Annotated in this window: 74 protein-coding genes (1 of these 74 running past the window's edge); 36 read left to right on the forward strand and 38 right to left on the reverse strand. The window is 42.5% G+C overall.

From position 1 onward, the window contains the following. A partial coding sequence (locus tag M23134_RS41975) for a hypothetical protein (RefSeq protein ID WP_232296759.1) occupies nucleotides 1–312 on the reverse strand: 312 nt, incomplete at its 3' end. 49 nt (nucleotides 313–361) lie between these two features. On the opposite strand from M23134_RS41975, the gene M23134_RS01365 reads away from it, so the two are divergent. After that, nucleotides 362–1,036: a class I SAM-dependent methyltransferase gene (locus M23134_RS01365; protein WP_002693120.1), complete on the forward strand. Its 675-nt coding sequence runs from the start codon at nucleotides 362–364 to the stop codon at nucleotides 1,034–1,036. 205 nt (nucleotides 1,037–1,241) lie between these two features. On the opposite strand, the gene M23134_RS42425 is transcribed toward M23134_RS01365, so the two are convergent. From M23134_RS42425 to M23134_RS01380, 3 genes are all read right to left on the reverse strand, one after another. After that, nucleotides 1,242–1,376: a hypothetical protein gene (locus M23134_RS42425; protein ID WP_002693122.1), complete on the reverse strand. Its 135-nt coding sequence runs from the start codon at nucleotides 1,374–1,376 to the stop codon at nucleotides 1,242–1,244. 31 nt (nucleotides 1,377–1,407) lie between these two features. Continuing rightward, nucleotides 1,408–2,010 carry an RpnC/YadD family protein gene (locus tag M23134_RS01375; RefSeq protein WP_002693124.1) on the reverse strand — a complete coding sequence of 201 codons (603 nt, stop codon included), beginning with the start codon at nucleotides 2,008–2,010 and terminating at the stop codon, nucleotides 1,408–1,410. A gap of 120 nt (nucleotides 2,011–2,130) precedes the next feature. Continuing rightward, on the reverse strand, nucleotides 2,131–2,808 hold the full coding sequence (locus M23134_RS01380) for a hypothetical protein (protein WP_002693126.1): 678 nt from the start codon (nucleotides 2,806–2,808) through the stop codon (nucleotides 2,131–2,133). A gap of 1,066 nt (nucleotides 2,809–3,874) precedes the next feature. On the opposite strand from M23134_RS01380, the gene M23134_RS37345 reads away from it, so the two are divergent. Next, nucleotides 3,875–7,288 (forward strand): AAA family ATPase, encoded by a 3,414-nt coding sequence (locus M23134_RS37345; protein WP_002693127.1) that lies wholly within the window; start codon nucleotides 3,875–3,877, stop codon nucleotides 7,286–7,288. Between the two features lie 195 nt (nucleotides 7,289–7,483). Here M23134_RS37345 and M23134_RS01390 read toward each other — a convergent pair whose 3' ends face one another. The 7 genes from M23134_RS01390 to M23134_RS01420 form a co-directional block, all read right to left on the reverse strand. Beyond that, nucleotides 7,484–9,205: a mechanosensitive ion channel family protein gene (locus M23134_RS01390; protein ID WP_002693129.1), complete on the reverse strand. Its 1,722-nt coding sequence runs from the start codon at nucleotides 9,203–9,205 to the stop codon at nucleotides 7,484–7,486. A 590-nt stretch (nucleotides 9,206–9,795) separates the two neighbouring features. Continuing rightward, a complete protein-coding gene (locus M23134_RS01395; protein WP_002693131.1) occupies nucleotides 9,796–11,037 on the reverse strand; it encodes an efflux RND transporter periplasmic adaptor subunit in 1,242 nt (413 codons plus the stop codon). A gap of 265 nt (nucleotides 11,038–11,302) precedes the next feature. Beyond that, nucleotides 11,303–15,640, reverse strand: a complete 4,338-nt coding sequence (locus tag M23134_RS01400) for a CusA/CzcA family heavy metal efflux RND transporter (RefSeq protein ID WP_002693133.1) — start codon at nucleotides 15,638–15,640, stop codon at nucleotides 11,303–11,305. Nucleotides 15,641–16,142: 502 nt separating this feature from the next. Beyond that, on the reverse strand, nucleotides 16,143–16,481 hold the full coding sequence (locus tag M23134_RS01405; protein ID WP_157558288.1) for a hypothetical protein: 339 nt from the start codon (nucleotides 16,479–16,481) through the stop codon (nucleotides 16,143–16,145). 109 nt (nucleotides 16,482–16,590) lie between these two features. Continuing rightward, a complete protein-coding gene (locus tag M23134_RS01410) occupies nucleotides 16,591–18,948 on the reverse strand; it encodes a type I restriction endonuclease (protein ID WP_002693137.1) in 2,358 nt (785 codons plus the stop codon). A 775-nt stretch (nucleotides 18,949–19,723) separates the two neighbouring features. Continuing rightward, nucleotides 19,724–20,113 carry a MerC domain-containing protein gene (locus M23134_RS01415; protein WP_002693143.1) on the reverse strand — a complete coding sequence of 130 codons (390 nt, stop codon included), beginning with the start codon at nucleotides 20,111–20,113 and terminating at the stop codon, nucleotides 19,724–19,726. 87 nt (nucleotides 20,114–20,200) lie between these two features. Further along, a complete protein-coding gene (locus M23134_RS01420) occupies nucleotides 20,201–22,939 on the reverse strand; it encodes a triple tyrosine motif-containing protein (RefSeq protein ID WP_002693145.1) in 2,739 nt (912 codons plus the stop codon). Between the two features lie 524 nt (nucleotides 22,940–23,463). Here M23134_RS01420 and M23134_RS42430 point away from each other — a divergent pair. Together M23134_RS42430 and M23134_RS01425 are read left to right on the forward strand one after the other, a co-directional pair. After that, a complete protein-coding gene (locus M23134_RS42430; RefSeq protein ID WP_002693149.1) occupies nucleotides 23,464–23,592 on the forward strand; it encodes a hypothetical protein in 129 nt (42 codons plus the stop codon). A 234-nt stretch (nucleotides 23,593–23,826) separates the two neighbouring features. Beyond that, the gene (locus M23134_RS01425) at nucleotides 23,827–24,276 is read left to right on the forward strand and encodes a DinB family protein (protein WP_002693150.1); all 450 of its coding nucleotides are present in this window, start codon (nucleotides 23,827–23,829) and stop codon (nucleotides 24,274–24,276) included. A 790-nt stretch (nucleotides 24,277–25,066) separates the two neighbouring features. Here M23134_RS01425 and M23134_RS40850 read toward each other — a convergent pair. The 5 genes from M23134_RS40850 to M23134_RS01445 form a co-directional block, all read right to left on the reverse strand. Then, on the reverse strand, nucleotides 25,067–25,213 hold the full coding sequence (locus tag M23134_RS40850; RefSeq protein WP_002693154.1) for a hypothetical protein: 147 nt from the start codon (nucleotides 25,211–25,213) through the stop codon (nucleotides 25,067–25,069). A 446-nt stretch (nucleotides 25,214–25,659) separates the two neighbouring features. Beyond that, the gene (locus M23134_RS01430; protein ID WP_002693156.1) at nucleotides 25,660–26,211 is read right to left on the reverse strand and encodes a carboxymuconolactone decarboxylase family protein; all 552 of its coding nucleotides are present in this window, start codon (nucleotides 26,209–26,211) and stop codon (nucleotides 25,660–25,662) included. An 812-nt stretch (nucleotides 26,212–27,023) separates the two neighbouring features. Continuing rightward, nucleotides 27,024–27,470: an Rrf2 family transcriptional regulator gene (locus M23134_RS01435; protein WP_002693160.1), complete on the reverse strand. Its 447-nt coding sequence runs from the start codon at nucleotides 27,468–27,470 to the stop codon at nucleotides 27,024–27,026. 92 nt (nucleotides 27,471–27,562) lie between these two features. Continuing rightward, nucleotides 27,563–28,519 (reverse strand): NAD(+) diphosphatase, encoded by a 957-nt coding sequence (gene nudC / locus M23134_RS01440; RefSeq protein ID WP_045112811.1) that lies wholly within the window; start codon nucleotides 28,517–28,519, stop codon nucleotides 27,563–27,565. A 429-nt stretch (nucleotides 28,520–28,948) separates the two neighbouring features. Then, nucleotides 28,949–30,934 (reverse strand): CHAT domain-containing protein, encoded by a 1,986-nt coding sequence (locus M23134_RS01445; protein ID WP_002693164.1) that lies wholly within the window; start codon nucleotides 30,932–30,934, stop codon nucleotides 28,949–28,951. Between the two features lie 206 nt (nucleotides 30,935–31,140). On the opposite strand from M23134_RS01445, the gene M23134_RS01450 reads away from it, so the two are divergent. From M23134_RS01450 to M23134_RS01460, 3 genes are all read left to right on the forward strand, one after another. Beyond that, nucleotides 31,141–32,802: a carbamoyltransferase C-terminal domain-containing protein gene (locus tag M23134_RS01450; protein WP_002693166.1), complete on the forward strand. Its 1,662-nt coding sequence runs from the start codon at nucleotides 31,141–31,143 to the stop codon at nucleotides 32,800–32,802. Between the two features lie 271 nt (nucleotides 32,803–33,073). Next, complete coding sequence (locus M23134_RS01455) at nucleotides 33,074–34,006, forward strand: hypothetical protein (protein WP_002693168.1); 933 nt, start codon at nucleotides 33,074–33,076, stop codon at nucleotides 34,004–34,006. A gap of 165 nt (nucleotides 34,007–34,171) precedes the next feature. Then, the gene (locus M23134_RS01460) at nucleotides 34,172–35,410 is read left to right on the forward strand and encodes a metallophosphoesterase (protein ID WP_002693170.1); all 1,239 of its coding nucleotides are present in this window, start codon (nucleotides 34,172–34,174) and stop codon (nucleotides 35,408–35,410) included. Nucleotides 35,411–35,561: 151 nt separating this feature from the next. Here M23134_RS01460 and M23134_RS37350 read toward each other — a convergent pair whose 3' ends face one another. After that, complete coding sequence (locus tag M23134_RS37350; protein WP_002693171.1) at nucleotides 35,562–36,818, reverse strand: leucine-rich repeat domain-containing protein; 1,257 nt, start codon at nucleotides 36,816–36,818, stop codon at nucleotides 35,562–35,564. A gap of 484 nt (nucleotides 36,819–37,302) precedes the next feature. Here M23134_RS37350 and M23134_RS01470 point away from each other — a divergent pair, with 484 nt between their 5' ends. Further along, nucleotides 37,303–41,151, forward strand: coding sequence for a leucine-rich repeat protein (locus M23134_RS01470; protein ID WP_002693173.1), 3,849 nt, complete (start codon nucleotides 37,303–37,305; stop codon nucleotides 41,149–41,151). 262 nt (nucleotides 41,152–41,413) lie between these two features. Here the strand turns inward: M23134_RS01470 and M23134_RS01475 are convergent, their stop codons facing one another. Next, a complete protein-coding gene (locus tag M23134_RS01475; RefSeq protein WP_045112812.1) occupies nucleotides 41,414–43,279 on the reverse strand; it encodes a phospholipid carrier-dependent glycosyltransferase in 1,866 nt (621 codons plus the stop codon). 835 nt (nucleotides 43,280–44,114) lie between these two features. On the opposite strand from M23134_RS01475, the gene M23134_RS01480 reads away from it, so the two are divergent. Then, nucleotides 44,115–46,403 (forward strand): heavy metal translocating P-type ATPase, encoded by a 2,289-nt coding sequence (locus M23134_RS01480; protein WP_002693180.1) that lies wholly within the window; start codon nucleotides 44,115–44,117, stop codon nucleotides 46,401–46,403. A 274-nt stretch (nucleotides 46,404–46,677) separates the two neighbouring features. On the opposite strand, the gene M23134_RS01485 is transcribed toward M23134_RS01480, so the two are convergent. Beyond that, on the reverse strand, nucleotides 46,678–49,296 hold the full coding sequence (locus M23134_RS01485) for a S8 family serine peptidase (RefSeq protein ID WP_082226499.1): 2,619 nt from the start codon (nucleotides 49,294–49,296) through the stop codon (nucleotides 46,678–46,680). 286 nt (nucleotides 49,297–49,582) lie between these two features. On the opposite strand from M23134_RS01485, the gene M23134_RS01490 reads away from it, so the two are divergent. The 5 genes from M23134_RS01490 to M23134_RS01510 all read left to right on the forward strand — a co-directional run bounded on the left by M23134_RS01490 (nucleotide 49,583) and on the right by M23134_RS01510 (nucleotide 56,727). Further along, complete coding sequence (locus M23134_RS01490; RefSeq protein WP_002693184.1) at nucleotides 49,583–50,197, forward strand: fumarylacetoacetate hydrolase family protein; 615 nt, start codon at nucleotides 49,583–49,585, stop codon at nucleotides 50,195–50,197. A 263-nt stretch (nucleotides 50,198–50,460) separates the two neighbouring features. Then, nucleotides 50,461–54,261, forward strand: coding sequence for an ATP-binding protein (locus tag M23134_RS01495; protein ID WP_053337219.1), 3,801 nt, complete (start codon nucleotides 50,461–50,463; stop codon nucleotides 54,259–54,261). Between the two features lie 276 nt (nucleotides 54,262–54,537). After that, complete coding sequence (locus tag M23134_RS01500; RefSeq protein ID WP_002693187.1) at nucleotides 54,538–54,786, forward strand: hypothetical protein; 249 nt, start codon at nucleotides 54,538–54,540, stop codon at nucleotides 54,784–54,786. A 250-nt stretch (nucleotides 54,787–55,036) separates the two neighbouring features. Then, the gene (locus M23134_RS01505; RefSeq protein WP_002693189.1) at nucleotides 55,037–55,678 is read left to right on the forward strand and encodes a hypothetical protein; all 642 of its coding nucleotides are present in this window, start codon (nucleotides 55,037–55,039) and stop codon (nucleotides 55,676–55,678) included. Between the two features lie 41 nt (nucleotides 55,679–55,719). Beyond that, nucleotides 55,720–56,727: a DNA adenine methylase gene (locus M23134_RS01510; RefSeq protein ID WP_002693190.1), complete on the forward strand. Its 1,008-nt coding sequence runs from the start codon at nucleotides 55,720–55,722 to the stop codon at nucleotides 56,725–56,727. A gap of 191 nt (nucleotides 56,728–56,918) precedes the next feature. On the opposite strand, the gene M23134_RS01515 is transcribed toward M23134_RS01510, so the two are convergent. From M23134_RS01515 to M23134_RS01560, 8 genes are all read right to left on the reverse strand, one after another. After that, nucleotides 56,919–57,704, reverse strand: a complete 786-nt coding sequence (locus M23134_RS01515; protein WP_002693192.1) for a LytR/AlgR family response regulator transcription factor — start codon at nucleotides 57,702–57,704, stop codon at nucleotides 56,919–56,921. 302 nt (nucleotides 57,705–58,006) lie between these two features. Next, nucleotides 58,007–59,485 carry a cobyric acid synthase gene (locus M23134_RS01520; protein ID WP_002693194.1) on the reverse strand — a complete coding sequence of 493 codons (1,479 nt, stop codon included), beginning with the start codon at nucleotides 59,483–59,485 and terminating at the stop codon, nucleotides 58,007–58,009. Nucleotides 59,486–59,495: 10 nt separating this feature from the next. Beyond that, entirely contained in the window at nucleotides 59,496–60,530 is a 1,035-nt protein-coding gene (locus tag M23134_RS01525; RefSeq protein WP_002693195.1) for an ABC transporter ATP-binding protein, read from the reverse strand. A gap of 183 nt (nucleotides 60,531–60,713) precedes the next feature. Continuing rightward, on the reverse strand, nucleotides 60,714–62,075 hold the full coding sequence (locus M23134_RS01530; protein WP_002693197.1) for a serine hydrolase domain-containing protein: 1,362 nt from the start codon (nucleotides 62,073–62,075) through the stop codon (nucleotides 60,714–60,716). An 871-nt stretch (nucleotides 62,076–62,946) separates the two neighbouring features. Beyond that, the gene (locus M23134_RS01540) at nucleotides 62,947–64,599 is read right to left on the reverse strand and encodes a Na/Pi cotransporter family protein (RefSeq protein WP_002693201.1); all 1,653 of its coding nucleotides are present in this window, start codon (nucleotides 64,597–64,599) and stop codon (nucleotides 62,947–62,949) included. Between the two features lie 111 nt (nucleotides 64,600–64,710). Further along, nucleotides 64,711–65,364: a hypothetical protein gene (locus M23134_RS01545; protein WP_002693203.1), complete on the reverse strand. Its 654-nt coding sequence runs from the start codon at nucleotides 65,362–65,364 to the stop codon at nucleotides 64,711–64,713. 48 nt (nucleotides 65,365–65,412) lie between these two features. Beyond that, a complete protein-coding gene (locus M23134_RS01550; RefSeq protein WP_002693205.1) occupies nucleotides 65,413–66,171 on the reverse strand; it encodes a hypothetical protein in 759 nt (252 codons plus the stop codon). A 505-nt stretch (nucleotides 66,172–66,676) separates the two neighbouring features. Then, complete coding sequence (locus M23134_RS01560) at nucleotides 66,677–68,161, reverse strand: hypothetical protein (RefSeq protein ID WP_157558289.1); 1,485 nt, start codon at nucleotides 68,159–68,161, stop codon at nucleotides 66,677–66,679. 703 nt (nucleotides 68,162–68,864) lie between these two features. On the opposite strand from M23134_RS01560, the gene M23134_RS01565 reads away from it, so the two are divergent. The 5 genes from M23134_RS01565 to M23134_RS01585 all read left to right on the forward strand — a co-directional run bounded on the left by M23134_RS01565 (nucleotide 68,865) and on the right by M23134_RS01585 (nucleotide 72,763). Further along, nucleotides 68,865–69,758: a response regulator gene (locus M23134_RS01565; RefSeq protein WP_002693211.1), complete on the forward strand. Its 894-nt coding sequence runs from the start codon at nucleotides 68,865–68,867 to the stop codon at nucleotides 69,756–69,758. Between the two features lie 247 nt (nucleotides 69,759–70,005). Beyond that, complete coding sequence (locus M23134_RS01570) at nucleotides 70,006–70,428, forward strand: DUF1842 domain-containing protein (protein ID WP_002693216.1); 423 nt, start codon at nucleotides 70,006–70,008, stop codon at nucleotides 70,426–70,428. A 747-nt stretch (nucleotides 70,429–71,175) separates the two neighbouring features. Beyond that, on the forward strand, nucleotides 71,176–71,466 hold the full coding sequence (locus M23134_RS01575) for a hypothetical protein (RefSeq protein ID WP_157558290.1): 291 nt from the start codon (nucleotides 71,176–71,178) through the stop codon (nucleotides 71,464–71,466). Between the two features lie 72 nt (nucleotides 71,467–71,538). Next, entirely contained in the window at nucleotides 71,539–71,679 is a 141-nt protein-coding gene (locus M23134_RS40855; RefSeq protein WP_002693220.1) for a hypothetical protein, read from the forward strand. 295 nt (nucleotides 71,680–71,974) lie between these two features. Continuing rightward, nucleotides 71,975–72,763 carry a hypothetical protein gene (locus M23134_RS01585; RefSeq protein ID WP_002693224.1) on the forward strand — a complete coding sequence of 263 codons (789 nt, stop codon included), beginning with the start codon at nucleotides 71,975–71,977 and terminating at the stop codon, nucleotides 72,761–72,763. Nucleotides 72,764–72,866: 103 nt separating this feature from the next. Here the strand turns inward: M23134_RS01585 and M23134_RS01590 are convergent, their stop codons facing one another. Next, nucleotides 72,867–75,050 (reverse strand): GAF domain-containing protein, encoded by a 2,184-nt coding sequence (locus tag M23134_RS01590; protein WP_002693230.1) that lies wholly within the window; start codon nucleotides 75,048–75,050, stop codon nucleotides 72,867–72,869. Between the two features lie 654 nt (nucleotides 75,051–75,704). On the opposite strand from M23134_RS01590, the gene M23134_RS01595 reads away from it, so the two are divergent. Further along, nucleotides 75,705–76,067, forward strand: a complete 363-nt coding sequence (locus M23134_RS01595; protein WP_002693232.1) for a DoxX family protein — start codon at nucleotides 75,705–75,707, stop codon at nucleotides 76,065–76,067. A gap of 222 nt (nucleotides 76,068–76,289) precedes the next feature. On the opposite strand, the gene M23134_RS01600 is transcribed toward M23134_RS01595, so the two are convergent. Next, entirely contained in the window at nucleotides 76,290–76,892 is a 603-nt protein-coding gene (locus M23134_RS01600; RefSeq protein WP_002693234.1) for a nucleotidyltransferase family protein, read from the reverse strand. Between the two features lie 132 nt (nucleotides 76,893–77,024). On the opposite strand from M23134_RS01600, the gene M23134_RS01605 reads away from it, so the two are divergent. After that, nucleotides 77,025–77,255 (forward strand): T9SS type A sorting domain-containing protein, encoded by a 231-nt coding sequence (locus M23134_RS01605; protein ID WP_002693236.1) that lies wholly within the window; start codon nucleotides 77,025–77,027, stop codon nucleotides 77,253–77,255. A 6-nt stretch (nucleotides 77,256–77,261) separates the two neighbouring features. Here the strand turns inward: M23134_RS01605 and yjjX are convergent, their stop codons facing one another. Beyond that, entirely contained in the window at nucleotides 77,262–77,822 is a 561-nt protein-coding gene (yjjX, locus tag M23134_RS01610) for an inosine/xanthosine triphosphatase (RefSeq protein ID WP_002693238.1), read from the reverse strand. A gap of 849 nt (nucleotides 77,823–78,671) precedes the next feature. Between yjjX and M23134_RS41980 the strand changes: the two genes are divergently transcribed. Further along, nucleotides 78,672–80,171 carry a hydantoinase/oxoprolinase family protein gene (locus M23134_RS41980; protein ID WP_002693239.1) on the forward strand — a complete coding sequence of 500 codons (1,500 nt, stop codon included), beginning with the start codon at nucleotides 78,672–78,674 and terminating at the stop codon, nucleotides 80,169–80,171. Nucleotides 80,172–80,182: 11 nt separating this feature from the next. Next, on the forward strand, nucleotides 80,183–82,561 hold the full coding sequence (locus M23134_RS41985) for a hydantoinase B/oxoprolinase family protein (protein ID WP_053337221.1): 2,379 nt from the start codon (nucleotides 80,183–80,185) through the stop codon (nucleotides 82,559–82,561). A gap of 131 nt (nucleotides 82,562–82,692) precedes the next feature. On the opposite strand, the gene M23134_RS01620 is transcribed toward M23134_RS41985, so the two are convergent. Together M23134_RS01620 and M23134_RS01625 are read right to left on the reverse strand one after the other, a co-directional pair. Next, nucleotides 82,693–83,157 (reverse strand): YbjN domain-containing protein, encoded by a 465-nt coding sequence (locus M23134_RS01620; protein ID WP_002693243.1) that lies wholly within the window; start codon nucleotides 83,155–83,157, stop codon nucleotides 82,693–82,695. A gap of 293 nt (nucleotides 83,158–83,450) precedes the next feature. Further along, complete coding sequence (locus tag M23134_RS01625; RefSeq protein WP_198144960.1) at nucleotides 83,451–86,114, reverse strand: alpha-amylase family glycosyl hydrolase; 2,664 nt, start codon at nucleotides 86,112–86,114, stop codon at nucleotides 83,451–83,453. A 193-nt stretch (nucleotides 86,115–86,307) separates the two neighbouring features. Here M23134_RS01625 and M23134_RS01630 point away from each other — a divergent pair, with 193 nt between their 5' ends. From M23134_RS01630 to M23134_RS01640, 3 genes are all read left to right on the forward strand, one after another. Continuing rightward, a complete protein-coding gene (locus tag M23134_RS01630; RefSeq protein WP_002693247.1) occupies nucleotides 86,308–86,907 on the forward strand; it encodes a hypothetical protein in 600 nt (199 codons plus the stop codon). Between the two features lie 20 nt (nucleotides 86,908–86,927). Continuing rightward, nucleotides 86,928–87,368: an acyl-CoA thioesterase gene (locus tag M23134_RS01635; protein WP_002693249.1), complete on the forward strand. Its 441-nt coding sequence runs from the start codon at nucleotides 86,928–86,930 to the stop codon at nucleotides 87,366–87,368. Nucleotides 87,369–88,272: 904 nt separating this feature from the next. Then, the gene (locus M23134_RS01640; protein WP_002693251.1) at nucleotides 88,273–92,844 is read left to right on the forward strand and encodes a HEAT repeat domain-containing protein; all 4,572 of its coding nucleotides are present in this window, start codon (nucleotides 88,273–88,275) and stop codon (nucleotides 92,842–92,844) included. An 826-nt stretch (nucleotides 92,845–93,670) separates the two neighbouring features. On the opposite strand, the gene M23134_RS01655 is transcribed toward M23134_RS01640, so the two are convergent. After that, a complete protein-coding gene (locus tag M23134_RS01655; protein ID WP_002693255.1) occupies nucleotides 93,671–94,288 on the reverse strand; it encodes a hypothetical protein in 618 nt (205 codons plus the stop codon). Between the two features lie 632 nt (nucleotides 94,289–94,920). On the opposite strand from M23134_RS01655, the gene M23134_RS37365 reads away from it, so the two are divergent. Then, nucleotides 94,921–97,761, forward strand: coding sequence for a PAS domain-containing protein (locus tag M23134_RS37365; RefSeq protein WP_002693260.1), 2,841 nt, complete (start codon nucleotides 94,921–94,923; stop codon nucleotides 97,759–97,761). A gap of 21 nt (nucleotides 97,762–97,782) precedes the next feature. Here M23134_RS37365 and M23134_RS01665 read toward each other — a convergent pair whose 3' ends face one another. Beyond that, nucleotides 97,783–98,847, reverse strand: a complete 1,065-nt coding sequence (locus M23134_RS01665) for a hypothetical protein (RefSeq protein WP_157558291.1) — start codon at nucleotides 98,845–98,847, stop codon at nucleotides 97,783–97,785. Between the two features lie 370 nt (nucleotides 98,848–99,217). Here M23134_RS01665 and M23134_RS01670 point away from each other — a divergent pair, with 370 nt between their 5' ends. Then, complete coding sequence (locus M23134_RS01670; protein WP_002693266.1) at nucleotides 99,218–99,613, forward strand: hypothetical protein; 396 nt, start codon at nucleotides 99,218–99,220, stop codon at nucleotides 99,611–99,613. 328 nt (nucleotides 99,614–99,941) lie between these two features. Here M23134_RS01670 and M23134_RS01675 read toward each other — a convergent pair whose 3' ends face one another. Then, nucleotides 99,942–100,490 carry a hypothetical protein gene (locus tag M23134_RS01675; RefSeq protein WP_045112818.1) on the reverse strand — a complete coding sequence of 183 codons (549 nt, stop codon included), beginning with the start codon at nucleotides 100,488–100,490 and terminating at the stop codon, nucleotides 99,942–99,944. Nucleotides 100,491–100,844: 354 nt separating this feature from the next. Continuing rightward, entirely contained in the window at nucleotides 100,845–101,294 is a 450-nt protein-coding gene (locus M23134_RS01680) for a hypothetical protein (RefSeq protein WP_002693271.1), read from the reverse strand. Between the two features lie 222 nt (nucleotides 101,295–101,516). Here M23134_RS01680 and M23134_RS40860 point away from each other — a divergent pair, with 222 nt between their 5' ends. Beyond that, nucleotides 101,517–101,666, forward strand: a complete 150-nt coding sequence (locus M23134_RS40860; RefSeq protein WP_002693274.1) for a hypothetical protein — start codon at nucleotides 101,517–101,519, stop codon at nucleotides 101,664–101,666. On the opposite strand, the gene M23134_RS01685 is transcribed toward M23134_RS40860, so the two are convergent. Together M23134_RS01685 and M23134_RS01690 are read right to left on the reverse strand one after the other, a co-directional pair. Then, nucleotides 101,646–102,074: a hypothetical protein gene (locus M23134_RS01685; RefSeq protein ID WP_002693276.1), complete on the reverse strand. Its 429-nt coding sequence runs from the start codon at nucleotides 102,072–102,074 to the stop codon at nucleotides 101,646–101,648. The two genes, M23134_RS40860 and M23134_RS01685, sit on opposite strands and share 21 nt — an antisense overlap. A 381-nt stretch (nucleotides 102,075–102,455) precedes the next feature. Next, nucleotides 102,456–103,097 carry a sterol desaturase family protein gene (locus tag M23134_RS01690; RefSeq protein ID WP_002693278.1) on the reverse strand — a complete coding sequence of 214 codons (642 nt, stop codon included), beginning with the start codon at nucleotides 103,095–103,097 and terminating at the stop codon, nucleotides 102,456–102,458. A 479-nt stretch (nucleotides 103,098–103,576) separates the two neighbouring features. On the opposite strand from M23134_RS01690, the gene M23134_RS37370 reads away from it, so the two are divergent. The 7 genes from M23134_RS37370 to M23134_RS01730 all read left to right on the forward strand — a co-directional run. Continuing rightward, a complete protein-coding gene (locus tag M23134_RS37370; RefSeq protein ID WP_198144961.1) occupies nucleotides 103,577–106,000 on the forward strand; it encodes a GAF domain-containing sensor histidine kinase in 2,424 nt (807 codons plus the stop codon). 150 nt (nucleotides 106,001–106,150) lie between these two features. Then, nucleotides 106,151–107,539: a SpoIIE family protein phosphatase gene (locus M23134_RS40865; RefSeq protein WP_002693281.1), complete on the forward strand. Its 1,389-nt coding sequence runs from the start codon at nucleotides 106,151–106,153 to the stop codon at nucleotides 107,537–107,539. 202 nt (nucleotides 107,540–107,741) lie between these two features. Beyond that, on the forward strand, nucleotides 107,742–108,929 hold the full coding sequence (locus M23134_RS01705) for an acyl-CoA dehydrogenase family protein (protein ID WP_002693282.1): 1,188 nt from the start codon (nucleotides 107,742–107,744) through the stop codon (nucleotides 108,927–108,929). A gap of 81 nt (nucleotides 108,930–109,010) precedes the next feature. Beyond that, nucleotides 109,011–110,144: an acyl-CoA dehydrogenase family protein gene (locus M23134_RS01710; RefSeq protein WP_002693283.1), complete on the forward strand. Its 1,134-nt coding sequence runs from the start codon at nucleotides 109,011–109,013 to the stop codon at nucleotides 110,142–110,144. A gap of 677 nt (nucleotides 110,145–110,821) precedes the next feature. Further along, nucleotides 110,822–114,076 (forward strand): M14 family zinc carboxypeptidase, encoded by a 3,255-nt coding sequence (locus M23134_RS37375; protein WP_002693284.1) that lies wholly within the window; start codon nucleotides 110,822–110,824, stop codon nucleotides 114,074–114,076. 195 nt (nucleotides 114,077–114,271) lie between these two features. Next, nucleotides 114,272–115,003: a hypothetical protein gene (locus M23134_RS01725; protein WP_002693285.1), complete on the forward strand. Its 732-nt coding sequence runs from the start codon at nucleotides 114,272–114,274 to the stop codon at nucleotides 115,001–115,003. 33 nt (nucleotides 115,004–115,036) lie between these two features. Further along, on the forward strand, nucleotides 115,037–115,343 hold the 5' portion of the coding sequence (locus tag M23134_RS01730; RefSeq protein ID WP_002693286.1) for a hypothetical protein. It continues 185 nt past the right edge of the window; the window shows 307 of its 492 coding nt (coding positions 1–307); it begins with the start codon at nucleotides 115,037–115,039; its stop codon lies off the right edge, out of view.

Here is a 115,343-nt window from a genome sequence, read left to right on the forward strand (position 1 = left end):
TGTTTTTTTATCAATTTTGCATATATGACAAATATGTTGAATAGTTAGGAGTCGATAGACCGTAGTTGCATCGCGCCCATTAGCTAAAGCAGCGCTCCCTTTGGTCGGTTCGTAATTTAGTCGATAGTCCATAGTCAGCAATGTTTTTTTATCAATTTTGCATATATGATAAATATGTTGAATAGTTAGGAGTCGGTAGACCGTAGTTGCATCGCGCCCATTAGCTAAAGCAACGCTCCCTTTGGTCGGTTCGTAATTGAACCATTCGTAATTAGCTAAAGCAACGCTCTCTCCGGTCGGTTCGTAATTCACTCATTCGTAATTCGTAATTCTCAAATTCGTAATTAACCAATATATACCCATGAAAAATCTCAAAACTTTTACTTTCACCATTGTATTATGTCTACTAGGGGCTACCTATGCAATCGCCCAGTATAAATCGGACGATTGGAAAGACCGCGATAAGTGGCAAAAGGTGCCTCAATTGCTCAAGGCAATGAACATTCGCCCAGGCGCCAAAGTAGCCGACGTGGGCTGTCACCAAGGTTATATGACCATGCATTTGGCAAAAGCTGTAGGCAAAACGGGCAAGGTGTACGGGGTAGACCTGAACACCTACCGATTAGACGCGCTCAAAGAAGAAGCCATCGAGCAGGGCTACAACAACATTGTAACCATCAAAGGCGAAGAAAACGACCCTTTGTTGCCCACTGGCAAACTCGACGCCATCATTATGATTGATACGTATCATCACATATTGGAAAAACCGCTGAAGTACCTCAAAAAACTAAAGAAAGCACTGAAGCCAGGCGGGAGGTTGGTCATTGTAGAGTCTATCCGCACTTATCGCAAACAACTCAGCCGCGACGAGCAAAAAGAAAAGCATAACTTAGACATTGGTTTTGTGCGTTATGATTTTAAAAAAGTGGGGCTCATCCCTGCCGATTTTAAATACCCGCTCACGCGTTGGAAAAACAAAAAAGAAGTGTGGGTATGGTACCTTGCTGGGGTAAAACCTAAAGAGGGGAGTAGGTAGTTAATAAAAGCTTCAAGGTATGAGCATAAGCTACAAGTGTTCCCTGTTATGCAAGTAGTTGTAATAGCCTCAGGTCTTTAGATACTGATGTGGTGGTAAGCCTTAAGTTTGAGGCTTAGGCCTCTACTTTTTTGAATAAAAAAATGCCCAACTTAAGGTCCTATAACTTAAAGTTGGGCATTTATATTTTATAGCCATTGCCTTGCTATAGTTGCTCAATTTGTTCTTTGGTCAAATCAGTCACTTTTATAATATCTTTGATAGAAAAGCCTGCCTTTTTCATTTTTAAAGCAGTTTTGAGCATTCCTTTTTGTTCTCCCTCCTGTCTCCCTTTTTTCAATCCTTGTTGATAAAAGTCGTCTTTTTCGATGTCATACGTAATTAGTGATGCGTAATAAATTTTTTAACCTCGCAAAGGTGAGTAATTGGAAGATATATTTTTGTAACGTTGTTTTAGAGCCAATTAGTTCTTGCAAGCGCTCAATTATTTTTACTAAAATAACACGCGCTTCTTTATTTTCAAAATTACCCAAAATCGCCAAAATGATTTCTTCTGGGACGTCAGACTCCAGCAAGGGGCGGTAGTCAAGTGCTTGCATTTCAATGAGCTGATAACCACTAAAAACCTTGGCAGCAGGCAACTGACTACGCATTTTAGAGGGCTGTTGCCCCAAATAAATCACAAACTGACAAATGGGTAAATCATACTTTTCGCTAATCAGAGCATGGTAAAGCCGCATTCTTTCCAGCATTTTGAGGTGGTCGGTCGTTTGAAACTCCAAATGAACAATGAGTTCTTCGCCCTGAGTAGTGGTCACCTTTTGCAAAAAGTCAGTTTCCCGTTCTATAGTTCTTTGCAGCTTCCCCTTGATAGGTTCGCTTTTGGCAACCTCAATGCCCAAGTACCTTTTGCTTAATCTGGGAAAAATCGCCGCAATATTTTCCTTGATAATTTTGTCGTATTCTTGTGCCATGGCTGGCAAAGTAGATGAAACATTTGTATGAACAAAATGTTTAATTCAGGGCTTTTTATTTTGTTTTTTTGAATAAAAAAATGCCCAACTTTAAGTACTTTGCAAACCATCAAATCATCCTCAAAACTGCTCCCTTAAGCGCTCCAGAAAAGGAATAGGAGGCACATCGTTTACTATGATCCCTGCACCTAATTGATGAATTTTTTGGGCGCGGGTATCTATGCGCAATGCCAGACTGAGCCCTTTTGCCTGCATCCCAATCAATTGGCGGGAAAGCTTGCCAGTGGCCCCTTTGCTTAGTTGAGCATACTGTGGGGCATTGACCGAGGCGTACCCTATAGACTCTAGCAAGTGTTTGAGCATGGCAAAATGAGCCTGGGCGCGGTGTTCTATTTGGGCTAGTTGCTGCAAGGCATCCTCGGTAGCCGCACACGCTGCCTCAAAGTTGTATGTTTTGAGGGTTGCCTTGAGCTTTTGGGCAAGTGCCTGGGTGAGTTGGGTTGCCTCGTGTAGGTGGGCAGGGCTTGCCTGTTGCGGATACAAAGGCGGAGTTTCGGGAGGCAAAATGTCATCCATTGGCACAAAATCGTTGGCAACCACGCCAATGCCTGCCTGGTTAAACCTACGTGCTTTCCAGTCGAAATAACGGGCAACGGGCAACGATATTTTTTCTGACATAATCAACAAATTCGAAAGCCTCACCGATTGACGATGGGTTTGTTGGGCGTATATTTTTTTCCGCCCTTGGTTAGTGTCTATAGCTTCTTTGAGATGGATATAAAAAGCGTTTTTTTGCATGGATTTGTGTTTAATAATTGATAAGGGGTTAGGGGGTTTTTTGTGCCAAAGGTAATACGCTCTGGCTTAAGTTCTTTCAACTTTGAATAAAAGAAAATCATTAACTTTCGTTAAATACTTTTTCGCCTCGTTTTGTGTTTTTGCAAATCGCCCCGTCAGGGCTTCGATTAGCTCGTGTCTCCATAAGCTGAGGCGATGAGGTTGAACATTAAAAAAACAAACACTCAAGCCATTGGTTGCCTAAGGGAAGCGAAAAAAATAACTTCCTTGACTTCTATTTTTGGCATACGGAATTAGGGTTGTGCGAAGTTTTTAAAATTATTGATATACAAACATTTATGCATAAATCAAGAGGTTTATTGTAGGGGCTACCCTTGTGGTCGCCCTAGCGAAGGAGTGCATACGTCGGCGGAAAGAAAGGCGCTGTTGGTCAGACACGACGCAAATGAGTATACTGTTTCAAAGTACAAGTGTGTATGCCATTTTTTTAAGTTGGGTAATTAATTACTTTCTTATCCCTAAATGCTGGCGCTGGCGTAACTACATTGAGCTCACTGCTAAGGGGTGAGCATTAAAAAAAGCAAACACGCAAGCCACAAGCCATCTGCGACAAGCTAAAGGCTTAAGACTGTAGAAACTCCTGACTCCCGACTCCCAGCTACTAACTCTTGACTCCCAACTCCTAAAAATCCCTTGTGTTTTTTACGATTATGCTTAACTTAGAGATTCAGTTGTCTAGGGGAGGGGCTATGGATGGTTGCCCAAATGCTGGCGTAACTACATTGAGTTCACTACGTGCTGCTCTTTGAGGGTTGCATTAAAGGAAACAAACACACAAGCCCTCTACGATAAGCTAAAGGCTAACAGCTTGAGGCTGTAGAAACTTCTATCTGTCGATTTTATAAACTGCTAAAAATCAGTGCTCTATAAGATCGGTAATAAGCTTGAAGCACCGATATACATCGGTATCTAAGGACTTGTCGCTAACAGCACCGATATGCATCGGCATCTAAGGACTTGAGGCTGTAGAGGTTCCCAACTACTAACACTCACTTATCAAACTTTTATGGCTTCGATTCACTTTGAGTTCCCGGTATGGGTTCAGTACAAAAACAAGCAATACATTATTCGTCCGTTGTTTGTTGCCAACCAAAGCGTAGCAAACGATCGTTACGAAAGGGCAATGAAAGGCCTGATAAAATCGGTGCGCAACGAATTTAAAAACTATAAAACCAATCGCGCCAACCTCGACTATTTCTTATGGTATTTGTTCAATCCCGATTTTAAATATGTAAACCTAAACCTGGAGTTTTCTTATGGGCAACGCTACTTTCATGGGCAAGTAGCCACCGCCTGGTTTGAGCACAACGGCTATACTGTAGTAACCATGCCTGCCTTTGACAACCTCTGGTTTATTATGGAAACCCGCGATCCTAAAAAAGCCGATGTAGTGCGCGAGGTCGAAGAGCAGATTCAGCGCTTTGGGCGGAGGTATAAAAAAGAATACGACGAAGAGTTTCTGATGGAGCCTTACCAGGCAAACGGCAAAGAGTTTTGCACGGCGGTAGACATGTATATGCACACTGCCGGAGAAAAAATAACCCTGGGCTATGTAGATGACGACATGTTTCAGCAGTTTTTTCGTCCCAACGCCACCTTCGAGGGGCGCGACGAAATAGAAAAAGTAGGCTTTGAACTCAACGATTTGTATCCGTCGGAACTGAACCGGGCTTTTTATCAGGACGAACTGGTAACGCAACTCGATCGGTTGATCTACAACCGCGAAAATGTGCCCATGGTTATTCTGGGGCCCCGTAGGGTGGGCAAAAGTACGTTGTTGCACGAGGTAGTGCACCGTTACCTGGAGCGCAACAGTGAAAAAGAATTGTACCACCTGGACAACCTCTGGAATGTAGACCCCTCGCGTTTGATTGCGGGTATGAGCATTGTGGGCATGTGGCAACGCAGGTTTGAGTCTATCATTAGGTTTGCCATGAACCCAATTACCGAGTACCCCCGCCGCGACAAATTATACTTTAACAATATTATTGCCCTTTTCAGGATAGGCAAATCGGCTCAAAACGACATGACATTGAGCGATGTTTTGAAACCTTATTTGCAAAAGCGAGAGATACAAGTAGTGCTAGAGGCCACCCCCGAAGAGTGGGACATCGCAAGCGAACTCGACCGGGGTTTTACCGATTTGTTTAAGGTAGTGCGCCTGTATGAACCTACCGAAACCAAGTCTTTGCGCATCATCAACAAAGTAAGGGTAAGGCTGGAAAGCGAACACGATTTTAAGATTAGCAACACCGGTTTGTTGCGTTTGATTGAGCTGCAAAAACGTTTTAATCAAAATATGGTGCTCATTGGTGCCATCGCCGAAAACCTACACCAGTTGTCGTCTAAATACTCTGAAGAAGAAGTAACCCCCCAAACGATCGTAGAAGAGTTTAGCTCTAAGACCCACCTCAACGAGCGCCTGGCCGACCCGGAGGTAAAAATTACCAAAGATGAGTTTCAGCAGTATATCTCACGCCGTCTGGTGGGGCAACAAGATGCGGTAGATTGCCTGGCCGACGTGTTGCACGTAATCAAGGCGCAACTCAACAACCCTGAGCGTCCGTTTGGTTCTTACCTGTTTATTGGCCCCACTGGAGTGGGAAAAACCCAAGCAGCCAAAGTAGTAGCGAAGTACCTGTTTAACCACGAAGACAGCCTGGTACGGTTTGATATGAATGAGTTTATCGATGGGGGAGCAGTGAGTCGTTTGGTAGGTGACCTGGACTATCCCGAAGGGCAACTCACCACCAAAATACGCTATAACCCCTATTGTGTGCTCTTGTTTGACGAGATAGAAAAAGCCCATCCCGATGTACACAACTTGTTGCTGCAGGTATTGGGCGAGGGGCGCCTGACCGATGCCTTGGGGCGCACCATTAGTTTTTGCAATACTGTAATTATCATGACCTCAAACCTGGGGGCAGAGCGGGTAGGCAAAGAAATTAACATTCAGCGACGCGCCGATTTGGCCTCCAGCACCTACGAAAAGTCAGTGCGTGATTTTTTCCGGCCTGAGTTTATCAACCGCATTGACAATGTGATCATTTTCAATAAGTTAAACCTGGAGCATATTGGACAAATCGCCTGGTTACAGATCAAAGAATTGCTCAAGCGCCACGGCTTTATGCGTCGTCATACCATTCTAAACGTGTCGGAAGAGGTACTGCAAAAACTTGCCGAGAACGGCTTTGACCCCGAAATGGGAGGGAGGGCACTGAAGCGCCAAATAGAGAAAGAATTGACCGTACTCATTGCCGACCAATTGGTAGAAACGTTGCCCGACACGCCCGTTATATTTAACTTGTTTATTCAAGACCACCAGCTCAAACCCTTGCTCACCAGGCTAGAGCATATAGAGGCTTTTGGTGAGTCGGCAATTCCTAAAATTGGAGATTTTGAAGTAGGCATTCAACACTTTGAGTATTTGCTCACTGAAGTTGAGCAGCTCAAGGCTGAAATGTTTCAATTGGCAGACGATGAAGACAATGCCATTATTGACCCCTCTACCATTACCGACTATAGCCTCATTCACATGAAAGAGGACGTGTTGAACATTGAGCAAAAGGTACGCAATATTATTTATGAGTACCAAACCCAAAACAACTTTGACCTGTCGCAATCGAACGTGCAAATACGCTACGTAGCGCAGGAAAAACTGATCAAAAATGATAATTCGGGCTCTAAAGTAGAGAAAAAATATTTTAAAGAGCTATACAGCGAACTAGAGATTTATGAATACCTGGAAGAGGTAGCCCAGGCAACCGACAGAATTGTACGAGAGTCGGACGCTATGTTTTTTGAGGTATCGCAAGCCTGGGCCTGGATTAGGTTTTATTATCATCATTACGAAAAAAGCGGGCTCGACCGGGTAATGATTTGCGTTATATCGCGGGTAGAAAAGGCAGGGCAAGACGAAGTAAAGTACTTGAAAAAACTGTATGAACGAATATACCCGGTAGAGCAAGTGATAGAGGCCAAAAACAACGAGTGGCATTTATATCTCAATGGCCCTGGTTTGTTCGACCTGTTTAGTTGCGAGGTAGGCTTCCACATGTTTTTTACCCCCCACGAAACACCCTTGCCAGTAGAAGTAAGCATTCACCGTCTGGGCAACGACGAAACGCCTGAGACTTTTGTCAATAACCTGGACAACCGCCGTTGGCAAGATATGGTGAAGACCGAAGAGGGAGTCAAAAGTTTAAAAAAGGTAGCGCATATCATTCGTTTGTATGCTTTCTCAGATTTGCTACAGCGCAAGGGGTCCATCACCGATTTGCGCACGGGCATTATCAATTATGAAGATTTGACGGATGCTGAGCTTAAGTTTTTGTTTTACGCCAATTTTGATGCTGAATTTAAGCTAAATGTAGAAGCTATAGAACCCCCTAAAAATGAGGAAGAAGAGGACGAGTCTTAAGTGGATTACAATAGTGTAAAACGTGGCCTGTTAAACAGCCTTTAGAAAATAAAAAAATCCTTGCCCGTTTCGTACGAGCAAGGATTTTTATTTAGGTTTTATACCTGCCGGGTTCTAAAAACCTGGCAGGTAGGGTGTTTGAAATTATTACAAGACAGCCTCATATAGCTCAAAGCACCTGTCACTGGAATTCTGTTAATCATCTCCGCTAGAGTCTCCACCTACCGCAGATTTGCTTTGGTTGCGTTTGGCGTGGAATGTTTTCCCGTCGGGCTGAGCGGCAATAAACTGCTTTATTTTCTTGTTTAGGTTTTCTTCGTTGAGGTCTGAATCGCTGTAGGTAGGAGTTAGCCCTTTTTGTCCGGGTAAATCTTCTACATGAATAGTTTGTGTAGGGAAAGCAAAACGAACTCCTAGTTCATAAGCCAGTCTCAATATATTCATCATAAGTTCGTGGCGTGCCCTAAGCTCCACTCCCCAGTCGTTTACCGTAAAAAATGAGTAAAACAAAATGTTGAGCGATGAACCGGCAAAATCATTCAGGTATACCTGGAAATAATCTTTGCGGGTATCGGGGTGTTCCAAAATTATTTGGCGCAAGCCTTTTACAAAAGCATCAATTAGTTCGGGAGGGGTGTCATACGTAAGCCCCAGCGTAGTAGAATAACGACGGAAGGCGCGTACCCCCATGTTGTCTATCACCATGTTGGCAAGCTTACCGTTAGATACATACATCACCGAGTTGCTAAAAGTTCGGATGCGGGTAGACCTAAAGCCCACTTCTTCTACGGTACCGTTGATATTTTCTGCCACTATCCAGTCGCCCACCTGAAAGGGACGGTCCATAAAAATAGTAAAAGAGCCAAAGAGGTTCTTGATAGTGTCTTGAGCGGCAAAAGCAAAGGCAAGACCACCAATAGACAAACCAGCCAGAATAGTGGTAACGTCGAAGTTGAGCGCATTGAGGATAAATATAAATCCAATGATATATACAAGGGTAATGAGCGCTTTTTTGATCAAAGGAATGAGTTGATCGTCTAAAGTTCCTTCCGTTTTTTCGGCAAGCTTGCCCATATACAAGGCAACAAAATCTACCAGGTGGTTTCCTATCATCATACCAAACACAGGCAGTACTACTTTTAAAAACAAGACTACATACTCGGTAAATGACAGCGGAAACTGGAATATGGGCAAAATCCAGATCCAGATTCTGACAATCAAGAACAAACTTGCCGGGCGTGCTATAGACTGGATCAGTTTCTTGGCGTTGGTACCGCGTTGTCCTTTGCCCAGTTTTACAATAAGCCGGGTAATGAGATTACGAAAAATATAAGAAAAAATTTTGTGCAAAAAGAAGGAGAAAATGAGCAACACTAACAGCGATAAGTAATGAAACAAGGTCATTCCCAATACTTTGTTGGTCACCCAGTCGGGAAATTTATGGATAATTTTCTCCATCATTCCTATACTGCGGTACAAGTCAGGAATACGGTCAAGCGTGTATTCAGAATACAACCATTGTGAGCCCACCTTTTCTACATATACCTCAGGTAGTTCTTTGGGAAAGAGAATGTATATTTTTTTGTTTGCCTCTGACGCCGTCGTGTCTACATATTTAGGGTCTTTGGGTAGCTTGCTATAGTCAACGCGTAAGCCACGGGCATCCAGAATTTTGAGCAATCGTTTTGCCAACTCTTCTCGCTTTTCTATAGATGCATACTTTCCTCCCCGAAAAAGGGCTTGTGCGGCTATTTCAGGGTGGTAGTTGTTTGTTTGGAGGTTGTCTATATGAGTAGATACAGCATGATAAGGCGTGTTAAGGTTGGCAGTCTTCCTTTTTGAGCCTTGCCCAAAAGCAAGGTGACTAAATAATAAAAAAATAAATGCAAAGTATAAACTAGTTTTTTTAGTATGCATTGTATGTCTTATCGTGTTTAAAATGTGATTGGATTAATTTCGCTTGATACTCTAATACAGGCGCAAAGTTAAAAAAAATGTCCAGAGGTTACGAAATTATCCAGTGTTCATTTTCAGGGTAGTTATTCTTTGAGCTTCTTGTTCTTTTAAGTCTTCCTTTAGAAAGACTTAAAAGTGTTGATGAATATAAGTCTCCAGGCTTGTGTCCAGCGTAGTAAATTCAAGATTGCTTAGTGATCTGGAAAAAATAAGATGTGCCAATTCAAGAAAATATATTGTTCTCAGACGATTCAAAAAAAACGGTGCATAGCCAAAGCTATGAAGCTTTTTTTTTGAGAAGAATGAGGGCAATAGATACACTTTAATGGCTCAAATTATTTATGAAAGATCACTTATTTGTTTTTTGCAAAAACATGAAAGCAGGGTGCTTTCTCAATAAAAAGGCACAAGTTTATAAATCCCGATTTTTCTTCGGGGCGAGAGACGCTTGCGCCAGCGGGGGACTTCTTTTTATCTATAAGTTTCAAGTGCCCTAAAGGAATACTTAAAACAGCGTGGGAGCTACCGACTCCGGACTAATTAACTCCAGACTAATGCTCATGCCCCACTTCGCCCGCCTTCGACTGGGCGTATACATAATAAGCTCCTTTTGTAACTAACCGCATGCCAGCAGGTATTTTATCCATCAACTTTACCGAAGTGTAGCCATTATCGGTAGTCCCTGTTATTACCTTAATAGGGATAAACTCCAGCTCACCTTTTCCGTGTGCCTTGCCAGCAAATACAAAAGTAGCCGTACCATCTCTTATAATTGCTTCATCGGACAAAGCATCTACCGATTGATTGTTGAGCCATATTTTTGCTGTTACAAACAAGTCTTTGATAAACCGGGGACGCACCTTTTGCAAATGCCCATGAATTCGTACCGTTTTGTTGGCTTTGTTAAACTCCTTGCCTATTACGTGTACCGTGCCCCTGTATTGCTTTTTGCCCAAAGCAGGCACACTATAAGTAATCTTTTGTTCCTCCGCCACCAGAGCAACGTCTTTTTCGAACACATCAAGCTCTATATGTAGGTGCCCCTCATCTACAATCTCCATGAGCTCGCGCGAAGGTGCTACATACACCCCGTTGTGCATATTGATAGAGGTAATGTAACCCGACATAGGCGCAGTAATGGCTACTTGCCGCCTTATATTTTGGGTGGTGAGTTGGGCAGTGTTGATACCCAGGTAATGAAGAAACTTAGCCATTCCTTCGAGCTGAGCTTGCTTGATGGCTACCTCTGAGCGTAGTTTTTGTACATTTTTTTGTACTCCTGCCTTGGCCTTTAGCAAAGTCTGTTGCCGAGCCATTTCCTGTTTTAGGTAAACTAGTTCCGCCTTGATCTCCAGGTACTTTTGCTGTTTGAGAATAAACTCAGGGTTTTCGAGGTAAGCAATCACCGTCCCTTGTTTGATGTATGCCCCTTCTACATATTTTTGGCTACCCTTGATAAACCCATCCGCCTTGGCGCTCACCGATGAGTAAGCGTTGGGTGGAAGCCCCAATGTACCCGTAGCTGTGATAAAATCATTGATTTTTACCTTACTAAGCCCCCCAAATTCCAGTCCTACGGTGCTTGCCTGGGCTTTGCTTAGGTGAATTCCCTCCGCTTTTTTTGCCTCGTGGGCATGTGGGTGTGTATGGTCGTGTTCTTTGTTTTCTTTGCCACCTACTTTTGCTTCCTGTACCGCTTTTTTATTAGCTGTCCCTTTGCCTTCAGGACTTTTACAGGCATTGGCAAAAGCCAACACTACACTGATGATGATATATAAATTGGTATGTTTCATTTTTCTTTTAGTTATTTAGTATTATAGCTTCAAGGTACGAGCGATAAGTAGCTACTATAGTCTCAAGTCCTTAGATGCCGATGCATATCGGTGGTACGAGCGACAAGCTACAAGTTTGCCCTTGTATTTACACTTGTCACTTAAAGCTTACTGCTGTATTTACACTTGCCGTCTGTCGCTTAAAGCTTGTTGCTTAAGGCTTACTGCTGTATTTACACTTGCATTACCGATATGCATCGGTATCTAAGGACTTGTCGCTTGTTGCTTATCCCTTGCCGCTTAAAGCTACCCCCGCCTTCACCAAATACTCATAATACACCACTGCCTGATTGTAGGCAAGTACTTGTGCCCAGTAGTTTTGTTGGTTTTGTGCCGAAAGATGGAGCGTATTGAGCAATTCCAGGTACGATGCCCCTCCCGTTTGGTAACTCAGTCGGGCAATGCGCTCCAGTTCAGGGTTTACCCCAATGAGTTGTTGCTGATAAAACTGCACCCCTTCGCGGTAAAGCCGCACCGCATTTTGGGCAGCATTGATGCTTTGCTTCAATTGGAGTTTGGTACTCTGGTATTGGGTCTCGGCAAGTGCGGCTTGTATTTTTTGTGCTTCTGCTTTGCGGCGGTTTTGGCTCTTAAACAAGGGAATTTGTACCCCCGCCTGAATCCCGTTTAACCAACCCCCTTCGTCAAATTTTTGGGCAGCATAGCCCAGGCTAACCTTGGGTTGCACCCTCGACTTAATCACCCTTACTTTGGCGTTTTCTATAGCAATGCGTTGTTTGGCTTGCTGCAAACTAAAGTTATTGGCAGCGCTGGAGGGTGTGTAAGGCAATACCAACAAACTGTCTTGCGTGGTCAGGGGTTGGTTCAAACCAAGCAAGAGGGCAAGTTGTTGCTCCAGGCTGCTTTGTTCCATCTGTGTTTGCCGCTTAAGCAACTGATACTTATTGAGTTGCGACTGTATGCTTAATCTTTCTATAGCATTGGTTTCGCCAGAGGCTTGCCGGGCTTTAGCTTTTTTCAAAAACTGATCGTAGGTAGCGGTCAGGCGGGTATACAACCCCACCATCTTTTGCTTGTATTGAATGTTCAAATACAATTGCTGTACCTGCCATTTAAGTTTAGCGGCTGCCACGTTTTTGGCCAGGTGGTTTTGCACCAACCATTGTTTTTGCAAAGCATTCCGGGCTTTGGCGGCACCCATTCCTACAAAGTTTTGGGTAATATTGAGTTGGCTCACCCGCTGATTATTAGGCCTGTACAAACCATCGCCCTGATAAGTGATGTTGGTAGTGCCAGGGTTGTAGCGTTGGCGCTGTAGCACAGTAGTTTGTTTAATGGCTAGGTTTGCCGCCTGCATATCGGGGTGGTTCTGTAAAGCAACCGTAATGGCACTGTCCAACGATATAGCTGAAGTTTGCGCCTGTGCCGTACCCCAACCCATTGCCAGCAATGGCAACACCAATGCCCCCTTGGGCACCTTCAGGTTTTTGCCCCCTTGTTTTTCTTGCCAGCTTGCCAGCCAACTATACAAAATGGGCAATACCACCAAAGTAAGAAAAGTGGCGGTGAGCAGGCCCCCTATCACTACTGTAGCAAGTGGGCGCTGCACCTCGGCACCGCCCGAAGTAGAAATAGCCATAGGAAAAAATCCCAAAGAGGCCACGGCGGCAGTCATGAGCACCGGGCGCAGGCGTACCTTGGTGCCCTGTATGATGCGTTGTCTGATGTCAGTCATTCCTTCATTTTTTAGTTGGTTAAAATACCCAATCAACACAATGCCATTGAGCACTGCTACCCCAAACAAGGCAATAAACCCAATGCCCGCCGATATGCTAAAGGGCAAGCCCCGCCACTGTAGCGCCCATACGCCCCCAATTGCCGAAAGGGGAATGGCTGTAAAAATAAGTACCGCCTGAGCCACCGAGCCAAAGGTAAAATACAACAAGATAAAAATAAGCGCCAAAGCTATAGGCAAGGCTATCGACAACCGTGCTTTGGCAGCCTTGAGGTTTTCGAACTGCCCCCCGTATTCAAAGTAATAGCCCGCTGGTAGCTTTACTTCGGTCTCCAGCTTTCGCTGAATGTTTTTTACCAATGTTTCTACATCCGAGTTGCCCACATTTACCCCAATCACAATGCGTCGTTGGGTATTTTCTCTCGAAATTTGCATAGGCGCTTTTACCAACTCAATGCGTGCCACCGAGCTCAGCGGAATTTGCGCTTGATTGGGCAAGCTGATGTACAAATCTTTGACATCTTGTATACCTTTACGGTGCGCCTGGTCAAGCCTGATTACCAGGTCAAACCGTCGTTCACCCTCATAAATAATCCCCGCTTTTTCTCCGGCAAAAGCCGCCCTGATTACACGATTTACCTCTTTGATGTGCAACCCATATTGCGCCATTTTTGCGTAGTCATAGCGTACAATCACCTGAGGCATGCCGGTCACTTGTTCTACATTGACCGTACCCACTCCGGGCACCTTACCAATGACCCGTTCGGCAGTTTTGGCACTGGCAAAAAGTTGGTCAATATTGTCTCCATAAAGCTTAATAGCAATATCGGCTTTGGTGCCCGTCATCAGTTCGTTGAAACGGAGCTGAATGGGTTGCGAAAACTCATAGCCAATGCCTGGAATATGCTGTAGTTCAGCCGCTATTTTTTCAAACATTTCCGGGCGGTTTTGCGCCGATGTCCACGCTCGTTTGGGGCGCATGACCAATACATAATCACCAATTTCTACGGGCATAGGATCGGTAGGAATCTCGGCAGCGCCTATGTTTACTACCACATCGGTAATTTCGGGAAACTTGACCAGCAAACGACGCTGAATCATTTGAGCAGTGACCACACTTTGGCTAAGCGAACTACCCGGAGGTAAAATATGCTGCATGGCAAGGTCGCCTTCTTCCAGGGTAGGAATAAACTCGCCCCCCATTTGGCTAAAGCCCCACACACTGAGCCCAAACAAGCCTATAGTGGCCGCCACAAACCACACTTTTAGCCTTAAGGCAAGCTCCAGCAAAGGCAAATAGGCCCGTTGGCAAAGCAAAATAATACGATCGGCAACAGTTGCTTTGCTTACTATTTGTTTGCGCAAAAACAAGGCAGACATGGCAGGCACATAAGTAAGTGAAAGCACGAGTGCCCCAGCAATGGCCAACATCACGGTTTGCGCCATAGGCTTAAACATTTTGCCCTCTATGCCCACCAAGGCTATGATAGGAATGTATACAATCAGGATAATTATTTCGCCAAAAGCGGCAGAGTTTCTTATTTTTTGTGCCGAACTAATCACCGCTTCGTCTACTTGAGTTTGGCTGAGCTTTTGCCCGGCAAAGTTTGCCTGAAAACGATGCACTATAGCTTCTACTATAATGATGGCACCATCGATGATGAGCCCAAAATCTATAGCGCCCAGGCTCATAAGGTTTGCCGATATACCCCACAGGTTCATCATAGACACCGCAAACAGCATAGCCAATGGAATGATCGACGCCACAATGAGCCCGGCACGCCAGTTGCCCAGCATCAACACCAAAATAAACACCACAATGAGCCCACCTTCTATCAGGTTTTTTTCTACCGTACCTATGGCGGTGCTAATGAGCTTGTCGCGTACTAAATAAGCATCTATGATTACGCCTTTGGGCAACGATTTCTGAATTTGTGCCACCCTGTCTTTCACCCTTTGCGTCACTTGTGCTGAGTTGGCGCCTTTAAACATCATTACTTTGCCGCCTACGGCTTCTTCGCCATTGCGCACCAGCGCCCCATAGCGGGGTGCCTTGCCAAACTGTACCTTGGCAATGTCTCTAACCAACACAGGTACATCATTTTTGTTGCTCACGACTATTTGCTCCAGGTCGCGGCGCGACTTTGCCACCCCCTCTGAGCGAATGTAGTAGGTATAGGGTGTTTTTTCGATATAAGCCCCTCCAGTATTTTCGTTGCTGTTGGCAAGGGCACGGTATACATCGTTGATGCTCAGGCCCATAGATTTAAGCAAAGCGGGGTTTATCGCCACTTCGTATTGCTTGAGGTAGCCCCCCATAGTATTTACTTCGGCCACCCCCTCTATGCCCGCCAATTGTCGTTTTACTATCCAATCTTGTATGGTGCGCAAATCGGTGAGCGAGTATTGTTTTTCGTAGCCTTTTTTGGGGCGCACTACATATTGGTATATCTCGCCCAACCCTGTAGAAATAGGTGCCATTTTGGGCGTACCCAAGCCCGTTGGAATAGCCTCGCGGGCTTCTTTCAAACGTTCGTCTACCAATTGGCGCGCCAGGTAAACATCGTAGTTTTCGGCAAATACTACCGTGATCACCGAGAGCCCAAAGCGCGAAACTGAACGTATTTCTTTGACTTGCTGCAGGTTTTGTAGCGAGAGCTCTATAGGGGTGGTAATAAACTGCTCTACCTCTTGCGTGGCAAGAGTAGGCGATAGGGTCATAATTTGTACCTGGTTGTTGGTAATGTCGGGTACTGCATCTATGGGCAGTTGGTGCAGAGAAAATACTCCCCACACCACCAGGGCTGCCACCAACAGCCCTACAACGAACTTATTCCGGACAGAATAAGCAATGATTTTATCAAACATATATTTTTAGTTAGAATAGTTGATGGCTTATATAGCTTCAAGGGACAAGCTTCTATAGCTTCAAGTAACAAGCGTCAAGTCGCAAGTGTAACCAGCGCTTCAAGGTACAAGCTTCAAGTTTAACTAGCGCTTCAAGTAACAAGCGTCAAGTCGCAAGCAGGGTTTTCTTATAAAAGAATCTTTAGGAGAATATACCCCCGAAAAACCATATTTCCGCCTCGGGCAGTGTCTCCACGCCCGATCGAAACCTTGTGCTTGCAAGCTTCAGAGATGTTTCTCACTTTTTATAAGAAAGCCCTAAAGTCGCAAGTGATAGCTACTAGCATATTTGCAAATAAGAGAAGTTAATAAATAACTCAAGTTACACAGTTTTCTGAAGGCCGCATGTTTCTATTGTTGAATGGCTATATTGTTGCGCAATGCGTAGCCCAACCATTGAGCAATAAAGCCATATAACCATCAAAATAAGTAGGTCTGCGTAACTTCAGTAAATAATGTTTGATTAAACGGTGGGGGGGTGCCAAATACTGCCCAAATACTCTTGAGAATAACTGGGGGCGTAGTGGTCTTGGTAAACCAAGGCAGGCATACGATGCTTTTGTAACACAGCTACAAAAACGGTCAATGAAATAGACAGGCCGCAGCATTGGCAAGCACAAAACGGTGAACAAGTATCCTGGCTGTCTTCTGAGTGATCGTGACTAGCCTCCACCTCGTCATGCGTGTCATTGTGGGCTGATTGTTCTACCACCAAACCATTTTCACACGTAACCCCGTCGGTGCAGGTGAGCACTGACATGGTAAGTATCAACAGGGACAATATAAAAGCGGTGTATTTCATCTGCCAGCAAAGGTAAATAAAATATCGGTGCACAAGTGTTGCAAGTAAGAAATATGAAACCACAAGGTGTTTCAAACCTCCTTCTTATCATACTTTAAACAAAGTATATTTAACTCAAAAACAAGCGCCCACCATTGGGCAAATAACGCATAAAATGGTAGACCGTAGCCGTTTTTTGGTCAATCGCTGCGGAGGAGTATACTTTGTCAAGTAATGCAAACAGTTGGGTTTTGATAAAATGCTTTACTTCTATAGACTGGGTCAAGTCTCCAGACCAATGATCGGTCAATAGTTGGCGTTGGGTTTGTTTCAGGTTGACCAACAGCGTTTGAGCGGCTTGTTTTACCCTTGACTTTTGGTCGGGTAGCAGGCTCTCGTCCCACAACAAGTCAAACACCTGAAGCTCAGCTTCGGTCAGCCCCTCGTGCCGGGCCCGCTTCCCTTCCAGGCGTAGCTCCTCTCCGTATGCTTTGAGGGTGGCAAAAAAATGAGTTGGCACTTGGTTGCCATCATATTCACCCACAATGGCTTGCCACCTCTGAGCAAAGCCAATTCGGGTGGAGTTAAGCGCCAACAGACGCCTGAGCTCTTGCTGCAAAAATGCTTGCATATCTCTCAATGCCAGGTATTGATACGGCGTTTGATGAAAATTTGTCGCCACTTTTTCAAAGTCAACCGTTAGTATATCTAACCTTTGAGCCTGTGGAGGGCTGTGTTCGGCCACTTTAGCCCACTCGGCGACAGCACCTTGTTTGGGCAAAGCCCCTTTAAACAATTCGCTGTGGGCAAGCGAGGCTACTTCATAAATTCCCCCCTTATTTTGTCTAAACAGCTGCGCCTGCAAATACTGATACACTTCCCTTATTTTTTCAAAAAACGCTGGCGTATTTTCCAAAGTTTGGGCAGCACGGTAAAGGCGGTAAATATGGTCGGCTTTGAGTCTCAGCGCAGTACTTAGTTGCTCGCTTTTGGCGAGTTGGTTGGCTACGCCCATCAAATGTGGTATTTTAGTCAGAAGAGGATCATTGCTTAGTATAAGTTCCATATTACCTCCGTGTTGGCTCAAAAACTGACGACTTTCTTCTATAGCCTGCTGGAGCATTTGGGGCAAAGGCTGGGCAGACTCAGGGGCGACTGTCAGTGAAGCTTGGGTGGTTGCCAATGCCAAATAACTTGCCTGAGGCAGTGCTTGCTGTATATGCTCCTGATACACTTTGTGCTGCTTGGTGAGTGTTTCGTCTATGAGTACCACCAGGTTTTTCCGGTTACTCAACCAGCCAAAAGGCGCTTCTTTGGGTGTACTCAAATGCTGAATAAGCGTAAAAACCACCTGATTATTTTCTTTGGTCAATATGGTTCTCAAGTCATCGGGGTTGTTTGCTTTGTGAATACCCACCCGGTGAGCCTCCAGTAATCTTTCAAAAATATCCCAAGCTTGTTCCCCCAGTGTTGGACGATCGTGCACCACCACAAAACTATAATTTGTGGTAGCACGGTGCAGTACTTTTAGTATAAAAAAGAGTTCAGACAAGTGCGGGTGATCCCCTTGGGTATACGAAAGCACGCCTAGGTTACCTGCCAGTTTATAACGTTGTTGCAATGCGTCAAAACTTTTGTTTACACTCAGGTATTGGTGATTTTGGGCGATTACTTTGGTTTTTTCTTCGGCAAAAAAGACAAAGTGATGGACAATGTCGAGTAACCGGGTTTTTTCACACATACTGTAGAGGGTTTGTGCCAGACCATTTTCAGCCGTTAAAGACTGGCGGTCGTTGCTCGCTTGTTGCCAGGGGTGGTAGCGATTCCACTCGGTATCAAAACTCCCTACTTTGGTTTCTTGTGCACCCGCCAATATCACCCAGGCATTGAAGCCAAACAAGGTGGGAATGTCGCGTTTGTAGCGTTGCAAACGGTCATAGGCAAATAGAGCCTCTTGTTTGGTGTAAAGCAGCACTACCAGTACTAAAGGAATGCCATTGACATACAGCAGTAAATCGGGGCAGCACAGGTCATTGATTACCACTGGGAGCCCCGCCACTGCCATAAAATGATTGAGACCAGGACGGTCAAAATGAATGTAGCGTACTTGATAAGTTTGCTCGTTGCCCCGCTCGTTTTTGGCTGTCACCCCATAGCCTTGTACAATCAACTGATGGACTTGCTTGTTTGCCAACAGCATAGGCAGATGGGTACGATTGGTGGTGAGTGCATGGATGGCAGCATCTATCAACTTAGCTTTGCTTGCCTTGGGCAGGTGATCGTTTAACCGATGCATTGCTTGCTGTAGGTGTTCGAGGCTGATCACTTCTTGCGGAGAACCACGTCTAAGTGGATCTTGAGCCACTTGCCAGGGTGTATTGTGGAGCTCAATTGACTGGCAGTCAAGGTATTCGTCATACCCCAGTTCATGAAGCAATAGGTTGATTGCCCGCGATTGCATATCATTTTCAGATACAGGTAAAGCCATTGGCAGATATTAATGGATTTTTTTATAAGGTGTTTGCGCGGGTAAGATACGTTTTTTTAGTTAGGTTAACCAAACCCTCAGGCTGGCTTGTGGCACAGTTCGCAAAGTGAATTTAGTTGAATGGAAAGGGGAACCCTTGGGAGGTAAGCTACCGTTGGCAGTGGTTTGCTATCTGTAAACATGCAAATGCAGGAGGGAAAATTAGCGCAGTATAAAAATTGGGTGGTGGGTAACCGTTCGCTCAAAGTAATAGGTAGTAAAACCAGCTAAAAGCCCCAAAAGAGACAGTGTGATTGTCATCTCTTTTGGGGCTTGTTTTAAGTATAATACCCAATTGTTGCCATTACCCGTACACTAACTTCTTTGTATGTCTACATCTAAAAGCCATCACTAAGCTTGCCCTCCTCCTCTTGGTCTTAAGCGCAGCTGACCAAGAGAGCGAGTAACAATAGCGAAGAATGTGCATTGTGTTGGTCTTGCCAAAAGCCCACTACAAGTAGAGCTTTCTTATAAAAAATGAGAAACCTCTCTGAAGCTTGCAAAGTATGAAGTTTCGATCGGGCGTGAAGACACTGCCCTCCGAGGACAAGCTCGGAGCAGGCGAGGCGATAATGTGGTTTTTCGGGGGCATATTCTCCTAAATAGCCTTTTATAAGAAAACCCTGCCACTACAAGAGAGAGTTATTTGAGGCGCTTGAATTACTCAATACCTTCCTTCACAGTGAGTTTGTATGGGTTTTCAATCAGACTTGGCATAATATTTTTTAATGAATTTTCAATGGGCATGCTCAGGCACTGAACAACGCATGCTGTGTCGAATATTGATGATGTGCATCACAATTAACCCAACAGAACCGGCATACGCTAGGTAAGTAAGCCAAACAAAGGCATCTTCGAGAAAGATACCCAAGGTAAATAAAACAAATATTATATAAAATGCCCACTTCATGCGAAGTGTTACATGCGAAGAGCGTGTAGCGAAATATACTGCAATTAAGCTAAGCCCCACAAATACATATTCCAAAAAATGGAGTTCTTCATCAATAAACTTGCCTACCACTGGTTGTATGCTGACCAAAATGGGCAAAGAAATACAGTGAATCAGACAAAGAAATGAGCTGATAATGCCTAATGTATCAGCTTTTTTGAATAAGTTATTTCTCATAAATGCGTATATATGCAATGTTGTTGCAAATGTAACATAATAACTTTACTTCGCAAAATCGTTGGCATTGTTCGGCTTTTTTACTTTTCATTGTTTTTGCTGAAACCGATGCTTGTTTTCACTAAGCCAGGCAGAGAACCTGCGCTCAAGTGGGTTGAGCGACATTGCCAGCAAAATATTCATAAATAATTTAAACACAGGCACCCCTCCCGAAATATTGTCTACTGAAGGCTCAAGGGTAATCATAAAAAACTCAAAAACGGTAATAATGGTGACAAAAGTAATGATGCTTGAGTAACGTTCAAACCGCTCGAACCGACTGGACACTGCCGAGGCAATGACTAAACCTGCCAACACCAATACTTCTAACAAATAAAACCACCACCTTTTCCAGAAAGGAGGGACCACCCTAAAGCGTATTTTTTTGACAGGGCTTATTTCGCCAATCGCATTTTTTGCCCTTAGTTCCAAAGTGTGTTTGCCACGGGGCAAAAACGTAAACTTAATTTCGGCGTTGTTTTTCCACTCGCTCCAGCCTTTGGTGAGCCCTTTGATACGATACTGGTATTGGGTAGAGGCTTCATTTAAATAATGTGTAGCGCCTAGTTCAAACGTAAGACTGTAGGCTTTAGCTCCTTGGTATAAGCGAATATTGTCGAGCTTGAGGTTTTGCTGTTGGTGATCAAACACCCTGGCAACCAACACATCGAACCCGGTACTGTCTTTGGCCGACACTGGAGCAATGCGAAGTACCTGGTTTTTGTCAACCACCCATAAATTTTTTGACTGATCGTGGTAAATGTCATTTACCTGGCTACACAATGCCAAATGTGCTACCTGACTGCTGTCGGCCAGGTTGAGCCATTTTTGCTGTAAGTTGGTCCATACATTGGCTCCCTGGCGTTGCACCATCTGGTAGGGCAAGCGCACGTCTTTGAGCAATGAGTCGCGGTAAAACTGCTGTTTTTTAGCATCTAAACGATACAAACCATTAGACAAAAACAATACGGGGGCTTGTCCAATGCCCACCACTTGTACATTTTCTACATAATAACGGGGCAATTGATACACTTGATGACTTTGGTACTGTCCCTCTGGGGTGGTGTGTACTTTAATTGCTTGATTGTCGCTCCCCAGCCACAGACTGTTGCCTATAAAAGCCATAGAGTACACCGCTGACTTGATGGCTGCAAAGTCATCTTTTAGCTTCCACTTTCCCCCTTGCTTTGTTACACTTTTTACTCCTTCACTGGTGGCTACATAGGCCAATTGATCATTGTCAGGCGATTTTTTGACCTGGTGTATATACACCTCTTTCAGTACTGGTACTACCTTTCCGTTTTGGTATACATACAAGCCTTGGTTGCTGCCCAACAATAGTTCATTGGCAGTAGCGACTATTTGCTTTACCCTTGCCGAAAAACCAGGAATTTTATGATAAAAATAAGGAAAAGAACTCAAAGCGTACAGTTCTCTTTGCAATAGGTTGCGTTGCCTCAGCGGTACTTTTGGCTGGGGCTTGGGCGGAGCTTTGGGCTGTTGGCGGGGTTTTACTGTTACCACTACTTTTTTCTTGCCAAACACATTGTTGATAAGGTTACCCACTACCGTTCCTCCTACTTTCTGCGACTGCAAAGTAACCCCGCCTGTTCCTCCTACTTCTTTACTAACCACGATGCCTTTTTGTTGTTGGCGTTTAATGGGGGCTACCAAGTCTTGAAAACTACGCGTTTTTTTCAACTGAAACAGCCCCTCGCTGGTGGCTACGTACAATTGTTTTTGCCAATAAGTAACCGAAGTAGGGTTGCCCACCAAACCCGGATAATGAGTAAAGTTAGTCACAGGGGCACGCAATACCGCCCGCGAAATGCCCTGCGTATGTACAATCCATAAGCCCTGGCGATGATCAGCCGCCAAAGTTTGCACCTCGTCGTCGGGCAAGCCCGTTTGGTGGTTAATCATATACAAGGTTTTGCCCGATGTAGGCGCTACTATCAATACCCCACCGTTGAGCGTTCCCAGAGCCAATTGCCCTGAGCCAAGCAAGGTTCCTTGGGTAAGGGTGTGTTCTTCTAAATATTTTTGGGCAGCAAGCGGAAGTACCGTCCATTGGGCTCCATCAAACTTATACACTTTGTTTTGGGCAGTCACATAGAGAAACCGGGCTGAAGTAAAAGCTGATAAAACCTTTATTTTGCCAAAATCTACCTGAGTGTTTACTTTTACTAATGGGCTTGGTTTTTTGTCTTCATCGCCGCCATCTTTGGGGGGGGCAGGCACTTGGTGCAAGCCTTTGTTGCGAATGTTTACTAATACTTTTTCCTTGAACACCATCAAGCTCTGAAAAGCCTGGTTTTGCCATACCCTTCTTACTTTTCGTTGCGCACGGTCTACCTCTACTAATACCTTATTGCTCAAAAAATACACGAACCTGGCATTGCCTTTTACAAAATGAAAATCGCCTATCTCTTGGGGTATTTTTTTAGATGAGCGACTCAAACTCTGAAAACGGTATTGGCGTGAGGGCAATAGTTGTAAAAAACCAAAACTGGAGCGACCTCCAGTGTATACTACCGTAGAGTCGTCGAGAAGCGCATACAAGGTAGATTGCGCCTGAATAGGTTGCCACTGTTGTCCATTATATTGAGCTGCACCTCTGGCGTTTGCCAACAAAATAGTTTTATGTTTGGTTTGCACCAATGCATTGGTTTGTACCCCGGTATTTGATGGAGGGTAGTTTTGTAAATGCACGGCTCCTTCTTGTGCATAACCTGCTGACCAACAGCCCAGTAAAGCCATCAGGTAAATTATTTTTCTCAATAACATAGAGTAGCGGTTGTTAATTCGTTGTCAATGTGTTTTTTGCGGAAAACATACACAATATTTACACCAAAAACAAGCGTTCGAAAGGTACAGTTTTTGGCACAAGCCACCAAAGAATGGTAATAAATAAAAGAAGGGGTAGGTTTTGAATCGCTTTGTGATAAACCACTCGCTTTAGGTTTTGTTTTTACCTCCAGCTTGAATACAATTTGTAGTTTTTAAAGTTCTATCATCGATTCGGAAGTTTATTGGTGGCGGTTTGTCTTAAGGCATACCAGAAGCAATGACCCAATAAAACAACCCAAGACTTAAAAGCTCAAGAACAATTGAAGTACCCAGAAAAATTAAAAGACCAATCCACCCACTCCACTTTTGGCACATAATTAGCATAATACCTAGATGTAATGTTACTACACTATGAGCAAACAAAGGGTTGATCCCGATTATATCTTGCCCATGTGGTACAGTGCGTTTCTGTCAACAGATGAGGAAGATTTGATTCAACAATTTTTAAACCACGCAACGTTATGGAAAAAGTATTCAGAAGTTTTGGTTTTGTGTATGCCCTTGTCAGCAAAACCATTGAAAACATGGGGCTTATTCTTTTTTACATTGCCCTGTTTTATTGTGTCGCCGTCATGTTCTTTTGGCGATAATTCAATTTTTTTTGTGTTATTTTGTGTAAATAGTTTTTAGTGATCTTTCATAAATAATTTGAGCCATTAAAGTGTATCTATTGCCCTCATTCTTCTCAAAAAAAAAGCTTCATAGCTTTGGCTATGCACCGTTTTTTTTGAATCGTCTGAGAACAATATATTTTCTTGAATTGGCACATCTTATTTTTTCCAGATCACTTATCAAACTTCAAACACAAAATAACACATATAATAATGACGCTCGAAACCCTCATATCAATTTATCAACGCGACTTAGATAAGCTCAAAGAAGAAATTCTTGCCTACCCCCATGAACAAGACATTTGGAAAACCGCTGACGGCATTAGCAACTCTGGCGGCACCCTTGCCTTACACCTTATAGGAAACCTCAATCATTTTATTGGTGCCAGTCTGGGCAACACGGGCTATGTGCGCGACCGCGAAGCAGAGTTTGCTCTACGCGATGTGCCACGCCAAAAGGTAATAGCTGATATTGACGAAATAAAGCAAATAGTAGGCGAAACATTGACCAATTTGCCCCTGGCGCGCCTTACCAAAGCCTACCCACTGCCGTGGCGAGACAAGGAAGTATCAGTTGATTTTATGCTCATTCACCTTTTATCTCACCTTGGCTACCATTTGGGGCAGGTCAACTACCACCGCCGTATTTTATCTGTCAAATAAGATTTTTGTGTAAAAATCACCGTTCTTTTAAGTCTTCCTTACGGAACATTTAACACAGCTGCGCCTGAGGGCATTTTTCAGTATTCCGCAAAACGAGCTTAGAAGGTTGTTCTGCGATTATTAATGACGCACTGTCTTTTGGTTGCTTGTGAAGACACAAGCAACGGCGTAAGTGTTGGTTCTAAAGTGTTAAATTCCATTCAAATGCCTTTTGTAGGGGCAATCCTTTATGGTTGCCCTGGCCGTAGTAAATTTCATCACCTCCTGGCGCAAGTCTCCAGACTTGTGTCCATCGTAGTAAATTCAAGATTGAGTATTTGTTTTTTGCAAAAACATGGAAGTGAGCCATCCCGAACTTGCTTCGGGGCAAGATGCTCCGAGAGCAAGCTCAGAGTTTTGAAACTTCCTCTATACAAAGGCACAAGTTACGCTACGCTAAACTTGCGCCAGTGAGGGGTTAGTCGCATATCTGAGAAAGCATCAAAAAGCCCAAATCATCTTTACCTGATTTGGGCATTGGTTTTATAAATACTCCTCACTTGGCAACCTGCAACCAAAATATGGGCTGAATTTGCTTGTTTGGACACAAGCTGCAAGCTTGCGCCAGAAGGGGTAAATTTCATCACCTCCTGGCGCAAGTCTCCAGACTTGTGTCCATCGTAGTAAATTCAAGATTGAGTATTTGTTTTTTGCAAAAACCTGAAAGTGAGCCATCCCGAACTTGCTTCGGGGCAAGATGCTCCGAGAGCAAGCTCGGAGTTTTGAAACTTCCTCTATACAAAGGCACAAGTTACGCTACGCTAAACTTGCGCCAGAAGGGGGGGTGTTGCCCTTGGGCACTTTTATGAGCCACCTCGCTTTGGCGTTGTGCCGTGTTTTCTTGGGTTTGTATTGCCCCTTGGTCTTCGTTTTGTTGTGGTTGCTTATGTGTATGCATTCCCTGTTTGATTTATTGAATTATTAAATAGCAGGAAGGCAAATTATCAACGTGCCAGATAGCATCCAAAAACATGGTCTAAGTGGTCGTTTTTGTGGCATAAGGGGTAGGATTTACGGGTTTGACCGAAAGAAAACAAGTGGTAAAGGCAAAATTGGTCTGCCTGGCAAATGCGCGTTGGTGGGTAATCGTGCAAGTCTATTGAGCCATTCGGCTAGAAAGCCTGGAGACTTTTTTTATTTATAAGTTTCAAGTGCCCTTACGGAACACTTAAAACAGCGTGGGGCTACCGACTCCGGACTAATTAACTCCGGACTAAACTTTCAAGTGCCCTTACGGAACACTTAAAACAGCGTAGAACAACAAAAGCCTTCCCTTATAAGGGGCAAGGCTTTTTGCATTTAAATAAACGGGATAGTCTAAACTCTCTACAGCAACAGCTGTGGTTAGGCATTGGATGCGACCAGTGGAGTTACCTCTGGAAAATCTACTGTAGTTTCGGCAATGTGATTAATGTAGTTGGTAAATATATTTTTTGTCACGTGCCCTACCAATTCTACTAAAGCAGCCTTGTTATAACCTGCCGCAAAAAACTCCTCAATCAATGCCTGGTCGGGCAGGCCGTTTTTTTCGGTAATGGCTTTCGCCAATTTAGTCAAGGCACTCAATTTGGTGTCCTCTATTGCTCCGGTTCTTAGCTGCACGGTTTCTTCTTCTGTAAATCCCACCATTTTGCCTATAGCAGTATGGGCAGACAGACAATAAGTACAAGCATTTGACTCACCCACTGCCAAAGCAATGGCTTCGCCCTCTTTGGCGCTAAACTCTCCTCCATTCAGGTTATCACCCAAAGTAAGCAAGGCGTTCAACCCCTTGTGCGAATGGGCAATGGTAGCATACAAATGAGGTACTTTGCCTACTTTCTTTTTCAATGCATCAAAAATACCTTGAGTTTCAGGAGCTGCTTGTTCGCGAGTTAAAATTTCTAAATTTTTCATTTTGTGTGAAATGTTTTGGTTTAATAAAAGTTTGAAAAGTAACTTTATTTGTTACATTTGAGTGTCTTAAAAAACGGCTACAAGTGCCGTGTTGGTAATAAAACCTTATTGTAACTCTTTTTGTTACATTAAAAACTTGATCCCGTCAAAGTATTTTATAAATGACTCATTATCAATTACTTAAAAACTGTTAATGTAATGTTAAGCATAGGGTGGGGTAGTGTAGAATGAAAGTCTAAACAAATTTTTATACCAAATCGTTGCCATTACCCATACACTAAATTCTTTGTATGTCTACACCTAAAAGCCATCCCCAAGCTTGTCCTCTCCTCTTGGTCTTGCCATGAAGACCACTACAAGTGAGTTTGTATGGGTTTTCGATCAGACTTGGTATATCAATACTCCGCAGTGATTTTAGTCAAAGTTGTTTGCTGATTAACTTTGTTGAGCTCGCCAGAGGCTCGGTTATCAGTCATTGATGAATTTAAAAACTGTTTAATTGGGTGTTTAGGCATAAAACCGAAACACTTTTAAAAATAAAGTGAGTATACAATCTTAAAATACTGGTTTACAACATTTAACAAGGTGAACATTTACTCGAATCAGCTATGGACTATCGACTAAATACTATGGACTATTGTATATACCTCAATCGCTTTTCAAAACAACCACAAAAAAAACGACTGCTTACCTATGAGTAAACAATCGCTTGTGTAATATAACCGAAGTTATGGGTGTTGTAAATCACTTGTCAGGCACTTACAAAAATTGCTCATGCCGCTGAGAGGATTCACTTTTGTCTTAAGAAATTTTCAACAAAAATCTGATTTCTTCAAATCGGTAATTTTATTCAACCTGGCAGATAAATCGCTTACCTTTACTGGAGCCAATGCCGACTTCATGGCCAATTCTGCCTCAGAGTAGACCCCGTCGACCAACTCGCTCAGGTTCATGCTTACCACACATTCAGGATTTATTTTTTTTGGCTTATAAAACAAGTCGGTCTCACGTACTGCCTGATAAATGTCCCAAAGCGAAATCTGATTGGCAGGACGTTTCAGAAAAAAACCACCTTTGGCTCCTGCTACACTGCCTATAATGTCATTGTCGCGTAGCCGGGCTACAATGCGTCGAATCACTACTGGGTTGGTCTTTACGCTGTCGGCCAATACCTGCGACGATATCAGCTTTTCATCTCCTTTTATTTGCATAAAAATACAAATATGTATGGCGGTAGTAAACCTTCCGTTGGCTTGCATAATTTCCTGAATATTGTGAAAAATGTGGGTTGTATACTTTACTTGCTAAAAGCGAGCATCTTGCTCTACATACGAAACCGTAACTTATATAGTTACATCTTTGCCGTATCCATCACCATTTCAGTTTCTTCTTCGTTGAGCCAGGCGTTGATCAACACCCCCGAAATAGAGACCAATGACGACAATAATACTTCTTCTTTGGCGACAGCATCTTTGAGTTGGGCACGGGTAAACCAACGGGCAGCTTCCAGTTCCTGATCCAGCAATTCAAAGGCTTGGTGGGTGGCTTGCGCCTTAAAGCCCAACATAATAGATCCCGGAAACGGCCAAGGTTGTGACGATTGGTATTGCACCTGATCGACCTCTAGCCCCACCTCTTCCATTACTTCACGCTGAACAGCTTCTTCCAAACTCTCGCCTGGTTCTACAAAGCCTGCTACTAACGACAACCTTGTGCTGGGTTGCCAATGGGGTTGGCGCACCAACAATGCCTGGTTTTGGTAGGTAATCATGGTAATAATTGCCGGGTCAGTACGTGGATAATGTTTTTTACCACAATCGGTATTGCTGCACACCCGCACGTGCCCTGCCCATTGGTTTTCGGTAGCACTGCCACACCGCCCACAATACAGGTGGTTACGGTTCCAGTAAAGCATTGCCTGGGCATAACCCAATATGGCTGCTTCGGCGCGTTCGGATGCCTGACTTGCTTGCCTCAATTTCTCAAAATTGCCTTGTTGCTGCCAAAAAGGATGCTCATCGGGCGCCTCTTCTGCTACCTCTATAGCAAAATAGTGGTGGGCTTCTCTAGTGCCCAAAAACACCCACTTACTTTGGTCTTGCACCAGGTGCTGGGCTTGGGCTATGGGCACAAATACTGGTTCATTGCCTTGCATCAAGTGCTTGCCTTGCCATACTGGGACTACATAAGTAGGCGCATCGGCAGCCATTATTTCCTGTAGATTAATCGTAGGGCGGTGATTAGCAAGACGGTCTAACGGATTGCTGGTAAAATAGTTTTGCCTCGAGCAATGTAAATGATTCGTCATAAATTAATTATCAGTAGTTATTTAAGGCTGTACGAAGTTTTAAAAATCTTTGATATACAAGGATTTATATCTAAATCAAGTAAATGTAGGGGCAATCCCTTGCTGTAATGCAATGGAAGTTCGCGATTTATCGGAATGGTTGCCCACGCGAAGAGCAAACCTAAGTGCATAAAACGTCTTTTAAAGGAATAAACGACCTTATTTGAATTTGTTTTAATCCCGTAAAGTGTTTGTTATCAGTAATTTACAAAGCTTCGCGCACTTCTAGTAGTTATTTATCCCCTGAAAAGGTAACACAGCCTAAGGGCTTGTTTAAAACGTTGGCAACTATCATAATGGTTGCCAACGCTATACTAACGAATCAAACCAAATATTGTTTGGCAACTAACATTAGGTCAAATGATTTATAAAGTATTGCCCGCAGGGTACTTAGTCAACACTAATGATCATAAAGCCCGCCCAATCGAACGGGGTAGTTGCTTTGCCACTATTGAGCATAGCCAACTTGGTGGTTTGCAATGCCTTTGAGTACCTGCCTCCTTTTTTGATCTCTTTGTAAAAGCGAATCATAAAATCACGGGTATAAATCCCCAGGTTTTTCCACAAAGGATACACTACATTGTGTGCCCCGGCATATACAAAACCGTGCCCCAGACCAAAAATGCCGCCGTCTTTGTCGTAGTGCTCAAGACCAGGTTCACAATGACTCAATACTACCATATCTACCTCTAGCTTCATCTTAAATATTTCGGGATAGGTAATGCCTGTTTTAGACAAAAGTAACCGTGAACCTTCAGGGTGCGCCTTGCTAAACTGGGCGTGGGTAGCTATGTGCAATATTTCGCTGGAAACAGTCTTACCCAATAACTGCTTGCGTTGGGCGGCTCCTTTTACAAATACCTTGCGTCGGGGATACATGGCTCCAATGGTCTTTACTTCTTCGGCGCTTGCTGCCAGGGTTTCAAACTTTTTTTGGGCAAAGTCAACCGGGGCAATGGCTGTCCAGGGGCGTTGATAAGTACGTAATATTTTTTCGGCAAAAGCCAAACTGCCCGAGAAGTGATAGGTCACATTAAAACTTTTGAGCAAATAAGCCCACTGACTACTGGCAGCACTGGTGGCGGGTTGACGCAGCAGAGTTTCAAATGGTAACAATGTAAGCTCCTTGTCGGGTACAATAATGAGGTGTTTTTTTTCTTTAAAAACAGGCTCCAAGGGCTTAAGCAAGCGCTGATAAAGCTGGTAAGCCAACTTTTTGTACTGCCCCATGTTTTTTTGCTTGATGGCTTTGCGCATGCCCTTGATTTGCCCCACTACACCTTTTTTGGCAAGCTTGGTTACTTTAAATGTTTCGTTGGTAAGGGCAAACACATACACGCCTTTTTTGCCAATGAGGTACTCGAGCATCGCAGTTTCGGGCTCTAGCTGCTCTCTGATTGACTCGGCAGTTAAAATCTGGGCTTTAGGATACAGCGCCACTATTGCGTTCGACTCGTCTCGTTCGTAAAAATAAAAAGCTGTTTTGTAATCTTTCAGGGCAAGGCTTGCCTCTATAGCCCCTTGGTTTACCTTGTCGGCAAGTTTGCCCAACCGTACTCTTTGTGCTTGGGTATACACCTTCGTTCTAATGCTTTCTATATATTGGTCGCTTGCCTGGTAGGCTTGCAAGGCAGCCTGATGGTTGTCTATATTTAATATTTCTGCTTTGTTTGCCAACGACTGTAGTTTCTCCAGTTTGTCGGTATTGTTTACCTTGATGGCTTGCTCGTACAACTTAAGCGCACTGGGGTAATCTTTCTTAAGGAATTTTACATAGCCTTTTAGGTTGTACAATGCTGCCAAACGGTAGTCATTGTTGCCCCTCACTTGTTGGCGCAACACCAATGCCTTGTCGAAATAAGTCAAGGCCGAATCGAGCTGTTTTTGTTGAATAAACAGCTCTCCTACATGAATATAGTTACAGGTTGCCAAAGCCTTGCGGTTGATACTGATACTGGTAGCCAGGCTTTGTTTAAACATAGCTAGTGCCTCTTGATCGAGCCCTTGCTCTTGAAACATCAGCCCCAGCTCACGTTGCAAGCTTACTACCAGCGAACTACGTTTGCCATAAATTTTGGTATGCAAATCTATCGATTTCTCATAAAAATAGCGCGAAGAGTCATAAACCGCTTGTTGGCGGTAAGCCAGGCCTATATACTTATGTGCCTCGGCAATGCCTTCAGGGTCTTGAGCGCCTTCATAGGCAGTAAGCATTTGTTGGTAAGCTCCCAGAGCCTCATCAAACTTCTCTTGTTGGATGAAATGATCACCGTTTTTTTTGAAAGGCGCCCCTTTGTCTTCCTGGGCTTGCGCCAAAAATATAGAAAAAGCAATCAGTGTGATGGAGAGCAATGTCTTGCGAAATGATATAAGCATTGAAGTTTAATTTTGGTTATTTTTGAAAAAATGGTGGGTTGAAAAAACCTGATTCTATAAATAAAAGACAAAAATAGCATTTATGTAATAATGAATAGTAAAACGAGGAAAAATTTACGACTTTTTGGCTAAAGCTTGTAACTTGCGGAGTTGCAGAAGACAAGCCATCAAAATATACCTCAGACTCTTTTCAAGCCCTGATAAAAATGAACCCTACATTGGCCATTTATGGCATTCAAGACAGAAACAACCTGAAATACCCAGGCTATGTACACGATCACTCATTATGTATGATGCAAGCCGGACAAGTGGTGCAATGCTTACAACTGGAACGCCACACCCGCAAAAAATACGATCATCAAATGCCCCATCAGCTGGAAACCTTGCTCAATAAAAAACTGGTGCAGTTGCCTGCCAATTGCGACTGGGTATTTGTCAACTCGTTTGTGGGCAATAGCTTTATCAGTAAAAATGGCAAAATCAGGTTTGATGCCCTGCCCGAAACACAGCTGGGCACCGACGTAAGGCAAGGCTATGGCTGGCTGGAACTGGAAAAATGGCAGGGCAATGCCTTGAATGCCTATAGCATTTCGCATGAGTTGGCGCATGTATTTTCTTGTGTACCTTTTTTTGGCAATTTTAAAAATAACAGTCTGCTCATCAGCTTTGACGGGGGCGCAAGCCTGGGCAATTTTTCGGCTTTTTTGTACCATCACCAACAGCTACAAGTACTGCATTGCGACTGGGAACTCAAGGCGATTACCAATTTATTCAATGCCAACGGTTTAAGTTTTGCCCTTTTGGGGGTGCACCCCAAGCACCACAATAGCCTGGCGGGTAAACTTATGGGGTTTGCTGCGTATGGACGCTACCGTGCCGACGTGCTTGCCTGGCTGGAGAGCCACCAGTTTTTTGCGGACTATTGGACTCAACAACAAGTTTTTTACGAAAGTGCCCACAAACATTTTGGCTGGCAAGGCAAGGTGGGCAACCTGACCGACCCTTTTTTGCAAGACATTGCTTTTGCTTTTCAATATACTTTTCAGCAAAAACTTTTGGCGCGCCTGACCCAACTTCAGCAACAAGTAAAAGCCGACTATCTATATTACGCGGGTGGTTGTGCGCTCAATATTCCGGCAAATCGTCAAATAGCCCAATCGGGATTATTCAAACAAATATATATTCCACCTTGCTGCAACGATTCGGGCTTGGCGCTGGGTGGGGCGGCATTTCTGGAGTGGAAAAAAGGACATAAAATATCGTATCATTCGCCTTACCTCAACAATGTGGGGTTGCCCTCTTTCAATCCTCCTGACGACTTTCAGGTATTGGCGGCACGCATTGCCAATGCCTTGCTCGACGGCAAAATTATAGGGGTATGTCAGGGAGTAGCCGAAATAGGTCCCCGGGCGTTGGGCAACCGAAGTATTTTGGCATTGCCCAACTCAATTGATTTGGCAAAAAAGGTGAGTGAAGACTGCAAAAAACGAGCGTGGTATCGCCCAATAGCCCCCGTGATGCTCGAAAAAAATGCTCGGTTAGTCACGGGTTTGGCGCAAGTGCCTGCTGTGTCGCAGTATATGCTCAGTGATTTTGATATTTTGCCCGATTATCACAAAAAGCTGGAAGGAGTAGTGCACGTAAATGGTACGGCAAGGATCCAAACAATTTTTGAGCGGGTACAAAACCCTTTGTTGTTCGAAATACTCCATTGTTTGGATGCCCAGGGGGTATTGGGGTTGATCAATACATCGTTTAATGTTCAGGGTGAACCTATGGTACATACTCCAGCCCAGGCACTTGCCAGCGGCAAAGCTATGGGGCTCGATGGTATAGTAGCCGATGGAGCGTTGGTGTTATTTGAATAATGTTTGTTCTTCGCTTGGGTGACCACGCTGGTACGCCACTGCATTGCCCCACAAAACAACGCATCAACGCACTCAACCAACGGGAATCACCTACCAATTAACGGCCATTTCAACGGCACATCAATGCACTTTGGTAGAAAATTTTGAGCGTTTTGACTCAACTTTTCTTCTTGTGGCGTATTGTCAGCAAAGTTATTTGTGCACTTCTGGCAACATATACAAGAGTCGATAGTGTACGTGTACTCTAAAAGCTTCAAACATATATACTACGATGAAAAAGATAAGCATTGGACTGTTAACCATTGGGTTTTTGGTCATGAGTGTTAATACTCAGGCTCAAAAAATCGGGAAAATTAAAAGCAATGCTAAAAGTAGCAGCAATCATCGTAAAAGTGAACGGCGGTCATCGGGCAGTGGCGGTTCGGGTAGCTCAGGTTTGAGCAGTGGGTTTAACGGCGAAGTCTGCTTTGATATTTTTACAGGTTGCTTAGATATTTTGAGTACTGTCAGCTCAAACGACCACCAAAACACCTCTACACCAGCGTATGCGCCTACCTCTACCCCAATCCCTGCTAACAAAACAGAAGAAAAACCGGAGGTGGTTGCTCCGCCCCCAACAGTGGTACAAAAAAACCAAGCTACCCCAGTGTTACCCAAAAAGATAAAGGCAGTGCAACGCGCCTACTTTCAGGTAAAGGCAAGTTATGGTTTTTTGCCTAATAACTATGAGATATTTCGCCCCGGAGTAAGGGCACGCTTTGGTAAAAAACACGGGTTTGGGATGGCTTTTGACTATAGGTACAACTTCTTGCGAGAAAAGGTGCTGGGCGATTATACTTCTTACTTTACCCATGATATTCAAATTTTGCAGTTTGCTCCCGAAACCAATGGCGATGTAGAAATACGTGTAGGGGGAGGCTTTATGATAGATGAATTTAAAGAATTTTATCCCGAAATATTGGTAGGCTTCAGTGCGTTTGCCAATAATATGCAATGGAAATTTGGCTCTGAGCTACGTTTTGCTCCTAATACCACCAGTGGTGGACAAGCTCCGGCACGTATAGAATGGGGGACAAATGTACAGTATGCCCTGGTCAATCAACCTGAGTTTAAACTATATGGTGGCATACGCTCAAAGGTAGCCAGTTATTTTGGCGAAAACATCTGGAGCATTGGCGTTGGGATAAACATGCGAATATATTAGTGCCTTGAACATTCACGGTGGGGAGCATTAAACAGCCGTTTCAACAACGCAGTGCAAGTAATGTAGCACCTTCATAATATATGAGTGTCTGTTACTTGTGTGAATAATGAACAATTTTTACCTTGCAGCTGTTTACTACTCACAAATTCTCACCATACAACTTACATGTCTACTACACGCGTTGTTGTTTTTCTGGTATTTTACATACTGATAGAAATATACATTTTTTCGGGATTAAACCTTACTTTTAAAAACCCGCTGGGGCAAAAAATTCTTATAGGTATTTATTTCTGCTCGTTACTGGTCACATTAATTGGTATTATCACCATCTTTACTTCGTTCCCTAATGGCTACAGCAAAGTAAGCTGGACACAAAACCTGATACTGGGACTATTATTTAGTTTCTTTATTACCAAGGTGGTATACGCCGTATTTTTGTTGATGGTAGACTCCGAAAGTGTAGTGACCTATGTCATCCGACGGTTTTCTTCAAGCGACGTGGTTCCTTCTCTGCAAAGACGTAGAACCCTTAAACAAATAGGAGTATTGGTAGCCATGGTGCCACTCACTAGTTTTTTGTATGGGGTGTTCAAGGGGCGCTACAGTTATCGTTTGCACAAAGTATCTTTGAGTTTTCCTGACTTACCTGCGGCTTTTGATGGTTTTAAGATTGTACAAATATCTGATGTACACTCTGGCAGCTTTGACGATACAGCTGCTGTAAAACGGGGCATCGAAAAAATTCAACAGCAACAAGCCGACCTCATTTTGTTTACCGGCGATATGATCAATAACCTGGCAGAGGAGATAGAGCCTTATATAGGTTTGTTTCGATCATTGAGTGCTCCTTTTGGCAAATATGCAGTATTGGGTAATCATGACTATGGCGAATATATAAGCTGGGAATCGGAAGAAGCCAAAAAGCAAAACCTTGTCAAGTTAGCCCGACACCACCAGGCTATGGGATTTGAGCTCTTAAATAATGCGCAAGTACCGATCAAAAAATCCAATGAGCAAATTAAACTGGTAGGGGTAGAAAACTGGGGTGAAAAACCTTTCCCGCAAAAGGGCGATTTGAACAAAGCATTTGCCCAAAGTCAACCCAATGACTTTTCTATATTAATGTCGCACGACCCCAGCCACTGGGACCTAAAGGTGCTTGATTTTCCTCAAAAAGTACACCTGACTCTTAGTGGGCACACCCACGGAATGCAAATGGGTGTAGAGATTCCAGGGTTTAAGTGGAGCCCGGTAAAGTACCGCTATGACAAATGGGCGGGACTTTATAAAAAAGCAGAACAATATTTATATGTAAACCGGGGATTTGGCTTTATTGGGTTTCCGGGCAGGGTAGGCATTTGGCCAGAAATTACACTCATAGAACTCAAAAAAGAAAAAAGCTAAGTGATTTTTTTGGTATGGTAGTCATTCGCCCGTGGTCTGACTACCAAGGCTGTTTCCTTAAGGATTGAGCATTAAAAAAACAGACATGTGAGCCATCTGCGACATACTAAAGCTAAAAACTTTGTGAAGGAAGTAGCATTGGTCTGTCTACCTATCGAAACCTTATTGTTGCTCGAAAAGTAACCTGTCCCCGTTTACGCAAATACAACCACGAACGGGGTGCTTGCCAACGAGCGTTTTGCAATAGAGCCACACAAGCCTTGTCTACCTTGCGTGATACACCTTGTAATACACTTACTTGCTGTGCTTTTAGGTGATCATCTATGGTAAGGATGAGGGTCATTTCTTTATCTTGATGCCGTTTTCTCAACAGTTTTTTTGGTAATTGTGAGCTGATATAGTGGCTCAGGTCTACGGATTGGGAGTGGTACACCACCTGAGGCAAACGAGGCAAGTGATGATTGGTCAGACTGTCGGCCTTTATTTGGGGTTGCACCCAATAGTCCTTGCCAAACTTCTCAGCAATCTTTAGTGCCATCGTTTTACTATAGCTTTCTGTTGTAGCGTCTACCACACAACCTTCATGACTTACCTTTATGCCTAATTTACGCAATTCTTTCATATATATATTGGTATGAGTCATGTCTGAAGGGAAACCATAAAAACGCAAGTGATATTTGCCTTGGCGAGCGTCACGCAATGCTTGTACTTTGCCTGCCGTATGCCCCCACAACAACATAGGAGGTGGCACCATGCGCGCTGGAACCTCTAAGTGTATCCTTGCCGGATCGTCTAACCCTAGCTTTTTACGCGCCCACTTTGTCCAGGGGTTGCGAGCTAAAAAAACACGCTTATTTTGCTGCAACCAAGCAATATCTGCAGGAACTTGCTTAAGTTGGTTGCCGTTTAGGTCAAGCCTTTTGAGCTGGGTAAGTTTCTTAAGTACTGTTGGAAATTCATTTAGTTGATTTTTACCTACGTTTAAATCGCGTAAGTTTTTTAAAGCGCTTATGTATGAAGGTAAACGAGTGAGCTTGTTTTGGTACAAATCCAGTTTTTGTAACTGGGTAAGCTGCCCCAATTCTTTGGGCAAACTGGTGATTTCATTAAAAGCCAATATTAATGTTTGAAGCTTTTTGAGTTGGGCAATCCCTTTGGGCAGTGCTTTTAACCTACAATTAGTAAGCACCAGTTTTTCGAGGTTTTGGAACTGAAAAATTTCCACAGGTATCTTCTGGATACGCTGGCTTGTCAGGTCCAGTATCTTTACTTTTTCGGGTGTTTCAAGGGCAAGTTCTATGTGGTAAAAAACCTGGGGCTTTTTTTGAGCATTCCCTGCTGCAACGCTTGCCAGCATCAAACAAGTGAGTAAAGTTATTTTTTTGATAGAGGGTATCATCACAATCATTTTTCACAAAGTTAACGATTCAATGTCTAAACTTTATCCAATAATTCATCAATGGTTGTTTTGGGTTTATGAATCACACTTTTTTGGGTAAATTTGGTCATGCTTTTAAGCAACGCTCTCTGTGTTTGCCCTCGGTTTACGGAGTGGTCACTTTATGGCAGCACAATTTTTTTAAATGATGCACGGGTTCATTTTTTTGAATCTTGGCATTAAATCTAAATTTTATTGTTTAAGTGATCTTTCATAAATAATTTGAGCCATTAAAGTGTATCTATTGCCCTCATTCTTCTCAAAAAAAAAGCCTCATAGCTTTGGCTATGCACCGTTTTTTTGAATCGTCTGAGAACAATATATTTTCTTAAATTGGCACATCTTATTTTTTCCAGATCACTAAAGTTGTCTCGACAACCTCCCAAAAGTTGGGATAACTTTTTTGTTTATACATACTAATCCACCCCGAAGAGGTGACAAACGAAAACAAGATATGAATGACCTGGCAAAGCAGTTAATCGAGAAAAACTTACAAACGAAAGACCCTTACCTCGACTTGGGTAATTGTGGCTTGACCAACCACTCGCCCTGCCTTGACTTATTGGCAGAATGCACGCATTTAGAAACCTTGATTTTTTCGGAGATTTGGCACGAATGGAATCCTGGCGCCTTAGACTATTTTGAGGCCACCAGTACCAATAAAGGCAGACAAAATAAGTTCAGGGGTATTCCTGTGAATTTGCCTACATCGCTTAACAAATTGGTATTGCGTGAAAATAGTATTGATCGAATTGAAAATATAGCTCACCTGACCAACTTACAGTACCTTGATTTGGAAGAAAACGATATTGAGGTTATAGAGAATCTTGATCATTTGGCCAGGCTGGAGTACCTTAACCTGAGGGGAAATGCCATTGAAAAGATTGGGAATTTGAATGCACTCACCCAATTGGTGCACCTTGAGTTGAGCAGCAATAGCCTTGAGAGGGTTGAAAACCTGAACCATCTCAAACACTTACAAAACCTTGACTTGAGAGAAAATAATATCAAAAAGATTGAAAACCTGGCGGGTTTGACAGCATTGACTCGGCTTGACCTGGGGTATAATGGGTTTGGAAAGATTGAAGGCCTACACAACTTGCCCCGGTTGAAACAACTTGAGCTGGAAGAAAATGACATCAAAAAGATTGAAAACCTCCACCACTTGCCTCAGCTCAAGAGCCTCAATTTGCGCTTTAACAGCTTTGAAAAGTTGGAAAACTTGGACGCATTGACTGAACTCACTGAACTATCGTTGGGCTACAATGGCATAAGTAAGATTGAGGGCTTGGAAAAATTGACCAAGCTAAAAATGCTGGGTTTGATGTTTAATAGGGTAACAAAGCTTGAAAACTTAGATACTCTCACCGAACTGGAGAAGCTTTGGATGAACCATACGGGCATTAAAAAAATTGAAAATTTAGATAAACTTACAAAGCTTACTCATTTGTCGTTGATGTGTAGCAAGGTGACAAAGATTGAAAATTTGGAGGCATTGACTCAGTTGACTTCACTGAGTTTACATGCAACTAAAATCAGTAAAATTGAAAACCTGGAGGCATTGACCAATTTGACCAAGCTGCGGGTGGATGGCAATAAGGTGGCAAAGATTGAAAACCTGGACAATCTTACTCAGCTTGATGATTTGATGTTGGGGGGCAACCCCATTAGCAAAATTGAGAATTTAGGTCATTTGATTAAGCTGCGGAAGTTGGATTTGGGCGGGTTGGCTATTACTAAAATTGAAAATCTGGAGGGCTTAAGAACTTTAGAACAATTAGATTTAGGTGGTTCACAGATTGAGACGATAGAAAATCTAGAGGGGCTCACTGGCTTGCAAAAACTGGAATTAAGAGCGACTAAAGTCAGTAAAATTGAAAACTTAAATCATCTGCCAGCCTTGACTGAGTTGGATTTGAGTGAGACAGCCATTACAAAAATTGAGGGGTTGACTGGGTTGGAGGGGCTTAAGGAACTAAGCTTAAGTAAGAATAAAATTACTAAAATTGAAAACTTGGCAGGTTTGTCCAAGCTTGAGAAACTGAGCCTTTGCGCAAGCAACCTCAGTAAAATTGAAAACTTGACTGGTTTGCCCAAATTAAGGGAGCTTTGCCTGGAAAAGAATGCCATTGAGTGCCTCGAAAACCTGAGGGGCTTGCCTGCGCTCAAGGAGCTTGACCTGAATAACAATCAAATTACTCATATACAACCCAACGCGTTGCCTACCCAATTGGCTGAGTTGAACCTTAGTCAAAACCAATTGATAAAAGTGGAGCACCTGGCAGGAGTAACTGGGCTCACTGAGCTTGATTTGAGTGAAAATAATATTAGTAAAATTGAGAATTTCGAAGATTTGCCTGCTTTGGAAACGCTTGATTTGAGTTACAACAAAATCACACGGCTTGAAAATTTAACTGCTTTGCCCAACCTCAGGGAGGTAAATATATACCAAAATCAAATTACTGAGATAGCCACTGATGCAGTTACCAGGCAACTGCAAGAACTTGACTTGGAACAAAATCAAATAAGCACTATTGAAATCTTAGTTAATTTTACAGGTTTGAGCCAGGTTGATGTAGGGAACAATCAAATCAAATGGTTTCCGATTGAGCTACTTGATTTGCCGTGTTTGACATCGTTGCGGTTAAAGAATAACCCTTGGCAAAATATACCTGTAGCCATTACAGAGGGCTACCATGCATTGCAAAATATTAGGCGTTATTGGCAAGACCTTGAGCAGGGTAAAAGCCTGATTTATCAGGCAAAACTCTTGCTGGTGGGCAATGGACGCGTGGGCAAAACCAGTTTGGTGCGGCGCTGGCTCGACAATGCTTTTGACCCTGACCAAAGCTCTACCCATGCCATTCAACTACGACAACACATATTACCCCAGGTTGCCCAAGACGAGGCGTTAGAACATGTACAACTCAATGTATGGGATTTTGGTGGGCAAGATATTTACCATACTACCCACCGCTTGTTTATGCAAACTCAAGCCGTGTTTTTGCTCGCTTGGGATGCAGCGACTCAAGCTACACCCGAACAAACCGAAAAGTTGGGCGATGGCAGCGAGGTGATTTATAAAAATTATCCGTTGTTGTATTGGCTCGATTATGCCTATATTTTGGGCAAGCAAAGCCCGGTGTTGGTGGTGCAAACCAAGTGCGACCGTGACGGGGTGCAGGCGCCGCCTCAACTCACAGATGACTTAAAAACACATTATCAAGTACAACAATGCCTGGCGGTAGATGCAGCAGTAGATGATGCTGCCAAGAATGGATTTAAGGAGCTAAATATTGCGTTACAAAATGTGTTGGCGCAAGGCATCCAGCGTACTTGTACCGATTTGCCCGAAAGCTGGTGGCATACTCAACAAGCCCTGGAAAAGCTACAAAAAGAAGGAAAACAAATGCTGAGCATAGTAGGTTTTGAATCACTTTGTGCTGAGCATCAGGTGCCTAAGGCGTCTTACAAAGTTTTGCAAAGTTATTTTCATAATTCAGGCGTGTTTTTTTATCGCCCTGGTTTGTTCAACGACCAGATTATACTGAATCAACAATGGGCTATAGATGCAGTGTACACCTTGTTTGATCGAACGGGCATGTTTATGCAACACCGAGGCAATGGTTTTTTTACGGGGGCAGACCTGGGGTTGGTTTGGCAGGATAAGCCCAAGGCAGAACAAGAATTGTTGTTGTCGTTTATGGAGGCTTGCGAGCTATGCATAGACCTCAACCGCCCCCGAAATAAAAAGGCTCCTCGTTACATTGCCCCCTTGTTCAAAAGAGAATACCTAGCACCTCAGTTGTTGCCCAACACTACTCCAGCAGAGCAAGGCGCCTTGTTTCCAGCGGGAGCCACTGGTGTGTATCTTAAGTTTTGTCATCCGGTGTTGCATGCTGCTGTAATGCACCGTTTTATTTTACGTACCCACCACTTTGCTTCTCGTGACAATATCCAGCAACAAGCAATTTTGCTGGAGGTAGCAGGCACTCAGGCATTGGTGGAGGCTTTTCCAGATAAGAATGAATTAACCATACGACTGAACAAGGAAAACAGCACATTGCTTAGTCAAATTCGCAATGAGTTGAGCGAAATACAGGAAGGCATAAGTGGCATTGGGGAGTGGGCAAGTATAGATGGGCAAGGGTATGTGGCAATGGAGGAGTTATGGCAAAACCAACATTCGCCTCAAGTAATGGGCGACAATGGGCAAGCCTATGCCGTGACCGCGTTTGAGGTTTTTTTTGGCTTAGATAAAGTGGCTTTTTTGGGAGAAGATGCTCCTCCTCAAAAACTTTAGGGAACAACCCTCAAATAAAGTAGGTGTTTTCAGTGAAAGGTGTTGGTTTGAGGCGAGGCAAATTTTGCGAGCGTAGCCGCGTCCCGCAACCTCGCCCAATATTCCCCAAATGTTGTCGTGGTCAAGACGCATCAGGGCGAAACATCTTCTCTCAAATGCGTATACTACTTGTTGGTTACTCCCTTAAGCAATGTGCTCAAAATAAGTCTTTAAAAACCGCAGAGTTTGGGTTTCGTTCTGCGGTTAGGTAAATTTTTTAGTTTTACTTATCGAGCACTTGTACTTTTTTGTCGTCTTTATAAAGGCTTTTTTCAAGCAAAGTACCCTCTTTTGTTTTATGGATTACTGTTCCTTGCAGGGTATCGTTTACCCAACTCCCTTCCATTTGTTCTCCATTTTTTAAGTACAATATTCCCGGACCGTTCCTTAGATTATTTTTCCAGGTGCCTATGAACTTTTCCCCATCACCCCATACAAAAACTCCCTTGCCGTGACGTTTTTTTCCTTTCCAACTTCCTGAATAACCCAATTCGGGTAAAAACTTAAAAAGATAAGTGTCAGGTTTTTTTGCCTGAACAACCAGTTTGAATTTTCGTGGATACTTGTTGATCGTAGGTAGTAAATACCTGCGAGTATCAGAAAAACCCAATTGATCTAATACCACATAGTCTACCCCTTTGGCCTTGAGGAAGGCAAGTTGTTCTTCTTCATTGGTTGTACTCTTGAAGCGAGTGACGGTGCGGTCAGCAAACACATAAAATAATTGTTCTTTACGACAGGTTACCAAAACAGAATCGGGCGTATTCTTTTTTACCCATTTAGCCAAGGCTAAATAATTATTGTAATTAGGTGGGTAAGGGTTTTGAGAGGCTTGCTTGAGTTTATGTAGAGGATCACTTGCGTAGATTTTCATACTGAATAGCCCAACAACTACAAGCAATATAGCAATAGGAGTTGTAATGCGAGTATGCCAGTATTTTTGTGCCACTAAATTATAGAGTGTAATCATGCCATTGACCATCATAAAGAAAAGTAATGGAATCAAAGGCAGTAAAAAACGTACCCCAAACCATACTGATGGCCATAATAGTAAGATTCCGGCAGTGCCTAATATATAAAAAGGGATCACAGGATGTTTTTTGAACATTGCATAAGTTCCAACAATGATTAGAGCCAAAATAGCTAGTCCCAAGAGTAACTCTGTATGACTACTAGGCACTTTATAATCGATATTAGTAATATTTAATAACCCAGAAGGGATTTCTCGGCTAATGTAGCGAATCAGATTTACCCAAAACCTTGCGAACCAATCGGTGATAGTCATAGAGCCCAGTTCTGCATTGTAAGGGTTTTTAAAAAATAGTTGTTTTATATAAGAACCCCCACCCAAACTATGCTGACGCCACTGCCAGGGAGACACCAATAATAAGAAGCCTACTAAAAGTGCCACTGAGTATTTCCATTTTTTTTGCAAAAGTATCCAAAGTAAACTACCCGCAAACAGAGACAATCCTATGGATCTGATGTAGTAAGAAACTCCTAATAACATTATCAAGATAGCAAACCGCCAGTTTTTGTGAAAAGGTTGGTTAAAGTCAATCTTTAATAAGACTAAAAAACTTAAAAGTGAAAAAAACAAAAATGGGATTTCACTCATCATCATCATACCAAAGGTGAGTAGGTGATAGTTGGTAACCATAAATAAGGATAATATAAAACTTAGATGGTAGTTGTCTGATAATTGATAAAATATCAGGAAGGCAAGCACAATAGAGCCCAATAATAAAAAGCCACTAAGTTGTTTTATACTAAGCATGTCACCGAAAGAAAAGTAATGGGCTAGAGCAATGATGGCTGGGTAACCAGGAGGAAAGTGCCTATGTTTAGTTTTATCTTTTGTATGTATGTTGGTAAAGCCTTGACCAAGCGCAAGTGATTTACCCAAAATATAATAACCAGCATTATCACCTGCTTGAGCCACCTTACTATCAAAGGTCTGGTTGTAGGTAAGCAAGAATGTAACGAAAATTATAAATAGATAAGCTGAAAGTAAGTAGGAGTTTTTATCTTTGACCTGTTTTATTTTGGTAAATAATGAAATCTGTTTCTTTTCAGTTTTTTGACTCATAAAAGTATACGTTTACATAACGAAGTACTGTGGAGCAGAAGTGGGGCATGCCTTCCAGGTTTTTAAAGCCTGTAAAGTATACCTGCTTGTTCCAGAGTACCAAAAGCAGGACTTAATATTATTTGGTAAAACTACAAAAATAATCTAATTCACTGAACTTTGTATCTGATTCTTGTACTTCTTCAAAAAACAGGTACTACCTTCTTTTAGATTACTTTACTTTTTTTACAAAAACACCAACAGCCAAAATATCAATAAAGTTGCCTGTTAGAAAAAATATTTTTTGCGGTGTTGTTTTTAGATAGAAGCTCTCGGGTTATTTTTACCAGACCACAAGAATAAGGTTTAGCAACCACTTACTATTTTTAAAAACATGAGGGTAATGTTTGTGATTCCAAGGGATAATCTGGGTAGCAAGGTTGTCTTTGAAAATGCCCCTGATTAAGCTAATTTTACTTAGCTACTAGAGGACAATACTCCGCAGTGATTTTAGTCAAAGTTGGTTATCAGTTATTGATGAATTTAAAAACTATTTAATTGGGTGTTTAGGCGTAAAACCGAAACACTTTTAAAAATAAAGTGAGTACACAATCTTAATATAAAATACTGGTTTACAGCATTTAACAAGGTGAACATTTATTCAAATCAGCTATCGACTAAATACTTCCAGCTGCTGATTTTATAAACCCTTAAAAATCAATGTATTATAAAATAGGTAGCATGCCTGCAAACCAGCCTAAAGCTAAGGGCTAAAGGCTAATAGCTTTAGGCTGTAGAAGCTATGGACTATCGAAAGGACAAAAGGAGGGATAAAACCAGAAATTAATTAAAAACAATGCACACAACCGAACAAGACACCTATATAAAAGAAACCTATGGCGTAGAAGGTATGAGTTGCGCTGCTTGTGTGGCAAGTGTAGAAAATACCCTGCAACATATAGAAGGCGTAGAAAATGCTACCGTAAACTATGCCAACCATACCGTGCAAGTAGTGTATGCGCCCGATTGGGTAGGTGAACAAACCCTGCAAAAAGCAGTACAGACTGCTGGCTATGACTTGCTCGTTGCCTCTGCCGAAGCAGGTTCTGCTACCGATCAATTGGCTCAACAGCAGCAAAAAGCCTTGCGTCAACTCAAACAAAACCTGGTGGTAGCAGCTGTGTTTACAATACCGCTTGTGATCATTGCTATGTGGTTTCCTGACTTGCCCTATGCCAATTTTTTGATGTTGAGTTTAACCACTCCGGTATTGATTATTGCAGGTAGATCATTTTACCAAAATGCCTGGACACAAGCCCGCAGTGCCAAAGCCAACATGGATACTTTGGTGGCGCTCAGTACGGGTATTGCCTTTGTGTTTAGCCTTTTCAATACGTTTTACCCCACATACTGGCAGCAAAAAGGGCTTGCTGCTCACGTATATTATGAAGCTTCAGCAGTAATTATTGTGTTTATTTTATTAGGAAGACTGTTAGAAGAGCAAGCAAAAACGGGTACATCTACGGCAATTAAAAAGCTTATTGGGCTACAGCCCCAAACTGTGACCCGGCTAAATCCGACAGGCAAGCCTGAACAAATTGACCTGAAAGCAGTGCAAACTCAAGATATTTTGCTGGTAAAACCTGGCGAGAAGATTCCGGTAGATGGACAGGTCACCGAGGGACAATCGTTGGTAGATGAAAGTATGATTTCGGGCGAACCAGTACCCATAAGCAAGCAAGTAGGCAGCCCGGTATTTGCTGGAACGATCAATCAAAAAGGAAGCTTTAGGCTCAAGGCCGAAAAAGTAGGGGAACAAACCTTGCTTGCCCAAATCATAAAAAATGTACAAGAAGCTCAAAGCAGCAAAGCTCCGGTACAAAAGCTGGTGGATAAAATAGCGGCAGTGTTTGTGCCAGCTGTTCTAGGCATTGCAGTGTTGAGTTTTGTCGCTTGGCTACTTTGGGGAGGCGAAAATGCGTTTTCGCAAGGTTTATTGGCAATGGTAACCGTCTTGATTATCGCTTGCCCTTGTGCCTTGGGGCTTGCTACGCCTACTGCCATTATGGTAGGAATGGGCAAAGGAGCCGAAAATGGCATATTAATTAAAGATGCCGAAAGCCTGGAGCAAGCCGGGCGGGTGGAAGTAGTCTTGCTCGACAAAACGGGCACCATTACTCAGGGAGCACCTGCTGTGGTAGATGTTGCCTGGGCAAGCGATGCGGCCCCTCCCAATATTTTGCTAGAGGTAATGGCGACCATAGAACAACGCTCAGAGCACCCACTGGCAAATACTATAGTACAATATGCCCAAGCTCAAGGCATTGAGCCAAACAACGATGCCTTGAGTCAGTTTGAAAGTATTACAGGCAAAGGGGTAAAAGGCGTGTGGCAAGGACAGACCTATTGGGTAGGCAATGCACGCCTGATGGCAACTCAAAATCTTGCACTTCCTCTGGACTTGACCAAAACCAGCGAACAATATAAGCTAAAAGGCTACACAATGATGTTTTTGGGAAGTGCCCAGACAGTAAAAGCCGTATTTGCTTTGAGCGATCCTATCAAAGAGAGTTCCAAAGCGGCCATTATGCATTTGCAACAGGAGGGCAAACAGGTATACATGCTCACAGGAGACAGTGCGGCTTCGGCAAAAGTGGTAGCTGCTAGAGTAGCAATTAATGAAGTATACGCCGAAATGTTACCACAAGACAAAGCCAGTTTTGTGCGCAAACTACAGGCAGAAGGCAAGGTAGTGGCAATGGTAGGAGACGGTATCAACGACTCAGAGGCATTGGCTCAAGCCAACATTAGTATAGCCATGGGCAAAGGGTCGGACATTGCTATAGATGTGGCAAAAATGACTTTGATATCTTCTGACTTACAAAAGCTTCCCCAAGCGTTTGCGCTTTCGCGTAGCACCATGCGCACCATTCGACAAAACCTGTTTTGGGCTTTTATTTATAACCTGGTGGGTATTCCTATTGCGGCGGGGGTGTTGTATCCCGTTAACGGCTTTTTGCTCAACCCTATGCTTGCTGGGGCTGCTATGGCGCTTAGCTCGGTGTCGGTAGTAAGCAATAGCCTCTTGCTGAAGTTTTTTGACCGAAGGTATGCGGGGAGCATGCAGGGAGACATTACGGGTTAGAAGCCCTGATAGGGGCAAGTTTTAAGCGACAAGCTTCAAGTTGTACCCTGTTCCATAGGTAGCTGATAAACTTATAATACACTTATTTTCAGCGGATTATGAGTTTGTTGGTTAGAAGCCCTGATAAGGTTCCCTTGGCTGGCGCACGTCGTCCTCGAGTGTGCCTTGCTAGACAATTTAGTCAAGACACCATTTAGTTTTGGGCTTGAACTTGCCAGAATGGACATGCGTCAGCAGGGGAATACACCTCAATCACACAGGTATTGTGCGTCGATTACTTAATCACTAAACGTTTGGTTTTGCGGCTACCGTCTTTGAGTATCAACTCAACCAAATATACACCAGTAGCCAGTCCATCAGTAAATAGCTCTTTTTGGTCGCTGCCATTGGGCACATATTGTTGCAGTACTTTGCCTACCAGGTTGAGTATCCTTACTTTTTCAATCTCATTGCGGCGGTCAGTCACTACAATGGGCTGGTTGAGTCGGGTAGGGTTGGGGTACATAAAAAACTCGTTTTGCGCTACCACTAATACCTCTACTTCGTCGCTATAAAATGTTTTGCCTGAGGCATTGGTAAGCGCTACCCTGTATATATTGCGATAAGCCAGGGGCGAAGCATCGCTAAAGGTATACAAAGCCCCGCGTGGAGGAGTGTTGGCTATAGTTTTAAAACCTTCGCCCGAACGGTTGCTACGCTGTAGGGCGATATTGCGAAGGCGGTAGTCGGTAGCCAACGTAAGTTGTAAGTGGGTAGTGTCATTAAATCCAGGGGTTGCTAAAAACGATTTGAAATAGCATTTGATCCCCTTAAAATCAGTATTGATTGTATTGCCCCATCTTACTGCGGTATCGTCAATGAACGGAGCAACCGCAAAATACTTACTGGAGTGTGTACTTTTGTTGATCACAATGAGCGTATCTTGTACTTGAGCGATTGGTTCGAGGTATTTTACCCCCATTTTATATACCTGGTAACTGCTCACTCCAGGCAACGGTGACCAAAACAACATGAGTGCTTGTGGGCAGTCGTACCCTACATTGGGGGCCAACCCTGCCATTACCTGAAAAGGATCAGAAGTAAAGCTAAAGCCACTGTGGGCGGTCAAGCGTATTTGTATAGGAGCAAACAGGTTGGGTACTGCCCAGTGGTGGTATTCTTTTGACAAGTCGTTTAGTTGGGCAATGAGTTGCCAGGTGTTGCTATTGGCGAGTTTGTATTCCAGTTTACCCGGTTCGGCGACCTTGTGCCAGTTCCACTGCAAGCGGCGCGTGTGGGCGGCTTGTAATACGTCGTTTTGCAAAGGATACACCCATTCGAAATCTGTAGGGTACTCATAGGCGAGGCTAAAGCGTTGGTTGGCTACGGTCAGGTTAAAGGCTTTGACACTGATTTCGTATGTTCCAGCAGCTGGAAAACTAAGCGTTACTTGTTCTATGTTATTGAGGTGATCTTCGCCTCGTTCGGCAGGTAGTTTCAGGGAGTCGGCATGGGCAAAGATGTTGAGTGTCCAGGGTTTCCAAATGGTACTGGTACCCACCTTTTTTACACTTAGGTCTAAGTCATTGACCAAGGCTTTGGTGTTGCCTGCCTTTGCTGCGGGATCGTGCCATACCAAGGTTACTTTCAAGTGTTGGGCGTGGGCGGGCACAGTAATTTTAAACGTCTTGCTGTCGTTGGTAGCAGCTAAAGTTTCGGTGAAATAGCGGTTGTCTTCCAAGGTTTTAATAGTACCCAAGGCGTCAACACTACCAAACCCGTATTCAAAGTCAATCCCCGTCCTGCCTAAGTCGTCAGCAGCGTTGATGAGCACCGCCTTTAGCAAAGCAGCCGGAGGGATTTGCCCTTTTTTGTTCTGGTAGGCTTGTTGCGCCAACAAACCAATGCCCGATACTATAGCTGCACTTTCCGACGATCCATTGCCTCCTCCGTAGGCAACCAATTCGGGCTTGATCCGCCCATCGTAAGCAGGCCCTCGGCTACTAAGGGTAGTCACTACCGAGTTGGTGTCTATTTCGCCTACTGTGAGCACATTTTTAGCTACTTTAAATTGCCCCGACAAGTTGGCAAAACCCTTGATGTTATACTTGGTATGAGCCGCAGTAGCTGTCTGGTTGCCAAAATTGCCAATAGAAAATACGTGTAACAATTGCGGAAAGTCAATGCCGTGCTGGTCATAAGCTTCAGCTTCGATGCCATAATAGTTTTCTATAGCCCCTACACCATACGAATGGTTTTGTACATACGCTTTTTGTCTCATGAGCGTGTTGCCATTGTCAGGAGCGAGCCCGTTTCTAAACCCGGAAGAGTAGAGTTGGGCTTTCCAGGCCACCCCCAGGGCGCTCGACGAACTGTTGCCACCTCCGGCAATAACGCTGGCGATGATAGACGCGTGTGTGTCTACAGTTTTGCCTACGTTGGCGGTGTCTGCAATGCGCCCGGCAAAGTCAATATCCGTTTTGTTAAAAGGGTCTTCGCGCACCGACACAAACAAGCCATCACCATTGAATTGGGGGTAGCGTTGGTGCACTGCACTTATTTTGTTAAGCCATACTCCTCGGCTGTCAAAACTCAATTCAGTTTTGGCGGGGAGCTTGCCACGATCTATAAACAATACTTGTGGGCAAGTAGCGAGTTTGTCGATGGTTTGGTGGCAGGCATTGCTTATTTGTGCTATGTTGGGGTACAATTGCTTGATTTTTTTCTGAGGCAAATATTGTGTACACCATTGGCTAAATGCCTTAAAGTCAAGAATTTTTACTCGAATGGTATGGGTGTATGACAAACACCCTGGAGCTACCTTGATGGTTTCAAATCTTTTTTGGGCAAAAGTAGCCATGCTTAAAGTAAGGGTAAATGTTAGTAGTTGTATTGTTTGTAAGTGTATTCTCATAAAGCTTTTGTATGGTATAAATGCTCAGCCAAAACCAAGGTTGACTGGTAGTGGTTGATTGTTATTGAGCTTATCTTGGGTTCGCCTCATTTATTACTCAAGTTTAATTAAGGAACATGTTCCTAAGGGGTGTTCCCAAAGATGGCTCCTTTTGTTGGTGAGCAATAACAGGCAATATACATGATTTCGTTTTTTTAGCCATCATAACGCTGCGCTTATGTCTTGCTATTTAACCCACAATTGCCCATCTTCGGGGCTTGATTTGTTTTAGTAAAGTAAGTTTTTTATGAAGATATTCGCCATTGGCAGAAACTATGTGGCTCATATTGAAGAATTGGGCAATGAACGCCCCGATGAACCAGTAGTATTTACGATGCCCAATACTGCCTTGCTCACCAATAACAAGCCTTTTTATTACCCCGATTTTTCGAAAGACATTCATCATGAGGTAGAACTGGTGCTGAGAGTATGCCGCAATGGTAAATACATAGACGAAAAGTTTGCCCACAAATATTATGACTCTATTGGGGTAGGTATAGACCTCACCGCAAGGGACTTACAGGCTAAAGCCAAGAAAAAAGGTTTGCCCTGGGCTATAGCCAAAGGTTTCAACGGATCGGCTCCATTGTCTAATGAGTTTATCAAGGTAGAGGATATTCCTGATGTACACAACATTAATTTCAGACTGGACATTAACGGAGAGGTAAAACAAGCGGGCAATACCAACCGCATGATGTTTAGTTTTGACGCCATTATTGCTTACTTGTCTCAATTTTTCCTGATCCAAAAAGGCGACCTTATTTTTACAGGCACACCTGCTGGGGTAGGTCCTGTACAAATAGGCGATACGATGACGGCTTACTTTGAGGATAAAAAAATGTTGAGCATAGATGTAAAGTAAGATTGCCAAACTGTTTGCCTGGATTGTTTAACTTTTTGGTAACTTTCCGGGCTAAATACATAGATTGGCGCAGTTTTTTAAGGGGGTAATATACCAGATCAAATGATGCCATATCTGATCGGTTTTCCGGTCAACTATTATTCAAAATATTTTGTTAAAAGAACGCTGTGATGCAATGATCCAATTTCTGCTTCGTTTGGGCAAGCTGGATTGAGGCATTACTTTTGTTTTTTATGTAATTTTTGTAATATGCCTAACAAATTATGATGGCATCAAATTCCAGAAAGTATTTTAATTATATATACATTACTCTTTGCGTGGTTACCCTTTTGGGAGCTTTGGGTATGGGCTATGTTGTGCCCTCAAAACCCAAAACCATAGACGAACAAAGAGTAAAGGAGATTACCTTGCGGGTGCAGCGTGAAATAGCTGCCATGAAAGAGGAGTCGGGCACTGTAGCCAAGGCTATTCTTACCCAAGGTTTACAATCTTTTGCCAACGGAAATTTTAAGCAGCAATACCATTGTTATATTTATAAACAAAGCGAGCTAAAGTATTGGACTAACTACAGGTTTGTGCCTGATTATCAGGATATAAAAGGGCAATACCTTACTCGTATGTTTAAGTTTAGAAACGGGTATTATTTGGCGCTAAAAACCATCGTAGCACACCCCAAAGAGGGCAAGCTAGAGATGTTTAGCCTGTTGCCTGTATATACTCAATACCCCATCAGCAACACCTACCTTAAGTCGGGGTACAATGCCCACATTATTTCTGACAATACAGTGAAAATTTCGCTGACCAAAAATAAACGACACCGCAATATATTTAGCAAAAACAAACAGTTTTTATTTAGCCTGGAACCCTCTGGCAAGCCGATGGTTCAACAAACCGAAACTTCGTTTATTACTATTATACTCATTAGCTTGAGCGTGTTTTTTTTGGGACTACAGGTCAATCTTTGGGCGAAGCAACTGGTGCGAAGCAAAAAATTTGAACTGGGCTTTTTATTGTTTGCAGCGTATTTGGTGGGAGTAAGGTTGTTGATGCTACAGTTTGACTTTCCAGGCAACTTTACCGGTAGTCAATTATTTAGCCCCCATATTTATGCTTCGTCGGTGCTCTCACCTTCTATTGGCGACCTCCTCATCAATGTGAGCATTTTGGTAGGATTGGTCGTTTATTTTTCGGGGTATTACTTTAGGTCCAGGTCATACCGTTATTTAATTAACCTGCCTTATAACAAAAAACAGCGGGTGTCGATCATTTTGGTGATTTTGAGCTTTTTTGCCTTGCAACTCACTTTTTATATACTGCAAACCATCATTGTAGACTCTCAGCAAATCAATGTAGACATTACCGAAAACATAGAGGTAACAACCGCCAAGTTGGTGGCAGGCATTGTGTTTTTGTTGGTGTCGGGTTTTTACTTTTTTGCCACCCACATATTCAGTCGCCTTTTTATCAGACTCAACCTGGCCGCCAATCGCTATGTTACCCGCGACTCCATATCGGTTATTGTATTGTTTGTATTGGGTACAGGCGTGTATGTATTCATCAGTTTTTTTGCCGAATTGTTACAACCAATGGTCTTGATCATCAATGGTTGTTATTTTGCCATATTGGTGGCCATCAGGTTGCCCCGCCAACTCTATCGTTTCAAGTACCTTTCTACCATTTATATGTTTTTGGGAGCGCTTGCCTGCGCTAGTATGGGGGCGTATGTAGTGGTAGACTTTGGCGAAAAGGAAGCTATAGAGAAGCGCCGCAAAATTGGGGATTTTTTGATTGCCGAAAACGATTTGCGCACCGAGTTTTACCTCAAAGACGCTATCAAATCTATCAAGCAAGACTCTGCGCTTACCACTGCCTTTAACGATAGCACCTCTCAAGACAATCAAATAAGGGCACAAGTGGTTAAACACCTGGGCAACGATTTTAATAAGTACCTGGTAGATATTTTATTGTTTAATGGCAAAGATGGCAATACTTACACCAATTCGCCTATCAACAAAGTAAACATACAAGACCCTTCATTGACCAAAGATGATGTGATTTTTACCAACTACTTTGAGTACAAAAAGAAGTATGACCGCATATTTTACGAAACCGAACATCCTGACATTTACTTTATCAATGACTTAGGGGCCAACCTGATTAAACAATACCTGGGGTTTATAGCTATAGGCGATAAAAAATCCCCGAAAGGGTATATTATTCTAAACTTTAAACAAAAAAGGGCTGTTTCCACCAACGTATACCCTGAGCTACTGGTAGACAAGCAGTTTTTGCGTACTTCGGAACTTAAAAAGTACAGTTATGCGGTGTTTGAAAAAAACAAGTTGATCTATAGCGCAGGTACTTATAACTATGAGCGTGACTTTGATATTAAGTTCTTGGCCAATGATCAGGCAATTACGAAAGGCCTGGTACATAAAAACTTTAAACACCTGGTGACCAATGGTGGGCGCAAAAAGTTTGTGGTGATCTCAAAAGAGCATTACCCGTTGTCACAGTTTTTCTCTAACTTTTCTTTCCTGTTTTTGTTGCTGGTATTGTTTATCACCAACATTATTCTCTTGTTTAGCCTACTCACCAGGGTACGAAAGATCAAGGTGAATTTTGCTACCCGTATCCAGTTTTACCTCAATGTTGCTTTCTTTCTGCCGCTTATCACGGTAAGTTTGGCGATGTTAAGCCTGATTGATTCGTCGTATCAAAATGATTTTGACAATGCGTTTTTTGAGAAAACAGAAACCGTTGCCACCAATATTTTACCTTATGTAGAGAGCTACCAGGAAAACTCGCTTACCCAAAGCCAGTTGTTTGATAAGCTCATTCAAATAGGGCAATACCTAGAGGTAGACATTAATATTTTTACCCCCCAAGGCAAACTCATTACTTCTACTCAGCCTTCTATCTACGAAAAATACGGTTTGTTGTCTAAGTACCTCAACTACAAGGCATACCAAACCCTTTCGGGCAATCAGGTAAAAAAGGTCTTGTTGAGCGAATCGGTAGGGCAGCTCAATTATAAGTCGGTATACATACCATTGAGGTCTTACGAAACTAAAAAAACACTGGGTATTTTAAGTATTCCGTTTTTTGATTCTAAAAATGAACTGGACGAAAAAATGGTGAATGTGTTGTCAACGATTATGAATATATTCACTACTATATTTATTGTATTTTTGATTGTGTCTTATTTTGCTTCGCAGATTTTGACCGACCCACTACGTTTGATTACCCAAAAAATACGAAAAACTACGTTGCACGAGAAAAACGAGCCACTCGAATGGAACTCAAAAGATGAGATTGGTCTAATGGTAGATGAATATAACAAGATGTTGATCAACCTCGAAAAAAGTAAAGAAGCCCTGGCTCGTAGCGAAAAAGAATCGGCTTGGCGCGAAATGGCTCGTCAGGTAGCCCACGAGATCAAAAACCCGCTAACGCCCATGAAACTCACTTTGCAAATGCTGGAAATGCGTTTGCAACAACAAGAAGAGGAAGTAAGAGAAACGTTTGCCCGTTATTTTAAGACTTTGCTTACCCAAGTAGATACCTTGAGCGATATTGCTACATCGTTTTCGTCGTTTGCCAAAATGCCCATTCCGAAAAGTGAGCGATTTGAGATTTCGGCAGTGCTGAAAGAAACCGTAAACCTGTATACCAATAATAAAAATGTAGACCTGGAAGCGGACATTGCCAGCGGTGATTTTTTTGTAATGGGTGACCAAAAGCTGATGGGGCGTATTTTTACCAACCTGGTACTTAATGCTATTCAGGCGGTACCTTCTGACACCCGTCCTCAGGTGACAATTAACCTTACCCGTTTGCCTCAGCAAAACATCAGGATTGAGGTAAAAGACAATGGAAGTGGTATACCAGAAGACATCAGAAAAAAGGTGTTTGTGATCAATTTTACTACCAAAGAGTCAGGTTCAGGTATTGGTTTGGCGGTTGCCAAACGTGGTATTGAACACGCAGGTGGCCATATTTGGTTTGAGACAGAGGAAGACAAAGGGACGAGCTTTTTTATAGATTTGCCTTTGATGGAGTGATGGTTTTTAGCTGCACAAATCATATAACACTTTCTCCCTTGAACACGTTACTAAACTTTAGTATCTTGTAATCTCAATACTCCGCAGTGATTTTAGTCAAAGTTGGTGGCTGGTGATCAGTTATTGATGAATTTAAAAATAAAGTGAGTACGCAATCTTAATATAAAATACTGGTTTACAGTATTTAACAAGGTGAACATTTACTCGAACCAGCTATGGACTATCGACTAAATACTATGGACTATTGAGTCTACTAAATTAAACAATAGCAAACCCATGGAAGATCACGATTTGAGTAAATTTTCACCCGAAGATTTAGAAAAGGCGCAGCAGGTTATTAAAAAAGCCAATGATATTAGCTATTTTATCAAGGATTCCATTGCCAAAATGGATTTTGAAAAGTTGACTCCCGAAGAGCTTGAACGTTTGTTTGAGATTGGTGAAGATGTGAGACAAATGCATAAGGATTATGAACAGCGTAAAAAAGATTTGGAAGACAAAAGACAATCATCTGAGAATGAGTAGTTAACTTTACCTGTTTTGGGCGAACAAATATGCCTGAAACAGGTTTTTGTGTTTTTTACTGTTTTCTGCTCTGTGGTGGTTGTTTTACGCTTAGCGTAGCCATCAGGAACTACCGTCTTTTAAATACAGTTTTTATAAGTTGCTAAAAATCAACGTGATAAGGGAAATGTAGTTACTTAGGGAACAGGGTATATCTAGAACCTTGCACCTAGTCGCTAGAACCTTATCGAGGCTATGGACTAATAAATTTATGCGCCTTACTCAACTGGAAACCGAACTAAAATGCCGTTTAGGTTACCCTTACCGCTGGGGAAGAAAACAAAACAACTATTGGGACAAAGCTACCAACTTTATTTATCAAACCCCCCATTTCGATCAGTTGTTGAAGCACTTTGAGCAAGCTTTTGCCCAACATCCCGAAAAGCAACAGTGGCTTGACTACACCCTCAATCGCTGGTTTAACTTTTGGTCTGCCCAAGCCTTAGAAAAAGTCTTTTGTCATGCTTCGGCAGGCGTGCGTCCGGCATCTGATCCTCAAGACAGCGAAAAAGATTTTTTTATTACCAACATTCCCTTTGACCACAAAACCACGGTTTTTCCTCAGCGTTACCCCCATTCTTTGCATTATGCCCACCAGCACCCCGAAACTTTGCTACAATGGCTTTATGAACATCAGTCAAAAGGCAAGCGTTTACACCATAAAAACCGCCTTTTTGTGGTACTGTACGACACTTACGAGCAAAACCACTGGCAACTCAAGGCTTACCTTACCTGGCTTAAGGCATTGGTAGATTATTATGTCCATCATTTTGATAGTAGTCGTTTGTTTCGTTTGCCTGGAGCCTATGGGGAGGCGCCCATACTGGCAGATATTATCTGGGCAATTAGGTGAAAACCTTTGCATCTTGCTTGCCTAAGTTCTAATATTGTAATATGAATTATATAGGGTCTAAATATAAGCTCGCCGGATTTATTGAGCAAAGTATGGAAGAGGTGGTTGGGAGCCTGCATGGACTTATAATGGCGGAGCTTTTTGGGGGGACGGGTATCATTTCCCGCAAGCTCAAAACCCGACTCAAACAATTGATTGTAAATGACTTAGAACCTTATAGTTATGCTTTGCTCAGGCATTACATAGGCAACACCACCCACCTGGAGCGTCAAGATAAGTTGATAGAAGAATTGCGTCAGGTACCCGCTCACGAAGGGCTTATTTATCAGCATTATTGCGAGGGGAGCGGCAGCGGCAGAATGTATTTTAGCAATGAAAACGGGCAACGCATTGATGGCATACGCACGCAAATAGAAGCGTGGAAAAACGAGGGGTATATCAACGAACCAGAGTATTATTTTTTGCTTGCCAGCCTGCTCGAAAACGCCGATAAGGTAGCCAATACCGCATCGGTGTATGGGGCTTTTTTGAAACAGCTCAAGCGAAGCGCTCAAAACCCACTTAATTTGCGAGCCGCTGCTTATGAGGTTGTACCTACACAACAGAACCAAGTATACAATGCTGACGCCAACGAGTTGATTAAACAGCCTGGCATTACTGGCGATATTTTATACCTCGATCCACCCTACAATGCCCGACAGTACGGGGCAAACTATCACCTGTTAAATACCATCGTGTTGTACGATGTGTTTGAGCCCAGGGGCAAAACCGGGTTGCGAGACTATAACCGCTCTCTGTATTGTCAGAGTCGTAAGGTGGCCCCTGCTTTTGAAGAGTTGATTGCCCAAGCGCGCTTCAGGTACATTTTTGTAAGCTATAACAACGAGGGGTTAATGAGTAAAGAACGGGTACGTGAGATTATGAGTCGTTATGGCCATTATTCGCTAAAGACCATTGATTACCAAAGGTTTAAAGCAGATAAAACCGAAAACCGTAATCATAAAGCAGTGGCTACCAAAGAGTATTTACACATTTTGGTAAAAAAGTAATTATTCGGATTGGCTTCCATCTACCGATTTTATAAACCGCTAAAAATCAACGTCCTATAAAACCGGTAAGTTGCTTGTAGAGCAGCGTCAAACTTGAAGCACCGATATACATCGGTATCTAAGGACTTGTCGCTAAAAGCACCGATATGCATCGGCATCTAAGGACTTGAGGCTGTAGAAGCTATCGACTGTTAGCTATCTACCCACTCTTTAAACTTACTGGCTTTTTCCTGACTTACGATCACCTCATTGGTGATGGTGGGTGTAGGCTTAAGTTTTAGTTTGAGCTTGCCCTTAAAATAAGGATGAATGCTTTCGATGGCTTGTACATTGACCATAAATTGGCGGTTAGCCCTAAAAAACAAGCGAGGGTCTAAAATACGTTCCAGTTCGTCCAGCGAATAATTTACGTGGTACTTTTTGTTGTCTTGTGTCAACAAAAACACAATATCGTCTTTATAAAAATAGGCGATTTGATTGCCCAGTACTGGCACCAACTTGTTGCCCGCTTTTACCAAAAACCGGGTTTTGTAATCTTCCTGTGTCAAATGCTTAAATTGCTCAAGCAAAGACGCCATTTGTGCTGCCACTGCTGGCGTGGGGCTTGCCTCTTTTTGCTTAAACTGTGCCTGAAACTTGTCCAAGCTTCCCTTAAGGTCGTCATAGTCTATAGGCTTCAGCAAATAATCAATCCCATTTGCTTTGAAAGCTTTCAGGGCGTATTGGTCATAAGCAGTCACAAAAACTACCGGAGTTTTGATGTCCACTTGCGTGAAAATGTCGAAACTTAACCCATCGGACAAATGAATGTCCATCAAAATCAAATCGGGTAGGGCAGGGGCACTGTTAAACCACTGTACGGTTTTTTTAACCGAGTCGAGCGTCTCTATTACCTCTATAGTTTGGGGGTATTTATCAAGCAAACGATGCAGTTTTTCTATGGCAAGCGCCTCATCTTCTACAATGAGTATTTTCATGTATATTCGTTATTTAGTCCAGAGTCGATTTACGCCCATTTGTAATTACGAATTTGAGAATTACGAATTTGGCGAAGCCATTTGTAATTTAGTTAGTAATCGCTTCACGCTAATTAGTTAAAGCAGAGCTCCTTATAGTCGGTTCGTAATTGACCAATTTGTGATTTAGTCTGTAGTTGCTTTACGCCCATTCGTAATTGACCAATTCGTAATTCGTAATTAGCTTTGCGCCCATTCGTAATTGACTCATTCGTAATTAATAAGCCTCGCTTCGCGCTCATTCGTAATTGACCAATTCGTAATTAATCCAGCAACTCTTTATAAATATAGTCTATATCTATATGGGTGCGCAAGTAGTCTGCCAACTTGTTGTATTGTGTTTCTTTAAACTCCTGATAGTCAAAATGCTGGGGGGTGGTTTGGGGATTGAACCGGGCAAGCAAACGATCAATGACCACCGGGTTATCTAAAATACCGTGCATGTAGGTGCCCCAGGTATCATTATTTAGTTGATACCCTTCGGTAGAGTTGTCGGTAAGTCTGTTCAAAGGTTGCAAACCTGGCACCTCTTCTATCACTTCAGTTTTGCCCATGTGTATCTCATAGCCTTGGCAAAGCACTTGACTTTGGTCAAAATGAAAATTACGTTGCAAAGTAGTTTTTTCTGTGGTCAGCACTGTTTTCAACGGAAAAATACCCAACCCCCGACAATGCGTCAAATTACCCTCTACACAGTGTGGGTCTTCTATGTATTGCCCCAGCATTTGATACCCTCCACAAATCCCAACGACCGTTTTATGATTTTTATGTAGTTCAACAATGGCTTGAGCCGCTCCATTGCGTTTGATGTCGTTCAGGTCTTGAATCACGTTTTTAGAACCGGGCAAAATGGCAATATCTGCTTTCCGTATTTCTTCAGGGTGATTGGTATAGTACAGGTTTACTCTAGGGTCTTTTTCCAGCACATCAAAATCGGTAAAGTTAGACAAACGCCGCAACAGTACTACTGCCACATTTACAACACCTGCTTGTGCCTGTTGGTTACGCTTTTCGAGCCCCAAGGCATCTTCTTCTTCTATGTGAATATCAGTAAAATAAGGCAAAACCCCTACTACTGGCACCCCAGTTATGTCTTCCAGCATTTGGCGCCCGTCTTCAAACAAACGCGCATCGCCCCGAAACTTATTGACAATGATTCCTTTGATCAGACGGCGTTCTTCGGGAGGCAACAGGGCTATAGTGCCATACACCGATCCAAACACACCCCCCCGTTCAATATCACTGATCAGGTAAGTGTCTGCCTGGGCATGCAAGGCAATGCGCATGTTGGTAATATCACGTTTTTTGAGGTTCAGCTCCGAAATACTGCCCGCCCCCTCTATCACTATAGGGTTGTATTGTTGTGCCAGGCGGTCGTAAGACTGGGTAACAGCCGCAAACAACTCGGCTTTGTTGTGGGCAAAATAATCAAATGCCGAACGATTGCCTAAAGGTTTTCCATGAAGCACTACTTGTGATGCTTGCTCGCTGGTGGGTTTTAGCAATACCGGATTCATGTCGGAGAGGCAATCAATGCCTGCTGCTTCGGCTTGCACTGCTTGCGCCCTGCCCAGTTCCAGTCCTTGTTTGGTTACGTAACTGTTCAACGACATATTTTGAGCCTTGAAAGGTGCCGGATGGTAGCCATCTTGAGCGAGTATCCGACAAAACCCTGCATTAATTATGCTCTTGCCTACATCAGAGGCAGTACCTACAAACATTAAAGACTTGAGTTTTTTCATTTTTTTCCCATTAAAAAAAAGCAATTTCTTTGAGCAATTGTGCCACCGAGTCATACACTTGATCGTTTATTTGCCAACCGTAACCGGTGGGTTGTTTGCCCAGCAACACTACTTCACAGGCTACATTGTCGTTGTTGGTATCAACCACTGCATATCCTTCACGTTCAAGTGCCCTTTGGGTCCAAAAAGCCTGAATGCCTTTGCCCAACAAGCGTATTTTTTTGCGTGCTGATTCATTGATCTTAAAAGCCCCGGTGTGTTTGTCAAAATAAAAACCATCTTTTTGAAAAGCCTTTTCAAATACGCCATTCAATACCAGATCTTCGGGGGTTCCGGTGGCAATATTGCATAAACCCTGCACACTTTTTTTTCCCATCAGCCAGATGCTATCCGCTGCTTGCAAAGCAAGGTCAAGTTCGTGGGTGGTGAGCAAAATAGCCTTATGGGTTTGTTTGGCCAGCTTACGCAAAAGTTTAAAAATCATTACCCGGTTAGGCAAGTCAAGGTGAGCGGTAGGTTCATCTAACAGAATAAGCGAAGTGTCTTGCGCCAGTGCCCTGGCAATCATCACTTTTTGGCGTTCACCATCGCTCAGTTGGTCAATGTTTCGGTGGGCAAACTGCGTGGTTTCGGTTTCGTGGAGTGCCCAGTCTACCATTTCTTTATCGCGATTGGTGAGCTTGCCCAACCACCCTGTATAGGGCACCCGCCCCAGGCTTACCAGCGTATACACCGACAAATTGCCAATGGTTACCCTATCAGTCAGCACCAGGCTGAGTTTTTGAGCAATATGGGATGGCTTGAACTGATGGATGGGAGCCCCATCCAGTAAAATTTTCCCTGCCAGCGCAGGCTGTACCTTAGCAATGGTACGCATAAGCGTAGATTTTCCCGAACCATTGGCGCCTAACAAACATACAAATTCGCCTGCGTGTAGTTTGAGAGTCAAGTCGCGGGCAATCGTTTTTTCTCTCTTTTTACCTTTGTCATACCCAATACTTAAGTTTTGAGTAGCGAGTATATTATTTGTCGTAATGTTGGACAATGCTCATTTCGTTTTTAGCCAATGACAAGAAATCCTCTCAAATGCCCTAATTATCCGTGGTAATGGGCATTGTTGGGGCATTTGAGAGGCGAAGGTAACAAAAATTTTATTAGTGGGTAGCACCAGCAGAAGCAGGTTTTGCTGAAGTGTTGATGAACCGCTTGCCGCTATATCTCTGAGCCCTTATTTCCCAATGGCTTCTATTACTTTTTTAGTCCAAAGGTTAAAGTTAAAGTTATCGTTGTGGGTTTCGCCCAAGCGTACAATCACCAAATCTTTTGAAGGAATCATTTGTACCCGCTGCCCGTGAAAGCCCCGAAACGAGTAGGCGTCTTTGGGTACATCTGGCATGAGTTCTTTGGGGTCGGTAGTGTCATTGAGCCAAAAAGCCCCCCCGTAGTGCCCTTGTGATTTAGGCAGGGGTTTTCTCATAAAGTCAACATAACTTTTATCAATAATTTGTTTGCCCGCCCAACTTCCTTCATTGAGCATAAACAAGCCTATTTTTGCCCAATCGCGTGCGGTAGCCCACGAGTAAGAAGAGCCTACAAAATAGCCGTTGGCGTCGGTTTCTAACACCATACTGTAGGCGCCTATGCGATACAAAAACTCTTGATAGGGAAACAGCTGATAACTTTTTTTATCGGGGAAATAGTTCGACAAGGCAAAAGACAAAATATTAGAAGTGCCCGAGCTATACTTCCAGTGAGTACCCGGCTGAAACTCAAGAGGTACTTTGCTTGCTGTAATGCCCAAAGCATCAGACTCGTACAACATTTTGGTCACGCTTGATATATTGCCGTAGTCTTCGTTCCACTTAAGCCCACTTTGCATGTTGAGCAAATTCCTTAAAGTGATCTTTTCTTTATCGGTGCCTTTCCAGCCGGGCATATTGAACGGTTGGTCTAGCTTGAGTTTCCCTTTTTTGATCAAGATACCATACAAAATGGCAGTAATGCCTTTAGTCATACTCCAGCCCATCAAACGACTGTTTTTGTCGAAACCTTTGGCGTAACGCTCGCCCACCAATTGCCCTTTGTATACTACCAGGATAGCGCGGGTATAGAGTTTTTCGGGGTTGGTGGCTCGAAAAGCCCAATCCATGGCGGCAGTTAGTTTTTGTTGTTGTTGGGCGTCTAACAACTTAGCTTTGCCTTGGTGTGCAAACCAGTGGGCGAGCGAGTCGTGTTTGGTAGGGTTTAGGTTGAGCCTAGCTTGAGTGGCAGGTTTTTTCTGGTTAAACAAGGCACAGCCAAACCCTTCACGGTAGTAAGCGGTTTTTGGGCGAAAGCCCCATACGCTGGCGGTCACGCTTTTCTCTTTTTTGTTTACTTTGATGCTGGTAAGCGACGCCGGAAAAAAATCAAGTTCTTGTTGTTTGACAGTGTTTGCTGGAATGCCTGCCAAAAAAACACAAGAGCACATGTTTTTGGCAGCATGCCCATTGAGAATGGGCAAACGAGGGTACAAATAAAATCTAAAGCCAATCACTGGAAGTAAAACAATGATCAGAAGGAGGGAGAGGGCTATTTTTCTTTTTTTCATCTTGCGGGTTTGAAAACCAGTAATTTAAAGTTTGCACTTATCTCGACTTTTCATAATAAGCGGCAAATCGTTTATTTTGTTTGTTGATTTGCAGCCCTGCTTTTCACTTAGGAATAGTACCAAAATAAATTTACATTTTTAACTTCATCTTTCGCTGATAGAATTCGTTAAAAAAACTTGCCGTAGCGCTGCTATGACGCCGTCCCGTAGGGCTGGCTCAACATCCACTGGATATTGCCCTGCCTCTCCTAACAACAAAATATTTTGGCGTTACTATAGAACTTTATTTTTACACCATTCCTTAACAAAAGCAATCATTCAAAAAATCGAGACAAGTTCTATGTCTTTATGCAATTAAGTTAAATTTACTTTAGCTTCAAAATTGTTTTGAGTGATGCCAAGGTTCAACAGCGCATAACAAACCAGCCTGGTAAATGATTGACTGACTGGTGTTTTTTAAAAAAGTCTTTTATAACGACAAAGGGGGGAAATCCTTGGTGCAAGCTTAGCTTTACCATTGCGGAAGCAACATAGGCCAAAGAAAAGCCAACCCAACAATTTGTTTTTTGCAAAAACATGGAAGTTTCAAAATCCCGATTTTTCTTCAGGGCAAGATGCTTCCTCGAAAAAAGGCACAAGTTTCAAAATCCCGATTTTTCTTCGGGGCGAGGGACGCTTGCGCCAGAAGTGCAACTCCGACAAAGTCCGAAGTATCAAAGTTTTATCGGAAAAAATCTTGAATTTATAAATATCGATATTTTTGGTGCGAGAGACTATTGCGCCAGAAAGGAGAAGTATTTGGTATCTTCCAGCTTCATATTGCCCTGTTTCGCAAATTACTTGATTGTATGAGGTAGGTTGTTTTATCTCTCTACTTTGCCAACATCGAGGCGGCGTCTTGCATAGCTAACAACAAATGTTGGTTGGCATTGTATACCTCTCGGTTTACGCTCAGCAACGACGAAATATCGGTTTCGCCCAAGTCTCCCTGATTAATTTGCTGGTAGGTTTCTTTTAAAAACTGTGCACTAATATCTTGGTTTTCTTGAATATAGGTAGGTAGTTTTGTGGATAGTTTGCCAGACTCAGTCAACTTAAGCAAACGGTGCAGTTCTAGGTAAAAGTCGTGCAAACGCCCCTTTAAGAACTCAAATAACGCTATTTTGCTATCGTTTGCCGACCGCTCAAACTCTTCGATATTATGGGCAATGTCTTTAAAGTCTTTGGCAGACATCATGGCATATCTTGCCGCGTGAATCAATTGGTTGAGTTGGCTAAACTCTTCGCTGCTCAGTGGTTCGTTTTGTACTTTCAGATAAAATGGCACTATTTCGCTTTCTAGCTGCTTGAGCGACTCATACACTGCTGGGTAGTCTTTTTCGCCAAACGCTTGCTTTCCTTCAGCACCTACAATACCTTGCCCAAAATCAAACAAACCTGTCTTTAGGTTCAATACCTTGAGGTGCAACACAAACACCAATTCTATCAGGTGGGTAATTTCGCTCTTAAGCGCTGCAATGGCAACTTCTGGTACTTGGCTGGTCACTTTGTTGATGTGACTTGCTACCATGTGGTCGTTGTGCTTAAACTTATTTTCGAGGAAACGGGCAAAAAAGCCCAAAAATGGAAATGTAAGTAATATACCCAACAAGTTGAACGCACTATGAAAAAGCACCAGCGTCATGAGTTTGTTGTCGTTGCCTGCTATTTTAGTTACCAAGTGCAACAACGGATACAAAAGTATCAGGGCAGTCAGGTCGGTCATCAGGTTAAACAAGAAATGACTCATTGCCACTTGTTTTTTTGCCGCAGTTCCGCTCAGCCCCCCCAACAAAATAGTAATAGTAGTGCCTAAGTCGTTGCCTATGACCATTGCTGCAGCAGCTTCCAGAGGCATCATCCCAGCATTGAGTGCGCTCAGGGTAATGACCATTGCCGCCGAACTTGACTGAATAATGGCGGTAAGCACAAACCCCACCAAAAACAAGGCATAAGGACCATAAGCTATGTAAGGGCTCAGATCGAAACCGGAGGCAAATTGTTCGATGCTTGCTTTCATGAAATTAAGCCCCAAAAACAATAGGCCAAAGCCTAGAAAAAAACGCCCAAATTCGCTCAGTTTTTTGTTGTCTTTAAAAAATATCAGCGATAAGCCCCCAATGGCAATAAAAGGCATGGCAAAGCCCTCAATGTCTACCTTAAAACCCAACGTGGCAACAATCCATCCAGTAAACGTAGTACCCAAGTTTGAGCCTATAATCACCCCCAAGGCATTACGAAGGCTCATTACTCCTGCACCTACAAACGCCAACACTATGAGAGTAACCACCGAACTACTCTGTAGCACTGCTGTAACTAATGTACCCGTAATGATTGCCTTAAGCGGGTTTTGGGTGTGTTTTCTTAGCAGTTTTTTAAATGAACTTCCCGCCAGATTTTTTAGCGCTTCTTCGAGAAAAAACAAGCCAATTAGAAAAATGCCTAGCCCAGCTAAAAACTTCCAGAAATCGACTGATCCGCTCATAAAAAGCCTTGTTTACGTTTGACAAATGAAGAAAACGAAAGGATTTGGGCAAAGTTAAAAATAAAATTGAAAAAACTAGATAAAGTTTTTGCTACATTAACTCATTGATTATCAACTTGGTTTGTCCACTGACCCACATTGGTTTAAGTTTAAGTGCAGCGGTAACTTAAGTCTAACGATGACGAACAAACAGTTTGTGCTTGCACTCCGAGCTTGACTCGGAGCAACTGTGCTTGCGCAAGCAAACCCAAGGTAGCCAATGCAAGCTTGGATATTTGTTTTTTGCAAAAACATGGAAGCAAGATGCTTCCTCGAAAAAAGGCACAAGCGAGAGACGCTTGCGCCAGGTTGGGCTTTACAAAGTATATCAAAGAAGATGGGGTGATAATCATTGGACTCTGACAAAGTGATAATTAAACATTTTGTATAATAAATGTATTTTTGTACTGTTAAACTTGTTTGATCTAAAATATTGGTAATTTGATCAAGGTTTAATAACTTAACTTTGGTTTTGATTTTATTGATACCTGTCTCCAATTGACATTCACCTAAACTATTTATGAGAAAATAACTTAAATCAATAATAAAATCATCTATGTAGATGATAGCTGTTTGTTTATTATCACTATACCATACTAATTGATTCATTTCATCACCAGAAATATAAGATTCATACTCTCCCAAAACCTCATTAATACTGTATATTTTATTGATGCCTTCTTGCTCTGTAATGTCAGCATCATCAAAGACTAATTTTTGAATCATCTATTCAATAATCTGATATACTCACGATATTTAAATGATTTATTCTGATTATAAATTAAGGAATGGAGGTAAGTCAAGGTCTTCGATAGATGACTCATTATTATTCCTTGAATTAAGTAATTCAAGCTTATAATTGACACATTTAGACCACCAGTGTGGGACAATTTCTTTTTCCATAAAAACTCCTGGCTCAGGTTTTTCATAATATGATATAATGTCTGAGGCAAATCGTCTAATAATTTCATTATTGTCTTCTCGCACAACCCTCCTGATTAAAGGCTTGAGTTCTAGCCACCAGATGTAATGAAATGCACATAAGGTTGTTATTCGCATACCTTCTGATGGGTGAGATAATGCATTTTGAAAAATATTGAATACATTCTTATCGTAAGATTTGAATATTAGTGCCAATCGTTGAATAAAAGTTAGGTGATCTTGATTGAAAGGCAAACGTTTAGCTAAATTCTTCTCGTTGGCTAAATCTCCCAACATAACTTGATGATACTGTAGCTCTCCTTCTAAAGAAACATAATTAACATTCTTTTTAATGGCTTGAACAACATCTTGTGATACATCGCTATTTACAACAATGTAACTTCCTTCAATTAAGGAATCAAAAACTAAAAGAATATTACTATTAGAAATTATCCATTTTTCATAACGAGGCTTGTCTCGCACAAAAAAACCTGTTTGATCTACCAAGGTTGCTCCTAATGATTCTAACAACTCTCCGACAATTTCTAGTGGATCTTCTTGTCCCTCATAACTTTCTCCTCTGATTATAATTCGGTCATTTTGTATTTCCATTTTATAAAGATTTTTTATTTAAAGAAGTCAAATATTCTACAATTTGTTCTTGCATATATTTTTTAATTATAACCAACTTTTCCGCTTTTTTTAGCTGTGTTTTTGATTTTAATATTTTGGATAGTGATCCTACGTGTTTTCCTAACCAATCTTGAGTTATATCAACTTCTTAAATCTAACGATGACGAACAAACAGTTTGTGCTTGCACTCTGAGCTTGACTCGGAGCAACTATTCTTGCGCAAGCAAACCCAAGGTGGCCAATGCAAGCTTGAGTATTTGTTTTTTGCAAAAATATGGAAGTTTCAAAATCCCGATTTTTCTTCGGGGCAAGATGCTTCCTCGAAAAAAGGCACAAGTTACGCTATGCTAAACTTGCGCCAGATGAGGTCTTTGATTCGTTTGCTTATCTCCCTAACAACCACTCTGGTTCCCTTGGGTATTTCAATCTTTTTCTTGGGTTTTTTTAGAAGACCTATTCCTAAGACTAAACTTGTTTACCTCCATTAGCTGGCGCAAGTCTCCAGACTTGTGTCCCACGTAGCCAATTCAAGCTCAATGATTTTGTTTTTTGTAAAAACATGGAAGCAAGATGCTTCCTCTAAAAAAAGGCACAAGCGAGGGACGCTTGCGCTAGGTGGTGCCTGCTCGTTGAGCTTCTTCAAGTCGCGGTCTTTGTCTTTCAAAACCTTGGCGCGGTGTTGCTTTTGTCTGCCTACTTCTTTCTCTAATTTACCTCTAGGTTCGGCAAGTTTGGGCTCCAAAATTTCTTCCATGCGTTCATCGGCAAGTTGCCTGGCTTCGGGAGGCACTTGCGCCGCCAAATAATCCTTCATCTGCTCGTTGGCTTGAGTCTCCACATCGGGTATCTCAGTCTTTACGGCAGGCACCTCCACCTTTTCCTCTAGCTTTTTCGGTTGTAAATTGTCAGGCCCAGGGTGTTGGCGCAAATCGGCGTTCAAACGCTCTTTTTCTTTGCGCACCTCTTCGTCGCGTTGGCTGCGTTGTTCCTTGGCACGGGCGGGGTTTGCCTGCCCCCTCAGTTGGTTTTGGGGAGCCTTGCCTGCCTTGGCATTGATACCCGCATCTGCCACAGGCACCAGGTCGGTCATATCGGTCAAACTCTTCCACAAATCGGCCAAGCCACCAAACAAACGCGAGAAAAAGCCTTTTTCTTCCTTTTCGGGCAACTTTGCCTTGGGGGGCGTTTTGGTGTGGTGTTCGTGTTTGGCAAGGCGGGGTGTGCCAGGGTCAGGCTCACGTCTTTCTTCTCGCAAAGGACCTGCGCCTTTTGCCTTTACGTCCAGCGTTTTATCTCCGGGCTTTTCGGCGCCCTTCATTTCCACCTCCAATGGCTTTAGCGCGTCTTTAGCCTCCTTTTTGTCTTGTTTCAGTCCTTCTTTTACTTCCTTGCCCAGCGCCTCGTGTTGAGCTGCCATTTGGGTAGCGCTTAGTTGGCTAAAGCCAATAATTTTATCTGCCGAAGGTTGGTTCGTTACTACTTTTTTAGCCGCCATCTTCTTCGCCTTGGGCGGGGCAAGGGGTAAGGTTGGCGGGTCTTTTTTGGGCGGTGCTTGTTCGGTTTTGCCAGTAGGGGTTGCCTTTCGGCGAAGTGGGGGCTCGGTGGTTTGATGCCCAGGTTGGTTGGAGGGAGAGTTGTCTTTAGTTGGTTTTGCCTGGGTTAGTTTCCCCTTAGTCAAGGTACCCTGAGTGAGCTCTCCTTTAGGGGCTTGTTTGGTGGGGGCTATTGGTTCGGTATCTGCCTTTCGGCGAAAGCTCAAACGTTCGCCTTTGGGGACAAGCTTGCCCTGCATAAAAGGGTAAGGGTTTTCTTTAGGCGTTAAAGTTCCGTCGCTACTCAGGTAATTGGCGTCTTTGGGCACGAGCTTACCTTGGGGTTGTTGTGCCATGTAAGGGCTGATCAATTGGTGGGGTTGCCCATTGGGGTGGTAAGGGTGGGTAGGTGGCATCAGCGAATTTGCTTTTGACAAATCGCCCGGCAACTTGGCAGCAGTGGAGCTTTTGCTTGACTCTTTCTTTTCAGAAGAAGTTTAGTAGCTGTTTTAGTCATGCGCTTAAAGAAAGGTTGATGTACGTAAGATTGATGTAAGTTTGAAGCTGGTTTTAAGGTAGTATTTTTTTTGACTATCCGAAGATTTTTTAGGCTAAAATAGCCATTGCCATTAGAGAAAAGCACACACTTGGGCAGGGGAGTCTCTTTTTTGCAAAAATGAGAATAGAAGCGCGGTTAAGGCAAATGAGAATGCTTGCCTCTCAACGAAAGTTGCATTGGTTGAAGGGGAGGCTTTCTTGTATCCAAAGGCTTCAATTGAAAAACTTCAAGCCACTACCTCCCGTGAAGGTCTTACCGCAGGTTGACCTGAGCAATGCTCACCCCAGACTTGAAAAAACGATTGGTGTGTAGGATTTTGGACTTGAGTTGCCTTCGAAAACCTGCCAGTATTTTTTAGCGTCGTCATAAAAACCTACCTCCCGCGAAGGTCTTACCGCAGGTTGACCTGAGCAATGCTCACCCCAGACTTGAAAAAACGATTGGTATGTAGGATTTTGGGCTTGAGTTGCCTTCGAAAGTCTTGCAGGTTGAACCATTTATCAAAAAATGTCGTTTCAAGATGACACCTTAACAATTCATTGAAAAATAAGTTGTAAGTCTGAAAATCAAAGCAAAAACCTATGAGCCTTAATGCTTTAACTAGTGCCAATATTCTAGTGGTTGACGACCAAAGTGATAATGTGCAAACAATGACCCGATACTTGGAAGAAGCAAGTGAAAGTTATGATTTGCTGACCGCGTCGAATGGTAAAATAGCTTACAATGTGGCGCAAAAGCTCTTGCCTGACCTCATTATTACCGATTGGGACATGCCGCAAATGAATGGTTTGCAGCTTACCCAGGCGCTCAAACAAACCCCCCTGACTAAAGATATTCCTATTTTGCTTATTACTGGGGTGTATACCACCACCGAAAACCTCAAGGCTGCCCTTGATGCAGGAGCGTTTGACTATGTGCGCAAGCCGATTCAAAAAATAGAACTGTGGGCAAGGGTAAAGTCAGTACTTAGTCTTATGCACTCCTATAAAACCATCAAATCGCAGCATCAGGAAATAGAGCGCAAGAATAGATTGATAAAAGAACAAAAAGACCGTGAGCTTAACACTAAAATACTGGAGTTGCACCAAAAGACCCAAATACTAAGGACAATACAGGAACGGCTTGAAAAAATAGACATCAAAGAAAAAGCAAGTGCCTCTAAGGAAGTGACCAAAATTGTAAGGTACATTGATAATAGCCTGGATCTGGAGAACGAGTGGCAGAATTTTAAAAATTATTTCGAAAAGGTACACCCCAGGTTTTTTACCCTGTTGCAAGAAGAATACCCCAAACTTACTACCGAAGACCTGCGGTATTGTGCTTATGTAAAAACCCACATGTCTAACAAAGAGATAGCTAACCTATTGAATATCAATACAGAAAGTGTGCGAACCCACAAGTATCGCTTGAAGAAAAAACTAGGCTTACCCAAAAATGTAGAACTCAAAGATTTTATCAATCAATTAATTGTATAAAATATTATTTGGTCTTTTTTTAATGCCTGTCTACGGATTGTCTATGCTGTTGTCTACGGATTGTCTATTACAGTTTTTATCGTCCACTCATAATCCTTCGTATATTTGTATAAGCAGATGCATATAGTGATTAAAACTATCATCCAAACAAAAATCTAATTCCTTCCTCTACCATCCAAATGCCTCCATCAGGCGAACACCGAAAAGCCTAAAACAGAGTAGGTGATAAAACTGATACGTGAAGACAATGCATACAGCAACCAAAGCTAAAAAAAATCCAGGATTATTTGTAGCCAACTATGAGGTGAGATCTAACAAAAAAAATGATCCGAAAATATACCTCTGCCTCACTTTTTATATAGGACGTGAAACCGTTATAGGCAACGCCGATATTAATCGACGCAACAAAACATTTGTGAGCATTCCTTCTTACCTCAAAGGAGACTTTACTTATATAAGTCTACTCAACTATAACAAAACTCAAGTATTAGTTACCGCTGATGGTTTTCTAACCCCCGATCAAAGCACTTTTTTATCGCCTAATACCAAAGTAAGGCTATTGCTTGATGAAAATTGGGAGAAAGGTACAGCCAGTATCAAGTTTCAGGACAGCGATGGTTCGTGGCAAAAAATAGAAAACGCCACTATCCAACTAGTAGCTGATGAATAGTTCGCTGGCTTCTTGGTAGGCAAAGGTGAATTTTGTGCCTTAGCGATAAATTAGAGCATTATTCGCTTTTTGAGTTCTAACGCCTACCGAATCCTTCATTGTGTGGCAAAGCTCTTAAAAGTTGAGTCAGAGAATTTATAGACTCATCGCGGCACAGCACAGCGGCAAATTTGGTTTTTAAGGGATGGTGTAAAAATAAAGTTCTATAGTAACGCCAAAATATTTTGTTGGCAGGAGAGGCAGGGCAATATCCAGTGGATGTTGAGCCCGCCCTGCGGGACGGCGTCATAGCAGCGCTACGGCAAGTTTTTTTAACGAATTCTGTCAGCGAAAGATGACCTTAAAAATGTAAATTTATCTTGGTACTATTCCTAAGAGAAGCAAAGGGCAAAAGTGCAGAATACCACTTTATATATTTAGTGGTTGAGGTACTAGCCCAATATAAAGGCATTACATAGTTTATTTCAATAAATAATTAACATCCATAAGTAGAAAGAAAAAACCCCGGTATTTTATACCTGGGTTTTTTTACTTAAGTTTTTAGATGTTTAGAGCAAGCTTTTACACCTTGTAAATAAACAGGAGGAGAACCATCAGGCAGGAGGGATAACTTGCTTATAAAGGTTGTATACACCAAATAAATTTGCTTTGTATACCCTTTGTCTATACTTGTTTTTTTAGGTATCCAACTCTATGCCCTACCTTTGTACCACAAACATTTAAAACATTATTACATAAATTATTGAGATGAAATCTATTAAGACGAAAAATTGGGAGACATTAATGATAAGTGCGCCAGCAGGCTTTGTTACTTATTTTTTGAAAATGCAGCATCATTTAAAAACAAGTTTTGGTAAAATGAACCTTGAAACCACACAATTCAAACAAATAAGCGATACGGGTTTTAGTTGTAAGGTACATTGGGTGGGCAGCGATGTACACAAGTTGGATAAGATGAAAAATTCTTTGTTCAACCAATTGCCTGATAAAACCCCTGCTCAAGCTAAAGATTTTATAAAATTGAGGCTAAAAAAATAAATACCTGATTTCAGTAATCTGTAAAATATTTTTTCTTACAAATTACTAAGCAAAATTACTAACCCTGAAATAATGAATAATACAAATAAAAAACAAACAGTTTCCCCCCCTCCAAGTGTAGGAATGTTGGGGCAGATGATGTTGTCGGAAGAGGATATGAAGGAGCTATTAGGAGAAGGCAACTTCGACGAACCCCTAAGAGATGATGAATAATTTTACCTTTAGTTTTAACTTTTAATAATTGTTGCCTGCTCTAAAGTTTTGATACTTGAGGGCAGGTTTTTTAATGCCTCTTTGCAGGGTAAAAAATATAAAGAATGCATCAGCTACAGCTTGCTGTGCTGCGCAAGATGGTTGTATTATTAAAATAATATAAAGAGTGTACAAGTACTCAAATAAACTTATATATTTTTTGAAAGAGTGTTGAAAAAATAGGCGGTTAAAAATGCCCAGGTATTTTTGTCCATTCCTAAGAATCAATTTGGACGTTTTTTCGTTTATAAGGAGTATGAAAAAAATACTGCTAACATTGTGGGCGTTTTGTATAACCTGCGCAACATTACAAGCGCAAAACAACAACGAAGAATTGGATATTTTGCAGCCCCCTTTTGAGAATAAATCGTTGCCCAAAATCCCTCGTTTTTTGGAAGTAGGCATCAGTGCCAATGCTTACCGAGGCGATTTGAACCCTTCTTACAGCAAGTGGACCTCCTCTTTTCATATTGCTTACAGGCTCAACCGACACCGTTATTTTAACAGCCGATTTGGTTTCAGCATAGGGTCTGTTACAGGAGAAAACCTGAATTACTCTTTCACCTCTACTGATCCTGAAGAAGACGGCAGACCCAATAACTTTTTTAAATCAAATTTAATTACATTTCACTATGAGCTCCAGTTTAACTTGATCAAAACTTCGCGTTATATGGTATACCTCAGCCAGGGCTTTGGTATTTATCGGTTTTTGGTGAAAAACGACGAAGGAGAAAACCTTCAGGACATTCAAACTTCCCGAGGGAAAAACGAAAACTATAATAACTTTGCGGTTATGTTGCCTACAGGCATTGGTGCTGCCTATCGTTTTGCCAATGGTTATGCCTTGGGCCTACAGGCAAGCATACTCAACCCACAAACCGATTATGTAGACAATATTTCTCAGTTGAGTACCAACAATCGCAATGACAATACCTTGATGTTTAAATTCTTTTTGTGGGCACCACTCAGCAAAATACCTGTAAAAAAGATATCTACCCGTAACAACATCAACTATACCCGGAGCCGGGCCTTGGGCAATTGGTAGATAAAATATATTTTTTGAAGGTTCAAAGCGCAGGAGCGAGAGGAGCCGAATTTGAGTTAGAAGAGTGTAAGGAAAAGCAAAAAAGGTTTGATATTGAGTTGTTTTAACTCAATATTAAACCTTGGTTTGCATCGCTTACCGATGATGGTGATAGGTGTACTACATCATCTTCATTGAATAAGAAGATGTAAATGATTTTTGTGTCAATTTCCAATTTTCCAGAAAGCATTTTTACCGGATAGTTTTTACCACGCTTGTCAATCACTTCCCCGCTTACCTGTTCCTGAAAAGAACGATAACTTACTTTAAAACGTTTCTCTCGCAAATCGATGACGTTTTTATAGTCCGTCTCTATTAAAATATCTACCGACTCGCCAATCAACTCGCCTCTTTTGTAGTTAAACCTTTGGTATATATAGTTATTAACTTTGGTAATGATAAACTTTTCGTTGGTGATCAACAAGCCTGCGTACAAACGGTTGATTACAGTGCGGTAAATCATTAATTCATCAGAAATATTGTTGAGTTTTTGCTCAAATTTATGCACCCAATACTTAGAGTTTTGCAACTCTTTGCGCAAATTGGCTTCGCGTTCCTGGGCATCTTGCGCCTCACTTTCCAAAATAGCCAATAGCTTCTTGTTTCTTTCAGATGCTTTAATGGCAATGATACCAGAAGCAATCCTTTGCGATAAACGCTCTATAAAAGTGACCTCATGGGTTTTGAAAACCTTGAAAGACACCAGCTCTATTATACCCACCATAGCATCGTCCGATTTTACTGGAACAATCAGCACACAACTGGGGTTGCTTTTGCCCAATCCTGAGGTAATATGCACATAACTCTGTGGAACATCGGTCAGTAACATCGTATCACCTTCGCGCCAGGCAGTACCTATGAGCCCATCGCCCAAGTCTACCCTTTTGTTTTTAAATTTGTTACGTTCGTAAGCATAACAAGCCTTAAGTTCCATATAGAGGTCTTCGTCGTTGTCGTCGTTAATCACAAACATACCTCCCTGGCTACTTCCAGTATATTTTACAAGCTGTGCTGTTACCTCAAAAGCTTGTTCTTCGAGGTTGTTAAAGTGATTTCGGTAAATTTCGTTGAAAATAGCAAAACCTTCAGTCTCCCAACGTCGTTCAGCTTCTTTCTGCGAAAACTCTTTCAGTTTGGCGTTTTCGTCTTTAGTAATCTGAATGGTTTGTCTGAGTTGTGTATAGAGGTTTTTAAAATTACGGGCAAGGTTACCTACTTCGTCTTCAGTCTGTACTCCATCCAAACGGTCTTCTTGGTTTTGTAATCCATCAGCAATCGATTTGGTGATTCTGCTGAGCAACTCTATAGGACTTGAAATACTGTGGGTAAAATACCAGGCAACCGCCAGTGACAAAAAGAGCATGACAATAATCACGATAAGAAATACCATCGCCGCCTGCCAAATCAGGTTGTTGGTTCTTTCGTTCACGGTGTCGTGCAAAATGCTCAACTCCAGTTTAATGTCAGCAATAATGTTTTTGAGCTCGCCTCTGATTCCTTCGTTTTCAGTCAGACCAATTTTTATATCAATATTGACAATTTTGGCAAAATACCTTTCATAAGTATTGGCAGTGTTTATGTATGCTTCAAGGCGATTGATTTGTGCAGATGCTGTTTTTGCCAAAGTGTCTATTTGAGACCTTAAGCTTTGTTTAATGCTTCGATTAAGGTTATACAGCTTGTTGGCATACACTAAATCTTTTCGTAGTAGAAAATCTTTTTCGTGACGACGCAGTTTATTAATATCAAACTGACGAAGACTATCTGCTTTTTCAAGTTGATGGGCAGCTATGCGCATTTTATTGATCAACCCATAATCTTTAAAGCCTTTGTATTGTATTTTGAGAGAAAGGTCATTAAACCAACGATTATATTTGGTATGAGACGACCTGATTTTCTTTAGGCTTTTATCAACATTTAATTGGTTAAGCAGAGGGGCTTTTTCAATTTTGGTAATAAGCTTTTTTATCTTCAGCGCATTCTTATTGTATTCAGAAAGGTTTTTACTTTGACCTTTTTGTTTATAGTATGTAATTGACTTGGCGTCTGTCAGTAGGAAGTTTTTTTGGTGATTTTGTACAGTAAGGCTCAAGTTAAGCAAGTCTTTGATTTGAGTTTTCAAAGATTGATACTCGTTACTTTTACGCATATAGTATTGTGAGATCACCACAATAACTCCTGTAAACAGAATGAGTGTTGCAAACGCCAGCAATATTTTATGTCTTACCTTTTTTAGTGTGAAACGCATGGCTTTTTTGCTTTTGGTGTATAATACAACACAAAACGAATGGTTCTGTGTAAAATAGAAGGCGTTACTTTCTAAATCGTATCAATTATTTAAACATCGGAAAAATTATGCCAAAAATAATGATATTTAGTTGTTTTTATCATTAAAAGATACTAAGCAGGTTTTTAACCCAAATATACTTATATTTTGGCGATTGCAAGGGCATTAAACGTAATAAAAACAACTCATACTACTAATAACGTTCAAAACCTGCAAACATGATTGTATTTTTATAAACCTCTGGCATAGCCACCCAAGGTGATGCTTCAAACGGGGTAAAACAACGGCTTTTCGCATTGCTTTGTGTGCTTGAACCCTGCTAAGTACCAAGGCAGAATTAAATATACCTAATGAGTAGGCATAGAGCAGCCATATTATGAATGAGTGCCCCTTACCCGTAGTACCGACATACATCGGTATCTAGGGACTTATAGCTAATTACTTGCTGCTACTTATGGAGTATTAGTCAAAGGCAAAAACAACACAATAGTTGTAGGTGATCAAGTAAATTAATAAACCGCCGAGCAGATAGCTTTGTTTGGCTCAAATTATGGAACCCACCTTGGAAACTATGAACATTCCGATTACATTGCTTCTCAAACTAAGCTTATTGAAATGATTGCACTTTACATAATGGCAGTTTTGTATATACTTGCTGGGGTTTACCACTTTGTGCAACCCAAATTTTATCTTAAAATGATGCCTCCCTATATTCCAGCACATAAACTTATGGTAGACTTAAGTGGTATTGCCGAAGTTGTATTGGGTGTAGGGCTTTTATTTGAACCAACCCGTCACTGGGCAGCCATTGGAGTAGTAGCACTGCTGATAGCGGTATTTCCGGCAAATATTTATATGCTTACTGAAAAAATGGCGGGGCGTAAGTTTAGAAAAATCCCGATTGGTTTTCTATGGTTTCGTTTACCTCTACAATTGGCACTTATTTATTGGGCATACCTATATATCAATAGTCCATAGTATTTAGTCGATAGTCCATAGCTGATTCGAGTAAATGTTCACCTTGTTAAATGCTGTAAACCAGTATTTTATATTAAGATTGTATACTCACTTTATTTTTAAAAGTGTTTCGGTTTTATGCCTAAACACCCAATTAAATAATTTTTAAATTCATAAATGACTGATAACCAGCAAACAAATTTGACTAAAATCACTGAGGAGTATTGATATATATATACTTTGTTAGAATTTTACGCTTAGTTTTGTCCAATGCTGTAGCCAACCTTTTTGCTGTATTCTTTCGAGCATTATAGCAGGCTTATCGGCAAAGTAAGGGGTAGGGCGAAGGATAAGATCAAACAAATCCCCAAAACCCCAGGGAGCCACAAAACTCAAACTATTATCCTTTTGGGCACGCACCCCAATGGCAGTAGCAGTTTCCACCCAATTGCTCAATGCATGATGCAATGATGTATAGGGTACATGCCCCGATTTTTGGTGCATACGTGCTTGGTTTTTCACCGACCAATTTACCTTGGGGAGCTGTTCATAAAGTATACTTTCCAGCTGTTGATCTTGTTTTTTTGATAAATTTCCCTCATCAAAATATACTACATCTACATCGTTTAGCGGAGTACTGGTAGCAAACCCATGGGCGTAGTCCCAATATAAGTTGCGCACAAAACCGGCCGATACATAAAGCAATGCCTGGCCAAAATCATTCTGCACTTCTCTGACCGCAAATAATATGTCTTTTCTTAAAACATCATTATTCATTAGTTGGGTGAGCAATTTTTCGTGGGTAGCAGTAGCCAAATCGTAAAAAAAAGTCTGATTATTTAACATTATTTGTAGAGTACAAACGCCAAAGTATCTTCTTTATCTAATAGTATGACAGAATCTTATAACATTTAATAGTTTTTGTAGTTGTTATATACAACAGAATATTTTTAGCTACCCAATAACTACCTCTAACTTATGAATACTGCTCCAGAAATTGTAAAAGATGTATTAAATATCAACGCTCCAGTATTGCAGCCTGTCAAAGTAGTTTTGCTTAATATGTTTGGGCAAATAGTGTTGAATCAACAAGCACAAGTCAAAAACGGCGTGGCTCAAATACACCTCGCTACTTTGTCTTATGGCACCTATCAGGCACAAATCCATTTAGGTGATAATACCCTTACTCAATTAATTGAAAAAAGGTAAGCTATTTTATTTCACCAAATCTTTGGCATACTTGGTTTGGTTATATAGTTCCTGATGCATAAAAGGGATAAGTGCAAGCACTACTGCTTGTACATAATACTCCTTGCGGTCAATCAAGCCATTGGTCAAAATACCCACTGAACCACTTTGGGTTTTAGAGTCTTTTCGTTGAAATACTATGTCGTCTGCTATCCCAAGCTCATAGCCCTGCTTCACAAGCTCACTTACTTTTGGGGGGAGCATAAACGAGGCTGTTTTGGCAACTCCTTGTTGCTCAGGTGATAGTACCACTATCCAGGCAAAAACCTCCATTGTATTCTGCAAAAAGTCTACACCTCCCTCTATTCCTACCCAATAGTCGGCATCAGGCGTATGTTGTTGAGCGTTGAGCGCCCGATGGTATGCCCCCCGATAAGTTTCCTGGGTATTCATAGGTTGATCACTTACCTCAGAGGGTACATCAATGCCTTGAAAGCAAAAGCTTTCTTGAGGAAAAACCTGCTTGAACCCTGTTTGACTTGCCTCCACTTTTACGGGGTTTTTAGAGGCTACAATAACTTTTTTCATTGAAATGGTTAATTTAATTTTAGAGTATAACGAATAATTTAAACACAGGCACGCACTATTTACAACAGCATTACCACTTACAAAATTAATGATGGTCAATAGTTGAATGCTCTCAAAAGTGCGAAAATGTTATATTGAGCTAGGCTACAACATTTTTTTAGCCGAAATATTGTGTTGGTGTTTGATAATTCGCATAGGTTTTGCAGCTTAGGAACGACAGATAGTTTTTGTTTTTGGGCTAAAATTACCAACTTTGGTTTAATAAACAATCGTGTAAAGTTTTCAATACATGCTTTGTTTGTCAATAGATTTGTGTATTATTAAATAATGAACAAAAAACAGCTTTTGTTTTCGAACTAAATTCTTTCTCAGCTGCTTAACTATTGGGCGGATTGATTAATTGACATAAACATAAACGAGTGAGATACCTGGGTGAAAAAATCTTTGTTTTTACCAATTACCTGTTTCTCAGGGGGTATTGAGGCACTTTTTTCTGTTTGTTTAAGTTTAAATCGAATATTTTTGGTTAAATTCTAGCACAAAAAAAACAAGATTATATTACGACTTTCATAAATTATTTTTTATGATTGTTAATCTTTTTTACTTGTTCTGAATATATTCTTCTACTATTACCCAATTTTGTGATATGTATAATAAAAAGCATACATACTGAAAATTATAAGTAAATTTATATTTCATAAAATTTAGAATATCCGGGAGAAAACTGGTCAGAGGAATGATTAGTTTTGATTAAATCCAACAGAATCAACCAAAGAACAAAAACTTTTATTTAAAACATTTAAAAAATCAGATTGATAGACTGATAAATTTACTTTCCAAAATTTTCACATGGAGATGAATAATGTTACTTATTACTTTTCTATAGATACAGGAGGCACATTTACAGACTGTATTGCACGTGATTCATCAGGCAATGAATACCGTAGAAAAGTATTGAGTAATAGCACACTTAGAGGCAATATTATCAAGCAGATAGATGCCAAGACTTTAAAAGTACGAGAAACCTGGAGCCTCAAAAAAGACATTATCAAAGGGTATGAGTTCAGGGTTTTGCAACAAGACCACCCCAAGGTACTCGTAGAGCGTTTTGACATAGAAAAAGAACTACTTGTGCTTTCTCAACCGCTTGATTTCGACTTAGTCAACCGCAGTTTTGAAATTACTGCCTACGAAGAAGCCCCCATCTTAGCTGTTCGTTTGATTACTCAAACCTCCCTTGACGATACTTTACCCCCTATACACATGAAGCTGGGCTCTACCAAGGGCACCAATGCTTTGTTAGAAAATAAGGGGGCTAAAATTGTGTTTTTTGTAACTAAAGGCTTCAAAGATTTACTCAAAATAGGTACTCAACAACGCCCCGATATATTTGCTATGCGTGTAGAAAAACCTGCCCCGCTACACTACAAAGTAGTAGAGGTAGAAGAGCGCCTGTCGGCAAATGGAGAAGTACTGATGTCATTGGTATTGCCTGATACCAAAATATTAGAAGAGCTCAAGAGCGAAGGAATCACATCGGCAGCAGTGGCTTTGATGAATTCCTATAAAAATCCTGCACATGAGCAACAGGTCAAACAGTTTTTGTTAGAACATGGATTTGCCGATGTGTCAGTTTCTACTGAGTTATCATCGTTGATCAAGTTTTTGCCTCGTGCCGAAACCACCGTAGTCAACGCTTATTTATCTCCGGTAATCAACAATTACCTGAGCAACATTGCCAAAACTCTGCAGGTAGTCAAAGAAGACCCAAGCAAGGACGTAGTACAATTGTTAGATAGTTCTTATTTGCAGGTAATGACAAGCGCCGGAAGCCTGGTGCAATCTCAAAGCTTTCAGCCTAAAGACAGTTTGCTGAGTGGACCAGCAGGAGGAGTAGTGGGGGCGTCTACCATTGGAAAACTATCAGGGCATAATCGCCTCATTACCTTTGACATGGGAGGTACCAGTACTGATGTGGCACGTTATGACAATGAATTTGACTATAGGTTTGACCTTAAAATAGGAGATGCTTATATATTTAGCCCAGCCCTGGCCATTGAGTCGGTAGCAGCGGGTGGCGGCTCGTTATGCTATTTTGATGGATTCAAGTTATGTGTAGGTCCCGAAAGCGCAGGAGCTTTTCCCGGACCAGCTTGTTATGGTGCTGGCGGGCAACTGACTATTACTGATATACATTTACTTTTGGGGCGTTTAGATGCCCGACAGTTTGGTATTCCAGTGTTTCAGGATGAGGCCGAGAAGCAGCTCAATATTTTGGTAGAACAGATTGAGCTCCAAACCAAAGAAAGTAGAAACGATGAAGATATCTTACGGGCTTTTTGCGAATAGCCAATGAAATAATGGCAGGAGCCATCAAAAAAATATCTGTAGCCAAAGGCTATGACCCCAGCGAATATGGTTTAGTGGCTTTTGGTGGGGCAGGTGGTTTGCATGTATGTGGCATTGCCGAGTTGCTCAATATTAATACAATTCTTATCCCTCAAGATGCAGGCTTGCTGAGTGCTTATGGCATAGGGGCTGCTTTGCTGGAGCGTTTTGCCGAAAAGCAGTTGCTTACCTCAGTACAAAGTTTTTTTGGAGAAAAAGAAGTCGCTTTGCAGCAACTGTTTGACCAACTTGAGTCAGAAGCTTTTAACGAGGTAAAAGACGAAGGTATTCCTGCCAATAATATTGAAATTCGTCAACGCATTGCTTATTTGCGTTTCAAAGGACAAGATGCCAGTCTTGATATACCTTTGACCAATGACAAAGCCAGCATAGAGACTATAGTAGAGCACTTCCGTAAAAAATACGAAAACATTTATGGGCATTGGGTGTCCAACCGTGAGATAGAGGTAGAATCTATCCGGGTAATTGCTTCGGTAAAATCTGGCTTGGAAACAAATGAACTTCCTAAGCCTAATGTTTATGTGCCCGAACCTTCGCATTATATTAAATCATTTATAGACGATAAGTGGAGAAAAGCACCGGTATATCTCCGCGAAAACCTGCAAAAAGGCGCCACTATTGAAGGATTTGGCTTGGTGCTCGACAAGCACAGCACCACGGTGATAGAAGAAGATTGGGTATTCACTATAGATGCTCAGGGCACAGGTATTATTACGCGCAAAAAACGAGTAAAACGACCCGGAGGCTACTTCAGAATCTCGGAATACATGAGCGAAGAAATAGAGCTGGAGCTTTTCACTAACCGCTTTATGTCTATTGCCGAAAACATGGGAGCCATGCTTCAGCGCACATCTTTATCGGTCAATGTAAAAGAACGTTTAGATTTTTCTTGTGCCTTGTTAGACGCTAAAGGTGAGTTAGTGGCCAATGCGCCTCATATTCCAGTACACCTTGGTAGCCTGGGGGTATGCGTCAGAAGCGTGCTCAAATCGGGGGTTATGTTGCAAGACGGTGATACTATCATTACCAACCATCCCAAGTTTGGTGGTTCTCACTTGCCCGATGTTACGCTCATTACTCCAGTATATTCAGAGTATCGCCGTTTGATCGGGTATGTAGTAAACCGAGCGCATCATTCAGAAATAGGAGGAATAAGGCCGGCATCTATGCCTCCTGATGCCAAAAACCTTTCTGAAGAGGGGGTGGTCATTGACCCATTCTTTTTGGTGAAAGGTGGGAAAGTTAACTGGAAAGAAATCAGGCATGTACTTGAAAATGCCGATTACCCTACCCGTTCTATCGAAGAAAACCTGGCAGACCTCAACGCTGCCCTTGCCGCCAACCGCAGTGGTGAGAAAGCATTGAAAAAACTGGTGAAATCTCATGGGTTTGACAAAGTGCAGTTATATATGAATATGCTCAAGCTCAATGCCTTTAACAACATGGGAGAAACGCTGAACAAAATTCCTAATGGAATCTATACTGCGGAAGAGTTTTTAGACGATGGAACACCTTTGCGGGTAAGTGTAGAGGTAAAAAACAGTAGTTGTACCATTGATTTTAAAGGTTCGGGAGGAGTACACAAAGGAAATCTGAATGCCAACCCAGCCATCGTCAATAGTGTGGTGATTTATGTGCTACGCTTGTTGCTGGATAAAAGTATGCCGTTAAACGATGGTATTTTGACACCAATCAGGATCAATATACCAGAAGGCACCATTTTGAACCCTCATTTTCCTGATGATATTACCCAATGCCCTGCTGTAGTAGGAGGCAATGTAGAAACCAGTCAACGTTTGACCGATACTTTACTAAAAGCATTTGGAGTAATGGCTTGTAGTCAGGGAACAATGAATAATGTACTGTTTGGTAACCAAAACTTTGGTTATTATGAAACTATTTGTGGAGGATGTGGCGCAGGTGCCTCATTTGATGGTACCTCAGCGGTACACCACCACATGACCAATACCCGTATCACCGACCCCGAAATTTTTGAGCACCGTTACCCGGTAAGGCTCGATAGGTTCGAGATAAGAGCAGGCTCAGGTGGTCAAGGAAAATTTAAAGGAGGTGATGGTATTATCAGAGAAATTACTTTCTTAGAGCCCGTATCTTTGTCAGTGCTTACCCAGCACCGTAGCGAGCGCCCCTATGGTTTAGAAGGTGGCGAAGAAGGGCAGTGTGGGGAGCAATATATAGAGCGTAAAAATGAGCAAGGTAAGGTAGAACGGGTTTTGCTGGCAGGCATCGATGGTTTAGATGTAAATGCAGGCGATAAATTGGTAATTAAAACTCCCGGAGGTGGAGGTTTTGGTAAAACAGAGTCTTAGAGCTTGTTTAAACTTTCGCATTTAGCGTAATTTTCGATGAATTTTAAAAAAGCTCTTAGAAAAACGTATACATAAAATACTTTATAATCAATAGTGTAAGGAGGTCATTTTGTCCTCCTTTTTTTAATTCTTTAATTCAAAGGTGTCAAACCTTCTTGTTTGTCCAGCCCCTGGCCTCTGTTGCCATATTTTTTTAGTAACTTTCTTAAGTATTCAATGCCGTAATTACCCACCCTGGTAATCATATTATAGGCTTCTTCATCGTCTAGCCCTTCTACCTCACGTATTACTTTTAGGCAAGTCCAACTATGATATAAGGTAAAAGCTACCCCAAATAGTTGGTCGTTGATACGTAGTAAATCTTCATAAAACTCTGGTATTCTGTAGATGGGTACCTCCATAATAGGAGCCACTACCTGAATATAAGCGCGCTTTTCCCGGTCTATATGCCACACATCTATCCATACGGTAATATCACCCCGTTTGAGGTCCCAATGACCCTCGGTGTCTTTAGAGCGGCAATTCACCGGATCAACCCCCAAACGGTGTATACAGTTCTCAACAATACCATAGTAGTATTTAAGATTATTTTTCATAAAGAATTTTATTAATTCAGATGTCAATGTATAAAATTATGAGGAATGATCGAAACATAGAACTTGGGTATTTCGCAAGAGGGATAGAGCGGCGTTTACGGGAAAGGTATCGCCTGATAAGGTGATTGCTGCTGTTGAAGAAGGTCATAAGTTGAATCATTGCTTGGTCTAAAAACGAAAAGAGCGCTGGAAAAGTTATGCCTGAATGGAGAGTTTTATTTAGCAAAACAGCGTACATACCAACAAAGCCTTGCCTGATATAAAATATCGGGCAAGGTGGTTTAAACAAGCCCTTATTCCTTTATCCAAATCATTAGGCTTTTGCCCTTGAGTTTCAGCGAGTGAACTTTGTTACCTAAGAGGTTTTTACCTACCCCTTTTTTGAGCTGTACTTGTTGGGTATTGGCAACGGGTTTCCATTGGCCAGCCGGCAAAGTTACCTCTGTAAAAGTATAAGGCTGAGCACCTACATTGAGCAATACCAACACCTTTTTATCTACCAAATAACCTAATACATCTTCGCGGTTTTTGGGGGCAAACCATTGGTAATACCCCTCAGGCACTGCCTTTGCCACCCTAAATACTTTGCCTGTTTCTGAAAGCCTCAAAGTGTTCATTCCTTGCCAAAAGGCATACATATTTTGGTAATCATTCTTGTTTTGGCCTCTAGGCTTTTGCCCTACGGTTTGCCATAAAAAATGATTGGCGTTGCGGTGGTTATAAGTATCGCGGTAGCCGTGCATATATACTTTGTACCCTGCTTTGGTTTGTTTCACTACTTCCTTGAGTGGGGCAACAGCTTTGCTTCGCATGATCTCCGATCCTCCGTGGGTCACAATAGGTCCTAGCGTAGTATAGAGCAAAGTTACGGCTATTTTATACGCTGCCTCGTCTACCTCATATCTGCCATCAAAGTTTTTCCCAAACTGATCGGCCAAGGCAAAATTATCGTGAATATCAAGGTAACTAATGCCACTCAAGGGCGTTTTGTCATCAGTAAACTGGTTGGCGAGCCCCTTCATTACATTGGCGCGTTCGCTAAATTTACCTCCTGCCCAGCCCCGATCTTTTTTGGGATCTTTCAGTTCAAACACGGGTCCTTTGAAAGCATTGCGCAACTCGTCCTGAAAAAAAGTAATGGGGGCATCCTCCTTGTACCAATCCCAATCGGGGTTGTTTTCAAAGTGAGGGTCATTCGAGCCAATCCAAGCCTCACCATATACAATCTTATCAGGGTCAATGGCAGCCTTGAGCGCTATCAGGGTTTGCTGGTCTATTTGTCCGGCAAGGTCAATCCTAAAACCATCAATCCCAAACTCTTTGATATAATGTTGGCACTGGTCAATTAGCCAGCGTTGCACCATCGGTCGGTTTTCTGTTTTTACCTCGTTGCCGTAGGCGCCAATATGCTTAAAGTTTTTGGTGCGATAGTAATACTGCTTGCCCAAAGCGTTGAAATGAAAGTTCCAGAAGTTTCCGTCCATATTTTCGGCGGTGTGGTTGGGCACAATATCTATAATCACGGCAATGCCCTTGTCGTGAAAAGCCTGCACCAAATCTCTAAACTCTTCGCGTTCTTTGCCTGGCTCGCTGCCCTTACTGCGGTAACGCGACTCTACCGCAAAAGCGTGAGAAGTACGGTAGCCCCACTGATAGTTTTCATGGCTTATTCCCTGTGCCTTCATATAAGCATCGTTGCCAAAAGAGGCTTGCCAGTCTTTGGTCGGAAAATGCAAATACTCTTGTACCGGCATCAGGTGCACGGTGTTGATGCCCAAGTCGAGCAAATAATCAAACCCTATTTTTTTGCCCCGTTTGTTGCGTAGCCCAGGGGTTATCATGGCCTTGAACGTTCCCTTATGGGCGCGTTTTACGGGCAACAAGTCAGTGAAGTCTTGTACGTGTACCTCATACGCAATCACGTCTTCCATTGCCGGAATTCCATTTTTGAGCGGGGTAGCGGGTTGAGTGCGTCGCCAGATCCTGGTTTTGCCCCAGGTGTCGTCGCTTACCCTGGCATAAGGGTCGCTGATGTGCACGGGGTTGGTTTCATAAAAATGATTGCCTGGCTCTTGGGCACCGTGTACAGTAAAGTCATAATACACCCCATGCAAATCTTCAGGGATGATGATCTCCCACACTCCATTTGGGTCTTGTTGGAGGTTTTCTACCCGATAGGCTTTTTTGTCTAGCCTGCCCTTATACAAGTAAAGCTTGACTTGATCGGCACGGGGCGAAAAAATTCTGATGCTGGTTTTGCCCTGATCAATATTGGCGCCTAGCTCTTTGGTAGAAAAAGCCTCGCGAAACCAGCCATCAAACGAGCAATGGGTTTTGAGCTTAAGCGAAGGAATTTCTAAAAAATATACCCGTTTTTTGTTCAGTACTTTAGCAGGAGTGATAAGGGTAGAGCGGGCGCCATTGGGCAATACGCCTGCTATTGGAATAACCTTGCCTTGGGCATCGGTCAGGCGATAGTCTTGGGGGCGCAAAGGGCGTTTGGGGGCTTTTACCTCTGCCCATATCAGGCAGTTGCTCCTGATTTCAGCTTTGAGCCCTAGTTGGGTACTTTGGAGCATAAACACCAGGTCACTGCCTTTTTTATTCTTAGCTTTTGCCGGGGGATTTAGCCATTCACCCTTATTTATCCTAAACTTAAACTTTGTATTGGGGCCAATGACCTTAAAGTCGCTGTTGTCAAAAGTAAGCAACCATTGTTGCCCGGTTTTTTTAAGTTGCCATTGTTCCAGGTCCTTGTCCCACTTTCTAAACTCCCCCGTCACCACTACTCTTTGTGGTTTGACCTGATAAAGAGTTTCATCGAATATAAAAGTAGTATGATCGCCAAAAACGGCATAGCCTTGTTGTTTTTGCACACCAGTAAACGATTGGGCAAACAGCCAAGGGCTTATAAACATATAAAATAATAAAGTATGAAATGCAGTGATATTTTTCATGAATGGTGTAATTGCTTTTTTACCTCGAATATACATAACAGAAGCTTTGATTGAAATATAGAAGAACACTTAGCAGAGTTTTATTCAATAGAGTGGCAGTATTTAACAAAATAATGAAAGGCGAAACTAATACCGATGAATTTTTTATTTTAGCTTTTAATGTAGTGTATGTTTTGGTTAGAAAAAGCATCGTATGGAAGATAAGCAATGTCAAACCGAAGAAGTATTATCAACTCCCTTAAGCATCAGCTTGTATATATTATGGGTAGCGTTTTGGGCATTGATGATGTATTATGATTATACCCATATAGTCCCTTATCTATACAATACTTCCTCTTTTTGGTTCAACGCTGGGTTGTATGGCGAACCATACTCTTTGGTGTGGGTATTGTCTATGTTTGCGGCATTATTTGCAGTAGCTCCTTTGCGCCAAGGCAAAATGTTGGGTTTGTTGGGAGGCGTATTGTTTGTGGTAGTACTTCTGAAGCCGTTTACAATAGCAGAAGTTCCCCGTCAAACAGCAAAGGGCTTTATCGTAACACATCAAGTATTGCTAGAGCAAATTGTACAAGCCCATGCTCAACCAAAAGCATCGCAAACAATTGATATGAATAGAGAAGTAACACGCCTGGGCTTTGATAATTTTTATGTGAGCAATGGCTTATATCACTTTTCATCTTTGGCAGGGGTGGGCGAGAGCGCGGGGTTTTTATGGGCACAAGGAGATTTAGTTTGCCCATATAGATATTGCCAAAAAGTAGCAAAAAATTGGTATGTTTACTCTACAGATTAAACTTTACTTGATTTATCACAATGACCAACCAACCAAACTTTTCCTTATTCAAGTTCAAACACTCGTTGCGGGTGCGTTGGGCAGAAGTAGACCCCCAGCAAGTGGTGTTTAACGGGCACTACTTGACCTATTTTGATGTGGCTTTTACTGAGTACTTTCGCGCGTTGGGACTTACCTATCCTGATGGACTCAAGCAATACAATTGTGACATGTATGTGCGCAAAACCACCATTGAGTACCACGCGCCAGCACGGTTCGACAACGAATTAACCATTTATGTGCGTACTTCAAGCATTGGCAATACCAGCATTACCATTCAAATGGAGATTACCTGCCAGCAACAACACCTTATCAGCGGAACACTTATTTATGTAAATGTAGATGTTCAAACTCAACGCCCCATGACACTGCCTCAAGGTGTACGCGAGGTGTTTGAGCGTTATGACAATTTGACCACATAAAACGAATTTTACCAAATGCTAGTTTAGTAACGTGCTCAAAATAAGTTTCTGGTTTTTGGGGCAAATACGCACAATTGACTGAGGCATTTAGGGAAGCGAAAAAAATAACTTCCTTGACTTCTATTTTTGGCATACGGAATTAGGGTTGTGCGAAGTTTTTAAAATTATTGATATACAAACATTTATGCATAAATCAAGAGGTTTATTGTAGGGGCAATCCCTTGCTGTAATGCAATGGAAGTTCGCGATTTATCGGAATGGTCGCCCTAGCGAAGGAGTGCATACGCCGGCGGAAAGAAAGGCGCTGTTGGTCAGACACGACGCAAATGAGTATACTGTTTCAAAGTACAAGTGTGTATGCCATTTTTTTAAGTTGGGTAATTAATTACTTTCTTATCCCTTAGCCTTTGGCAGAGCTCGGCAAAGCGAAGCTTTAGCCATCGGTTTTTGCGCTCAAGGCAACATCCGGGGGATGTTGAGCCAGACCGTGGGACGGTACTACGGGCAATAAAAATAACGAAAGGCAGTGAAGCGAACCGCAGAACGAAGTTCAAGCTCTGCGAAGCTAATTTATTCTAAATCGGACAGCTTCAAAGTCCCGATTTCTTATCGGGGTTATTGTTGAGGGCTACGCCCGAAATCCCGTTTACGGGGCGAACACGTTACTTAGTACCGTCATCGCCTCAGTTCGTGTCTCCACGAGCTGATCGAAACCTTCAAAAATAATGTTCTCAGACGCTGCGATGAGGCGGTTTAGCTTTGCTGAGCACCGACATTCAGCAGTATCTAAGGACTCGTAAACTCGGTTGTGGAGACGCAAACCGAGGCGAAAAAATAGCAGGGTAGAGTAACTTATCAGGCTTACACCCAAAGATTTTGGTTGCTTTTTCTTAGAGATGCGCTTATGAATACAAAAAACATAGAAGCTTTACAGCAAAAAATACAGACAATTGCCCAGCAAAAAAACACAGACATTTGTCTTGCCTGTCAGCTTGCCCTTAAGCTCACTTCTGCTGGTTTTGCCTCGGTCAAACCTTGGTTTGAGGCTTGGGTAGCCCAATTGCCCCAACTGTCTTATGAAACCCAGGTAGCATTAAGCGAAGTGTGGCATTGCCATGCATCGGTAGACGATTTTTTTGATCCAGATGACTTATCATTGATTTTGGCAGTAAGGCTCAAGTGGTGGCAAACCTGGTTGGCTGTGGCGCCTGAGCAAGCCATGCAAGGCAAAGACAAACACTTGTTAGCTAAAGCCTTGCACACGTTGCAACCCCGTAGTAAAGCCAGCCATGAAACCTTGCTAAAGGTGTTGATGGCAGAGGATAAACCCTGGAGCACCACTTTGATTTACCTGTTGCGTTTGGGTATTGGGCAGGCGTTGCTGTCTTATGAGATGCTTTGCGAAGCAATACTTTATTTGTTGAAACATGCAGACCATTGGCAGCTTCAGGCAGTGTATGGCTTGTTGAAAGACTTTTACTTTTGCTTTGAGCAATGTCCAGAAGTAGCCTGTAGAAAACTGATGAACCGGGGACCAAAGTTTGAAGTGCTGGGCTTGAAAATACTTGCCCTGTGGAGAGCCCACCCTTTGTTTGATGAAGTAATAAAAGAGCCACAATGGAGCATCGATACAAAACTAGTGGCATTAGAGGTATTATCGGCGCAAGCCACTCCCCATTTGGCCGATACGCTGGTGCAGTGGTTGAGGGTGTATACTGCCCATAGCGAAGCACTGCTTGAGCACTTGTTGGCGATGGCTTACGATGGGGTATTTTGCCATGAGGCGCAGATGACATCGTTGTTACATTTTTACTTTGCTTATGATATTTTATCTGCCCGGCAACTGGCTATATTGTTGCACGGCAGGTTTGAGCAAAAACTGGCAGGGTACGCAGCACATCATCCTGTTACTCCAAAAAAGTGGATTGCTCTATTGGCAGCATTGAAGAGTGATCCAGCAAAAAAAATGCTGCACGAACTTTTGCAAGACAATCGTTATCCCAATCATTTTGAGCAACTTGTGCGGGCGTTGGTTGAGCTGGATTATCACCCTGCTGAAGACACCCTCCTGGCTTATGTTTCGGTGCATCCTACGGCTTGTCTGAGTGCTTTGCAGCGTTTGGGTGGGGCAAAAACTGTAGCCTACCTTAAGCAGGTATTGCAGATGGAAGGAGAAAAAAAACGCCTGCCCTCGTTTGAAGCCCAAGCCTTGCCCTTGTTGTTACAATTGGCTGACAACCCTGCGCCGATTTATGAGTATTTGCAGGCGCACCAACTGCCCGGACGTTTTGAGCTATTACCTTACTTGTGTGAACCATTACACCCAAGTGCTCAGCCTTTTTTGCTGAGCGCGCTTGATCAACCAGTCGTTGATACCCAAACTGAAGCCCTGCGTCAGTTGGCACAACAAGGCAATGCAGAGGTGTTGCCCTTGGTAATAAAAAAACTGGGAAACACCAACGAAGACATACAAATGGCTGCCTGGCAATGTGCCCAGGTGCTTGCTCAACGCATTGCCAGGCGTACCCCACCGGGTAGTAAAGAGGCCAACCAATTACTGGCAGAGTCCATACTTGCCAGGTTGCCACAAGTACAGGCATCAGCGGTGCTACAGCGGTATTTGGGCTACCTGACCGAATGTATAGATCATCGTTTTGACATAGGTTTGCTCGAAGGAATAGCCGCCTCTAAAGATCCCCACGTGCTTAAATTTTATATTGCCTGTTTGGGAGCAAGTCATCAACCCAAAGCATTTTACCTGATCAGGCGTTTTTTGCACCCCAACCAAGATATTTTTACTTTGCGCCAAGCACTGATTGCCCTGACTCAAATGCCAGAAGGCAATCACGAAAAGGAGGTCATCGCTTTGTTGCGACACCGCAATATGAACATTAAAAAAACAGCGGTAGCGTATTTGAAAACACATGGTACCCAACAATGTGTGTGGCCACTTACCCAGTTGTTGATGAATAATGATAATTCGGGGTTGCGTTCCACTATTATCTCAGTATTGCAGGGCATTCTGGGGGCAAATATGCCTTTTGTGTTATTGCACGAGCTGTCGATAGCAAACTCGCCTATCAAGCAACGTTTTTTGAGTTATACCCTTGCCGATTTGTGCCCACCCGAACAATTGGTGCAGTTTGCGACCAACTACCCATTGTTTGATTTGCCTTCTGACCTTAAACAGGAACACGACATAGAAAATGCCCGCCAACTTGAGCAATGGGTAAAGCAATGGTATGAATCGCAAGCAAGTCTACGTCAATTGCTCAGCGAAGTGACTGATTTGCGCAAAGCTATAGACAATGAACCTGCCTTGCTCAATGCCTTGCCTGCAACGCGTGAACTGATGGGCAATTATTTGAGAAGCCTTACTACAAAGCCGCATGACTTGGCTACCTGGTGTACACTGATGTATCAGCATGAGCTAACCTTGACTGATGAAGAAGCTCGTTTGCTATATGCCAACGCCAGTGGAGGTGCCAAAAGCTGGGGTTGGGAGGTGTTAAGTTTAAACGAAACACAAGAAACCCTGGAGTGGCACAATTTGCTACACTATAAGAACCCTCCTGAGCTGATATTTTTACTGCGTTATTTTATTCCCCGAAAGGGGCTAAAGGCGGTGCTGGATCATTGGCTCAATGCAGGTAGAAATGTGGCAACTATCCGAAAGTTATTGGATGCATCGGGGATGGTGTCAAAGCACTTGACAGCAGTATTGCTTGAGCTGTATGAGGCTCCTGCCGTAAAAAATCAGACCACAAAAAGTCAAGCAAAACAAGAGCAACAAGTAGCCTTGGCAGATTGGCTCTTGTCGGTAGTGGGCAAGTCGGCTTATTGGGTACAGCAAATGCTGTTTAAACGTGCCAGCCTTGGGCAGCAAGTACATTTGTGGGGGCTGATGGAGGCAGCAGAGCAATCGCTTTTGGTAGAGGAAGCTCTGAATTTGTACAAAAAATGCAGCGTTGAGGAGCAAGACACTTTGTTGGGCAGGCTTAAAAAAGTGGCACAACATCCGGCATTGATCCAGCTAAGTTTTGAAGAATATCTTCAGGGCAAACCGCTTACTTTTTGGCAGCACCAACCACTTGACCCCACCCAAATACAACAATTGACTTGTCACCCCAATGCCCTGAAGTACCTACAGCAGCGAAGCGACTTTTCGCCTTTTGGCAATGATTTGTTGCGACAATTGTTGCAGAGTACCCAAGTAGCCAATGAGACCATAAAAGAAGATACACATTGGGCGTTGCAACGTAACTTTGCCTTGTTATCTGCCGAAAGGCAATGGCAAATATTACAGCCTTTGCTTGATGAAGGGGCGTGGCATTGGCTGAACTGGATTAAAGAGGTGGCACCAATAGCCCCTGACCTATTGGACATGCTGAAGCGGGCAAATACCGAGGGATGCATTTATATATTGACCTGGTTGCAAAGTTTGCCCGGTACCTTGTTTTGTCCAGGGTTGTCTTCAGTATTGCTTGAGCTTTGTACCCAACTGCCTCACCCTTTGCCCGCTGTGCAGGTATTATGTAGGTTGCCCGCCCTGCCTTCGTTAGCCAATGATTTTGCGGGAGTGTTTGCAGGGTACGATGTACACCTCAAAACCGAGGTATTGACTTGGTTGCTTGCTCAGCTAGAGCGGCAAGGCTCCCCACCAAAGGCTATGATCAAAGCCCTGCGGCAGCATTGTATGGAGTCGATGCATGAGATATTGTTATGGCAGATAGATATACAACACACAGACTATGAGGTTGTAGACGAAGTGGAAAATGCGCTGCAATCGCTTAAGAAGTTAGCAAAAACAGCTGTCACTGAAGCCGTGCAATGCTTGCAATATATGGCAACGCAAATGGCAAGGTTTAGCCCTCGCCAACAGTTGCACTGGCTTGCAGAGTTGTATGCCTACCCGGTAGTGGCACCAACGGTTACCCAACTCATTACTCAAGTCTTTGCCCAAGAGTTGCTGGCACTTACTTTTTTGCCCGCCCAAGCCAAGGCAGATTTTGAAAAACGTTTTTGTGAGGCAGTAAAAACACAGCAATTCGCTGATGGTCAGATAGTGCGCAAAGCATTGAAAAACTTTTCCGAAGACTCACCACCTGTGGTCAATGAGTTGATGGAATACATTGTTTTTCATGAAAAATACCGTGACCTGAAAGTGTTATGCCTCCGTTTGCTTAAGAAGACTTTGCCCCAGGCAGACTATCTGGAGCTTTGTTTTAAACTGTTGCATACCGATCATTTAGATTTGTTAAAAACTGCAGTTCGTACCCTTACTTTTGCGCATTATACACAAGCTATACCACACTTTATCAAGCTACTTTTTCACAAAGACAAAAGCATTGGGCAAGCAGCCCAAAATGCTTTGCTCCATCAGAGAGAGGCAGCCATTGAGCAGCTTGAGATTGAATTGCCCCGGCAACGTCCCGATAGAAGAAAGGTATTGGAGCGGGTACTGGCTTTGTTTTAAGCCCTAGACAATGCGTCATTAGGGGCGCCAAGCGATGAAATTTACTACGCTAGGGCAACCATAAAGAATTGCCCCTACAAAAGGCATTTGAATGGGTTTTGATGCTGCTCTTACGCCGTTGCTTGTGTCTTCACAAGCAACCAAAAGTGCGTCATTAATAATCGCAGAACAACCTTCTACGTAGGTTAAACGCACTATTATCATTTGGAAACTATTTCTCACACAAATGATATGTTTTACAATAGGCAGAGTATCAAAAAAAACTTAGTTAAATGACATAGTCCTTAAAACTCCGAAAAAGTCGGATAATCTTGAGCAACATTTACTAATCAGGATTAGATTTATGTGGTTCTTATGCCTATAAATATGAACATTTTTTCATAGTGCGTTTAACCTACCTTCTACGCTTGTTTTTCGGAATATTGAAAAGTACCTTCAGGTGCTGGAGTCGGAATCGGGGTCGGTTGTCAGAAGGCTTGGATGAATGGAAGCATCCAAACCTCTCAAAATACTAAGGGGCGCCAAGCGATGAAATTTACTACGCTAGGGCAACCATAAAGGATTGCCCCTACAAAAGGCATTTGAATGGGTTTTTTGGTTTGTTTTTTTAGCTACAGAAAATCCATGATCCTCCGAGGGCAAGCTCAGAGTTATGAACCGAACTTGATTCAAGGAAATGAACGGATGCCTGAGGGAAACGAAACCAGGTTTTACTCTACAACTCAGCAGATTAGCAGCTATTTTTATGCTGTAAAACTATCAAAAAAATCAAGGCTTATCTGCTATAAAAAAGTGTACAGTTTCAAGTAATAGCTTGATTGTATTGTTACAAGCTAAAGTAAAACAGTTGAGGCTTGGAACCACGTACTTTCCAGGCAATGATTTGCTCTGGTTCTACTTTAATCATAAGTTCTCTTACATGGTATATCTGGCTGTATTTGTCAGAAACCTGGGGAAGCATAAATTCCTCTATTTTGCCATTTTGTTCCTCCCTGATGGCTTGCTGTACATGGGCTGCCAGGTGAATATTTTGCCATGGTCGGGTTTGTGTCTCTCGCCAAAACAAAGCCCGTTGCATGAGGTATTTGGTGAAGTTTTCGGCAACGGGCGCATAATCTTTATAGTAAACTCCCCTGGCATCGAGCGCCCTGGCGTGCGAAGGGTGGCAGTCCATACAGGTAATGAGTACCCTACGGGGGTTGTCATCGTCAAAATCAAGGTCTAAAGCAGGCAAGTATTCACTGTGTTTGTGCAAGAGTCCATAAACAAAAGAGTGTGGGGGAAACTTGTGAAAGTAGCCCGCATAACGCAGTTGAAAGTCTAACAACTCATCAGTAACTTTTAGGCGGTTACGTTCAAACACTTCCTTAATTACCTGAGTATCTTTTATATAGGGCAGTCGTTGGTGTGCTGCCAGGTAGTCGGTTAAAAGTTGTGTATACATTTTTGTGTGTAGTTTAATAAAGTTCGTCATCTTTGGTAATATGCCCGCCCAGGAACGGAGCTTTAGCGGTTTGACTTTGGAATTTTTCTTAAAACCTGAATACTTATTTTACCTGTTAATTAGTAAATATCGTGAGTAATAAATTGAATGTTTTCAGTGTATTTTCTTGTTGGGCCTAAATGAAAATAACGGCTTTTGCCTTTTGTCGATTTATCATGGGTAGGTGCAGGATATACGTTCAAACTGTTAATTTTGTTAAATATGATCCAAGTCATTTTTTTTGCCCTAAAAGGGCGTCAATTTTGAGTCGCCTAACAACCTAAGTAAAATGGAAAAGATAAAGTAATCTCAAAGAAGTGCAATGATCAGAGACGATGTTCAGTGGGGGAGGTTATTTTTGTAGTTTTACTGGCCTACCTAATAAAAAATAAAACCTTGTGATTGCCAAACAAATAAAACACTGACTTTGTTGAAGGGGTGTTGCCCGATTTTTCGGGGGCTTTTGTTATACAAAATATAGTTGTTTGAAGGGGTAAAGCAAACATTTGGCAACTTTGCAGTTTGACCTTTTTGGGTGAATTACTGCATTGGAAATATAACCATAGAATACATCTTTTTTAGAATTATCAAAAATGGGAATAAATAAGTTTTTCAGGCTGAGTTTTGGGGGAATGGCTATAGCGTTGATGATTGCAGGTAGCATTGTGTATTGGCAAAGCATGCAGCTGCGACAGGACGTAAAACAGTTGGTAAATGTGGCAGAGCCGCTCGAAGATGCTGTCTTTAAAATAGATGTGCTCTCCTTCAAAATGTCTGATGCTGTGAAAATGCGCGCCTACTTTCAACAAGCGTCGTATGGCGACAGTGCCCTCAATATTCGAAAAGACATGGTTAATCAACTGACTAGATTTCAACAGTTTGCTGCCAAGAATAATACTATAAATAATCAAAGTAACTTCATAAAAGTATGCCAGGGTTTTGTGGGGCTTGTCGATACCATTTTGCAAAAACCAGTAGCCGACTCTTTGTCGCAAGCTGAAGCAAAGAGACTGATTTTGAGGCTCAATCAACAGCAACAAGCATTGCATCAAATGATTAATAGCCGTGTACAGCCTGCCATACAACAGCAAAACCAACAAATCTTTCGGCACGCCCAATTCAGCTCTGTTACTATAGGCTTGGTAGTCTTGGGCAGTCTTTTTTGCCTTGGCATAGGCATATTTTGGGTATCTCGCTATGTCAGGTATTCCATCATTGAGGCTTTACTAGAGCTAAACGAGGTTTCAAAACAATTGGCTAAAGGAGTTTATGCCAAAAGGTGGGGCAATTTGCCTGTTCCGGCGAAAGCCAATAAAGAAATGGCCCAACTGTTTCGCTCTTTCAATAGAATGGCATCAGGGTTACATGTCTTTATCAAGCAACAAAAAAAGAATAACGCCCAGTTGAGTGAAATCAACCAAAGCTTTGTAAAAGCCCAGAAAATAGCCCAGATGGGAAGCTGGGAAATTGACTTAAAAACTCAGAAAATACACTGGGATGAACAGATGTATAAAATTTATGGTTTGCCCAATAGTTTCAAGGTTACCATAGACGCCCTAAAGCAACAAGTACACCCCAAAGACGCTCCTAAAGTGCTGAGTAAGGTAAAGCACTTGGTAGAGCACCACGCCCCTTATAAGCTTGAATACCGTATTACACCGCCCAACTCTGATAAATGGCATTTTTTGCATTCTGAGGCAGAGGTCATTTATGACGAAAAGCAACAGCCTGTCAAAGCTATAGGGATTACCCAGGACATTTCACATCTTAAGCGTGCCAAGGGGTTGCTGGAGAGTTACCGTAAAATACTTGATAATGCCGCTATAGTAGCTACCACCGATATGCAGGGCGACATTACTTATGTAAATGACAAGTTTTGTGAAATATCGCAGTATAGCCGGGAAGAGTTAATGGGACAAAACCACCGCCTACTAAAGTCTGATGTGCACCCGTCTGCGCTCTACCAAAACCTTTGGCAAACCATTAGTCGGGGGGAGGTATGGAACGGAGAGCTTAAAAATCGGGCAAAAGACGGCTCTTTTTACTGGGTCAATGCTACCATTATGCCTTTTTTGGATGAAAAAAACAAGCCTTATATGTATATGGCGGTACGGTTTGACATTACCCTTCAGAAAAATTTTGAAACCAGGCTCAAGCAGCAAGTGCTGGAACTCAACGATTATAAATTTGCCTTAGATGCTGCCGCCATTGTAGCAATGACCGATGTGAAAGGCAAGATTACTTACGTAAATGACAAGTTTTGTGAAATATCGCAATACCACCGGGAAGAACTCATGGGGCAAGACCATCGATTGCTTAATTCGGGTGAACACCCCCCTGAATTTATCCGTGATATGTGGGTGACTATAGCCAATGGCAAGGAATGGAGAAATGAGTTTAAAAACCGGGCAAAGGATGGTTCTTTTTATTGGGTAGATACTACCATTGTTCCTTTTTTGAACGACATAGGTAAACCTTATATGTACCTGGCCATTAGATTTGACATTACCCATAAGAAGAAACTGGAAGAAGATTTGAGGTCTTATCAGGCACACCTGGAAGACAAAGTAAAAGCGCGCACCCTGGAGCTGGAAAACGAACGGAACCGGGTAAAAGAAATGAATGAAGAGCTGGTTACTCAAAATGAGTTGATTGCTGACAAAAACAAGAGCATTACTGATAGTATAGAGTATGCAGTGAAAATACAGGAAGCTACCCTGCCCCAAATAAATACAATGAAAGCAGACTTGCCCGAATTGTTTATTTTGTATAAACCCCGCGATATTGTAAGTGGTGATTTTTATTGGTTTTCTACATTGGAAAACAAGGTGGTGATTGCAGCAGTAGATTGTACCGGACACGGGGTGCCAGGGGCATTTATGAGTATGATTGGCAACCAGTTGTTGCACGATATTGTCAACGAACAGCGAATGATTGCCCCCGATGCTATACTCAATGAACTCAATGCTAAAATCAGGGTAGCGCTTCAACAAGACGAACTCGACAACCAGGATGGGATGGACATGGCACTGTGTGTCATTGATAAACAACATCGACAAATTGAATTTGCCGGAGCTAAAAACCCGCTGGTGTACCTGCACAATGGCGAGTTACAACAGGCGAAAGGTGATCGCTCTAGCATAGGAGGTTATCAACGGGCTGGTTTTGAGTCGTTTACGAACCATACTGTGCGCATTAGCAGTTCCAATCAAACTTTTTATATGTTTTCGGATGGTTACCAAGACCAAATGGGGGGGAAGCGTGGACGCAAATTTATGCGTAAGCGTTTATACGAAACTTTCGAAAATATTCACGATAAACCCATGAGCGAACAACACCAGGCATTAGACAAGACATTTAATGACTGGCGGGGCAATACTTGCGAACAACTCGACGATGTGTTAGTCGTAGGGTTTAGAGTGCCCTTGGTTTAACGCGTTGTGGGTAGAGCGAAATTACTTTTTAATTTTTTTGAGCCTGCTCATTTTACCATAAGTAAGCGCCCGTTTTTTATAATCCTGTTCGATGGCAGCAATATCTTTATCCAGCATTTTTTCCAGGGTTTTGATGGCTTGTTTGCCCAGTTCCTTGCCCTTATATTTGGGCGCAAGCTCGTATAAGTAAGCATTGACAAAATCAGGCATCTTGCGGTGTATCCATAGGTAACAAAACAAAAAACGCGCTTTGGCGTACCCGTGCCCCTCCGACATATACTTTTCTTGCATAAAGTCGGCCAATGGTAAAAACTCCTTTTTTCTGATTTTTTTCTTGAGCGTAGGATGGCGCCAATTGGTGTAGCCCTCGTGAAACTTGTTGCCATACACGGCAGCCATTTCATAAAAAGACGCCAACCCTTCGCTAAACCATTGTTGTACCTGGTGGTGAGTGTTGGCATCTACAAAGGCGTGTACCAACTCGTGCCATAAGGTGCCCTCGCCAGAGTTGGCGTAGGTGTACAATGTTTTGGTTTTGGGCAAATAAAACCCATAAGCTTCAGAGCCTGTATAGCGGCTATACTCTTTTTTGCTACCAAAGTACACAATCTTAAAAGGAAAAGAGGGCTCATACCTGAAGTATTTGGGATAGGTAGGCTCAAAAAACATCTTGAGGTTATACAATAAGAAGTCTACTTGCTCTTGAGAACAGCGGTAGGCAATGTTGAAATACTTTTGGGTGTATTTGGTTTTAAAGGTAAGCCCAAACTCTTGACTAATTTCTTTGTTCCAACTGTCTAACTCCTTCTTTTTCACTTGGTCAAGTGCAGCTTTGGTGTAGTTTTTTGTCAGGTAAAAAAACTGTCCGGCAGGTGCTTTTTGAGGGTAAGGTATACGTGTTTGGGTGGGTGTGTCCAAAGTAGGGGTTGCTTTGGCAGGCGCTGCCACTTTACCTTGACTGGGTTGCGATGAAGCCGACTTGTCTTTTTTTTGTTTGCAGCCCGGCAACACAAATAAAATAATCATTGATAAGATGGAGGCAACGCCAAAAAATATTTTAGAATACCTGAGTTTTATAGAAGACATTGAAAGTTAAAGCTTGGTGTTATGTAAGTTGTAAGCTTCTAAGTTACAAAATATTAGCTAATAAACTCAGGCATTTTTAGGTTTAACATCAGTTGTATACTTGGAACGGCATGGTTAACCGAAACCTGGTTATTCTAATGGTTGTCGCTCCGCTCATTGTTACGCTTCGCTTAATGGCTAAAATGGTTGCTCCGTTCTGCAAGCACGCGATGCGGTACAAAGATTGGAACCTAAAAACGGTTTTTTATCCCGTTCATAGTATATTTTATCAAATAAGTATTTGGTCATGCAAAATACGTCATTGATCGAAAAGGTTAATACTTAGGTCAAACTGTGCGTAATAGCAATATATAGATTAATACACACAGTTATGATAAACACCTATTTTGAGTCGGTCTCTGCCACCATCTCTTATAACTCGCAAGCCCAATATATGTGCCTACAAATCAGGGGCTTTATGAAAGAAGAAGACTTTAAGCGCGTTTTGCTGAAAGCAAGAGAGTTTTTTATAAGCTTAAGGATTCATAAAGTATTGAATGACTTCCGCGAGTTTAAAGGTACTACTCCTTCTATGCAAGAATGGGCGGTAAAGGAGTATTACCCCACATTGGTAAAAAATGGGCTAACCCATGGGGCTTTGTTATTGAATAATGATGTGTTTGCCAAATATGCCGCCAAAAATGTACAAGGCAAAGCCTCTCAAACCTTTGAATATCCCGCTTTTAACAATATAACCCAGGCTGAAAAATGGTTGGCGAGACATTAGAGTGCGACTTATGTTCTCTGGCGAGCTGTAAACCCTCTGGTTTAAGTCTTCCTTTAGAAGACTTAAACCAGCGTGGGGAGCTACCGACTCCGGACTAATTAACTCCGGACTAATCAGTCTATTTAGCCATTCGGCTAGAAAGCCTGTCTTGTAAAGATCGAAGACTTCTTTTTACCATAAGTTTCAAGTGCCCTAAAGGAACACTTAAAACAGCGTGGGTACCGAATGCTGCGCAACTCAGGCAAGCCTCCATAGTACCAGCCAAACAATTTTAACCATATAGAGCAGGAGAGAGGGGGTTACTTTAGATAAGCCCCTCTCTGCCTTTTTATTTCAAAAACCCCCTTTTTGTTTTTAGCAAACTGGCTTCTTCACTGGTCAAAGCCTCCCCTTTGAAGTTTTTGATGGTTGAAAAAAGCTCTTTTATTTGCCCACTTTTCCACTTACCCAAATCGCTTTGTTTGCCCAACAACTTACCCTCATAAGAAAATTCAATGATGAACGTCAAACGTCCACTACGCCCACCCCCTACGGTTTTTAGTGCCACATCCAGGCTTTCAAGGTTCAACTGGTGGTCAAACTTTTCATTTTTGCGGTATAGCTCCAGGCTTACAATATGATCGTTGGTAATGCGAATGCCCTTTAAAAAGTAAAATACCCTTTTTCTGATTCTATATAAAAACAGGACCGAAGAAAGCAATATACCACTCAAGGCAAACAGTAATAAGTAAATAGAGTTTAACCTGTAGCTAAAAGAAATGAATACGGCTAACACAATGCCCTGAATAATAAGCAAAGAGCGGGTAGCCCTTATTATTCTTTTTTTGAATGGCCTATATGCCATTTCTTGTTGGTATTTGTAACTAGTTTCTGTCATTATCTTGTCAATAGGTTTACTACTCAAAGTATGCAAAAAAAGCTGATAAGTATGGATACTCAGCCGTTTTTTTGTGAAAAAACACGTACTTTTATAGAGGTAGCATGGTGAGTTGGCATTCTGAACAGCCCACTAGGTCATCAAAATTTGGGGGTTGCTGGTTTGGTGGGTGGCTACCTTAGGCACCATTGCTTTTGCAGTGGCAAGTACCAGGTTAAAAAGCATAAGTGGAGTTCATTAATTGAAAACTTGGGGTGAGCCTACATTAAGCAAAGCAAAAGTGTTGCTGCGCGCCTGTATGTATCAGAAAAATAACAGACCCGCAGTCATCATCAAGTATGGAGCAAAAGGAGGTTAAAGCTTGTGAGCGTAGGCGTGCCAGATGTCTTTTTTAACAAACCATATTTTTGCCTCATCTACCGATTCAAAAAAACGAATGGCATAAGGGGCGGCGGTTTGTTCTTCCAGGGTTTGTTCTATCGACATTTTTAAAACATTGTCTTCGGGCGGAATAATTGCCAGTTTTTTGGTGCCTGTTTCTACCATTTTATCCAATACCTGTGTCTTTACAAAAGGCTGCAAATCAGCTGAGATGATAAATTGAGATTCCTGAAAGTCAGCCATCACAAAAGTAGGCTTGTACTTTTGTATATAGTCGCGGTGGCGTCTGGTTTCTGTTTGATACATTTCAGGGCTGAGGTATTTGTTGGCTTGTTTCCAGCGGTAGCTATAGATAGTTTGTTCCTGATTGATAAATACGAGAGAAGTTTGCACGTATTCATTTTCAAAAAGCTTTTTATTCATAGTGTAATAGTATAGTTCGTTCAAACAATTTAGTAATATAAACCAAAAAAACTAAGGAATAGTGCAAAAATAAGTTGCCCAGTTTCAAGGTAAAGGTTTTTTTCTGAGACGAGGTATTTTTTACGCGAGTAGTTAGTGATAAGTACCAAGGCAGGATTAAACATACCTAATGAAGTAGGTGTAACTGCCATATTATGAGCAAGTTACTCTTACTTGTAGCTTATGGCTAATTACTTGCTGCTACTTACTGCCAAAAAAAGCTCACAATTCTGGCGAAAACTCCAAGGCAACGAAGCGTCAGGGGGAAAGTTATTTTTGTCTATTCCTACATTAGAGGCTGGAGTATTGGTTTTAGCCAAACATTTGTTTTAGACCCTGCCAAAGTTGAATCTTTTTTTGTTTGTCCTCGGCAATTTCACCTAATGTGTCAGCCATTATATACTGATGTTCCTTGAGGGGCGTTACCTGGTATTTTTCTGCATTGAGTAAGTGTCCATAAGAAGATAAATCTACTCCAAAACTAATCACTTTTTCGGACAGAAAAATCAACTGTGGAGGGGCTGTAGGATCAAAATTTTCGACATTAATTACCTTGGCTTTTAACAACGACAGTTTGACTGATTGCAATATTTTGGCAAGCAACTCACGTTGAGCCTCATCTATATATACCGTAGTGTTATCTGCCAATACAATGGCTACTTCATAAGTACGTTGTTCGTCAATAAAATAGGCGTTGTTTTGATACAACTCAGGAAAAACAACGGCATGAGGGTATTCCATAAGGCATTGATTTTATCGCTTGATTCTAATTGTATAATACGGTGTTTAAAGTAAATGTTTGCCTTTCAGCATTTTTAAGTTTTGTTGAGTGCCCAAGACCTGTTTGGTTTAGGGAGCATTTTGTTCTTTGTTGGGGTGCTTAGGAATTTTAGAGGAAGTCTTTCCACCTAATGCTTTGTTACCCCGGCAATTCCGCCGGGACTGGGAGCTTTTTTTAGCCGTAGCTATGGCTACGCCTGCAAAAAGTGCCGCGCCTTAGAAGAAAACCTCTCCCCCGAAATCGGTAACTTATTTTTTCACCATTCCTTAGAAAAAAAGAGAGAGGCGTGTGGCCTCTCTCATAGCAAATTAAAAATGTGATTGATGTATGTATGATACAGACTATAAGCCCCTCATATCACCTTCTTTGCGGTCTTGACGGGGAGGCATAGTGCCAAACACAATGTCCCAGAGAGGACTTGATACCCCAAAAGCTTTGTCTGGGTATTTATAGTGGTGCAAACTGTGGTGTTTCCACAAATATTTTAATGGACGTGGAGCTTTGTATTTGTGGGTACTATAATGTACAAACACGTAACACAAATAACCAATGAGCATACCAGGAAGGAATGCATAAGTATATCCTTTTAAAATAAAGATTTGGCTCAGGTACAACACTCCAATGATTAACCAACCTGCCCAGGGAGGCATAAACAAACGTTCCTCGTCGCGTGGGTGGTCGTGATGGTACCCATGCATAATATAGTGCATGCGTTTTACAAAAGCTGATTCACTGATCCAATGAAATACATAACGGTGCATCATATATTCAAAAAATGTCCAGAATATTACTCCGCCAAAAAATACCATAATTCCATTGGCGATTCCTAAACGTTCACTGTGATAAGCAAAGTAAACATAAATTAAGAAGAAAACAGGAGGTAAATAACCACCAAGAGTAAGGGCTGGTGAGGTACGGCTGAGTGCTTCTAAAACAGGGTTTTTGAAGATTCTGCCTTTCTGTACTCCTTTTTTGTGACTCATAACAAGTAATTAAAATTAAGTTATATGAACAGTAATTAAACTGAGGTATTTTTCATCAAAAAAAATGTGCGACAAAGGTAGATAAACCTTTTTGCCTGACAAAAATACATGTTTTAATTTTTTTTGGGCAATCTTGCCAAACAATTCTGCACACGTTTGTGGCCAGGCAATTGCCGCCAAGCACAAGCTCTCGTACTTTACCTACTTAGTGTCTGGAGTACTAGTTGCCTTGTGATAACCATAAGACGTAAAATAACCTAAGTGAGCTACATTTGCTAAATAACAACAACCCAAACTGTCTTTGCTTTGTTTGATTACTGGGTTTGATTGGGAGCTTTTCTTGTCATTTATCTTCTCTTTGCCCGGTTCTTATGGGTGATCTATTAAAAAAATATTTTTTTTTGTCAGATTTTATTCAAAAGTACCTGAATATTATTAGTTTAGATGCATAAATCTAAAAATGTCCCAAAATGTTGAATATGATTGATATAAAGTTGTTTATGTACTTCAAAAAAATAAGCAAACTAGTATTTGTGTGGTGGTTGGCAGGGAGCCTTACTCAAGTAAATGCCCAGTGTGATTGTGGCAGGATAGACCAGCTTGAAAAACTTTTGCGTAACGAAACCAGCACCCGCAAACGCATTGATGTGTTCAACGAGTTGTCTGCCCAGTACTTTGCCACCAAACAAAAAGTAGACATTCCCAAAGCGAGAAAGTATGCCAATGAAGCATTGAGCAAGGCGCGGGAGAGCAATTATAAAAAAGGGAAAGCTGCTGCCTTGTTTAACAAAGCCAACGTAAACTATGACGTAAGCAGGGGCGAAGGAGCCGATTTTAATACCACGGTGGGTTTGTATGACCAAGCCCGCGTTCTGTATGAAGAAATAGGCGATAAACAAGGGCTGGCTAGGGTATACGAAGGTCTGGGCAATTTTTATTATGCCAATGCATACCTTACCTCCAGCAATAATACCAACACCCGAAAAGCCGTAGAGTACCTGGAAAAAGCAGAAGTGATACGTGAAGAACTACTGAAAAAAAGTAACTTATCGGAGGAGCAAAAAGAGTATGAACGAAACAAAATAGGGACTACCCTGAGCAAGCTCTCGGAGATATATAGCGATGGTTTGGGCGAAGACGACAAAGCCCTTGAGTTTCACGAAAGGGCTAACCAAATTCTGGGCGAAAATGATGACAATATTCAGGCACAAATAGGTAATATTTATCGCAAAAGAGCTGAAGAGAAAAACCGCAAACAAAATCAAACCTTAATGATTGTATTGATTGGGGTGGCTTTACTGTTGGTACTTGCGGTAGGGCTGGTGGTGAATATTGGCAAAACCCAAAAGAAAAACCGATTGTTGGGTGAACAAAGAGCCAAACTTGCCCGCACCAACAAAATGATTGAAGAGAAGAACGAGTTGATCGAGGCAAAAAACCAACAGATGGAGTCGCACAACCAAGAACTTGCCGAGCTCAACAAAAAAATGAATCGGGTAAACAAAGAGGTGGAACTGACCAACTTTGAACTGAATGAAAAAAATGAGGAAATTAAACAAACCGCTGAAGCCCTCAAAGAACAATCGGATGCGCTGGAAAACCAAAAGTTAAAACTGGAAAAAGCCTACGAAACCATTACGCTGTTAAGTCAGGTGGGGCAAGACCTGACTGCGTCACTCGACTTTGAAAAAACGTTGAATACTTTGCAAAGCAGGGTAAAAGAAATGATGCCAGTAGATGGGTTTACGGTGTCTATTTTGGATGCCCAAAGCAATGAACTACACGTAAGGTTTGCGGCTGAGTTTGGCGAACGCAAGCCTACCTTTTCTATGTCTATGGACGATACCCACCATCCGGCGGTTTGGTGTGTAAAAAACAACCACCAAATCATCATCAATCAAAGAGAAGACCTACACTCCCAATCGTTTTATGATACCTCATTGCACGAGTCGTTTAACTCTATGATGTATTACCCTATGTTGCACGAAGACAAAGTGATAGGGGCGGTAAGTGTACAAAGCCGATTGATTGCTGCCTACACCCCTTACTATGCCGATATTTTCAAAACCTTGGTGTTGTATGCATCTATTGCCATTAGCAATGCCGAAAATTACAGAACTTTAAACGGAGCACTTAACAATTTGAAAACTACCCAGGACCAACTGGTAGAAGCCGAAAAAATGGCCTCGTTGGGTAACCTGGTAGCTGGAGTGGCACACGAAATAAACACCCCAGTGGGCATAGGTGTAACTGCTGCCTCAAGGCTTGATTCCAAAACCAAAGAGTTTTCGGAAGTATATAAAAGTGGTAAAATGAAACGTACCGATCTGGAGAAGTTTTTACAAACTAACCAAGAGGGTACCAAAATTATATTGAACAATCTCGACCGGGCTGCCAAGTTGGTGCAAGGCTTTAAGCAAGTAGCGGTAGGACAATCAAACGAAGAAAAACAAAAATTTAACTTAAAGGTATACCTGGAAGACACCTTGATTGCCCTGCAACCAAAGCTCAAAAACAAGCCTTATACCTTAGATGTAGACATGGATGACTTGACCATTAAGAGCTACTCTGGTGCTTATTCTCAGATTGTAACCAACTTGGTGATGAACTCTATCATTCATGGGTTTAAGGGCAGAGAAGAAGGTAAAATATCGCTGAGTGTAAAAGCCAATGGCGATCGCGTAAAAATGGTGTACAGTGATGATGGCAATGGTATTGCCCCTGAGATTATAGACAAGGTTTTTGACCCTTTCGTAACTACCAACCGCGAAGGTGGAGGTACTGGTTTAGGGATGAATATATTGTACAACATAGTGGTGCAGCAACTCAAAGGAAAAGTAGACTTTAAAACAGCTGTAAACGAAGGAGTTACATTTGTGTTCGACTTACCAATGAATGTATAACTATTGTTGAGGATGGTCTTTAAACGCAAAGCTTTTAGCTTGGACTTTGCGGTGAAAAATACAGCCATCCGGAAAAAAAAGCCGAAAGTTTTAAGTAGCCATATTAATTACTAGTTTTGCCGAGCAAACACTTCCAAAACTTTAGCCATAATGAACGATAACGACGAATTACTTTTTGCCAACGACGGAGATAATTTATTTGCCGATGAGGATGATAATGGGGGAGGTTTATTTGCTGAAGAAGATGGCAACGAAAGTTCCGACTCTAGCAGTACCGATACCTGGAAGGTGATGATTGTGGACGACGAAGAGGAGATTCACACGGTTACCCGATTTGCCCTGAGCGATTATAAATATAAAGGCAAACACCTTGAGTTTATAGATGCTTATACTGGAGTCGAAGCACAGGAAAAACTAGCCCAACACGACGACATAGCCGTGATGTTGCTGGATGTAGTAATGGAGAGCCACGATGCTGGATTGCAAACAGTAAAGCATGTACGCGAAAAGCTCGATAACCACTTTGTGCGCATTATTTTGCGTACCGGACAACCAGGGCAGGCGCCCGAAGAAAGTGTGATTACTGATTACGATATCAACGATTATAAAAATAAAACTGAGCTTACCGACAAAAGACTTTTTACTACCATTACTACCGGGTTGCGCTCTTATGCCGACATTATGGCTATAGAACACTATCGCCAAAACCTGGAGAAAATGGTAGAAGAGCGTACCAAAACAATTCAGGAACAAACCGAAGAGCTTGAAATGAAAAATTTCAAGATCATTGGCAGTATCAATGCCGCCCGGCGTATTCAGTCGGCAATGTTGCCCCAGGTAAACCGCATCAAAAAAGCATTGCCTGAGATGTTTATACTGTTTCGCCCCCGTGACATTGTAAGCGGAGATTTTTATTGGTTTTCAGAAACTGCCGGACGCTTGTTTATTGCAGCCATTGACTGCACCGGGCACGGAGTTCCAGGGGCGTTTATGTCTATGTTGGGCGACGCCTTGCTCAACCAGATTGTAAACATTGATGAGATTACTTCGCCCGATCGTATTCTCAACCGATTGCACAGAGGGGTACGCAAAGCACTAAAACAAGACCTGACCGAAAACCGGGATGGAATGGACATGGCTTTTTGTATGTATGATAAACAAGCGGGTATTTTAGAGTTTTCCGGAGCCAAAAACCCCTTGTTGTATGTGCAAAATGGTGAAATGCACAAAGTAAAAGGAGATAAAATGCCTATAGGTGGTGTACGCAACCCTGGCGAAGAACGAATATTTACCCGTCAGGTAGTAAAAGTAGACCAACCTACCACTTGTTATATGTTTTCAGATGGGTATGCCGATCAGTTTGGAGGACCAGACAACCGCAAATTTATGTCTAAAAAACTACGCAACCTATTGCTCGAAAACCATCAAAAGCCCTTCGAAGAGCAACAAAGAATTTTAGAGCAAAGGCTCGACGAATGGCAAGGCGACTACCGCCAAATGGACGATATTTTGGTGATGGGCTTCAAGGTGGGGTATTAGTACAAGCTCTTATTTGAAAATATATTTCCCTGTGTTGTAACATTGTTGTTATGATACAGGGATTTTTTTGCCTGTATTCAAACACCATTCAACTTCAAAAAGTAATGTTGCTTAGGTGAATCATTACATAAAATTAGTATTTTTATACTAATTTTAGTAGAATGATATTCAAAATAGATTTTACCCAATAAAAGCACAGTCAATGGAAACAATAACCCAACAAGACCTGGACGTTTTTCGTGCCGAAACCCGCGCCTGGCTGGAAGCCAATTGCCCGGAAAGTATTCGGCAAACCCCCAAGAGTATGGAAGACGTTTTTTGGGGAGGGAGCAACCCACATTACAAAAGCGAAGATCAAAAACAGTGGTTTGAGCGCATGCGCGACCGTGGCTGGACTACCCCCATGTGGCCTAAAGCATATGGTGGGGGAGGTTTGAGCAAGCAGCAAAACAAAGTATTGCTCGAAGAAATGACCCGCCTCAATTGTCAAACTCCTTTGTTTAGCTTTGGTATTTCTATGCTGGGGCCTGCTTTGCTCAAGTTTGGCAACGAAGCCCAAAAAAAAGAACACTTGACCGCCATTAGCCGGGGCGAAGTATGGTGGTGTCAGGGGTATAGCGAGCCAGGTGCAGGCAGCGACCTTGCCGGGTTGCAAACCCGCGCCGAAGATATGGGTGATCATTATTTGGTAAGCGGACAAAAGGTGTGGACGTCTTATGCCGAAAACGCCGATATGATTTTTTGTTTGGTACGTACCAATCCCGACGCCAAAAAACACACGGGCATTAGTTTTTTGTTGATAGACATGCAAAGCGAAGGAGTAAGTACCCGCCCCATTCAACTCATCAGTGGTAAGTCTGTGTTTTGCGAAACCTTTTTTGACAATGTAAAAGTGCCCAAAGAAAACCTGGTGGGTGAGCTTAACGCTGGCTGGAGCATCGCCAAGTACTTGTTAACCCATGAGCGCTCAATGATTGGGGGCGTTGGTGATGTAAGAAAAGAAAAACCCCTTTTTCAATTGGCCATTGATGCGGTGGGGCGGGACAATGGCAAACTGGATGACCCAGTACTACGTGCTGACATTGCTCGCTGGATGATTGACCAGGAGGGGCTGATGTGGACTATAGAGCGCACCACCGACGAGGCTAAAGCCGGACAACCCATAGGCGCCAAGTCATCGTTTTTTAAGTATTATTATACCGAGCAAAACAAGCTGAAGTATGAATTGCTGATGGCACTCAATGGTACCGAAGCAGCTACCTGGGGCGATACTTACGACGAAGGCAAGCTTGCCCGTGACTTTTGCCGCACCAAAGGCAACTCTATAGAAGGAGGCACCTCCGAAATTCAATTAAATATCATTAGTAAACATATCCTGGGGCTTGGGTAATAGCTACAAGTGGCAAGCTTTGAACGATAAGCACTGGTTATAGTAGTTTGTTGCTGTCAGCTGACACCTTATAAAAAAATTATGGCTTTAATTATAAATGAAGAGCAGCAAATGCTCAAAACCTCTGCGGCAGAGTTTCTCCAAGAAAAAGCTCCTGTAGCAGCTTTACGCAAATTAAGAGACGAAAAAAATCGGCAAGGTTACGACCAGGCATTGTGGCAACAAATGGCCGCCATGGGTTGGGCTTCGCTCGTAATTCCTGAGCAATATGGCGGGCTTGACTTTGGTTATGTAGGTTTGGGACAATTGTTCGAAGAAATGGGGCGCACCCTTACTGCTTCGCCAATGGTGTCTACTAGCTTGGTAGGTGCCCATGCCATATTATTGGCAGGCAATGCTACCCAAAAAGAGCGCTTGTTACCCGCCATTGGAGCGGGCGAACTGATTGTGACCCTGGCAATTGATGAAAGGCGCCAACACCGCCCGGCAAAAACGGCCATGAGTGCGGTGAAACAAGACAATGGGTATGTGCTCAATGGCAAAAAAGTGTTTGTATTGGATGGGCAGGTAGCCAACCAGTTGATTGTGGTAGCACGCACTGCAGGTAAAGCAGGCGATGAGGCGGGTTTGACGATGTTTTTGGTAGATGCCAAAGCCCAGGGCATTGAGGTAAACCACCAACAAATGATGGACAGCCGCAATGCAGCAACTATTAGTTTTGAGAATGTAAAAGCGGCAGAAGTATTAGGTCAGGTAGACCAAGGCTTTGGGGTACTTACTCAAGTGCTGGACATTGCCTGTATTGGCATATCGGCAGAAATGTTGGGCACTATGTGCGAAGCTTTTGAGCGTACGGTGCAGTACCTCAAAGAGCGCAAGCAATTTGGTGTACCCATTGGTTCGTTTCAGGCGCTGCAACACCGGGCGGCATTGATGTATGGCGAAATAGAAATTTGTAAATCTATGGTTATCAAAGCTTTGCAAGCTATAGATCAAGGCAAGCCCGACCTCTCGCGCGTTGCCAGCATGACCAAAGCCAAAATAGGCGAAACCATTCGCCTGGTCACCAACGAAGCCATACAAATGTTTGGCGGCATAGGCATGACCGACGACGAGGAAATCGGTTTTTTTATGAAACGTGCCCGTGTAGCTCAGGTTACTTTCGGCGATTATAACTATCATTTAGACCGTTACGCCAGGTTGTTGGGGTTTTAATGTGCAATTTTCTTAAAAAATAACTTGACTGGATCATTTATTTTAGAGCTTGTTTAAAGCGGTCGTTTATAGGAGATTTTATGATGAGTTTTCGGGTTAGATGCGTCAAACCGAGCTTTAGCGAGCTCTGTTTCACCTTTGAAAATTAGCATTTAAACTAATTTTGAAGAACCGATGGCTAGAGCTATGCTCTGCCGAGCTCTGCGAAGCTAAATAGCAGCGCTATTGCTGATAACCGAACCTGTAGCTTTGCTACGGTGAGCTCTGCTTTAGCTAAATTAACTTTGTTGAGCTCACCACAGCGCAGCTGTAGGTTCGGTTTGACAATATATAATCAGGAAAGGCACGTAAAAGCTCACAGTCCCGAACTTGATTCGGGGACCTAATTAATGATTTTTAAACAAGCTCTTAACTCTGTTGGAGGGGGAAGCTCAAGGCTCAACTTTCAGGCAGAGTTTTTTTGTTAAAAATAGTGACCAGAATGTATGAAAAGCGATTAAGCCTTTTGGTGAAATAAAATAAATACAGGTTTGTTAATTCAAAATATTAATTTATGTAATCAGGTATTTGCCATATATTAATTGCTTTTGTTGCTTAAATAGTTGGATGGTGCAAGTATTTATACCTATGTTTAGGGAATAAATTATACTACACACAAACATAAATCAAAAAAAGCAATGAAAAAATCCATCATACTTACCTGGCTGGTGCTTTGCATCACCAACTTATCGCTTTGTGCCCAACACACAAGCAAAGCCCTGGCAAAACAGTACTTGCGTTCTAAAGGAGAAGTGATTTTTACCTTTAAGATTAACCACAAATCGCAGTTGAACACCGTTACCAAACAACTGGCAATTGTACACTACGACGATGCCACCAAAACAGTGAAGGTAATGGCCAACAAAAATCAGTTTGCTGCCTTTTTGCAAAAAAGTATTTCGTTTAAAGTAGCCGTTGCCGACAATGTGGTGGGCAAAAGAACGATGACTTCTGACCTTGCGGTACGCGCTACCACCTTTCCGCTCACTGCTTATCCTACTTATGCCGACTATGAGGCAATGATGAACGCTTTTGCCTCAAACAATCCAACATTGTGCAAAGTAGAAAACATTGGCGCCACTACCGAAGGCGACAAGTCGTTGTTGTTTGTAAAACTCTCTGACAACGTAAGCGCCAACGAGCAAGAGCCCAGGGTGATGTTTACCTCATCGATGCACGGCGACGAAATAGCTGGCTACCCTATGATGCTCAACCTGATCGATTACTTGCTCAAGGCTTATAATGATGCTACCCACCCACGCCACGCTGAGATCAAGTTCTTATTGGACAACAACGAAGTATGGATCAACCCTTTGGCAAACCCTGATGGCACTTTTCGCAATAGCCCTGGCAATACTTCGGTGGCCAACGCTACCCGTGGCAATGCCAACAATGTAGACCTCAACCGCAATTATCCCGACCCTGATGATGGCGCACACCCCGATGGCAATAGTTATCAGGTAGAAACACAGGCTTTTATGAACTTTGCTGCCAACAAGCATTTTGTGTTGTCGGCCAACTTTCACGGAGGCATTGAGCTGGTAAACTACGCCTGGGATACTTATGCGGGCAATCACCCCGACAAAGACTACTTCGTGCATATTTCTGAAGAATACCGCGACCATTGTCAGGTAAACAGCCCCAATGGTTACTTCGACGACCGCAACAACGGTATTACCAATGGCTATGCCTGGTATGAGGTGCAAGGTGGGCGTCAGGACTGGCAGATTTTTTATCAAAAAGGACGTGAACTAACCATTGAACTGTCAAACGCTAAAACCCCGGCAGCCAGCCAGTTGGTAAACTACTGGAACTACAACCGTGATGCTTTGCTTGGGTTGCTCAATCAGGTAAACTATGGCATTCGTGGGGTGGTGACCGATGCCGTGACTAACCAACCCATCACTGCTAAAGTAACTGTAGTAGGCAAAGAGGGGTACGAGTCGTGGGTGCCTACCGAATTGCCGGAAGGAGATTACTACCGACCAATCAAGGCGGGGACTTACAGCATTTTGGTAGAAGCCGCTTGTTACCAATCAGTCACCATTAGCGGAGTAACCATTGGCGACCAGCAAACCATTGTAAAAAACGTGCAACTTACTCCTATAGCCGGAGCTGCACCTACTGGATTGGCTTCGTCTAATGTGCAACCCAATGCTGCTACCCTGACTTGGGTTGCCAACGCTGCCTCTAGCTACGATGTACGCTACCGCATTGCAGGCAGCAGCAACTGGGCTACTGTTTCGTCAGGCACCGCAAGCGTTGATATTTCGGGCTTGACTGCGTCTACTCAATACGAGGCACAGGTGCGTAGTAAATGTACAAGCGGGGCAACCTCGGCCTATAGTGCTTCATTTAGCTTTACTACTCCGGCTACCCAGGCTTGCGCGGGCATTAACAACTTTCCTTATGTTGAGAGCTTTGAAGGTGGCTTAGGGGTTTGGAGCAACGCCACCAACGACAACATAGATTGGATACGTTATTCGGGCAGTACCCCCTCGAATGGTACCGGACCATCGGGCGCGCAAAACGGCAATTATTACTTGTATACCGAAGCTTCCTCTAATGCATCGGGCAGTCCCAATAAAGTAGCTTTGCTCAACAGCCCTTGTGTAGATTTGAGCAGTTTTTCAGAAGCCAGGCTAGAGTTTGGCTATCACATGTATGGCAGCAACATGGGAACACTGGAAGTATTGGTGAGCACCAACGACGGAGCCACTTATACCACCATCTGGAACAAAAGTGGTCAAGTAGGCAATGCGTGGGACAACGCCATTGTAGATTTGAGCGCTTACGCCGGGTCGGTTATCAAGTTACAGTTCAAGGGCAAAACTGGCTCTAGCTGGCGCAGCGACCTTGCCATAGACAATGTACGCATTAGCTCTTCGGTATCTACTCCAGACACTCAAGCCCCTACCGTACCCGCCAACCTTGCAACTACTGGAGTAACCGCCAATAGCGTGGGCTTAACGTGGAGCGTTGCCAGCGACAATGTAGGCGTAACCGGATATGAAATATATCAGGGTGGTAATTTGTTAGCAACGGTCAACGCTACTACTTATACTGCCGCTGGTTTGGCTGCCAATACAAGTTATACCTTTGCGGTAAAAGCTAAAGATGCCGCAGGCAATACCTCTGCTGCCAGCAATAGTGTAGATGCTACTACCTTGGCGGTAACGATTACTTATTGTGCCTCTAAGGGCAACAATGTAAACGACGAATACATTGGTAAGGTACAGTTTGGCAGTATTGACAATACTTCAGGCAGTGGCAATGGCTATACTGACTTTACTTCACAAATAACTGCTGTAGCCAAAGGCAGTAGCAACCCTATCACAATTACCCCTACCTGGATCGGCACTGTGTATAATGAGGGCTATAGTGTTTGGATTGATTTTAACCAGGACGGTGACTTTACCGATGCCGGAGAGCAGGTATTTACCCAGAGTGCTACCAAAAATACTCCAGTATCGGGTACTATTGCCATTCCATCTACGGCATTGTCGGGTGCTACTCGTATGCGGGTGTCTATGAAGTATAATGGTATACCTACTTCGTGCGAAAATTTTACTTATGGTGAGGTAGAAGATTATACCGTAAATATTGGCAGCAGGGCAAGCGCTCGAATGAGTGGACAGGCGATGGTTCAGTTTGACGAAGTAGAGTTGTACCCTAACCCAATGCCTAAAGGGGGTATACTACAGCTAAAAAGTAGGTCAACTCATTTTGCCAAGGCAGTTTTTACCGTCAGAAATGCTACCGGGCAAACCATCAAACAGGGCAAAGTGGCCAACGGACAAGTCAAAGTAGGTGATTTGCCGGCAGGCGTGTATTTTCTTGAATTATACACTCCAAAACGTCATACTACCAAAAGGTTTGTTGTAGGAGGATAAGCACTGCTTTACAATAAACAGGGTAGTTTTTAGGTGAAGTCTGTTCAATATATTATTGGGCAGGCTTTCTTTATATAAAATAGTTAGTAGCCATTGGATGAAAGCCAACGCCCGTGGCTACAATAGGGATTTTAAACATTTTGAATTAACTTTCGAAAATTCGACTATATAAGGGCTAAATCGACGAGTTAAAAAATGAAAGCAGTAATTGGGGTACCGGGCTATTGGAAAAGCCACGAAGAAATACCAAAATTGATTGCAGCTTGCAATGACAACTTTATTTGTGCTGGTAGTACATTGATAAACACCAAAACCCAGGCTTTTTTTGAGCTTGAGGTATACGACCACGACCCTGACTTAAAGATTTCTTATGCTTATTGTGGACGTAAAACTTTTACAGATGAAGACATACAAGCTGTAGACAAGCACACTTGTACTGTATATATTATAGGTGAGGCGGGCACTCCGGCTTTTGCCAGCGAACTGCTAAAGGCAGGAGGGGCGTTGCTCAATGCGGGCGGCATTGCCGTAAAAATAGAATCTTCGGGGGTGGCGCACCTTAAAAAAGACTGGCAACGATTGATCGAAAACAATGAGCTTATAGATTTGTATCGGGCTTTTGTAACTATTGTAAAAGACCATCATTTTTATTTATCTTACGGTATGCAAGTGATTGGTTACCCCGAAGGGCAGGTTTTTTTTATAGGAGACAATGGGGTAGACGATGGGCAACTGCAAGTACTAGATGTGTTTTTGGTATCGTTGCTCATAGATGACCTTCAGCTTGCCAATGACCATACATTTGCTTTGACAACAGAAAAACCCAAGTATGTACTCAAGCATGTATATTATGACAAATACCCTGAAGATGATTTGTTTTTTAATCCACATGGCGTATGGCAACTGACCAAACAAAAGCAGTATTAAAAGTGACAGACTTGTCAAGTGAATAAATATTATATGAGCAAAGCAATTCAAATAGCTTCGCGTAGTTTTGATGAGATTCTTCAATCAGAAAATGCTACCAGGGTTTTGCATCTGATGATGCATAAACTAATGGGAGAAGGGTGTAGTTATGATGCCACCCATGAGTTGCTTTTGGTATGGTATAACCACCATGAGGCTTGCCTGGAAGTATCGCAGCCTTATGTATACAAGTATATGCGCAATATGAAAAGGCGCCTGAACAATCTTAAAAAACATCGGACATTATTACGTAGTTATTTAGATACACATGACTTTGTTGCCTTGGAAGCCTACGTGTATC

Source organism: Microscilla marina ATCC 23134 (assembly GCF_000169175.1).
GTDB lineage: Bacteria > Bacteroidota > Bacteroidia > Cytophagales > Microscillaceae > Microscilla > Microscilla marina.

What these genes read in the sequence shown, in the direction of transcription:
- M23134_RS01365 (WP_002693120.1), top strand. Translation starts at nt 362, where the DNA reads ATGAAAAATCTCAAAACTTTTACTTTCACCATTGTATTATGTCTACTA.
- M23134_RS01375 (WP_002693124.1), bottom strand. Translation starts at nt 2,010, where the DNA reads ATGGCACAAGAATACGACAAAATTATCAAGGAAAATATTGCGGCGATT.
- M23134_RS01380 (WP_002693126.1), bottom strand. Translation starts at nt 2,808, where the DNA reads ATGCAAAAAAACGCTTTTTATATCCATCTCAAAGAAGCTATAGACACT.
- M23134_RS37345 (WP_002693127.1), top strand. Translation starts at nt 3,875, where the DNA reads ATGGCTTCGATTCACTTTGAGTTCCCGGTATGGGTTCAGTACAAAAAC.
- M23134_RS01390 (WP_002693129.1), bottom strand. Translation starts at nt 9,205, where the DNA reads ATGCATACTAAAAAAACTAGTTTATACTTTGCATTTATTTTTTTATTA.
- M23134_RS01395 (WP_002693131.1), bottom strand. Translation starts at nt 11,037, where the DNA reads ATGAAACATACCAATTTATATATCATCATCAGTGTAGTGTTGGCTTTT.
- M23134_RS01400 (WP_002693133.1), bottom strand. Translation starts at nt 15,640, where the DNA reads ATGTTTGATAAAATCATTGCTTATTCTGTCCGGAATAAGTTCGTTGTA.
- M23134_RS01405 (WP_157558288.1), bottom strand. Translation starts at nt 16,481, where the DNA reads ATGAAATACACCGCTTTTATATTGTCCCTGTTGATACTTACCATGTCA.
- M23134_RS01410 (WP_002693137.1), bottom strand. Translation starts at nt 18,948, where the DNA reads ATGGCTTTACCTGTATCTGAAAATGATATGCAATCGCGGGCAATCAAC.
- M23134_RS01415 (WP_002693143.1), bottom strand. Translation starts at nt 20,113, where the DNA reads ATGAGAAATAACTTATTCAAAAAAGCTGATACATTAGGCATTATCAGC.
- M23134_RS01420 (WP_002693145.1), bottom strand. Translation starts at nt 22,939, where the DNA reads ATGTTATTGAGAAAAATAATTTACCTGATGGCTTTACTGGGCTGTTGG.
- M23134_RS42430 (WP_002693149.1), top strand. Translation starts at nt 23,464, where the DNA reads ATGGAAAAAGTATTCAGAAGTTTTGGTTTTGTGTATGCCCTTGTCAGC.
- M23134_RS01425 (WP_002693150.1), top strand. Translation starts at nt 23,827, where the DNA reads ATGACGCTCGAAACCCTCATATCAATTTATCAACGCGACTTAGATAAG.
- M23134_RS40850 (WP_002693154.1), bottom strand. Translation starts at nt 25,213, where the DNA reads ATGCATACACATAAGCAACCACAACAAAACGAAGACCAAGGGGCAATA.
- M23134_RS01430 (WP_002693156.1), bottom strand. Translation starts at nt 26,211, where the DNA reads ATGAAAAATTTAGAAATTTTAACTCGCGAACAAGCAGCTCCTGAAACT.
- M23134_RS01435 (WP_002693160.1), bottom strand. Translation starts at nt 27,470, where the DNA reads ATGCAAGCCAACGGAAGGTTTACTACCGCCATACATATTTGTATTTTT.
- nudC (WP_045112811.1), bottom strand. Translation starts at nt 28,519, where the DNA reads ATGACGAATCATTTACATTGCTCGAGGCAAAACTATTTTACCAGCAAT.
- M23134_RS01445 (WP_002693164.1), bottom strand. Translation starts at nt 30,934, where the DNA reads ATGCTTATATCATTTCGCAAGACATTGCTCTCCATCACACTGATTGCT.
- M23134_RS01450 (WP_002693166.1), top strand. Translation starts at nt 31,141, where the DNA reads ATGAACCCTACATTGGCCATTTATGGCATTCAAGACAGAAACAACCTG.
- M23134_RS01455 (WP_002693168.1), top strand. Translation starts at nt 33,074, where the DNA reads ATGAAAAAGATAAGCATTGGACTGTTAACCATTGGGTTTTTGGTCATG.
- M23134_RS01460 (WP_002693170.1), top strand. Translation starts at nt 34,172, where the DNA reads ATGTCTACTACACGCGTTGTTGTTTTTCTGGTATTTTACATACTGATA.
- M23134_RS37350 (WP_002693171.1), bottom strand. Translation starts at nt 36,818, where the DNA reads ATGATTGTGATGATACCCTCTATCAAAAAAATAACTTTACTCACTTGT.
- M23134_RS01470 (WP_002693173.1), top strand. Translation starts at nt 37,303, where the DNA reads ATGAATGACCTGGCAAAGCAGTTAATCGAGAAAAACTTACAAACGAAA.
- M23134_RS01475 (WP_045112812.1), bottom strand. Translation starts at nt 43,279, where the DNA reads ATGAGTCAAAAAACTGAAAAGAAACAGATTTCATTATTTACCAAAATA.
- M23134_RS01480 (WP_002693180.1), top strand. Translation starts at nt 44,115, where the DNA reads ATGCACACAACCGAACAAGACACCTATATAAAAGAAACCTATGGCGTA.
- M23134_RS01485 (WP_082226499.1), bottom strand. Translation starts at nt 49,296, where the DNA reads ATGAGAATACACTTACAAACAATACAACTACTAACATTTACCCTTACT.
- M23134_RS01490 (WP_002693184.1), top strand. Translation starts at nt 49,583, where the DNA reads ATGAAGATATTCGCCATTGGCAGAAACTATGTGGCTCATATTGAAGAA.
- M23134_RS01495 (WP_053337219.1), top strand. Translation starts at nt 50,461, where the DNA reads ATGATGGCATCAAATTCCAGAAAGTATTTTAATTATATATACATTACT.
- M23134_RS01500 (WP_002693187.1), top strand. Translation starts at nt 54,538, where the DNA reads ATGGAAGATCACGATTTGAGTAAATTTTCACCCGAAGATTTAGAAAAG.
- M23134_RS01505 (WP_002693189.1), top strand. Translation starts at nt 55,037, where the DNA reads ATGCGCCTTACTCAACTGGAAACCGAACTAAAATGCCGTTTAGGTTAC.
- M23134_RS01510 (WP_002693190.1), top strand. Translation starts at nt 55,720, where the DNA reads ATGAATTATATAGGGTCTAAATATAAGCTCGCCGGATTTATTGAGCAA.
- M23134_RS01515 (WP_002693192.1), bottom strand. Translation starts at nt 57,704, where the DNA reads ATGAAAATACTCATTGTAGAAGATGAGGCGCTTGCCATAGAAAAACTG.
- M23134_RS01520 (WP_002693194.1), bottom strand. Translation starts at nt 59,485, where the DNA reads ATGAAAAAACTCAAGTCTTTAATGTTTGTAGGTACTGCCTCTGATGTA.
- M23134_RS01530 (WP_002693197.1), bottom strand. Translation starts at nt 62,075, where the DNA reads ATGAAAAAAAGAAAAATAGCCCTCTCCCTCCTTCTGATCATTGTTTTA.
- M23134_RS01540 (WP_002693201.1), bottom strand. Translation starts at nt 64,599, where the DNA reads ATGAGCGGATCAGTCGATTTCTGGAAGTTTTTAGCTGGGCTAGGCATT.
- M23134_RS01545 (WP_002693203.1), bottom strand. Translation starts at nt 65,364, where the DNA reads ATGATTCAAAAATTAGTCTTTGATGATGCTGACATTACAGAGCAAGAA.
- M23134_RS01550 (WP_002693205.1), bottom strand. Translation starts at nt 66,171, where the DNA reads ATGGAAATACAAAATGACCGAATTATAATCAGAGGAGAAAGTTATGAG.
- M23134_RS01565 (WP_002693211.1), top strand. Translation starts at nt 68,865, where the DNA reads ATGAGCCTTAATGCTTTAACTAGTGCCAATATTCTAGTGGTTGACGAC.
- M23134_RS01570 (WP_002693216.1), top strand. Translation starts at nt 70,006, where the DNA reads ATGCATACAGCAACCAAAGCTAAAAAAAATCCAGGATTATTTGTAGCC.
- M23134_RS01575 (WP_157558290.1), top strand. Translation starts at nt 71,176, where the DNA reads ATGAAATCTATTAAGACGAAAAATTGGGAGACATTAATGATAAGTGCG.
- M23134_RS40855 (WP_002693220.1), top strand. Translation starts at nt 71,539, where the DNA reads ATGAATAATACAAATAAAAAACAAACAGTTTCCCCCCCTCCAAGTGTA.
- M23134_RS01585 (WP_002693224.1), top strand. Translation starts at nt 71,975, where the DNA reads ATGAAAAAAATACTGCTAACATTGTGGGCGTTTTGTATAACCTGCGCA.
- M23134_RS01590 (WP_002693230.1), bottom strand. Translation starts at nt 75,050, where the DNA reads ATGCGTTTCACACTAAAAAAGGTAAGACATAAAATATTGCTGGCGTTT.
- M23134_RS01595 (WP_002693232.1), top strand. Translation starts at nt 75,705, where the DNA reads ATGATTGCACTTTACATAATGGCAGTTTTGTATATACTTGCTGGGGTT.
- M23134_RS01600 (WP_002693234.1), bottom strand. Translation starts at nt 76,892, where the DNA reads ATGTTAAATAATCAGACTTTTTTTTACGATTTGGCTACTGCTACCCAC.
- M23134_RS01605 (WP_002693236.1), top strand. Translation starts at nt 77,025, where the DNA reads ATGAATACTGCTCCAGAAATTGTAAAAGATGTATTAAATATCAACGCT.
- yjjX (WP_002693238.1), bottom strand. Translation starts at nt 77,822, where the DNA reads ATGAAAAAAGTTATTGTAGCCTCTAAAAACCCCGTAAAAGTGGAGGCA.
- M23134_RS41980 (WP_002693239.1), top strand. Translation starts at nt 78,672, where the DNA reads ATGGAGATGAATAATGTTACTTATTACTTTTCTATAGATACAGGAGGC.
- M23134_RS41985 (WP_053337221.1), top strand. Translation starts at nt 80,183, where the DNA reads ATGGCAGGAGCCATCAAAAAAATATCTGTAGCCAAAGGCTATGACCCC.
- M23134_RS01620 (WP_002693243.1), bottom strand. Translation starts at nt 83,157, where the DNA reads ATGAAAAATAATCTTAAATACTACTATGGTATTGTTGAGAACTGTATA.
- M23134_RS01625 (WP_198144960.1), bottom strand. Translation starts at nt 86,114, where the DNA reads ATGAAAAATATCACTGCATTTCATACTTTATTATTTTATATGTTTATA.
- M23134_RS01630 (WP_002693247.1), top strand. Translation starts at nt 86,308, where the DNA reads ATGGAAGATAAGCAATGTCAAACCGAAGAAGTATTATCAACTCCCTTA.
- M23134_RS01635 (WP_002693249.1), top strand. Translation starts at nt 86,928, where the DNA reads ATGACCAACCAACCAAACTTTTCCTTATTCAAGTTCAAACACTCGTTG.
- M23134_RS01640 (WP_002693251.1), top strand. Translation starts at nt 88,273, where the DNA reads ATGAATACAAAAAACATAGAAGCTTTACAGCAAAAAATACAGACAATT.
- M23134_RS01655 (WP_002693255.1), bottom strand. Translation starts at nt 94,288, where the DNA reads ATGTATACACAACTTTTAACCGACTACCTGGCAGCACACCAACGACTG.
- M23134_RS37365 (WP_002693260.1), top strand. Translation starts at nt 94,921, where the DNA reads ATGGGAATAAATAAGTTTTTCAGGCTGAGTTTTGGGGGAATGGCTATA.
- M23134_RS01665 (WP_157558291.1), bottom strand. Translation starts at nt 98,847, where the DNA reads ATGTCTTCTATAAAACTCAGGTATTCTAAAATATTTTTTGGCGTTGCC.
- M23134_RS01670 (WP_002693266.1), top strand. Translation starts at nt 99,218, where the DNA reads ATGATAAACACCTATTTTGAGTCGGTCTCTGCCACCATCTCTTATAAC.
- M23134_RS01675 (WP_045112818.1), bottom strand. Translation starts at nt 100,490, where the DNA reads ATGACAGAAACTAGTTACAAATACCAACAAGAAATGGCATATAGGCCA.
- M23134_RS01680 (WP_002693271.1), bottom strand. Translation starts at nt 101,294, where the DNA reads ATGAATAAAAAGCTTTTTGAAAATGAATACGTGCAAACTTCTCTCGTA.
- M23134_RS40860 (WP_002693274.1), top strand. Translation starts at nt 101,517, where the DNA reads ATGGCTAATTACTTGCTGCTACTTACTGCCAAAAAAAGCTCACAATTC.
- M23134_RS01685 (WP_002693276.1), bottom strand. Translation starts at nt 102,074, where the DNA reads ATGGAATACCCTCATGCCGTTGTTTTTCCTGAGTTGTATCAAAACAAC.
- M23134_RS01690 (WP_002693278.1), bottom strand. Translation starts at nt 103,097, where the DNA reads ATGAGTCACAAAAAAGGAGTACAGAAAGGCAGAATCTTCAAAAACCCT.
- M23134_RS37370 (WP_198144961.1), top strand. Translation starts at nt 103,577, where the DNA reads ATGATTGATATAAAGTTGTTTATGTACTTCAAAAAAATAAGCAAACTA.
- M23134_RS40865 (WP_002693281.1), top strand. Translation starts at nt 106,151, where the DNA reads ATGAACGATAACGACGAATTACTTTTTGCCAACGACGGAGATAATTTA.
- M23134_RS01705 (WP_002693282.1), top strand. Translation starts at nt 107,742, where the DNA reads ATGGAAACAATAACCCAACAAGACCTGGACGTTTTTCGTGCCGAAACC.
- M23134_RS01710 (WP_002693283.1), top strand. Translation starts at nt 109,011, where the DNA reads ATGGCTTTAATTATAAATGAAGAGCAGCAAATGCTCAAAACCTCTGCG.
- M23134_RS37375 (WP_002693284.1), top strand. Translation starts at nt 110,822, where the DNA reads ATGAAAAAATCCATCATACTTACCTGGCTGGTGCTTTGCATCACCAAC.
- M23134_RS01725 (WP_002693285.1), top strand. Translation starts at nt 114,272, where the DNA reads ATGAAAGCAGTAATTGGGGTACCGGGCTATTGGAAAAGCCACGAAGAA.